The sequence below is a fragment of the Pseudomonas sp. Pse35 genome (assembly GCF_024519715.1).
Classification (GTDB): domain Bacteria; phylum Pseudomonadota; class Gammaproteobacteria; order Pseudomonadales; family Pseudomonadaceae; genus Aquipseudomonas; species Aquipseudomonas paracarnis.
In genome coordinates this window covers 57,296-172,638 of sequence record NZ_JALJRP010000009.1, presented here as the reverse complement: position 1 = coordinate 172,638, position 115,343 = coordinate 57,296, and the positions used below count along the sequence as shown (strand labels likewise).

The 115,343-nt window shown below is 61.4% G+C and carries 102 protein-coding genes (1 of these 102 cut by a window edge); 46 read left to right on the top strand and 56 right to left on the bottom strand.

Features of this window, described 5'->3' with window-relative positions; translation table 11 throughout:
* The 3 genes from ngg to OC445_RS11075 form a co-directional block, all read left to right on the top strand.
* Positions 1 to 1,322: the 3' portion of an N-acetylglutaminylglutamine synthetase gene (ngg, locus tag OC445_RS11085; RefSeq protein WP_198790823.1), read on the top strand. The gene continues 424 nt to the left of window position 1, outside the view; only the last 1,322 of its 1,746 coding nucleotides appear in the window; the start codon falls outside the window, past its left edge; its stop codon occupies positions 1,320 to 1,322.
* Between the two features lie 157 nt (positions 1,323 to 1,479).
* Positions 1,480 to 2,664, top strand: coding sequence for an osmoprotectant NAGGN system M42 family peptidase (locus tag OC445_RS11080; RefSeq protein WP_034126152.1), 1,185 nt, complete (start codon positions 1,480 to 1,482; stop codon positions 2,662 to 2,664).
* Between the two features lie 72 nt (positions 2,665 to 2,736).
* The gene (locus OC445_RS11075; RefSeq protein WP_003192759.1) at positions 2,737 to 2,964 is read left to right on the top strand and encodes a YheU family protein; all 228 of its coding nucleotides are present in this window, start codon (positions 2,737 to 2,739) and stop codon (positions 2,962 to 2,964) included.
* A gap of 10 nt (positions 2,965 to 2,974) precedes the next feature.
* Here OC445_RS11075 and csrA read toward each other — a convergent pair whose 3' ends face one another.
* Complete coding sequence (gene csrA / locus OC445_RS11070; RefSeq protein ID WP_054896319.1) at positions 2,975 to 3,178, bottom strand: carbon storage regulator CsrA; 204 nt, start codon at positions 3,176 to 3,178, stop codon at positions 2,975 to 2,977.
* A gap of 127 nt (positions 3,179 to 3,305) precedes the next feature.
* Entirely contained in the window at positions 3,306 to 4,121 is an 816-nt protein-coding gene (locus OC445_RS11065; protein WP_054896320.1) for an SDR family oxidoreductase, read from the bottom strand.
* A gap of 329 nt (positions 4,122 to 4,450) precedes the next feature.
* Here OC445_RS11065 and OC445_RS11060 point away from each other — a divergent pair, with 329 nt between their 5' ends.
* Positions 4,451 to 4,603 (top strand): DUF3309 family protein, encoded by a 153-nt coding sequence (locus OC445_RS11060; RefSeq protein WP_003192767.1) that lies wholly within the window; start codon positions 4,451 to 4,453, stop codon positions 4,601 to 4,603.
* A 103-nt stretch (positions 4,604 to 4,706) separates the two neighbouring features.
* Here the strand turns inward: OC445_RS11060 and OC445_RS11055 are convergent, their stop codons facing one another.
* From OC445_RS11055 to OC445_RS11035, 5 genes are all read right to left on the bottom strand, one after another.
* Positions 4,707 to 6,794 carry an LTA synthase family protein gene (locus OC445_RS11055; protein WP_034126149.1) on the bottom strand — a complete coding sequence of 696 codons (2,088 nt, stop codon included), beginning with the start codon at positions 6,792 to 6,794 and terminating at the stop codon, positions 4,707 to 4,709.
* A 385-nt stretch (positions 6,795 to 7,179) separates the two neighbouring features.
* Entirely contained in the window at positions 7,180 to 7,371 is a 192-nt protein-coding gene (locus tag OC445_RS11050) for a PLDc N-terminal domain-containing protein (RefSeq protein WP_003192770.1), read from the bottom strand.
* 67 nt (positions 7,372 to 7,438) lie between these two features.
* Complete coding sequence (locus OC445_RS11045; RefSeq protein ID WP_054896321.1) at positions 7,439 to 7,969, bottom strand: hypothetical protein; 531 nt, start codon at positions 7,967 to 7,969, stop codon at positions 7,439 to 7,441.
* Between the two features lie 41 nt (positions 7,970 to 8,010).
* Positions 8,011 to 8,526, bottom strand: a complete 516-nt coding sequence (locus OC445_RS11040; protein WP_014719271.1) for an ankyrin repeat domain-containing protein — start codon at positions 8,524 to 8,526, stop codon at positions 8,011 to 8,013.
* Between the two features lie 106 nt (positions 8,527 to 8,632).
* Positions 8,633 to 10,459, bottom strand: coding sequence for a long-chain-acyl-CoA synthetase (locus OC445_RS11035; protein WP_198790824.1), 1,827 nt, complete (start codon positions 10,457 to 10,459; stop codon positions 8,633 to 8,635).
* Positions 10,460 to 10,911: 452 nt separating this feature from the next.
* On the opposite strand from OC445_RS11035, the gene OC445_RS11030 reads away from it, so the two are divergent.
* Positions 10,912 to 11,190, top strand: coding sequence for a DUF3509 domain-containing protein (locus OC445_RS11030; RefSeq protein ID WP_003172952.1), 279 nt, complete (start codon positions 10,912 to 10,914; stop codon positions 11,188 to 11,190).
* Positions 11,191 to 11,252: 62 nt separating this feature from the next.
* Here the strand turns inward: OC445_RS11030 and OC445_RS11025 are convergent, their stop codons facing one another.
* From OC445_RS11025 to aroC, 4 genes are all read right to left on the bottom strand, one after another.
* Positions 11,253 to 11,522: a response regulator transcription factor gene (locus tag OC445_RS11025; RefSeq protein ID WP_054896323.1), complete on the bottom strand. Its 270-nt coding sequence runs from the start codon at positions 11,520 to 11,522 to the stop codon at positions 11,253 to 11,255.
* Positions 11,523 to 11,731: 209 nt separating this feature from the next.
* On the bottom strand, positions 11,732 to 12,262 hold the full coding sequence (locus tag OC445_RS11020) for a 1,2-dihydroxy-3-keto-5-methylthiopentene dioxygenase (RefSeq protein WP_054896324.1): 531 nt from the start codon (positions 12,260 to 12,262) through the stop codon (positions 11,732 to 11,734).
* The gene (locus tag OC445_RS11015) at positions 12,259 to 13,422 is read right to left on the bottom strand and encodes an MFS transporter (protein ID WP_054896363.1); all 1,164 of its coding nucleotides are present in this window, start codon (positions 13,420 to 13,422) and stop codon (positions 12,259 to 12,261) included. Before OC445_RS11015 ends, OC445_RS11020 begins: the two co-directional genes overlap by 4 nt.
* A gap of 75 nt (positions 13,423 to 13,497) precedes the next feature.
* Positions 13,498 to 14,589 carry a chorismate synthase gene (gene aroC, locus OC445_RS11010; protein ID WP_003192786.1) on the bottom strand — a complete coding sequence of 364 codons (1,092 nt, stop codon included), beginning with the start codon at positions 14,587 to 14,589 and terminating at the stop codon, positions 13,498 to 13,500.
* 143 nt (positions 14,590 to 14,732) lie between these two features.
* Between aroC and OC445_RS11005 the strand changes: the two genes are divergently transcribed.
* Together OC445_RS11005 and OC445_RS11000 are read left to right on the top strand one after the other, a co-directional pair.
* A complete protein-coding gene (locus OC445_RS11005) occupies positions 14,733 to 15,695 on the top strand; it encodes an alpha/beta hydrolase (RefSeq protein WP_019818577.1) in 963 nt (320 codons plus the stop codon).
* A 99-nt stretch (positions 15,696 to 15,794) separates the two neighbouring features.
* Entirely contained in the window at positions 15,795 to 16,598 is an 804-nt protein-coding gene (locus OC445_RS11000) for a hypothetical protein (protein ID WP_034126144.1), read from the top strand.
* 128 nt (positions 16,599 to 16,726) lie between these two features.
* Here OC445_RS11000 and prmB read toward each other — a convergent pair whose 3' ends face one another.
* The gene (gene prmB / locus OC445_RS10995; RefSeq protein ID WP_034126143.1) at positions 16,727 to 17,635 is read right to left on the bottom strand and encodes a 50S ribosomal protein L3 N(5)-glutamine methyltransferase; all 909 of its coding nucleotides are present in this window, start codon (positions 17,633 to 17,635) and stop codon (positions 16,727 to 16,729) included.
* A gap of 240 nt (positions 17,636 to 17,875) precedes the next feature.
* On the opposite strand from prmB, the gene OC445_RS10990 reads away from it, so the two are divergent.
* From OC445_RS10990 to OC445_RS10970, 5 genes are all read left to right on the top strand, one after another.
* Complete coding sequence (locus OC445_RS10990; protein ID WP_014719280.1) at positions 17,876 to 18,466, top strand: cysteine hydrolase family protein; 591 nt, start codon at positions 17,876 to 17,878, stop codon at positions 18,464 to 18,466.
* Positions 18,467 to 18,602: 136 nt separating this feature from the next.
* Positions 18,603 to 18,923: a hypothetical protein gene (locus OC445_RS10985; protein WP_054896326.1), complete on the top strand. Its 321-nt coding sequence runs from the start codon at positions 18,603 to 18,605 to the stop codon at positions 18,921 to 18,923.
* 75 nt (positions 18,924 to 18,998) lie between these two features.
* Positions 18,999 to 19,556, top strand: a complete 558-nt coding sequence (locus OC445_RS10980; RefSeq protein ID WP_003192796.1) for a Smr/MutS family protein — start codon at positions 18,999 to 19,001, stop codon at positions 19,554 to 19,556.
* Between the two features lie 78 nt (positions 19,557 to 19,634).
* Positions 19,635 to 20,180: a GTP cyclohydrolase I FolE gene (gene folE, locus OC445_RS10975; protein WP_014719282.1), complete on the top strand. Its 546-nt coding sequence runs from the start codon at positions 19,635 to 19,637 to the stop codon at positions 20,178 to 20,180.
* A 101-nt stretch (positions 20,181 to 20,281) separates the two neighbouring features.
* On the top strand, positions 20,282 to 20,653 hold the full coding sequence (locus OC445_RS10970) for a glutathione S-transferase N-terminal domain-containing protein (RefSeq protein ID WP_020302241.1): 372 nt from the start codon (positions 20,282 to 20,284) through the stop codon (positions 20,651 to 20,653).
* Between the two features lie 120 nt (positions 20,654 to 20,773).
* Here the strand turns inward: OC445_RS10970 and OC445_RS10965 are convergent, their stop codons facing one another.
* Genes OC445_RS10965 through OC445_RS10955 form a run of 3 tightly spaced genes read right to left on the bottom strand, consistent with a single transcriptional unit; the run spans position 20,774 to position 23,710 of the window.
* A complete protein-coding gene (locus tag OC445_RS10965) occupies positions 20,774 to 21,094 on the bottom strand; it encodes a hypothetical protein (protein ID WP_054896328.1) in 321 nt (106 codons plus the stop codon).
* Positions 21,091 to 22,416, bottom strand: coding sequence for an acyclic terpene utilization AtuA family protein (locus tag OC445_RS10960; RefSeq protein ID WP_181125045.1), 1,326 nt, complete (start codon positions 22,414 to 22,416; stop codon positions 21,091 to 21,093). Before OC445_RS10960 ends, OC445_RS10965 begins: the two co-directional genes overlap by 4 nt.
* A gap of 1 nt (position 22,417) precedes the next feature.
* Positions 22,418 to 23,710, bottom strand: coding sequence for a CitMHS family transporter (locus OC445_RS10955; RefSeq protein ID WP_127881058.1), 1,293 nt, complete (start codon positions 23,708 to 23,710; stop codon positions 22,418 to 22,420).
* A gap of 111 nt (positions 23,711 to 23,821) precedes the next feature.
* Here OC445_RS10955 and OC445_RS10950 point away from each other — a divergent pair, with 111 nt between their 5' ends.
* Positions 23,822 to 24,718 carry a LysR family transcriptional regulator gene (locus OC445_RS10950; RefSeq protein ID WP_105227523.1) on the top strand — a complete coding sequence of 299 codons (897 nt, stop codon included), beginning with the start codon at positions 23,822 to 23,824 and terminating at the stop codon, positions 24,716 to 24,718.
* A 102-nt stretch (positions 24,719 to 24,820) separates the two neighbouring features.
* Here OC445_RS10950 and OC445_RS10945 read toward each other — a convergent pair whose 3' ends face one another.
* Positions 24,821 to 25,423 (bottom strand): glutathione S-transferase family protein, encoded by a 603-nt coding sequence (locus OC445_RS10945; RefSeq protein WP_096144245.1) that lies wholly within the window; start codon positions 25,421 to 25,423, stop codon positions 24,821 to 24,823.
* Between the two features lie 292 nt (positions 25,424 to 25,715).
* On the opposite strand from OC445_RS10945, the gene OC445_RS10940 reads away from it, so the two are divergent.
* On the top strand, positions 25,716 to 27,062 hold the full coding sequence (locus OC445_RS10940; protein ID WP_034126137.1) for an NCS2 family permease: 1,347 nt from the start codon (positions 25,716 to 25,718) through the stop codon (positions 27,060 to 27,062).
* Positions 27,063 to 27,128: 66 nt separating this feature from the next.
* Positions 27,129 to 27,767: a LysE family translocator gene (locus tag OC445_RS10935; protein WP_054896333.1), complete on the top strand. Its 639-nt coding sequence runs from the start codon at positions 27,129 to 27,131 to the stop codon at positions 27,765 to 27,767.
* On the opposite strand, the gene OC445_RS10930 is transcribed toward OC445_RS10935, so the two are convergent.
* Both OC445_RS10930 and uraH read right to left on the bottom strand, forming a co-directional pair.
* Positions 27,751 to 32,982 (bottom strand): dermonecrotic toxin domain-containing protein, encoded by a 5,232-nt coding sequence (locus OC445_RS10930; protein WP_262020153.1) that lies wholly within the window; start codon positions 32,980 to 32,982, stop codon positions 27,751 to 27,753. The genes OC445_RS10935 and OC445_RS10930 overlap by 17 nt on opposite strands.
* Before the next feature lie 158 nt (positions 32,983 to 33,140).
* A complete protein-coding gene (gene uraH / locus OC445_RS10925) occupies positions 33,141 to 33,494 on the bottom strand; it encodes a hydroxyisourate hydrolase (RefSeq protein WP_034126134.1) in 354 nt (117 codons plus the stop codon).
* A gap of 441 nt (positions 33,495 to 33,935) precedes the next feature.
* Here uraH and puuE point away from each other — a divergent pair, with 441 nt between their 5' ends.
* From puuE to OC445_RS10885, 8 genes are all read left to right on the top strand, one after another.
* Positions 33,936 to 34,862, top strand: a complete 927-nt coding sequence (puuE, locus tag OC445_RS10920; protein ID WP_014719292.1) for an allantoinase PuuE — start codon at positions 33,936 to 33,938, stop codon at positions 34,860 to 34,862.
* Positions 34,859 to 35,374, top strand: coding sequence for a 2-oxo-4-hydroxy-4-carboxy-5-ureidoimidazoline decarboxylase (uraD, locus tag OC445_RS10915; protein WP_014719293.1), 516 nt, complete (start codon positions 34,859 to 34,861; stop codon positions 35,372 to 35,374). Before puuE ends, uraD begins: the two co-directional genes overlap by 4 nt.
* A 41-nt stretch (positions 35,375 to 35,415) precedes the next feature.
* Positions 35,416 to 36,411, top strand: a complete 996-nt coding sequence (gene alc, locus OC445_RS10910; protein ID WP_017137848.1) for an allantoicase — start codon at positions 35,416 to 35,418, stop codon at positions 36,409 to 36,411.
* A gap of 135 nt (positions 36,412 to 36,546) precedes the next feature.
* Positions 36,547 to 37,050, top strand: a complete 504-nt coding sequence (locus tag OC445_RS10905; RefSeq protein WP_003192823.1) for an ureidoglycolate lyase — start codon at positions 36,547 to 36,549, stop codon at positions 37,048 to 37,050.
* A 51-nt stretch (positions 37,051 to 37,101) separates the two neighbouring features.
* Complete coding sequence (locus OC445_RS10900; protein WP_003192825.1) at positions 37,102 to 38,385, top strand: urate hydroxylase PuuD; 1,284 nt, start codon at positions 37,102 to 37,104, stop codon at positions 38,383 to 38,385.
* Between the two features lie 195 nt (positions 38,386 to 38,580).
* Positions 38,581 to 39,924, top strand: a complete 1,344-nt coding sequence (locus OC445_RS10895; RefSeq protein ID WP_032896003.1) for a nucleobase:cation symporter-2 family protein — start codon at positions 38,581 to 38,583, stop codon at positions 39,922 to 39,924.
* Positions 39,925 to 39,968: 44 nt separating this feature from the next.
* Complete coding sequence (locus OC445_RS10890; protein ID WP_140915357.1) at positions 39,969 to 40,346, top strand: hypothetical protein; 378 nt, start codon at positions 39,969 to 39,971, stop codon at positions 40,344 to 40,346.
* 15 nt (positions 40,347 to 40,361) lie between these two features.
* On the top strand, positions 40,362 to 41,147 hold the full coding sequence (locus tag OC445_RS10885) for an outer membrane protein OmpK (RefSeq protein WP_054896336.1): 786 nt from the start codon (positions 40,362 to 40,364) through the stop codon (positions 41,145 to 41,147).
* Between the two features lie 108 nt (positions 41,148 to 41,255).
* On the opposite strand, the gene OC445_RS10880 is transcribed toward OC445_RS10885, so the two are convergent.
* Together OC445_RS10880 and OC445_RS10875 are read right to left on the bottom strand one after the other, a co-directional pair.
* Positions 41,256 to 42,404, bottom strand: a complete 1,149-nt coding sequence (locus tag OC445_RS10880; RefSeq protein WP_057976993.1) for a patatin-like phospholipase family protein — start codon at positions 42,402 to 42,404, stop codon at positions 41,256 to 41,258.
* 160 nt (positions 42,405 to 42,564) lie between these two features.
* Positions 42,565 to 43,500: a lipid A biosynthesis lauroyl acyltransferase gene (locus tag OC445_RS10875; RefSeq protein WP_054920436.1), complete on the bottom strand. Its 936-nt coding sequence runs from the start codon at positions 43,498 to 43,500 to the stop codon at positions 42,565 to 42,567.
* Positions 43,501 to 43,619: 119 nt separating this feature from the next.
* Here OC445_RS10875 and minC point away from each other — a divergent pair, with 119 nt between their 5' ends.
* The 8 genes from minC to OC445_RS10835 all read left to right on the top strand — a co-directional run bounded on the left by minC (position 43,620) and on the right by OC445_RS10835 (position 51,823).
* The gene (gene minC / locus OC445_RS10870; RefSeq protein WP_014719299.1) at positions 43,620 to 44,357 is read left to right on the top strand and encodes a septum site-determining protein MinC; all 738 of its coding nucleotides are present in this window, start codon (positions 43,620 to 43,622) and stop codon (positions 44,355 to 44,357) included.
* 199 nt (positions 44,358 to 44,556) lie between these two features.
* Entirely contained in the window at positions 44,557 to 45,369 is an 813-nt protein-coding gene (gene minD, locus OC445_RS10865; protein WP_003192835.1) for a septum site-determining protein MinD, read from the top strand.
* Positions 45,370 to 45,372: 3 nt separating this feature from the next.
* Positions 45,373 to 45,627, top strand: a complete 255-nt coding sequence (gene minE / locus OC445_RS10860; protein ID WP_003175252.1) for a cell division topological specificity factor MinE — start codon at positions 45,373 to 45,375, stop codon at positions 45,625 to 45,627.
* A 106-nt stretch (positions 45,628 to 45,733) separates the two neighbouring features.
* Entirely contained in the window at positions 45,734 to 46,369 is a 636-nt protein-coding gene (locus OC445_RS10855) for an RluA family pseudouridine synthase (RefSeq protein WP_003192838.1), read from the top strand.
* A 195-nt stretch (positions 46,370 to 46,564) separates the two neighbouring features.
* Entirely contained in the window at positions 46,565 to 47,854 is a 1,290-nt protein-coding gene (locus OC445_RS10850) for a M18 family aminopeptidase (RefSeq protein ID WP_003192841.1), read from the top strand.
* Positions 47,855 to 48,045: 191 nt separating this feature from the next.
* Positions 48,046 to 48,222 (top strand): hypothetical protein, encoded by a 177-nt coding sequence (locus OC445_RS10845; RefSeq protein WP_164692207.1) that lies wholly within the window; start codon positions 48,046 to 48,048, stop codon positions 48,220 to 48,222.
* Positions 48,223 to 48,294: 72 nt separating this feature from the next.
* Positions 48,295 to 50,460: a mechanosensitive ion channel family protein gene (locus tag OC445_RS10840; protein ID WP_034126128.1), complete on the top strand. Its 2,166-nt coding sequence runs from the start codon at positions 48,295 to 48,297 to the stop codon at positions 50,458 to 50,460.
* Between the two features lie 16 nt (positions 50,461 to 50,476).
* A complete protein-coding gene (locus OC445_RS10835) occupies positions 50,477 to 51,823 on the top strand; it encodes an amidohydrolase (RefSeq protein WP_105227541.1) in 1,347 nt (448 codons plus the stop codon).
* 111 nt (positions 51,824 to 51,934) lie between these two features.
* On the opposite strand, the gene OC445_RS10830 is transcribed toward OC445_RS10835, so the two are convergent.
* The 5 genes from OC445_RS10830 to OC445_RS10805 all read right to left on the bottom strand — a co-directional run bounded on the left by OC445_RS10830 (position 51,935) and on the right by OC445_RS10805 (position 56,807).
* Positions 51,935 to 52,159, bottom strand: a complete 225-nt coding sequence (locus OC445_RS10830; protein ID WP_003192847.1) for an MbtH family protein — start codon at positions 52,157 to 52,159, stop codon at positions 51,935 to 51,937.
* Positions 52,160 to 52,241: 82 nt separating this feature from the next.
* Positions 52,242 to 53,642, bottom strand: coding sequence for an aspartate aminotransferase family protein (locus OC445_RS10825; protein ID WP_262020152.1), 1,401 nt, complete (start codon positions 53,640 to 53,642; stop codon positions 52,242 to 52,244).
* A 274-nt stretch (positions 53,643 to 53,916) separates the two neighbouring features.
* Positions 53,917 to 54,684: an N-acetylmuramoyl-L-alanine amidase gene (locus OC445_RS10815; RefSeq protein WP_054896342.1), complete on the bottom strand. Its 768-nt coding sequence runs from the start codon at positions 54,682 to 54,684 to the stop codon at positions 53,917 to 53,919.
* Positions 54,685 to 54,807: 123 nt separating this feature from the next.
* Positions 54,808 to 56,127 (bottom strand): ATP-binding protein, encoded by a 1,320-nt coding sequence (locus OC445_RS10810; RefSeq protein ID WP_198790830.1) that lies wholly within the window; start codon positions 56,125 to 56,127, stop codon positions 54,808 to 54,810.
* The gene (locus OC445_RS10805) at positions 56,127 to 56,807 is read right to left on the bottom strand and encodes a response regulator (RefSeq protein WP_014719307.1); all 681 of its coding nucleotides are present in this window, start codon (positions 56,805 to 56,807) and stop codon (positions 56,127 to 56,129) included. Before OC445_RS10805 ends, OC445_RS10810 begins: the two co-directional genes overlap by 1 nt.
* A 175-nt stretch (positions 56,808 to 56,982) precedes the next feature.
* On the opposite strand from OC445_RS10805, the gene dsbD reads away from it, so the two are divergent.
* Genes dsbD through dsbG form a run of 3 tightly spaced genes read left to right on the top strand, consistent with a single transcriptional unit; the run spans position 56,983 to position 60,292 of the window.
* On the top strand, positions 56,983 to 58,710 hold the full coding sequence (gene dsbD / locus OC445_RS10800; RefSeq protein WP_198790831.1) for a protein-disulfide reductase DsbD: 1,728 nt from the start codon (positions 56,983 to 56,985) through the stop codon (positions 58,708 to 58,710).
* Positions 58,710 to 59,555: a TlpA disulfide reductase family protein gene (locus tag OC445_RS10795; RefSeq protein WP_034126122.1), complete on the top strand. Its 846-nt coding sequence runs from the start codon at positions 58,710 to 58,712 to the stop codon at positions 59,553 to 59,555. Before dsbD ends, OC445_RS10795 begins: the two co-directional genes overlap by 1 nt.
* Entirely contained in the window at positions 59,531 to 60,292 is a 762-nt protein-coding gene (gene dsbG / locus OC445_RS10790; protein WP_054896344.1) for a thiol:disulfide interchange protein DsbG, read from the top strand. The genes OC445_RS10795 and dsbG overlap by 25 nt, the downstream gene beginning before the upstream one ends.
* 712 nt (positions 60,293 to 61,004) lie before the next feature.
* Here the strand turns inward: dsbG and OC445_RS10785 are convergent.
* The gene (locus tag OC445_RS10785; RefSeq protein WP_262020151.1) at positions 61,005 to 73,901 is read right to left on the bottom strand and encodes a non-ribosomal peptide synthetase; all 12,897 of its coding nucleotides are present in this window, start codon (positions 73,899 to 73,901) and stop codon (positions 61,005 to 61,007) included.
* Positions 73,902 to 73,955: 54 nt separating this feature from the next.
* Positions 73,956 to 74,708, bottom strand: coding sequence for a thioesterase II family protein (locus OC445_RS10780; protein ID WP_198790833.1), 753 nt, complete (start codon positions 74,706 to 74,708; stop codon positions 73,956 to 73,958).
* A 301-nt stretch (positions 74,709 to 75,009) separates the two neighbouring features.
* Here OC445_RS10780 and OC445_RS10775 point away from each other — a divergent pair, with 301 nt between their 5' ends.
* Positions 75,010 to 75,561, top strand: coding sequence for an RNA polymerase factor sigma-70 (locus OC445_RS10775; protein WP_032904207.1), 552 nt, complete (start codon positions 75,010 to 75,012; stop codon positions 75,559 to 75,561).
* Positions 75,562 to 75,675: 114 nt separating this feature from the next.
* Here OC445_RS10775 and OC445_RS10770 read toward each other — a convergent pair whose 3' ends face one another.
* From OC445_RS10770 to OC445_RS10760, 3 genes are all read right to left on the bottom strand, one after another.
* Entirely contained in the window at positions 75,676 to 76,857 is a 1,182-nt protein-coding gene (locus OC445_RS10770; RefSeq protein WP_198790834.1) for a hypothetical protein, read from the bottom strand.
* Between the two features lie 139 nt (positions 76,858 to 76,996).
* Positions 76,997 to 77,791: a substrate-binding periplasmic protein gene (locus OC445_RS10765; RefSeq protein ID WP_127881069.1), complete on the bottom strand. Its 795-nt coding sequence runs from the start codon at positions 77,789 to 77,791 to the stop codon at positions 76,997 to 76,999.
* Between the two features lie 92 nt (positions 77,792 to 77,883).
* Positions 77,884 to 78,507, bottom strand: a complete 624-nt coding sequence (locus OC445_RS10760; RefSeq protein ID WP_034126813.1) for a TetR/AcrR family transcriptional regulator — start codon at positions 78,505 to 78,507, stop codon at positions 77,884 to 77,886.
* A 153-nt stretch (positions 78,508 to 78,660) separates the two neighbouring features.
* Between OC445_RS10760 and OC445_RS10755 the strand changes: the two genes are divergently transcribed.
* The 8 genes from OC445_RS10755 (at position 78,661) to OC445_RS10720 (ending at position 88,070) form a co-directional block, all read left to right on the top strand.
* Complete coding sequence (locus tag OC445_RS10755) at positions 78,661 to 80,439, top strand: acyclic terpene utilization AtuA family protein (protein WP_198790835.1); 1,779 nt, start codon at positions 78,661 to 78,663, stop codon at positions 80,437 to 80,439.
* 12 nt (positions 80,440 to 80,451) lie between these two features.
* The gene (locus OC445_RS10750) at positions 80,452 to 81,324 is read left to right on the top strand and encodes an SDR family oxidoreductase (RefSeq protein ID WP_198790836.1); all 873 of its coding nucleotides are present in this window, start codon (positions 80,452 to 80,454) and stop codon (positions 81,322 to 81,324) included.
* A 4-nt stretch (positions 81,325 to 81,328) separates the two neighbouring features.
* Entirely contained in the window at positions 81,329 to 82,942 is a 1,614-nt protein-coding gene (gene atuC, locus OC445_RS10745; protein ID WP_198790837.1) for a geranyl-CoA carboxylase subunit beta, read from the top strand.
* 93 nt (positions 82,943 to 83,035) lie between these two features.
* Positions 83,036 to 84,193, top strand: coding sequence for a citronellyl-CoA dehydrogenase (atuD, locus tag OC445_RS10740; RefSeq protein WP_054896351.1), 1,158 nt, complete (start codon positions 83,036 to 83,038; stop codon positions 84,191 to 84,193).
* A complete protein-coding gene (locus tag OC445_RS10735; protein WP_054896352.1) occupies positions 84,190 to 84,951 on the top strand; it encodes an enoyl-CoA hydratase/isomerase family protein in 762 nt (253 codons plus the stop codon). Before atuD ends, OC445_RS10735 begins: the two co-directional genes overlap by 4 nt.
* Before the next feature lie 111 nt (positions 84,952 to 85,062).
* On the top strand, positions 85,063 to 86,946 hold the full coding sequence (locus OC445_RS10730; protein ID WP_198790838.1) for an acetyl/propionyl/methylcrotonyl-CoA carboxylase subunit alpha: 1,884 nt from the start codon (positions 85,063 to 85,065) through the stop codon (positions 86,944 to 86,946).
* A 74-nt stretch (positions 86,947 to 87,020) separates the two neighbouring features.
* Positions 87,021 to 87,563, top strand: a complete 543-nt coding sequence (locus OC445_RS10725) for an exonuclease domain-containing protein (protein ID WP_019818536.1) — start codon at positions 87,021 to 87,023, stop codon at positions 87,561 to 87,563.
* Positions 87,564 to 87,785: 222 nt separating this feature from the next.
* Complete coding sequence (locus OC445_RS10720) at positions 87,786 to 88,070, top strand: pyrimidine/purine nucleoside phosphorylase (RefSeq protein ID WP_003226701.1); 285 nt, start codon at positions 87,786 to 87,788, stop codon at positions 88,068 to 88,070.
* A 47-nt stretch (positions 88,071 to 88,117) separates the two neighbouring features.
* Here the strand turns inward: OC445_RS10720 and OC445_RS10715 are convergent, their stop codons facing one another.
* Positions 88,118 to 88,924 (bottom strand): MOSC domain-containing protein, encoded by an 807-nt coding sequence (locus tag OC445_RS10715; protein WP_198790839.1) that lies wholly within the window; start codon positions 88,922 to 88,924, stop codon positions 88,118 to 88,120.
* Positions 88,925 to 88,962: 38 nt separating this feature from the next.
* A complete protein-coding gene (locus OC445_RS10710) occupies positions 88,963 to 89,898 on the bottom strand; it encodes a chemotaxis protein CheV (protein WP_034126805.1) in 936 nt (311 codons plus the stop codon).
* Positions 89,899 to 90,445: 547 nt separating this feature from the next.
* Here OC445_RS10710 and OC445_RS10705 point away from each other — a divergent pair.
* From OC445_RS10705 to OC445_RS10695, 3 genes are all read left to right on the top strand, one after another.
* The gene (locus OC445_RS10705; protein ID WP_169918712.1) at positions 90,446 to 90,889 is read left to right on the top strand and encodes a hypothetical protein; all 444 of its coding nucleotides are present in this window, start codon (positions 90,446 to 90,448) and stop codon (positions 90,887 to 90,889) included.
* Between the two features lie 357 nt (positions 90,890 to 91,246).
* Positions 91,247 to 92,140: a sensor histidine kinase gene (locus tag OC445_RS10700; RefSeq protein WP_181125478.1), complete on the top strand. Its 894-nt coding sequence runs from the start codon at positions 91,247 to 91,249 to the stop codon at positions 92,138 to 92,140.
* The gene (locus OC445_RS10695) at positions 92,137 to 92,796 is read left to right on the top strand and encodes a response regulator transcription factor (protein WP_034126803.1); all 660 of its coding nucleotides are present in this window, start codon (positions 92,137 to 92,139) and stop codon (positions 92,794 to 92,796) included. Before OC445_RS10700 ends, OC445_RS10695 begins: the two co-directional genes overlap by 4 nt.
* Here OC445_RS10695 and yegS read toward each other — a convergent pair.
* The 24 genes from yegS to fliL form a co-directional block, all read right to left on the bottom strand.
* The gene (gene yegS / locus OC445_RS10690; protein WP_054920405.1) at positions 92,755 to 93,675 is read right to left on the bottom strand and encodes a lipid kinase YegS; all 921 of its coding nucleotides are present in this window, start codon (positions 93,673 to 93,675) and stop codon (positions 92,755 to 92,757) included. The two genes, OC445_RS10695 and yegS, sit on opposite strands and share 42 nt — an antisense overlap.
* A gap of 223 nt (positions 93,676 to 93,898) precedes the next feature.
* Positions 93,899 to 94,291 (bottom strand): DUF2802 domain-containing protein, encoded by a 393-nt coding sequence (locus tag OC445_RS10685; RefSeq protein WP_057976958.1) that lies wholly within the window; start codon positions 94,289 to 94,291, stop codon positions 93,899 to 93,901.
* Positions 94,292 to 94,774: a chemotaxis protein CheW gene (locus OC445_RS10680; RefSeq protein ID WP_003192896.1), complete on the bottom strand. Its 483-nt coding sequence runs from the start codon at positions 94,772 to 94,774 to the stop codon at positions 94,292 to 94,294.
* A gap of 79 nt (positions 94,775 to 94,853) precedes the next feature.
* A complete protein-coding gene (locus OC445_RS10675; protein WP_181125471.1) occupies positions 94,854 to 95,645 on the bottom strand; it encodes a CheW domain-containing protein in 792 nt (263 codons plus the stop codon).
* Positions 95,645 to 96,433 (bottom strand): ParA family protein, encoded by a 789-nt coding sequence (locus tag OC445_RS10670; protein WP_014719332.1) that lies wholly within the window; start codon positions 96,431 to 96,433, stop codon positions 95,645 to 95,647. The genes OC445_RS10675 and OC445_RS10670 overlap by 1 nt, the downstream gene beginning before the upstream one ends.
* A gap of 51 nt (positions 96,434 to 96,484) precedes the next feature.
* On the bottom strand, positions 96,485 to 97,372 hold the full coding sequence (motD, locus tag OC445_RS10665; RefSeq protein ID WP_060764480.1) for a flagellar motor protein MotD: 888 nt from the start codon (positions 97,370 to 97,372) through the stop codon (positions 96,485 to 96,487).
* Positions 97,373 to 97,577: 205 nt separating this feature from the next.
* Positions 97,578 to 98,318 (bottom strand): flagellar motor protein, encoded by a 741-nt coding sequence (locus tag OC445_RS10660; RefSeq protein WP_003192902.1) that lies wholly within the window; start codon positions 98,316 to 98,318, stop codon positions 97,578 to 97,580.
* Positions 98,318 to 99,448, bottom strand: a complete 1,131-nt coding sequence (locus tag OC445_RS10655; protein WP_089041950.1) for a chemotaxis response regulator protein-glutamate methylesterase — start codon at positions 99,446 to 99,448, stop codon at positions 98,318 to 98,320. The genes OC445_RS10660 and OC445_RS10655 overlap by 1 nt, the downstream gene beginning before the upstream one ends.
* A 48-nt stretch (positions 99,449 to 99,496) precedes the next feature.
* Positions 99,497 to 101,698: a chemotaxis protein CheA gene (locus OC445_RS10650; protein ID WP_262020150.1), complete on the bottom strand. Its 2,202-nt coding sequence runs from the start codon at positions 101,696 to 101,698 to the stop codon at positions 99,497 to 99,499.
* A gap of 11 nt (positions 101,699 to 101,709) precedes the next feature.
* The gene (locus OC445_RS10645; RefSeq protein ID WP_003192906.1) at positions 101,710 to 102,498 is read right to left on the bottom strand and encodes a protein phosphatase CheZ; all 789 of its coding nucleotides are present in this window, start codon (positions 102,496 to 102,498) and stop codon (positions 101,710 to 101,712) included.
* A gap of 18 nt (positions 102,499 to 102,516) precedes the next feature.
* Positions 102,517 to 102,891 (bottom strand): chemotaxis response regulator CheY, encoded by a 375-nt coding sequence (locus OC445_RS10640; protein WP_003192908.1) that lies wholly within the window; start codon positions 102,889 to 102,891, stop codon positions 102,517 to 102,519.
* Positions 102,892 to 103,058: 167 nt separating this feature from the next.
* Positions 103,059 to 103,799: an RNA polymerase sigma factor FliA gene (gene fliA / locus OC445_RS10635; RefSeq protein ID WP_003192909.1), complete on the bottom strand. Its 741-nt coding sequence runs from the start codon at positions 103,797 to 103,799 to the stop codon at positions 103,059 to 103,061.
* Positions 103,796 to 104,629, bottom strand: a complete 834-nt coding sequence (fleN, locus tag OC445_RS10630; protein WP_003192912.1) for a flagellar synthesis regulator FleN — start codon at positions 104,627 to 104,629, stop codon at positions 103,796 to 103,798. The genes fliA and fleN overlap by 4 nt, the downstream gene beginning before the upstream one ends.
* Before the next feature lie 105 nt (positions 104,630 to 104,734).
* A complete protein-coding gene (flhF, locus tag OC445_RS10625; protein WP_003192914.1) occupies positions 104,735 to 106,051 on the bottom strand; it encodes a flagellar biosynthesis protein FlhF in 1,317 nt (438 codons plus the stop codon).
* 11 nt (positions 106,052 to 106,062) lie between these two features.
* A complete protein-coding gene (gene flhA, locus OC445_RS10620) occupies positions 106,063 to 108,177 on the bottom strand; it encodes a flagellar biosynthesis protein FlhA (protein ID WP_034126796.1) in 2,115 nt (704 codons plus the stop codon).
* 643 nt (positions 108,178 to 108,820) lie between these two features.
* Positions 108,821 to 109,024 carry a cold-shock protein gene (locus OC445_RS10615; protein ID WP_054899100.1) on the bottom strand — a complete coding sequence of 68 codons (204 nt, stop codon included), beginning with the start codon at positions 109,022 to 109,024 and terminating at the stop codon, positions 108,821 to 108,823.
* A 782-nt stretch (positions 109,025 to 109,806) separates the two neighbouring features.
* A complete protein-coding gene (gene flhB / locus OC445_RS10605; protein ID WP_054920172.1) occupies positions 109,807 to 110,943 on the bottom strand; it encodes a flagellar biosynthesis protein FlhB in 1,137 nt (378 codons plus the stop codon).
* A gap of 3 nt (positions 110,944 to 110,946) precedes the next feature.
* On the bottom strand, positions 110,947 to 111,732 hold the full coding sequence (gene fliR, locus OC445_RS10600) for a flagellar biosynthetic protein FliR (RefSeq protein ID WP_034126792.1): 786 nt from the start codon (positions 111,730 to 111,732) through the stop codon (positions 110,947 to 110,949).
* A 4-nt stretch (positions 111,733 to 111,736) separates the two neighbouring features.
* Complete coding sequence (gene fliQ / locus OC445_RS10595) at positions 111,737 to 112,006, bottom strand: flagellar biosynthesis protein FliQ (RefSeq protein WP_003192936.1); 270 nt, start codon at positions 112,004 to 112,006, stop codon at positions 111,737 to 111,739.
* A 4-nt stretch (positions 112,007 to 112,010) separates the two neighbouring features.
* Positions 112,011 to 112,754, bottom strand: coding sequence for a flagellar type III secretion system pore protein FliP (gene fliP, locus OC445_RS10590; protein WP_003192937.1), 744 nt, complete (start codon positions 112,752 to 112,754; stop codon positions 112,011 to 112,013).
* Positions 112,754 to 113,188, bottom strand: a complete 435-nt coding sequence (gene fliO / locus OC445_RS10585; RefSeq protein WP_034126791.1) for a flagellar biosynthetic protein FliO — start codon at positions 113,186 to 113,188, stop codon at positions 112,754 to 112,756. The genes fliP and fliO overlap by 1 nt, the downstream gene beginning before the upstream one ends.
* A gap of 1 nt (position 113,189) precedes the next feature.
* Complete coding sequence (gene fliN / locus OC445_RS10580; protein ID WP_003192941.1) at positions 113,190 to 113,657, bottom strand: flagellar motor switch protein FliN; 468 nt, start codon at positions 113,655 to 113,657, stop codon at positions 113,190 to 113,192.
* Positions 113,658 to 113,700: 43 nt separating this feature from the next.
* On the bottom strand, positions 113,701 to 114,669 hold the full coding sequence (gene fliM / locus OC445_RS10575; protein WP_014719344.1) for a flagellar motor switch protein FliM: 969 nt from the start codon (positions 114,667 to 114,669) through the stop codon (positions 113,701 to 113,703).
* Between the two features lie 9 nt (positions 114,670 to 114,678).
* Positions 114,679 to 115,179, bottom strand: a complete 501-nt coding sequence (gene fliL, locus OC445_RS10570; protein ID WP_019818373.1) for a flagellar basal body-associated protein FliL — start codon at positions 115,177 to 115,179, stop codon at positions 114,679 to 114,681.
* Positions 115,180 to 115,343: the final 164 nt, after the last annotated feature.

The following is a 115,343-nucleotide window of genomic DNA, read 5'->3' as shown; positions in this document are numbered from 1 at the left end:
CTGTCGACCCGGAACGCCTCACCCCACGTCATCAAGGCGGCCCGGTGTACTGGCTGGCCGAAGACGAAGACAGCGGCGCGGTGATTGGCAGCGTGATGGGCCTCAATCATCACAAGGCCTTCCACGACCCGGAGAACGGATGCAGCCTCTGGTGTCTGGCCGTCGACCCGCAATGCACGCGCCCTGGCGTCGGTGAAGTGTTAGTGCGCCACTTGGTGGAGCACTTCATGAGCCGAGGCTTGAGCTACCTGGACTTGTCGGTGCTGCACGATAACCGCCAGGCCAAGAGCCTTTACGCCAAGCTCGGCTTTCGGGCGTTGACCACCTTTGCAATCAAGCGCAAGAACGGCATCAATCAACCGCTGTTTCTGGGCCCGGGGCCCCAGGCGGAGTTCAACCCTTACGCGCGCATCATTGTCGAAGAAGCCCACCGACGCGGTATTGATGTGCAAGTGGACGATGCCGATGCGGGCCTGTTCACCCTTAGCCACGGCGGGCGTCGCGTGCGTTGCCGTGAGTCCCTGAGCGACCTGACCAGCGCCATCAGCATGACCCTGTGCCAGGACAAGAGCCTCACCCACAAGGTGCTCAAGGCGGCGGGCCTGCAGGTGCCGGTGCAACAGTTGGCGGGCAGTGCCGACGACAACCTGGAGTTTCTCGACGAACACCAGCGCATCGTGGTCAAGCCGCTGGATGGCGAGCAAGGCCATGGCGTCGCCGTGGATCTGCGCAGCATCGAAGAGGTGCAGCAGGCGATCGAAGCGGCGCGCCAGTTCGACAGCCGCGTGTTGCTGGAAAGCTTCCACGAAGGCCTGGACCTGCGGATTCTGGTGATCGGTTTTGAAGTGATCGCGGCTGCGATTCGTCGCCCTGCCGAAGTGATCGGCGACGGCCAGCATTCGATTCGCGCGTTGATCCAGGCGCAAAGCCGTCGTCGCCAGGCGGCCACCGACGGCGAGAGCAAAATCCCGCTGGATGCAGAAACCGAGCGCACCCTCAAAGCCGCAGGTTACGACTACAACAGCATCCTGCCCCGTGGCGTGCAACTGGCCGTGCGACGCACCGCCAACCTGCACACCGGGGGTTGCCTGGAAGATGTCACGGCGATCCTGCACCCCACGCTGGTGGACGCGGCCGTGCGTGCGGCCCGTGCCCTGGATATCCCTATGGTCGGCCTGGACCTGATGGTACTTGCGGCCGACCAGCCAGAGTATGTGTTTATCGAAGCCAACGAACGGGCCGGCCTGGCCAACCATGAACCGCAACCCACGGCTGAGAAGTTTGTGGATTTGTTGTTTCCACACAGTCAGCCGGCTACCTGACTACCGATCGTTACCACGCTCCGCGTGGGAATGCAGCCTGTGACGCTCTGCGTCACCACAGCGGACGCAGAGCGTCCCTGAGGCATTCCCACGCAGAGCGTGGGAACGATCGCACGATCGCAGCGCGTCGATCGCCCTCAACTCATCAGGAGTTTCCATGACCCGAACCATTCCCGAACCCGATCTCGCGTACCTGCAAAAAGTGCTGCTGGAAATGCTCGCCATTCCCAGCCCCACCGGTTTTACCGACACCATCGTGCGTTACGTCGCCGAACGCCTGGAAGAGCTCGGCATTCCGTTTGAAATGACCCGGCGCGGCACCATTCGCGCTACCCTCAAGGGCCAGAAAAACAGCCCTGACCGCGCCGTCTCTGCCCACCTGGACACCATCGGCGCCGCCGTGCGTGCGATCAAGGACAACGGGCGCCTGACCCTGGCGCCGGTGGGCTGCTGGTCGAGCCGCTTTGCCGAAGGCAGCCGGGTCAGCCTGTTCACCGACAACGGCGTGATTCGCGGCAGCGTATTGCCGTTGATGGCCTCCGGGCACGCGTTCAACACTGCCGTGGATGAAATGCCGGTGAGCTGGGACCATGTGGAACTGCGCCTGGACGCCTACTGCGCCACGCGTGCCGACTGCGACTCCCTGGGCATCAGCGTCGGTGACTACGTGGCGTTCGACCCACTGCCCGAGTTCACCGAGAGCGGGCATATCAGCGCTCGCCACCTGGACGACAAGGCCGGCGTCGCTGCCCTGCTCGCCGCGCTCAAGGCCATCGTCGACAGTGGCGAACCCTTGCTGATCGACTGCCACCCGCTGTTCACCATTACCGAGGAAACCGGCAGTGGTGCAGCGGCCGCCCTGCCCTGGGATGTGAGTGAGTTTGTCGGCATCGATATTGCCCCGGTCGCCCCCGGCCAGCACTCCAGCGAACACGCGGTGAGCGTGGCCATGCAGGACTCCGGCGGGCCCTATGATTATCATCTGTCCCGCCACTTGCTGCGCCTGGCGTCGGAGAACGACCTGCCGGTACGCCGCGATCTGTTCCGCTATTACTTCAGCGATGCGCACTCGGCGGTCACCGCCGGCCATGATATACGCACCGCCCTGCTGGCCTTCGGTTGTGACGCCACCCACGGTTACGAGCGTACCCATATAGACAGCCTGGCCGCCCTGAGCCGCTTGCTGGGCGCTTACATCCTCAGCCCGCCGGTGTTTGCCAGCGATGCGCAACCGGCCCAGGGCTCACTGGATCGGTTCAGTCATCAGATCGAGCATGAAACGCAAATGGAGAGCGACACCCGCGTGCCATCGGTGGACAGCCTGGTCGGCCAGAAGTCCTGACGCGGTGAGTTGATACTGGCAACAAAGGTCCCGGCGCAGTAGCATCGCCGGGACCTGACACCTGAGGCTTGTATGCTGATTCCCTACGATGCACTTGAAGTCGACACCCTGACCCGCCTCATCGAAGACTTCGTCACCCGCGACGGCACCGACAATGGCGACGACACGCCCCTGGAAACCCGCGTGCTGCGCGTGCGCCAGGCGCTGACCAAAGGCCAGGCGCTGATCGTCTTCGACCCCGAGAGCGAGCAATGCCAGTTGATGCTCAAGCACGATGTGCCCAAGCACCTGTTCGACTGAAAAGCTGCGCCTAAAGGTTGGGTACCGGCACGGGATGGGTAGCCTGGCCCTCGCCTTTGAGAATCTTGCGGTACACCTCGGAGCGGTACACGTTGACGCCCATCGGCGCCTCGATGCCAAACTTCACATGAGTACCGTTCACGTCAAGGATATGCACGGTGATGTCATCGCCAATGGCGATGGCTTCGCCTATGGCACGGCTTAAGACCAGCATGGCGGTTGTCCTTTTCCAGTAACAGGACCTCGACCATGCCCCCTTGGCGCTGGGCCGGCAATGGCTTGCGGGCAAATCAGGCACTGCCTACACAGGTAGGTAACTTGCCTGACAGACCCCAGCCAAATCAGGCCTTAACAGCCTGCGCCTTGGCGCGCATCTTGTCGGCCATCAGGGTCATTTCGTCATACAGCAACTGCGGATTTTTCTGTTTCAACGCCCAAGCCATGCGGCCTTGCTCGTGGGGCAGGATCATGAATTCGCCTTCGGCCACGCGCTGGTAAATGTAGTCGGCAATATCCGCCGCCGAGATGGGCGAACTCTCAAGCAACTTGCCCACTTGAGCCTTCATGGCTGGGGTTGGCCCACGGAACGAGTCGAGCAGGTTGGTCTGGAAAAACGACGGGCACACCACATGCACGCCCACTTCCTGTTGCTTGAGCTCCACCAACAGGCTCTCGGACAACGCCACCACGCCCGCCTTGGCCACGTTGTAGTTACTCATGGCGGGGCCCTGCATCAGCGCTGCCATTGACGCGATGTTGATGATGCGGCCCTTGCTCTTTTCCAGCAGCGGCAGGAACGCCTTGCAGCCTTTGACGACGCCCATCAGGTTGATTGCGATCTGCCAGTCCCAATCCTCCAGGGACAGTTCAGCGAAGAACCCGCCCGAGGCCACGCCGGCGTTATTGACGATCACATCGATGCCCCCGAGCTTCACCTCACAGGCCTGGGCGAAGGCCGTGAGCTGGCTGTAGTCACGCACGTCACAGCGCTGGATAAAGCCATCCCCCCCTGCTTCGCGAACCTGCTTGAGGGTTTCCTGCAAACCGGGCTCGCTGACATCAGACAACGCCAACTGCCAGCCTTCACGGGCCCAGCGCAGAGCGATTTCGCGACCCAGGCCAGACCCGGCGCCAGTGATCATCATGCGGTTTTGCATAGGAGGTAGCCTTGTGGTTCACGAAAGAAGTGACCGGCAGTGTAGCGAAGGTTTTTGCTCTACCCACGCACCATCAGGGTGATGAATGCCCCGGGCAAACCGCGGGCCCGGTCGCAAGCGTGCCTATCGACTAAGTTCAATTTTTTTCAACTGATTAGTTCAAGTTGCGCACGCGTTAAAAGAAATAAGCGTCACATCAAAATGTTTTATAAAAACAATGAATTTTCTACGAAGTAGCAGAGTCGGAATGGGTAAGGCGTCCCACTGTACATGGACGAACCAACGGTTAAACAGCCGGTTTTTGCAAAGAACCTATAAGGAATAAAACCATGAGCCTCATTCTGATTATTATCCTGATCCTGCTGCTGGTCGGTGGCCTGCCCGTGTTCCCGCACTCGCGTAACTGGGGTTATGGACCGTCGGGTATCCTGGGTGTGGTGCTGGTTGTTCTGCTGGTGCTGTTGTTGCTCGGCAAGATATAAACGCCGCGCTACGCTTTTTGTAGGAGCGAGCAAGCTCTCTCCTACAAGTAAGAAAGCAAAAAAAAGAGGCCCTCTAGAGGGCCTCTTTTTTATTGCCGGTCAGTTAGTCCGGTTTGCCATCTACCACACCTGCGGTGTTATCCAGCAGGCTCTTGGTCGCGGTCTGCAGGAACGACTCGAGCTTCTGCTTGAGCACAGCTTCGTCCGGCGACTCAGGAATCACCTTGCCAGTCGGCTCGGCGCCCAGTGTGTATTCCCACAACTTGGGTGGCATTTCCTTGGGCAATACCAGTACGCGGTCGCCGGTGAGCAAGGCCACGGTCTGGTCGCTGCCCGATGGCTTGATCACGCCGAAACCCTTGTCACCTTCCGGCAGGTTCAGCAGGTCGCGGCCCCAGCACTGGTGCAAGGTATCGCCGCCCAGGCGGCCCATGATGGTCGGCACGATGTCGATCTGGGTGCCCACGGTGTGGTCACGCTCACCGAACTTCTCGCGCATGCCCGGTGCAATCATCAGCATCGGCACGTTGAAGCGACCCAGGTCCATCTCGGTGATCTGCTGCTCATTGCCAAAGCCGTGGTCACCGACGATCACGAACAGGGTTTCCTTGAAGTACGGCTCCTTGCGGGCCTTTTCAAAGAACTGGCCCAAGGCCCAGTCGGAGTAGCGCATGGCCGTCAAATGCTCGTTGAGGCTGCCACGGTCGGTGACTTTCTCTACCGGCAACGGGGTCGGCAATGCGTACGGCGTGTGGTTGGACAGGGTTTGCAGCAGTGCGTAGAACGGCTTGCCGCCTTCGCGGGCCTTCAGTTCTTCCAGGCCACGGTTGAACATGTCCTGGTCGGACACGCCCCATGTAGGGTCGGAGAACACCGGGTCGACGAAGTCATTGCGGCCGATGAAGTTGGTCATGCCCTGGTTGCTGAAGAAGCCCGACTGGTTGTCCCAGGCAAAATCGCCGTTGTAGACATACACATCGTCGAAATCACGCGCACTGAGCAACTGCGGCAGGCCCGACAGCTTGTGGCTGCCTTCCGGAGTCTGCATCAGGTATTCGAAACCCGGCAGGTTCGGGAAGCAGGCCATGGTGGCGAACATACCCTGGTGGGTGTGGGTGCCGTTGGAGAAGAAGCGGTCGAACAGCAAGCCCTCGTGGGTCAGCTTGTCGAAGTACGGGGTGATATTGCCCGGACGTCCCAAAGCGCCCACCGAGTGACCGGCGAAGCTTTCCATCAGGATCACCACGACGTTCTTGATCGGCAGGGTTTTCTCGGCTGGTGGCGTGAAGTCACGGCGCACGGCAGCGGTGTCGGTGTCTACCAGCTTCTCTTGCGGCAGCACCAGCATGTCACGCACGGTCTGGGTGGCCAGCGGTTGTTCCAGGGTCGCCTTCCAGATGTTGGCGCGGTCTTCACCAAAGCGCGCCTTGGCCGCCGCGATCAGCGACAGGGTGCCATTGAGGCCCAACTGGTTGGCGAAGTTCGAATCGGTGGTGTAGACGTCACCCCAACGCAGCGGTGGCCCCTGGCGCAGGGTGCCACGGATGGCGACCACGGCGACCAGCAGGCAAACCATGAACACTGCGATGCGGCTGTACCATGGCGCCACCTGGCGCGTGCTGATAGTGCCGCCGCTGAACGGGCCCCGTGGGCGCGTTGCGCGGTCAGCGCCCTTGAAGGCCATGCTCAGGATCAGCGTGCCCACGGCCCAGGCCAGCAGGTAACGCACCACCGGGAAACCGTACCAGAGCATGCTCATCACGGTTTTCGGGTCTTCCTTCACATACTGGAAGACCAGGCCGTTGAGGCGCTGGTGGAATTCGCGGTAGAAGTCCATCTCCATCAAGCCCAGGAACAAGGCGATGCTGGACGCGACGGTCAGCCACAAACGGAAGAACCCGCGCGCCGCCATGGCCCGCACGCTGAACAGCGCCAACAGCAGCGGAATCAGCAGGTACATCACCAGGCGAATGTCCAGGCGCAGGCCGTTGGCGAACGCTTCAAGGAACGTCGAGGCCGGCGTATCGAGGATCATCTCGCGGTTGTAGACCAGCAACGCCAGGCGCAGCAGGGAAAACATCACCATCATGACCAATGCGCAGAGCAGCGTGTACGCCAGATGGGATTTGACGGTCGGTTGCAGCAGGCGATTTGAAGCTCGCTGCTGATTCAGGGCGTCCGGGTTTGCCATGTCGTTTTAGGACCCATTGGAAGTTTAAGTTGCGAAATAATGCAGTGGCGTCCGTCCCTCGCCCAGGCTGGCTGGGGTAGGCGGTTAACGCGGTGGCACAAATGGTGCCCGATCGAGGCCGGCAAGGCTATTAATTACTGAACGTAAGGCACGGCCCTGCCTTTAAGGGCACTGGAGATAGAGCCCTGGCAGCCGGATAAAGCCGGCGAATTGTCTTGGATGGGATGTGAAAATTTCGTGCGGCGAATACTTTCGACACACAAATCTGCTGTTGTAGGAGCGAGCTTGCTCGCGAAAAACTCAAAGTCACCGCGTTCATCCAGGAAGCACGCGTTATCGTTGACGTTTTTCGCGAGCAAGCTCGCTCCTACACTGGCATTAGGGCTCAGATCCGCACGTTACCGCGCGGCCCGGCGATAGCCCAGATGATCAGGCCCAGCACTGGCAACAGCAGGATCAACAGGATCCACAGCACTTTGGCGCCGGTGCTGGCGCCGCTTTTGAACACGTTGATGATCGCCCAGATATCCAGCGCGAGGATGATCAGGCCAATCAGACTATTAAACGTGGAACCCATGGTGTCGCTCCTAAGTGAGGGCATGCACTTGTAGGATAGTCAGCCTTGGCGCGGGTTCCGTTTTATTTCAGACGTGTACGGCAATCTTTAAGGCTTCCAATGACGGTTCGGCCTTGATGCCGACTTCGGCACACAGTTCCAGTACCCGCGCCAGGTCGTTGCCGAACACCAGCACTGCCTGGATCTCGTCGTCCAGCAACTGGCTGAAGTTCATCAGCACATAACCGCCATCTTCGGGGCTCAGGGCGCTCATCTGGATCTGGATGCGGTTGAGCGCGGTCAGGTCTTCGGTCTTGGCCAGTTGCTTGGGCTTGAGGTTGAACGCCACGCCCGGACCGAACGACGCAACGATCTGGGCAAACAGGTCGCCATAGGTATCGGCCTGGAACAACACCGTGTCCGGCAGGCTACCGACCACCACCCACTCCCCCAGCGGGATCGGGAAACTGTCGTCGTAGTTGATATCCGGATTGGCCGCCAGGAACGCCGCCGGGTCCGCGTAGGCCTGGGCCGCTTCTTCGGCGATACGCGCTACTTCATCGTCCCCCATGACGCCGGCGCTGATTTTGCTGATGAGTTCGACGAGGGCGGTTTTCATGGGGCGATCCTGTAACGGGCAAGTTTTGAAGGGCGCGTAGCCTACACCAGTTTCTGCAACTGCGCCGCCGTATCCACCGCGCCCATGGTCTGCGCCGCGGCCAGTGCCGTCGCGCCTTGTGCATCGGTGGCCTTGGGGTTTGCGCCTTTACCAAGCAGATAGTCAACCATGTCAACGCGGTTGAACATCGCCGCCATCATCAAGGCCGTACGCCCGTCCGAGGAGGCCGCGTCAATCGGCGTGCCGCCCTCGATCAACGCCTGGACCACCGGCAGATTGCCTTTGAACGCCGCGCCGGCAATCGGCAACTGGTTCTTGTCGTTGGCGATCAGGGGGTCGGCCTTGAACTCCAGCAGCACTTTGACCGCCTCGGCATGGCCGTGGTACGCCGCGAGCATCAACAGGGTGTCGCCATTGTGATTACGAAAGTTGGCCGGCAGGCCTTTCGCCAACAGTGCGGCAAGCATGGCGGCGTCGCCGCGCCGAGCGACGTCGAAGACTTGCTCGGCAAACTCGGCGGCTTCGTCTTCGGTCATTTGTTTAGGCTGATCTGACATGGGGGCTCCTTGCTGAGGCGACTGACATAACTGTTTAAGGCGCCCAGTGTCGCGATGGAGTTCCCCGGTGTCATGGCTTTTTTGTCAAAAGCCGCCATAGCCAGAATCAATAACGGAATTGCCCGCCCTGGATCTGCGCCAGCAATTGCCCGGTCACCGGCACATAGGTGTCCGAACCCGGCAACCAGGCGTAGACCGGGTCATTGCCAGCCTTGTCCGGGTCGAACCCTTGCTCCTTGAGCTTCACTTTCTGGTACTTGAACGTGCCGGTGGTTTCCATCTTCACCTTGATCCGCAAAAACAACGGCACCGCATAAGGGGGCAACTGGCCGTGGGCGAATTGCAGCAGTTCGCGCATGTCCAGGCTGGCCAGGGATTCGCTGGGGGTGATGGCGACCATGCCGGCGCGGCCGTTGGTGTTGTCGATCTGGACGCCATAGGCCACCACTTCAGCGATCTGCGGGTGTTTCAGCAGGACGTTTTCCACCTCGGTGGTCGAGACGTTTTCGCCCTTCCAGCGATAGGTATCCCCCAGGCGATCGACAAATTGCGCATGCCCGAAACCGATGCTGCGCACCAGGTCGCCGGTGTTGAAATAGCGGTCGCCTTTTTCGAATACGTCGGTCAGTACCACTTTGCGGTTCTTTTCCGGGTCGGTGTAACCGTCGAAGGGCGACTTATCATCAATGCGCGCCAATAACAGGCCCTGCCCGCCGGTGGGCACCTTGACCATGAACCCGTTGCTGCCGCGCAGCGGTTCACCAGTGTCATGGGCGTAGTCCACCAGCGCCCAATGCTGCAGGCAAAAGCCGATGGTGTTGTCAAAGTTCAGCACGTTGGTAAAGCCGATATTGCCGTCGCTGGCGGCATACAGTTCGCAGATATGCTCCACACCATAGCGCTGCTTGAACTGCGCCCACACACCGGGGCGCAGGCCGTTGCCGACCATCTTGGTCACCTGGTTATCACGGTCCTGCGCACTCGCGGGCTGGTCGAGCAGATAGCGGCACAGCTCACCGACATAGCCCAGGGTGGTCGCCTTGAACTTGCGTGCATCGTCCCAGAACTGGCTGGCGCTGAATTTGCGCCGAATGGCAAAGCCGGACGCACCGATAATCGCCGCCCCCCAGCACACGCACAGGCCGGTGGCGTGGTACAGCGGCAAGGTGCAATAGAGGACGTCCTGTGGCCCCATGTCCAGGGCGATACTGCCGAAGCTCACGGCGGTTTTGGTCCAGCGCCCGTGCTTCATGATGCCGGCCTTGGGCAAGCCGGTGGTGCCGGAGGTGTAGATATAGAAGCAGGGATCGTGGAAGAACACCTGCGCGGAACTCGCCGGGTTGTCCACCGGGCTTTCGGCACTGGCGGCCATCAGGTCGATGTAGCCGTCGGGCACCCTACTGCCCGGCTGATCGGCCACGAACCAAGTGCGCTCGGCCGGGATCTGGACTTGATCGCGCACTGCTGCGTAAGGGCTCAGCAATTCGGCACCGACCACAATGGCAACCGGCTTGACCAGGGTCAGGCTGTGTACCAGCGCCCCTTGAGTTTGCGCCGTGTTGAGCATGGCGCAGATGCCGCCCAGCTTGGCCACGGCCAGCACGTTGAGCAGCAACTCGGGGCGATTCTCGATAAACAGCGCTACCACATCGCCCTTGCGGATGCCCTGGGCCTGCAAGTGATGGGCAATGCGATTGGCGCACTGATTGGCGTCGCGGTAGCTGATCACGCTGTCCCCATACAGCAGGGCAGCACCGTCAGGGTTACGCAAGGTGGCTTGTTCGAAATGCCAGCCCAGGCCGCAGGGTTGGTTGGGGTCGGTGACGTTGGCCGCACGCATGCCGCGCACCACCCGTGGGAGCGCCCGAACAATGGCAGGCACCTTACGCAGCATCATGCGCCAGGTGATCATGTCGACTTGCTGATGAGTCATGGAGGGACGTCCCTTTTCTTATTCTTGGTCTGGTCCAGGTACATCGACTGGTGTAGCGGAAAATACGTCAGCGGTTCTTTGGCTGTACACGCGGGATTTGAAAAGTTTTGTATCCCGTGGCGGCCGCCCGATGCCTATCCCCCTGACACTCCACCATTTAAATGTGGGAGCCGCCTTGCCTGCGATGACGGCCTGCCAGCCGACCGGGATTTTTCCTGGCAAAAGGCGGTCAGTATCATTACAGCCCTTCCCCTCCTGCCCGGAAAATCACCGGGCAGATAGCGCAAAATGCAGGATGCACGATGGCCCTTCATGCAAATTGCACGAAAATGAAAATCCTATAAATTTATAACTGACTGATTTATAAGGATTTTCTAGAAAATCCAATACTGGCACAATCACTGCACCTATCACTCCATGCTTGCCAACTTGAGCCAATGGAGCTGATAGACATGAGCCTGATCCAAGATAAATTCGCTTCGGTATTCTCCAACTACGACGTCACCACCCAGCCACGTCCGGACGGCGGTATCCTGTTGACCCTGCGCAACAGCGAAGGTAAACAGGTCAAGCGCTCGATCTCTTATCAGCAGTTGCACACCGCCGATCAACTGACCTGGGTCATCAGCGCCATTCGCCGTGACTTGGCTGAACAAGCCAGCGAACTGCCGCAGATTTCGATGTTGCAAAGCCAGAACCGCTTTGCGCTGCCGACTTATCATTCGGCCTAAGCTGAAAATCCGAAAAAAAAGGGCCGCGACGCTACTCAGCGTCGCGGCCCTTTTTCATGCCGTTAACATAAGCCCTGGCGTGCGGCCTCATTCTTTGCCTGTACACGGTTGGTGACATCCAACTTGCCGTAGATGTTGCGCAGATGAAATTTAACCGTGGCTTCAGAGGTGGCGCGAATCTGGCTGATTTCCCAGACGGTCTTGCCCTCGGAGGCCCATCGCAGGATTTCCAGCTCGGTGGAAGTCAGGGGCTTGCCGGACAAGCTCATGCGTTTTCTGATAGCCGTCGGCACGATAACCAACGGGCGATACGTCTCCTCGGGGCCACTCATTGTTCTCTCCTTATATCTGCTGATGCGCTGCCATCTTTCGGATTCCTCCCATTGACAGATGGCATAAACATTGACGCCGAACAGAGAGTTACATAAAGAGTGGAATCAAAGCGCACAGCACCGAACAAACAGCGTTGCCCTACAAATAATTAAGTTTCTTCCCACAGCAACTTCCAACTTGCCAGGGTTGAACATTCAGTTATCTATGCTTAGTCATCCAGCCCTGGAAAGCGGGCGGCAATCGCATCACCGGTCAAAGAGGGCACAACGCCTTGGGCCGTGTTGAACAAACGCAGTGTCACACAGTGCGGGTTTTCGCCGATGTCGAACCAGTGCGGTACACCGGCCGGGATGATCAGCAAGTCATTCTTCTCACAGCGCAAGCTGTACACATAGTCGCCTATGTGCAGCGTAAACAGCCCCTGGCCTGCGATGAAGAAACGCACTTCATCTTCACTGTAGGTACGTTCATCCAGGAACTGTGCGCGCAACTCGTCTTTCTGTGGATGGTCGTGGGTCACGCTGACCACTTCAACAGCGGCGTAGCCCAGAGCATCGATCTGCGCCTGGTACGCGGCGATCATCTGCGCCGCACTGGCGCCCTTTTCGATTGGGCTGGGCTGCCAGCGTTCGAACCGCACACCGTGCTCGGCCAGGGTCGACTGGATGTCGTCGGCATGGGTCAACACTTTGTTCGGGGTGTCCGGGGTGGCGATGGAGTAGACGGCTACATAGCTCATTGCACGGTTCCTTGGTTCGGCTCTTGCAATCGAAGGCCAATGATAATGGCGGCGGCCAGCGCCGCGAGGCTGGCGATACTGAACGTGAAGGTTGGCCCCAGCAGATTCCAGCTGTAACCGGAATACAGGGCGCCGAGCGCGCCGCCGGTGCCGGCCAGCGCGGCATATAGGGCCTGGCCCTGGCCTTGCTGGCGGTCACCGAAGCTGCGTTGCACAAAGGCAATCGCCGCCGCGTGGAAGCTGCCGAACGTGGCGGCGTGCATCAACTGCGCCACCAGCAGCAGCCAGAAAACCTCGGCAAATGAACCCAGCAGCCACCAGCGCAGCGCCGCCAGCAAGAAGCTGGCGAGCAGCACCCGGCGCACCGAAAAGCGCGCAAGAATACGGCTCATGGCCAGGAACATCAGCACTTCCGCCACCACCCCAAGCGCCCACAGCAGGCCGATCACGCCACGGCTGTAGCCCAAATGCTCCAGGTGCAGGGTGAGGAAGGTGTAATACGGGCCATGGCTCATTTGCATCAGCGCCACGCAGGCATAAAACGCCAGCACGCCTGGGCTGCCCAATTGCTTGAGAAAGCCATCGCCGGCCAGGCGGTTGCCGTGGCTGGCCGGCTGCGCGTTCGGTACCCACAGGCTGGCGCCGATGATGCCGGCCATGATTACCACGACCACCACCGGGTAAATATCCAGGCTCAGCCAATCGAACAGGCGCCCCATAACCACCACGGTGAGGATAAAACCAATGGAGCCCCACAGACGGATCTGGCTGTAGCGCGAGGTTTGCTTGTGCAGGTGGGCCAGGGTGATGACTTCAAACTGCGGCAGCACCGCGTGCCAGAAGAACGCGTGCAGGGCCATCACCAGCGCCAGCCAGGCGTAGGTTTTGCTGACAAAAATCAGGCAGAAGCTGGCCAGGGTGCACACCGCGCCGAAGCGCACAATGGCCAGGCGCCGGCCGGTGTAGTCGCCGATCCAGCCCCACAGGTTGGGGGCCACGCAGCGCATCAGCATGGGAATGGCCACCAGCTCGCCGATGCGCGCGCTGGAGAAACCGAGGTGATCGAAGTACAGCGCCAGGAACGGCGCGGTCGCCCCCAGCAGGGCGAAATAGAAGAGGTAGAAGCTGGAGAGGCGCCAGTATGGGAGCGGTGGGAGCATGTTATTGGGGCTGCTGCGCAGCCCAGCGCGAGCAAGCTCGCTGGCCACAACAAGCTCGCTCATTGCCCCAGGCGATCACAGTTGGCCCAGTATCGGGGTACTCACGCGCACATCGGCATTTTGCCCGCGGTTGCGCAGCAGATGGTCCATCAACACGATGGCCATCATGGCTTCGGCAATCGGTGTGGCACGGATGCCGACGCACGGGTCGTGGCGGCCCTTGGTGATCACGTCCACCGGGTTGCCGTGCACATCGATCGAACGGCCAGGCGTGGTAATGCTCGACGTGGCCTTGAGCGCCAGGTGCGCCACGATCGGCTGGCCGGAAGAAATACCGCCGAGGATGCCGCCCGCGTTGTTGCTGAGGAAACCTTCAGGGGTCATCTCATCGCGATGCTCGGTACCGCGCTGGGATACGCAGGCGAAGCCGGCGCCGATTTCCACGCCTTTCACCGCGTTGATGCTCATCAACGCATGGGCCAGTTCGGCGTCGAGGCGATCAAAGATCGGCTCACCCAGGCCCGGTTTCACGCCTTCGGCCACCACGGTGATCTTCGCGCCGACCGAGTCCTGGTCGCGGCGCAACTGGTCCATGTAGGCCTCCAGTTCCGGCACCTTGTCCGGGTCGGGGCAGAAGAAGGCGTTGTCTTCGACGCTGTCCCAAGTCTTGAACGGGATTTCAATCGGGCCCAACTGGCTCATGTAGCCACGGATGACGATGCCCTGGGTGGCCAGGTATTTCTTGGCGATGGCGCCAGCGGCCACGCGCATGGCGGTTTCACGCGCCGAGCTGCGGCCACCGCCACGGTAGTCGCGTTCGCCGTATTTGTGGTGGTAGGTGTAGTCGGCATGGGCCGGGCGGAACAGGTCCTTGATCGCCGAGTAGTCCTTGGACTTCTGGTCGGTGTTACGAATCAACAGGCCAATGGCGCAGCCCGTGGTGCGACCTTCGAACACTCCGGAGAGGATTTCGACTTCGTCCGGTTCCTGGCGCTGGGTGGTGTGGCGGCTGGTGCCGGGCTTGCGGCGGTCGAGGTCGCGCTGCAGGTCGTCCAGGCTCAGCTCCAGGCCTGGCGGGCAGCCGTCGACAATGGCGACCAACGCCGGGCCATGGCTTTCGCCCGCGGTGGTGACAGTGAACAGCTTGCCGAAGGTATTGCCGGACATGCAGGGCGCTCCGTGAAATCAGTTGAATCAAGTCAACCGTAATAACTTAAGACAGCCAGTATACGCAGGCTAACCGACTAGTTCATCCTCGAAACCTTACCGGTAGACGTTGGTCCAACCGGCACCTCTCCAATGATGGCGCTATGATGCTGCGAGTTCTGCTGTTCACCCTCACCCTGTTCACCGCCGTGGCCCAGGCCGCCTCCCCTGTTGTCTTGCAACGCCCGATCAGCCTGGACACCGGCAGCGGCCAACTCTTTGGCTCCCTGCTGTTGCCGCAATCGGATAAACCGGTGCCGGTGGTGCTGATCATCGCCGGCTCCGGCCCCACCGACCGTAACGGCAACAGCGCCGACGGCGCGCGCAATGACAGCCTCAAGCGCCTGGCCTGGGTACTGGCCCGGCATAACATCGCCAGCGTGCGCTACGACAAGCGCGGCGTGGCCGCGAGCCTGGCGGCCACGCCGGATGAACGCAACCTGACTTTGGAGGCGTATGTGGCCGACGCCGTGGCCTGGGGCAAATTACTCAAGGCCGACAAGCGCATGGGCCCGCTGATTGTGCTGGGCCACAGCGAGGGCGCGCTGGTCGCCGCCCTCGCCGCGCCGCAACTTGAACCGGCCGGGGTCATTTCCTTGTCTGGCAGCGCCCGCCCGGTGGACCAGGTGATCCGTCAGCAACTGGCCGATCACTTGCCCCCTGCCCTGCTGCTGCGCAGCAATGAAATACTCGATCACCTCAAGGCCGGCCAGGTGGACGCCGACGTGCCGCGCCCATTGGAGGGTATTTTCCGACCCAGCGTGCAGCCGTATCTGATCAGCCTGTTCCGCGCCGATCCGTCGGCCGCCTTTGCGCGCCTGGACATGCCGGCGCTGATCATTCAGGGCACCAACGATATCCAGGTTGGCGTAGGCGACGCCCGGCAACTGAAGCAGGCCAAGCCCGACGCGCAGTTGACGGTGATCGAAGGCATGAACCACGTGATGCGCATCGTGCCCAATAACGTGAAGCAGCAACTGGCCTCCTACAATGACCCGAAACTGCCGCTGGCTGCGGAGCTGGGCCAACGTATCGTCAGCTTTATCGAAGGACTTCAACCCCGTTAAGCGGCAATTGGCCTCCAGTCCTGGGAAAAACGGCCGATAAGTCCAGAGTCGACAGTAAAAAGATTGTCGGCTCGCAGGGCTTGGACAGGATCGCGCCGCATGACAACCACCGAAACAACACCCGAATCTACCGCCGAAACTACGGCCGCAACCGAAGCTGGCGCCGCAGCGGCCCTGCCGTGGGCCGACGTTCACGCCGAACATTTCAAGATGCTGCGCCTGGCCCCGCTGGCCACCGACCGCGCGACCGGCGCACGGCCGTTGCGCTTTGTGCAGTTCGGCTATGCCGAGCGCCATGATAAACACCACAGCCTGTTGCGCATGGTCATCCAGTTACCGGGCCAGCGAGTACGGCGCGAGCAGAACCACCTGGATATCTGGGTCGATCACGATAAACACCGCGTGCATTTCGGGCCCGGCAACAGCCTGGAAATCGAGCCGGCCAACCGCGGTATCGGGCGCTTCCTGGTGGCCCAAGGCGCCGCCTGGGCGAAGAAGAAGTGGTCACACTACCGCGTCGACGGCGTGGACCTGGCCAACAAGGACGCCCTCAACGAAGCCACGCGCCTGCGCCGCGATCACTTCCTGCGTATCCAGGGTTTCGATGTGGCCTACGCCGATGTGCAGCACCTCAAGGGCAATGTGCAACCCGGCAAGGTCAGCGACGTGCTGGACAGTTGGAACACCGAGAAAGTGCAGTTCGTGGAGATCCTGGAAGCCGCGCAGATGCTGCAACAGGCAGAGCAGAACCTGGCGGAGCAGGAAGTGAAGCTGCGCAAGGAAGAGGAAAAAGTCACCAAGTTCAAGCGTGAAGACAGCGGGCTGCGCTTTACCATCACCTGTCTGGTGGCGTTTACGGTGTTTCAGGCGGGGTTGTTGATCTGGATTGCCACACACCGCTGATAGATTGAAATGCAATCAAAATGTGGGAGCTGGCTTGCCTGCGATAGCGATGTATCAGTAGCACAAGTGCAAGCTGACCCACCGCTATCGCAGGCAAGCCAGCTCCCACATTGACCGAGTTTCTGCAGTTATATCCGGGCAGCGAAAACGGCCTGGTGTTGGCGGCACTGCTCAGCCGTCAACATAAACACCCCATGCCCACCGCGCTTGAAGTCCAGCCAGGCGAAATCCACTTCCGGGTACAGCGCCTCGACATGCACCTGGCTGTTGCCCACTTCGACAATCAGCAGGCCCTTCTCGGTGAGGTGGTCCGCAGCTTCAGCCAGCATCCGGCGTACCAGGTTCAGGCCGTCGTCGCCGCAGGCCAGGCCCAGTTCCGGTTCGTGCTGGTATTCATCGGGCATGTCGGCGAAATCTTCGGCATCCACGTAGGGCGGGTTCGACACGATGAGGTCGAAACGCTGGCCGGGTAGCCCGTCAAAACCATCGCCCTGCACGGTGTAGACCCGCTCGTCGACGCCATGGCGCTCAATGTTCTGGTTCGCCACTTCCAGGGCTTCGAAGGACAAGTCTCCCAGCACCACTTCGGCCTCGGGGAATTCATAGGCACAGGCGATGCCGATGCAACCGGAGCCGGTGCACAGGTCGAGGATGCGTGCCGGCGGCTGGGCCAGCCAGGGTTCGAAGCGGTCTTCAATCAGCTCGCCTATGGGTGAACGCGGGATCAATACGCGCTCATCGACGATAAACGACATGCCGCAAAACCAGGCCTCCTTCAACAGGTAGGCCGTTGGCACTCGCTCATGGATACGGCGATGCAGCAAGCGCTGCACGTGGGAGATTTCCTCTTCTTCCAGGTTGCAATCCAAATAGCTGTCGGCGATTTCCCACGGCAGGTGCAAGGCGCCCAGTACCAATTGCCGGGCTTCGTCCCAGGCATTGTCGGTGCCATGGCCAAAAAACAGGTCTTCCCCATGGAAACGGCTGACAGCCCAACGGATGTGGTCGCGCAAGGTGCGCAGGCGAGAAGTGATCACGGGGGCAAGCTCCTGGAAAAAACGACTGGCGATTCTAACAGCCTTCACCTGTACCGACGATGTACGAAAAACCTGGCGCCGTACGTCGGATTTCATCGAATCTGCCCGCATTGTGTTAAACAGGCCTGCCTCTTGACATGGCTGCACGCCAGCAACGGCGTACCTTACGATAGTAGCGATTCACAGAAGCGCTCAGCCAGTGGACAATGTCGCAAAAGCCCCACTCACAGGAGCCCCAGAATGTCCGTTCCAAAGACGATGTTTCAACTCAGCGGTCGCGGTTACGCAGCAGCCAACCTCAATCATGCGACCCTGGTGATCATCGACGCCCAGAAAGAATACCTCAGCGGCCCGCTCGCCCTCTCGGGCATGGACGCGGCGGTAGAAAACATCAAGCAGCTTGTGACCGCAGCGCGCAGTGCCGGGCGCCCGATTGTGCATGTGCGCCACCTGGGCACCGTGGGCGGCCTGTTTGACCCCCAGGGCGAGCGCGGCGAATTCATTCCGGGCCTAGAGCCTGAGGGTGACGAAACCATCATCGGCAAACTGCTGCCCAGCGCCTTCCATGGCACCGGCCTGGAAAAACACCTGCAAGACCTCGGCTCCCTGGACCTGATCGTCTGCGGTTTCATGAGCCACTCCAGCGTCAGCACCACCGTGCGCGCGGCCAAGAACCTGGGCTTTCGCTGCACGCTGGTGGAAGACGCCTGTGCCACCCGCGACCTGCCCTACAAGGGCGGTATCCTGAGCGCCGAGCATGTGCAGCAAACCGAAATGGCCATCATGGCAGACAACTTCGCCACCCTGGCGCTGGCCAAAGACTTGATCTGATGCTGCTGGCGGTGAGCGGCGTGTTTATTGCTCCGCTCATCCGCAAAGCCCTCTCATTTGGCGCATTTACCTCTCCCCCCGGAACAACCTGTGTATCTTCCGGTCGAAGGGCCGATACCCTGGAGGAAAGGTCGGAATGAAGATATCCGATGGTTTTGATGCTCGTCGCTTGCGCCCCAAGGGCCCGAGCAATTGGCGTCTGCGCCTGGTAGCGTGCATTGCCGCGTTGCTGGCGCTAGTAGGCTTGTTGTTGGCGGGCGCTGGTGGCGCCGGTCTGTTTGGGCATTCGCCCGCCCTGGGCGAACTGAATGCCAGCCCGGGCGGCTCGGCACTCCTGCTGGGGATCGGCTTGCTGGTGCTGTGGTTGGGCGTGTGGTTGTGGCGTCGCAGCCGCCGGAAAATGCGCCAGCCGCTGTCGTTGAATATCGCCTCTCACCTGATGAAAAAGCACGACTGATGGCGCTTGGATAGCGTTTCCTGCGCCCTGGCCGCCGCGATTTAGGTAAACTGCCCGCCCTTCGCGGAGGCTGACATGCAAGACGACGATTTTTCCCTGTTCAAAAACGAGCTGCGCGGCGTCAAGCCGATCAAGCACGACCGCGCCGACACCGGCAAACCCAAGACTGACCGCGCGCAGATCGCCAAGCTGCGCCAGGCCGCGACCGTGCGCACCGATGCCACTACCGTGGACGGCCTGTCGGACCAGTTCGTGATCGACGTCGGCCCCGAAGATGAACTGATGTGGGCCCGCGACGGCGTGCAGGAAAGCCAGATGCGCAAGCTCAAGGCCGGCCAGATCCCGTTCGAAGGCAGCCTCGACCTGCACGGCATGACCGTGGAAAAAGCCCGGGAAACCCTCTGGGCCTTCCTGGCCGAAGCGACCAAATTCGAAATCCGCTGCGTGCGCGTCACCCATGGCAAGGCTGTGCGGTTGGACGGCAAGCGCCCGATGATCAAGAGTCACGTCAATACCTGGCTGCGCCAGCATGCCCAGGTGCTCGGCTTTACCTCCTGCCAGGCTCGTCACGGCGGTGCCGGCGCGGTGTATGTGATGCTCAAGCGCACCATGATGGAAGGGCGCGACGAGTAACAAGTGCCATCGTCAGGCTTGCAGCGATGTGTCCGCCACCGTAACCTTGCGCTTTGCGAAAATCCCACAGGTAGTTTCATGTCCCTGGAACAGAATTACACCGCGATCCTCGGCCAACTCGGCGAGGACGTGTCCCGCGAGGGCCTGCTCGACACGCCAAAGCGTGCCGCCAAGGCAATGCAGTACCTCTGCCGCGGTTATGAACAGACACTCGAGGAAGTCACCAACGGTGCCTTGTTCAGCTCTGACAACAGCGAAATGGTGCTGGTCAAGGACATCGAGCTGTACTCGTTGTGCGAGCACCACCTGCTGCCGTTTATCGGCAAGGCCCACGTGGCGTATATCCCGAGCGGCAAAGTGCTGGGCCTGTCGAAGGTCGCACGCATTGTCGACATGTATGCGCGCCGCCTGCAGATCCAGGAAAACCTCAGCCGCCAGATCGCCGACGCCGTGTTAGAAGTGACCGGCGCCCTGGGCGTGGCCGTGGTGATCGAGGCCAAGCACATGTGCATGATGATGCGCGGTGTCGAGAAACAGAATTCGTCGATGATCACCTCGGTGATGCTGGGTGAGTTCCGCGAGAACGCGGCCACCCGCAGCGAATTTCTCAGCCTGATCAAGTAACCGGCTGGGCAGGAAGGAACCGGCGTTCATCGCCGGTTTTTTTTCGCCTGCAGAAATCAGGTAAGCTGCGCCCCCTCAGTCATGGGCAAGAGGTTTCAGCCATGTTCGTCAAAGCACTTCGAGTGGGCCTCGGCCACGTCATCATCGCGGGCGACTTTCTTACCCGCCCACGCAAAAAGCAACGCCCTGCCGAACAACAGGCCAAGGTCAATGCTGCGGCCAAGGACCTGACCCTGTATCAGTTCCACGCCTGCCCGTTCTGCGTGAAGACCCGTCGCACCCTGCACCGCCTGAATGTGCCGGTGGCGCTCAAGGACGCGAAGAACAACGAGCAGGACCGCCAGACCCTGCTGGAGCAAGGCGGCAAGATCAAAGTGCCTTGCCTGCGCATCGAAGAGAACGGCCAGACCACCTGGATGTATGACTCCAAGGTGATCATTGACTACCTGGACAAGCGCTTCGCTGCGATCTGAAGTACGCGGCGATCAATGTAGGAGCGAGCTTGCTCGCGAAAAACGTCAACGATAACGGGGGCTGCCTGAATAAACGCGGTGCCTGTGAGTTCTTCGCGAGCAAGCTCGCTCCTACAGAAATCAGGTGGGTATTGTCAGGTCGAGATCCAGCAATGCCGAACCCAGGCACTTGCCGTGGGCGTCCAGGGCCAGCGAGCGGGTTACGCCGCCGCGCAGGATTCCCGGCAGGACGAAGTTCAGCGCCTGCACGTTCGGCAACTCATGGCGCTGAACCGGTGCCGCATCGGAATCGCGTAAATCAGCAAAGAACTCGGCCACGCGCTCAGCCGTCAGCTGTTCACACAGCAACGGATAATCCTCGGCGCGATAGGCAATGATCGAGATGTTCGACGTGTCGCCCTTATCCCCGGTGCGGGAATGGGCCAGCCTGTGCAGTTTCATTCTTCAATCCTCGGTTTGACCGCTTCACGGGGCAACAGCAACGACCCCACCGCCACCACCTGACGCACGCTCTTGCTCGCCCCACCGCCGCCGGCCGGGCCGTTGGTGTAGAGGGTCTCCACTTCATTGCCGACCCGCACGGCGTCGCTGCGCTCGTCACACCGGGCGGCAACTCGCAGGCGCACTTCCCAAGGCTCGACGCTGCTGCGAGGGCCGTGCAATGAATCCATGCCGATCAACTCGGCACGCAGGTCCTGCATGTTGACCCCGATCAACGCGAGACGCTTGAGCACCACTTCCCGCGCCAACTCGGCCCGTGCGACAGCGCCGGGACCACCGTAGGACATCTGCCCTTCACCAATCCAACCGTCCAGATAACCGACGCTGACCTTCAGTTGATCAGGCCGGGCACGCCCACTGGCTCCCTGGGCACGCACCCGGTCCACGCCCTCCTCGACAAACCCCACCAGGGAAAAGTCGGCCGTCACATCCGGGGTCAAATAAGCTGCCGGGTCGTGAACTTCATAAATCAGTTGTTCGACGCAGGTCGCGCGGCTGACCCGCCCACCCGAGCCTGCCACCTTGGTGATCACTGCGTTGCCGTCGGCGTCGATCTCGGCCAGGGGAAAGCCCAGGCGCGCCAGATCCTCCACATCCTTGAAGCCTGGATCGGCGAAATAACCGCCACTGACCTGCCCCGCGCACTCAAGCAAATGCCCCACCAGCGTGCCCCGGCCCAGTCGCGGCCAATCATCGAAGGCCCAGCCGAACTCGAACATCTGCGGCGCCAGGAACAGCGAAGGGTCGGCCACGCGCCCGGTGATCACCACATCGGCGTCGGCGCGCAACGCTTGAACAATGCCCTCCACGCCCAGGTAGGCATTGGCAGAAATCAGCCGCTCACCCAATGCGCCTACGGTCTGGCCGTTATCCAGCAACTGCTCGGCAGACAAGGTATGCAGCACGTCATCCCCGACCACCGCCACAACCTTGAGGCCCAGGCCCAGCTCGCCAGCAATGCGCCGTACTTCACTGACCGCCGCCAGCGGGTTGGCCGCGCCCATGTTGGTGATCACGCGCAGGCGTCGACGCCCCGTCCCCTGCCCCACAAAGGGCAAGACACGGCGCATGCGCTCAGCCAGCAGCGGGTCATAACCGCCTTGCGGGTCGCTGATACGCGCCTGTTGCGCCAGGGCGATGGTGCGTTCGGCCAGGCATTCGAAGACCAGGTAATCCAGGTCGCCGTGTTTGGCCAGTTCCACGGCGGGTTCTATACGGTCGCCGGAGTAGCCGGCGCCGGAGCCGATGCGCAAGGTGTTCATGTCAAATCACTCCCAGGAGCAACGCCGTCAGGGTCATCAACACCGAGGCGGCAAACAGGAAAGGAATGGTGAAGCGCTGGTGATCGGCCAGTTCGATCTTGCACAGGCCCACCAGCAGGAAGGTCGCAGGGGTCAGCGGGCTGACCGGGAAGCCGGTGGTGTGCACGCCCAGCAGCGAAGCCTGGGCCACCTGAAGCGGGTCGACGCCCAGGGCTTTGCCGACTTCGGCGATCACCGGCATCACGCCGAAATAGTAGGAATCGGGGTCAAACAACATGCTCAGGGGCATGGACAAAAAGCCCACGACGGCCGGGATCAACTTGCCGTGGCCCGCCGGAATCTGCGCCACCGCCACTTCGGCGATGGCCTTGAGCATGCCGGTGCCTTGCATGATGCCGGTAAATACCCCGGCCGCGAGCAGGATACTGGCCATGGTCAGGGCGGTTTTCGCATGAGCGTCAATGCGCGCACGCTGGACGTCCACGTTGGGATAGTTGATGCACAACGCAACCACGGTGCCGAGCATGAACATCACCACCGGGTCGACCCAGCCGGCGATCATCACCACCATCACCAGCACGGTCAGCACCAGGTTGACCCAGAACAACCGTGGACGGCGCAGCTTGATGTCGTCATCGCTGAGCACTCGTTGCGGCACCGCCTCCACGCTGGAACCGGCGCCCAGGCCCAGGCGTTTTTCTTCGCGATGGCCCAGCCACCAGGCGCAGGCGAAGACAAAGATCAACCCGACGATCTGCACCGGGATCAGTGGCTGGAACAGGTCGGCCACTGGCACATGCAGCGCCGCCGACGAACGCAGCACCGGGCCGGTCCAGGGCAGGAAGTTGACGCCGGCGGCCATCGCACACACGCAGGCGAGGATGCGTTTATCAATGCCCAGCCGCGTATACAGCGGCAGCATCGCCGGCACCGTCACCAGAAAGGTCACCGCGCCAGAGCCGTCCAGGTGCACCAGCAACGCCAGGGTCGCGGTCCCCACCACAATCCGTGTAGGACGCGTGCCGACCGTGCGCAGGATGCGATCAATGATGGGATCGAGCATGCCCGCGTCGGTCATGATCCCGAAAAACAGGATCGCGAACACAAACATGCCGACCACAGGGGCGACGTTCTTGATACCGGTAATGATGAAGGCACTGGTTTGCAGGCCGAAGCCGCCGATCAGCGCAGCGATGATCGGCAAGGCGATCAAAGCCACCAGTGGCGAGAGGCGCTTGCTCATGACGGCAGCGAGCAGGCACAGGATGGTGATGACACCCAGGGTTGCGAGCATGGGTTACTCCAGGGCGGCCTGGTTGGCCGGTTATTGTTTTCCCTGAAGTATTGGAAGCGGGCTAGTCTTTGTAAATTGGAATATTCGGCCTAGCACGTTCGGAAAAACAAAATGAAAAACTCGATCCAGCACATCCAGGCGTTCCTCGCGGTGGCCCGCACTGGCAGTTTCACCAAAGCGGCCAACGAGTTACACCTTTCGCCGTCGGCCCTCACCGTGCAGGTGCAACAACTGGAAGATTGGCTCGGCGTCGCGCTGCTCGACCGCAGCCCGCGCCACGTGAGCATTACCGCTGCGGGCCAGGAGGCGCGCGGGCCCATGGAAAAACTGCTGCTGGACCTGGACAACATCGTCACTGGCTCCCGCGACCTCGCCGCCTTGCGCCGCGGCGTGGTGACCATTGCCGCCTTGCCCTCAGTCTGCGCAGGCGCTCTGCCCCCGGCCTTGCGCCTGTTTCGCGAACGCTTCGCCGGCATCGAAGTGCGCCTGCATGACCTGGTGGCCCAGCGCATTCACGCAAAGGTCCGCAACGGCGAAGTGGATTTCGGCATCGGCGTGCGCGCCCGCCTGAGCCACGGCCTGGACTTCGTGCCCGTGCTTAATGATCGTTTGTGCGCATTTGTGCCGTCAGGCCATGCGCTCGCCCGCCATCGCCAACTGACGCTGGAACAATTGGCGGACCAGCCGATCATCCTGACCGGGCGCGACAGCAGTGTGCGCGAGCAAGTGGACACGCTGTTCGATGAGACACGGTTGACGCTGAACGCCGGCATGGAGGCCAACTACATGTCGACCGTATTGGCCTTGGTGCGCCAGGGCCTGGGCATCAGTGTGTTGCCGGAGTCAGCGGCCGATAGCCTGGAAGGTTTGAAGCGGATCAGCATCGATCATCCCGGGGTGAATCGGGAGATCGGGTTGATCAGCCGTAGCGGGATGGGCTTGAGCCCGGCGGCGCAGCGCTGCTTTGAACTGCTCAACAAAGCACTGCCTGACACGCCGCCGCGCTGAATGTGGGAGCAGGCTTGCCTGCGATGCAGACACCTCGGTTTAGCCGGGGCACCAGGGTGACGCTATCGCAGGCAAGCCAGCTCCCACATTGGACCGAGGGAATCAGTCGAGCATCGCCACGTACTTGGGATGACTGGCCACGCGCTGCAACCACGCCTGCACCGCCGTATACGGCGCAAGGTCAAAGCCGCCTTCATGGGCCACATGGGTGTAGGCATACAACGCAATATCGGCAATGGAAAACTGCTCGCCCACTAAATAAGGCGTGGCTTGAAGCTGACGCTCCATCACCCTCAAGGCCTTGTAACCGCCTTTGTGGGTGGTCTTGTATTCTTCCAGCCGATCCTCGGGCATGTTCAGGTAAAACTGAATGAACCGCGCCACCGCAATGTAGGGCTCGTGGCTGTATTGCTCGAAGAATTGCCACTGCAGGACTTGCGTGCGCAGGCGCGGTTCGGTCGGCAGGAATTCGCTGCCATCGGCGAGGAAGTTGAGGATCGCGTTGGACTCCCACAGGCAGGTGCCATCTTCGAGCTCCAATACCGGGACCTTGCCATTGGGGTTCTTGGCCAGGAACGCCGGGGTCTGGGTATCACCCTTGAGGATATCGATATCAATCCATTCATACGGGATGCCCAACAGATTGAGCATCAATTTGACCTTGTAGCAATTGCCCGACTTGTAATCGCCATAAACCTTGTACATGGGGCTCCCCTTTTTCGCCGCGCTGACCGAATGCTTGCGCCCACAAGGTGCGGGTATCGAAGGCTTGTTTCAAGGCGTCGTGCAGAATAAATCCCTTGGCCTGGGCCTTTCATCCCTTTTCGCCAAGATAATCGAAAACATTATTTGCTTTATTTGTATACAAAAGCATAATTCGCTTCGTGCGAGTTCCTGACCTTTTGGTCAACAAAGCCCGCCAGTACCTCAAAGCGCGGTTGCCCACTCATGTAACCGGCGCTGGAAATAACAATAAAACGATTGAGGAGTACTCGCTGTGGATAGCCGTAAAACCGAAGCCCCTACGTTGGATCTGGCCGCGCCCCGAGGCGGTTGGCTGGAGCGCCTGTTCAAACTGCGCTTGCATGGCACCACAGTGAAGACCGAGCTGATCGCCGGCCTCACCACCTTTATCACCATGGCCTACATCATTTTCGTCAACCCCAACATCATGGCCGATGCCGGTATCGATCACGGCGCGGCTTTCGTCGCCACCTGCATCGCCGCCGCGCTGGGCTGCCTGTTGATGGGCCTGTACGCCAACTGGCCAGTGGGCCTGGCGCCGGGCATGGGCTTGAACGCGTTTTTCACCTACACCGTGGTCGGCACCATGGGCTACAACTGGGAAACCGCCCTCGGTGCGGTATTTGTCTCGGGTGTGCTGTTCATGATCCTGACGCTGTCGCGTATCCGCGAATGGTTGCTCAACAGTATCCCGGTCAGCCTGCGTCATGCCATGGGCGCGGGCGTGGGCCTGTTCCTGGGTGTGATCGGCCTGAAAACCGCCGGCATCATCGTCGACAGCCCGGCCACCCTGATCAAGCTCGGCTCCCTGCATGAACCCGCCCCACTGCTGGCGGCGGTGTGCTTCCTGCTGATCGCCATCCTCAGTTACCACCGCGTATTCGGCGCGATCCTGATCAGCATCATCGCCGTGACCCTGGCGGGCTGGGGCCTGGGCCTGGTGCATTACAACGGCATTCTCTCTACCCCACCGAGCCTGGCACCGACCTGGATGGCCATGGACGTGATGGGTGTGTTCAATGTGAGCATGATAAGCGTGGTATTTGCCTTTCTTTTTGTACACATGTTCGACACTGCCGGTACACTGATGGGCGTTGCCCAACGCGCAGGGCTAGTCAAGGCAGACGGCAAGATCGACAACCTGTCTCGTGCATTAAAGGCCGACAGTGCTTCCAGCGTGTTCGGCGCCATGGTTGGCGTGCCGCCCGTGACCAGCTATGTGGAAAGCGCTGCCGGTGTAGCTGCCGGCGGCCGCACCGGCTTGACTGCCGTGACCGTAGGCGTGCTGTTTGTGGCGGCGATGTTTTTCGCGCCGCTGGCCGGCATGATTCCCGCCTATGCCACGGCGGGCGCATTGATTTACGTGGCAATGCTGATGATGGCGAGCATGGCCCATATCAATTGGGATGAAGCCACCGACAGCATTCCGGCCATCGTGACCGCGATCATGATGCCGTTGACATTTTCGGTCGCCGACGGAATCGCCCTGGGCTTTATCACCTATGTGGCGTTGAAGGCCGGCACCGGCAAGTACCGTGAGATTTCCATCAGCCTGTGGGTGCTGTGCGCGATCTTTATCGCCAAGTTCATCTTTCTGTAGTTCAGGAAGGGCTGAAAAACCGCCTCACCTTCGGGTGGGGCTTTTGCACGTAAGGGAGAACTGTAGATGAACCTGGATACCTGGCTGTTGTTCAGCGGCGCTGCGCTGGTGGTGATCCTGATCCCCGGCCCGCTGTCATTGCTGATGATCAGCAACAGCCTCAACTTCGGTCTGCGCCGCTCTTACCCGGCGTTTCTGGGCGGCGTATTTGCTTCGATCTGTCTGCTGAGCGCCTCGGCACTTGGCCTCGGCGCGCTGTTGCTGGCATCCGAGCAATTGTTCAGCGCACTGAAGATCGTCGGCGCGCTGTACCTGTTCTACCTCGCCTGGCAAAGCTGGCAGCAATCGCGGCTGCCGAGCGCAGGCGCCGAAGTGCCAACGTCCCCGGCTGTGCCGCGCTTTGGTGCGTTGTTTGGCCGGGCCTTCGTACTGGGGGCCAGCAACCCCAAGGACATCCTGTTTTTTGCGGCCTTCCTGCCGCAGTTTCTCAGCGCCGAGCAGGCGTTTTTACCGCAATTGTTGATCATGATCGCCACCTGGACGGTGCTCGACCTGTTGTGCAAGTTGGCTTACGGCTTGGGCGCCCATGGCGCCGCGCGGTATTTGCGCAGCGGTTCGGGCCAGAGCTGGTTCAACCGCACCAGCGCTGCGCTGTTTGGCGGCGCCGGTGCAATGGCTCTCATCAACGCTAAGGGTTCAATTTGACGAAATAAACAGTGGGGGCCAGCTGTCCCTTTGTGGGCCACTGGATACCGGCCACAATCCGCACCAAGCGTTGTTCTTGCATCGCGTTGTCAACCGCCCTTAATAAAGCAGAGTCAGGGTGGGAGTTGATGGCTACCCGAACCCACTTGTCCGAAAGCTTCGTTCTCACGCTAATTCGCCCTGTCTCAAACCATTGGTAGGCCACGTAGTAAATTGTGCTCGAACGGGGATGAGTCACGACTGATTCAATACTGTTTTCTCCAAGAGGTAACCCTGGGCGTCGCACAGACAAGTCCACAATGCGGTAACCCTGCTGCTCCAACACGGTTCTGACGGCGGCGCGCTCTGCTTCAAGCCTCTGCGTCCTGACCGGTGTGACAGCATATTGCAGGCTCGGGTCTAACGGATGAGGCGGTATGAAGTCTACACGCGTGAAGCCGGGCGCCTTGCCTTCAAAACCGATGTATAGATATTCGCTGCGCCGTTCATTAGGTCGCAACATCCGCAGTAAATCATCCGTTTGACCGCTCCTCGCAGGAGGCGCGGGTAGCCATTCGTCCAGCGTCGCGCGGATGTCGAGCAAATGGCTTGCCGTGGCAGCCCGGGAAGGACCTGACAACTCAACCAACCTTATGACGGCAAACGTTCGAGCGTCATTCGTCAGGGTGGGAAAGGCCATGGTCACATACTGCCTCAACGGCCTGTCGAACAGTGCCGGATGATTTTGCCACCCACCTGAAGGCAGGCGTGATACGGGAATAGGCTGGTCGCGAATATCAGTGCTTGTCCAGCGCATGATATCGGTTAGCGCGGATCGCCCCGGTGGCTCATTTCGGGTGATAAACACCAGGCCGTTCAACGGTGCACGATCACCCTGCGGGAGCATCCGGTAGAAACCGCTGCTCGGATCCTGGATGGCGGTATAAGGAGGAGCCACGCGTAAAAACCTGGCATTGAGCTCAGAACCTCTGGGACCCACGCCTACCTCAAACACGCCAGCCGCCGGAAAGTCTACAATTTGACTGGGTTGGACTTGAACACGCCAACTCAGCCACTGAGTATCCGTTGTACGTGACTGCACAATCCGATTCTCGGTAGCCGTGCGCGTACGAGGGGGTTGCCAATCCGGCAATGGGGAAACGGGCCATGGGTTATGCACCCCGGAGCTGGGCCCAGGTTGTGGCGCATTCATGCCCAACAACCACTCTTTAGGCTCTTGAATGTTGATGACCAACTCATCCAGTCCCGGTTCCCGGCTATTTCGCAGACGAAATACCTCTTCGCTTTCGCGCTGGTAAACCGGGTAATGGTGCGTATCGTCCGCTATGAACTGCTCACCGTTCTTGACATGCACGCCTTGCCTGCCCGGCCCTTTCAACGCTACGGCGCCCTCGGGCTTACCCTTGATTCTGAAACGGTCCAAGAGCTTCGATTGCGTCACCAGCGACGAAGACGCGCTGGGCAAATGACTACGTATTGCCATCGGCAAGCGACGGATACGACTCAGAACCTTCATCGGCGAACGCATACCTATGACCTTACCGCCCTTCACTTTGGGAACAGGTGCAAAGTCTGTCGCCAGTTCGACCGCCAGAAACAGGGTCATGAACGCCACATCCACGGCATCGTTAGGGTCGCCAAAGCGATGATAGCGTCGGGCAGCCAACAGCAAATCATGGAAGTCGTTAGCCTTACCGAATAACGGAATCAAAATACCCAGCAACCCGCGCCTGGTGGCCTCGCTCTGCTCTTCAAGACGTTGAACCCGATAAGTCGCCAACATCCAGCTGGAGTTACTGACGGCTTGAACCCGCCCTTGCAACTCCAGCGAGCTGGCCGCGTACAGCAGTGCCATGGCGTCAGGGTAGGTGGTGGGCACCACCGCCAACCAGTTCGACGGTGCACTGGCAATCTGCTCGTGGATCAGCTCTTCGATTTCATTGACCGCTGGCGTAGGCTCAAGGTGCGTGATTTTGAATGAGCGGAAAAACTCATAGCTCCTCCACACACCTTCGAAGAATGAAAAACCGGCGAGGATATGGTCCACGTCATAAATCGAGCTGGTCTTGTTTGTTGCATCGACGTTATGGGCGATGGCCTCGAATGCCCAACCCGGTGCAACCTGTCGCGCCAGAACCTTAACGTAATCGGGCTCTGCAGCCATACGATTGAGCGCCGCCAGGGCTACTCCCACACTGGTGTATTCGCTGATGACCAAGGCTTGGGGCGCGGCCGGCCAGTAAACCACGCAGCGTCCGCTGGCCTGGTCCGCCATCACCACAATGCCTGCGATGTAACGATCATGCAGCATCGTGTGTCCTACCAAATGAACCACACTGAGCGTCAGCCGATGCCCGTTCTTTAACAGGTCTTCAGCCGTGCGGGCTGCCATTGCAACCTTGAACAGGCTCTGCGCCTGGGCGCTCAAACCCTGGGCGGCCGCTGAAAAAAGCTGCATCTGCGCGCAGTCCCGCAACGTGCGATTTATCAGCACAGGGATACGTTCTTCCCTCTGACCGCTCGCCCCCGCAGGGTAAAATGCACGGTGGGCCCGTATCGCGTAATTACCGCCGATATCCAGCGAAGACACGGTGTTGATCAGATAATCGGCGTTCAGTCGCTGGCGCCACTGCGGTTGCAGATAGCGGCCGCGTGTCAATCGCGGGCGTGTCCAGGGTGCTTGCGAGTCAAGGTTATGCAACGCCAGTTGCAGCATGCTGAACGTGTGGCGTTTGAGGCTGGGTGTCACGATGACTTTGCGATCGCCCGGCGTGCAGCGACTTTCGTGGCCACAAAAACTGCTGTAGGTGTCATCCGGCAAGTCGATCAACGGCTTGTCGATGTCCAGTTCCGGGTAAAAACCGTCTTCAGTCAAACGAGCGATCAATGCACTGCGGGCGAAGGTGTCCAGGTCAGGCAGGATCTGCACGAGCCCGCTTTCAGCGGCAGCGGCACTGCCCAGGTACCTGCGCTTGAGGCGTTGGAATTGTTTGAGCTGGGTACGCGTTGCGCTGGCCAGCCACGGTGGAGATTCTTTCATCTCAAGCGCAACTTTACGCAGCACGTCCACATTGGCCAACGCCTGGCTCAAAGCATGGTTGGGAGGAAACGCCAGATGTTGGTGCAGCTCGACCACCCACAACAAGCGGCTGACCATCGCATCCTTCACCTCGCCGAAAAGCCCCGTCATGCCACCGATGCGTTTGCTCAACCCTGCGTAGTACATCACCAGGTTTTTCAGCGAGAGACCCGTGGGGCTGATGTAGACAGGCTCGTAACGCACAGCCAGCGTGTTGCGCACCGCATGGGCGCGCAAGTCGTGGAGCTTATCCCGTTCGACACAACCCCATAACCTGGAATAGTCACTGCTGCCCAGTGTCGCTTTGAGCCCCTGCGTCAGCGCCTCCAGGCCGGAAAAAGCCATAAGCCCGCCATAATCTCCAAACGCATACAGCACCACCGGAATTGCGCCTGCCGGTTTTTTCAGCGCGGTCACTCGCGTCACCACCCACAGGTTATGCAGCGGATAGAAGGCATCCGGCGCGCTGCCCACCGAGACCGACAGCACCTGGGTTTGACTGCCAGGGCGTTTGCGCGCTGCAGGCTGGTCCAGCACTTCGCTAATCACGTCACGATGCGCCGTGGATATGAGCTTGAGCTGGTGTTGCAACTCAACCTCACAGCGCAATGCTTCGACCTGGGCGCTCAAAAACAGCGCAGCACGCCTGCGCCCTCCCCTAGGGCGCGCAAGCCAGAACGGCAAATCGAACAGTTGATGCTGCGCATCCTTGATCTGTGCGCTCAACACCTGCGTGTGCTCCTTGCGCTGACGCTCGAGCGCCAACACCTGCTCAAACGCCGCGCTCTGCGCACTCGGATCATCCTGGTTAAGCAACGCAACCAGGCCTTTTTCATAGCGTTTGACCTGTTGCTCTGCCGTAAGCCGGGCCAGCTCGGGCATCGCACTGGCAAACAGGATTTCTGGCTCCCGTCGCTGCCGGTCCCAGATAAGTAATTGGTCGCACACGTTGTGCAGCCGGGCGCTGCCTGCCAGCCGTTTGCGAGCTTGCTCGATCGAACGGAGAAAGGCCGTGGCCGACAACGTTTCAGGCCGCGGCCTGCTTGCAGCGAACACATGCGCGTGATTGATCGCCAGCGCGCAGGCCAACTCATTCGCCCACTGGCCATCCAGCAACGCCCGGGCGCTCAGAGCCAACGCATCCTCCGTCACCGCCGCGCCACGCACGACAACGGAGGCTGGGCTCAGGTGATCGGGTCGGCATAATTGGTGACGACGCTTTAGTGGCAAGCATTGCCAGAGTTCATCGAACAGCGTCTGACTGGTCAACGCCAACAGGCCGCATTGAAGCGAGAAGAACGACGGGTACTCGTAAAAATGGCGGGCCACGCCCGGCAGGTAAATCACATGCGGCGCACCCTCGGGGTCGCCGTCTCGATAAATATGCAGTGCCCCGGGAATCGCGACTGCAGGCAAGCCTGGCCACATCAATTGGCTTACCCGCACGCTGGCCCAACTGCCCCCGGCGCGCTGGCGCGCCTCGGTGTCGGGGGCATCCACCAATTGCTGGACCAGGGTCATTCCCGCAATGGAAATCTCATCCATTTGCCGTGCCATGAAAGCCTGCTCGGCAAAAGCTGCGGCGTATGATTCAGCCCAGCGTTCCTGACGTGTGTGCCACGATCCATGCGCCAAGGCCTGCCAATATTCCGTTACCGCTTGAGGCAGCCGCTCCAGCAGGTTCATCGCGATCATGCGTCGCAACACCTGCAAAGGCGTATACGGCAGCCGACGGTTTGGATCGCCCTTGACACTCAAGGAGGTGAATTGATTGAGGTTGTCCGGTACCGAAGGCAATGCCAGCGACAGCAGCGCCCGGTCGGTCAAACTGTCAACTTTGGCGGCCGCCCCCGGCAATGCCGCCTGGGTAAACAGCAGGCTGTCGGGGTCAATTTCAAATTCCTTGCGCAGCGCGGCACGAATCACTCCCAGAACCCGGGGCGCATGACCTATCAAGCGGGCGAGCACTCTGGTCGACTGGAAACACCGCCGGTCGGCCTCCGCGAGCTGGTTGATCAGGCGGCCGGGCTGGGGATGAGTGTTGATGCGCCGAGTCAGTTGATCGCGCATCTGCTGCACGCGTTCGGCAGTGATATCCGGATCATCTGAATAGATGTTGCCGATGGCTGAAGTCATGGTGCTTTCTTCTTGATGGAAGGACAAACACCAGCCTAGGCAGCGTCGCGGCTCAAAAGGCGTTAGATAATTGAACACACCACGGGCGAAAAAAAGCCCGCAGTGTGCGCGGGCGAAACCAACGAAGAGCATTTGGGGGTATGAAGCGAGGTGACGACTCAGCTACCGCGATAGGTGGAATAGCTGTAAGGCGAAATCAACAGGGGTACATGGTAATGCTCTTGCTCGGCGCTGATGCCAAAGCGTAGTACCACTACATCCAGGAAAGCCGGCTCCGGCAGCTGCACGCCACGGGCGCGGTAGTAATCGCCGGCGTTGAATTGCAGCTGGTAGACACCGCTGCGGTAATCGTCGCCTTGCAACAGCGGCGCATCGCAGCGGCCGTCGCTGTTGGTGGTGGCGGTAGCGACCAGCTCAAGCTGCGCACCTTCGACGCGGTACAGCTCGACCTTGATTGCGCTGCCGGGGCAACCGTGCGCGGCGTCCAAAACGTGTGTGGTCAAACGTCCCATGGCTTTTATGCGCCTCCCGAAGTCAGTCATAGAGAAACCCGCACTCTTTCAGGGCAGTGAAAAAGCCGGCGATGGCTGATTAAGACATTTCCAAAGAAAATTGTACACAATAAATTTCACAGCGCTTCAATCCCCTGTAGGAGCGAGCTTGCTCGCGAAAAACGCCAACGATAACGCGGGCTCCCAGGATGAAGAGTGGCGCCCTCAGGTTATTCGCGAGCAAGCTCGCTCCTACAGTGGGCTTTTTGATCTTAACCTGACCACTCAGGCAAGTTTCTTGCAGAGACCCGTAGAGAGCCCGTTCAGAAAAAATGCAGAAATGCGGGCTTACAAAGTTTGCAATAAGTTGTATACAATCACTCATCGCTGTGACGCCACTCAGTCATTCCACTGCCCGGACGCCACACACACCTGCTACCACGAACAAGAAGGAAGACTGCAGTGAGCGCTGACTACCCACGCGACCTGATCGGTTACGGCAGTAACCCTCCTCACCCCCACTGGCCGGGCAAGGCACGCATTGCGCTGTCGTTCGTACTCAACTACGAAGAAGGCGGCGAGCGCAACATTTTGCACGGTGACAAAGAGTCCGAAGCCTTCCTCTCGGAAATGGTCTCGGCGCAACCGCTGCAAGGCGAGCGCAACATGAGCATGGAGTCGCTGTACGAGTACGGCAGCCGTGCCGGTGTGTGGCGCATCCTCAAGTTGTTCAAAGAATTCGACATCCCGCTGACCATCTTCGCCGTGGCCATGGCCGCCCAGCGGCATCCGGATGTGATCCGCGCCATGGTCGCCGCCGGCCACGAGATTTGCAGCCACGGCTACCGCTGGATCGACTACCAGTACATGGACGAGGCCCAGGAGCGCGAGCACATGCTCGAAGCCATCCGCATCCTCACCGAACTCACCGGTGAACGCCCATTGGGCTGGTACACCGGGCGCACCGGCCCCAACACCCGTCGCCTGGTCATGGAGGAAGGTGGCTTCCTGTACGACTGCGACACCTACGACGACGACCTGCCCTACTGGGAACCCAACACCCCGAACGGCAAGCCGCACCTGGTAATCCCCTACACCCTGGACACCAACGACATGCGCTTCACCCAGGTGCAGGGTTTCAACAAGGGCGATGACTTTTTCGAGTACCTCAAGGATGCCTTCGACGTGCTGTACGCAGAAGGCGCCGAAGCGCCGAAGATGCTATCGATCGGCCTGCATTGCCGCCTGATCGGTCGCCCGGCACGCCTGGCCTCGCTCAAGCGCTTCATTGAATACGTCAAAGGCCATGATCAGGTGTGGTTCACCCGCCGCGTGGACATCGCCCGTCACTGGCACCAAACCCACCCTTTCCCGGGAGCAGCGAAATGACTGCGTTCCAGACCCTGAAACCTTCGACCTTGAGCCGCGACGCCTTCGTCCAGGCCTTTGCCGATATCTACGAACACTCGCCATGGGTGGCCGAAAAGGCCTTCGACCTGGGCCAGGACGCGTCGATCGACCAGATCGAAACCCTGCACCAGCGCATGAGCGATATCCTGTTGAGTGCTGATCACGCCTCGCAACTGGCGCTGATCAATGCTCACCCGGACCTGGCCGGAAAAGCTGCCGTCCAGGGCCAACTGACCCAAGCCAGCACCGATGAACAAGCGGGCGCGGGTATTCACCAATGCACGGCCGAAGAGTTTTCTCGCTTCACCGAGCTGAATGAGGCCTACAAAGCCAAGTTCAAGTTTCCCTTCATCATGGCGGTAAAAGGCAGCAACCGGCATCAGATCCTCGCCGCTTTCGAAACGCGCATCCACAACTCGGCAGACACCGAGTTCAAGTGCGCGCTGGACGAGATCAACAAGATCGCGTTGTTCCGCTTACTGACCCTCTAGCAGTCCATCCCCAGCCACTCTATCTAAGGCAGACAAGAAGAATGAAAGCTTACGCCGTACCTTTCGAAAAGTTCGTCAACCTGGCCGACGCCCGCCTGGGCACCAAGATCATCTCGGTGACCGATGACTGGTTCGCTGACGCCAACCGCCTGTTCCAGCCGACCCCGGCCGTGTGGAAGGAGGGCGTTTTCGATGACAACGGCAAGTGGATGGACGGCTGGGAGTCACGCCGCAAGCGCTTCGAAGGCTACGACAGTGCGGTAATCCGCCTGGGCGTGCCGGGTTCGATCAAAGGCGTGGACATCGACACTTCATTCTTCACCGGCAACTTCCCGCCGTCGGCTTCCCTGGAAGCCTGCTTCCTGGCCTCGGGCGAGCCGGATGCCAACACCCAGTGGGTGGAAGTGCTGTCAGCCGTCGAGCTGCAAGGCAACAGCCACCACTACCACGAGATCAACAACGACCAGGCGTTCAGCCACCTGCGCTTCAACATCTACCCGGATGGCGGCGTGGCCCGTCTGCGTGTGTACGGCGTGCCGTTCCGCGACTGGTCTTCGGTGGGCGACAACGAACAGGTCGACCTGGCTGCCGCGCTCAATGGCGGTCGTGCCCTGGCCTGTTCCGACGAACACTTCGGCCGCATGAGCAACATCCTCAACCCGGGCCGCGGCATCAACATGGGCGATGGCTGGGAAACCGCACGTCGTCGCACGCCAGGCAATGACTGGGTGATCGTCGCCCTGGGCCACCCGGGCGAGATCGAGAAAATCGTGGTGGACACCCTGCACTTCAAGGGCAACTACCCGGACACCTGCTCGATCCAGGGCGCCTTCGTGAAAGGCGGCACCGACAGCCAGATCGAAACCCAGTCGCTGTTCTGGCGCGAACTGCTGCCGGCGCAGAAGCTGGAAATGCACGCCGAACACACCTTCGCCGAGCAGATCAAGGCGCTGGGGCCGATTACCCACATCCGCTTGAACGTGTTCCCGGATGGTGGTGTGAGTCGCCTGCGCGTCCTGGGCAAGGTCGCCAAATAACACCCGATCGTCCCCACGCTCTGCGTGGGGATGCACCCCGTGACGCTCCGCGTCACACAGCGGACGCAGAGCGTCCAGGGCAGCGTTCCCACGCAGAGCGTGGGAACGATCTATAGACAAGACAAGAAGACAGCCATGCGCACACTGATGATCGAACCCCTGACCAAAGAAGCCTTCGCCCCCTTCGGAGACGTTATCGAAACCGACGGCAGCGATCACTTCATGATCAACAACGGGTCGACCATGCGCTTTCACAAACTGGCCACGGTCGAAACCGCGAAGCCGGAAGACCACGCCATCATCAGCATCTTCCGCGCCGACGCGCAGGACATGCCGCTGACCGTGTGCATGCTGGAGAGACACCCGCTGGGCAGCCAGGCTTTCATTCCGCTGCTCGGCAACCCCTTTCTGATCGTGGTCGCGCCACTTGGCGATGAACCTGTATCGGGCTTGGTCCGCGCCTTCGTCACCAACGGCAGGCAGGGCATTAATTACCATCGCGGCGTCTGGCACCACCCGGTGCTGACGATCGAAAAGCGGGATGACTTCCTGGTGGTTGATCGCAGTGGCACAGGCAATAACTGCGATGAGCATTTTTTCAAAGAGGATGAGCGTTTGATCCTCGCCCCCCACCAATAAGAGAAGGTCTGATCACCCGACAACAAGGGTGACAGGCGAGAGGTAAAGACTGTGGAAGCACATCTGTTGGAATGGCTGAACCTGAGCGTGCGCTGGGTTCACATGATCACTGGCGTCGCCTGGATCGGCGCTTCTTTCTACTTCGTCTGGCTGGAAAACAACCTTAATCGCGTCAACCCCAAGAACGGCCTGGCCGGTGACTTGTGGGCGATCCACGGTGGCGGTATCTACCACCTGGAAAAATACAAACTGGCCCCGCCGACCATGCCGGACAACCTGCACTGGTTCAAATGGGAAGCCTATTTCACCTGGATGTCGGGCGTCGCGCTGCTGTGCGTGGTGTTCTACCTCAACCCGACGCTGTACCTGCTCGCCCCCGGCAGCAGCCTCAGCGGCACCGAAGGCGTGTTGCTGGGCATCGGCTCACTGTTCGCCGGCTGGTTCATCTACTCCTTTCTGTGCGACTCGGCCCTGGGCAAACGCCCTGCCCTGCTCGGCTTGATCCTGTTCGTGCTGTTGATTGCGGCGGCTTACGGCTTCAGCAAGGTGTTCAGCGGCCGCGGTGCCTACCTGCACGTGGGTGCGGTGATCGGCACGATCATGGTGGGTAACGTGTTCCGCATCATCATGCCGGCCCAACGCGCGCTGGTGGCGGCCATCGCCGAGAACCGCACGCCCGACCCGGCGCTGCCGGCCAAAGGTCTGCTGCGCTCACGCCACAACAACTACTTCACCTTGCCGGTGCTGTTCATCATGATCAGCAACCACTTCCCGAGTACCTATGGCAGCCAATACAACTGGCTGATCCTGGCCGGTATCGCGGTGGCAGCAGTGTTGGTGCGCCATTACTTCAACACCCGGCATGACAGCCAGAAGTATGCATGGACCTTGCCCGTAGGCGCCTTGGCGATGATCAGCCTGGCCTACGTGACCGGGCCCAAGCCGGCTGAACCGATTGCCAAGGCACCGGCTGCCATCGAGTACCAACCCCTGCCAGAAACCGCACTGGGCGGTGGCTTGAAACCGGCCGCGCCTGCCGCACCCGCCGCTGAACCGGCACCGGCCCAGGCCACCACGGACTTCGGCCAGGTACACCACGTGATCGAGCAACGCTGCACCGTGTGCCATTCGGCCAAGCCCACCAGCCCGCTGTTCAGTACGGCACCGGCTGGGGTGATGTTCGACACACCGGCACAGATCCAGCAGCAGGCGGCGCGGATTCAAGCGCAGGCCGTGGCCAGCCAGATCATGCCGCTGGGCAACATTACCCAGATGACCCAGCAGGAACGGGATTTGATCGGCACCTGGATCAATCAGGGGGCCCGCACCAACTGACTGTTTCACACCGTTCCCATGTGGGAGCTGGCTTGCCTGCGATAGCGGCAGATCACCAACATTTTCGGTGACTGACACACCGCCATCGCAGGCAAGCCAGCTCCCACAAGGGAGATCAGTGATGGTTTGAAGATTAAGTTTCATCCGGCAATTGAATGCCAAACAACACAAAAATAAAAAGATTCGAGGTGTTGCATGTCCCAGTTAGAAACGCAGACTCCTGCCGCGCCCGCCATGGTGCGGCTGCCCCTCTTGCAACTGATCCTGGTAGGCCTGCAACACGTCTTGCTGATGTACGGCGGTGCTGTCGCCGTGCCCCTGATCATTGGCCAGGCCGCCGGCTTGAGCCGTGAAGAAATCGCCTTTCTGATCAACGCCGACCTCCTGGTGGCCGGTATCGCCACCATGGTGCAGTCGTTCGGCATCGGCCCCATGGGCATCCGCATGCCGGTGATGATGGGCGCCAGTTTTGCCGCCGTGGGCAGCATGGTCGCCATGGCCGGCATGCCCGGCATCGGTTTGCAGGGCATCTTCGGCGCGACCATCGCCGCCGGGTTCTTCGGCATGCTCATCGCACCGTTCATGTCCAAGGTGGTGCGCTTTTTCCCGCCGCTGGTGACCGGTACGGTGATCACCGCCATCGGCCTTTCGCTGTTTCCCGTGGCGGTGAACTGGGCCGGCGGGGGCAGCGCCGCCGCCACGTTTGGCTCGCCGGTCTACCTGGCGATTGCCGCCCTGGTACTGGCCACGATCTTGCTGATCAACCGCTTCATGCGCGGCTTCTGGGTGAACATCTCGGTACTGATCGGCATGGGCCTGGGTTACGCGCTATGTGGTGTGATCGGCATGGTCGACCTCAGTGGCCTGGCGCAGGCGCCGTGGGTGCAGGTCGTGACGCCGTTGCACTTTGGCATGCCCAAGTTCGAGTTGGCGCCGATCCTGTCGATGTGCCTGGTGGTGGTGATCATTTTTGTCGAGTCCACCGGCATGTTCCTCGCCCTAGGCAAGATCACCGGCCAGGAGGTCACGCCGAAGATGCTGCGACGCGGCCTGTTGTGTGATGCCGGCGCGTCGTTCTTTGCCGGCTTCTTCAACACCTTTACCCACTCCTCCTTCGCGCAGAATATCGGCCTGGTGCAGATGACCGGCGTGCGCTGCCGCTCGGTCACGCTCATGGCCGGCGCGTTCTTGATCGTGCTCAGCCTGTTGCCCAAGGCGGCCTATCTGGTGGCTTCAATTCCACCTGCGGTACTCGGCGGCGCGGCGATTGCGATGTTCGGGATGGTGGCGGCAACCGGGATCAAGATTCTGCAGGAAGCCGACATCGCCGACCGCCGTAACCAGTTGCTGGTGGCGGTGAGCATCGGCATGGGCCTGATCCCCGTGGTACGCCCGGAGTTCTTCGCACAGCTGCCGTTGTGGATGAGCCCGATTACCCACAGCGGCATCGCCATGGCCACCCTCAGCGCGCTGTCGCTGAACATCCTGTTCAACATCCTCGGCGGCGCTGAGCGCCCCGAAGTCGCGCATACGCATTGATTCCTTTGTTAGTACAAAAATAACAACAAACAGGGAACCCCCACATGCACAACCTTGACATGGGGCCGGCCACACGCCGCGCCCCATTCTTGCCCCTCGCGCTCTGTTACAGCGCACTTGAGCCCAGGCCTGGGAGCCAGTATTCTCCGCGCCCGCTCGAATCGACTCAAAAAAAAACAGCGAATGTAAAAGCTGACCTCAAGGCCAACTTATCCCGGCCTGATGTTTGCTGCCAAAGTGCACAAAAGTCCCCTGAATTCGACTGCATCCGCTGCAGCCGACGGGGATTTTTTTGGCTTTTTCAGCACCTTGGCGCAGCTCTTGCTAAAAGCATCAAAGCTGACCGAATAGACGATTTTTGCAGCGAACCAAAAGGCGCCACACCAGAGCGCCTGCGTAGAAGAAAAACCATAAAATTTTAACTCGGGAGCAACCGAATGAAACCTATGTTCAAAGGCCTGATGCTGGCTGGATCACTGTTGGCCGGTGGCCAGGCCGTAGCCAGTGACTTGTTGCAGTGGCAAAACAACAGCCTGACTTATCTGTGGGGCAAGAGCTTTACCGTCAACCCGCAGATCCAGCAAACCGTCACCTTCGAACATGCCGACGCATGGAAGTACGGCGACAACTTCTTCTTCCTCGACCGTATCTTTTACAACGGCAAGGAAGACGGCAATGTCGGCCCGAATACTTACTACGGCGAGTTCAGCCCGCGTTTGTCGTTCGGCAAGATCCTGGACAAGGACCTGTCGTTCGGCCCGATCAAGGACGTGCTGCTGGCCTTCACCTATGAGTTCGGCGAGGGCGATAACGAGTCCTACCTGCTGGGTCCGGCGTTCGACTTGAACATCCCCGGTTTCGACTACTTCCAGTTGAACTTCTACCAGCGCCAGACCGAGGGCAATCGTCCGGGTGACGGCGTGTGGCAGATCACTCCGGTCTGGTCGTACACCATTCCCGTGGGTAATTCCGACGTGCTGATCGACGGTTTCATGGACTGGGTGGTGGATAACGACAAGAACGCCCGCGGCACTTATCACGCCAACCTGCACTTCAACCCGCAGGTCAAATACGACTTGGGCAAGGCGCTGCATTGGGGCGACAAGCAGTTGTATGTGGGTTTTGAATACGACTACTGGAAGAACAAGTACGGGATTGAAGACAGCGGCGCCTTCAAGACAACCCAGGACACAGCAAGCTTCCTGGTCAAATACCACTTCTAAAGGTTGACCGCGGTTCCCTGTGGGAGCTGGCTTGCCTGCGATCGCGATGTGTCTGTGCCAACAGTGTTGGCTGGCATACCGCTATCGCAGGCAAGCCAGCTCCCACATTCAGTTCGGCGTCAGGCCCAGGAAACGGGTGATTTCTTCGCGCTTGGCCAGCGCATCCTTGCGCCCCAGTTCGATCAACTCGCTGCAATACCCCGCCTCGAACAACAGATAACTCAACACCCCTGCCCCGCTGGTCTTGGTTGCCCCAGGCCCCCGTAAAAACACACGCAACGCCGCCGGCAATTCCTGGCGATGTCGCGCGGCGATTTCATCGATGGGCTGGCTGGGGGCAATCACCAACACCTCTACCGGCGCCAGGCCCTGCACCGCCGCATCCGCAGGCACGACGCGGCTGAACTGGTTCAAGCGCTCCAGCAGTTCGATATCGCTTTCCAAGCTGTCAATGAAGGTGCTGTTGAGCATGTGCCCCCCGATTTGCGCCAGGGTCGGTTGCTGGCCGGTGTAGGTGCGTTGCGTCGAGGCTTCATTGCCCCTTGGGTTGCCGCTCACACCGACGACCAATACGCGGCTGGCCCCCAGGTGCAAGGCCGGGCTGATGGGCGCGGACTGCCGCACTGCGCCATCGCCGAAGTACTCTTCGTCAAGTTTGATCGGAGCGAACAACAGCGGAATCGCGGAGCTTGCCAACAGGTGCTCTACCGTCAGTTGGGTCGGTACCCCAATGCGCCGATGACGCAACCAGGCATCGATGGTGCCGCCGCCCTGATAGAAGGTCACCGCTTGCCCGGACTCATAACCAAAGGCCGTCACCGCCACCGCCTGCAAATGCTTGCGGCGGATAGCCTCGTCGATGCCGTCCAGGTTCAAACGCGCTTGCAGCAAGTCACGCAGGGGGGAGCTATTGAGCAACGCCACCGGCACCTGGGCACCCAGGCCCAACAGGCTGTGGATCAGGAAGCGACTGGCCTGGCGTATCACCCCCGGCCAATCGCTGCGCAGCACCTGATGGCTGCGAAAGCCCTGCCAGAACGCTGTCAGCCGTTGGACAGCCGCGCAGAAGTCACTGGCCCCACTGGCCAGGCTCACCGCATTGATTGCGCCGGCGGAGGTGCCGACGATCACCGGAAAAGGATTCGGTGCCCCTGGCGGCAGCAATTCGGCAATCGCCGCCAGCACCCCCACCTGATAAGCCGCTCGCGCCCCGCCGCCGGAAAGAATCAAGCCTGTGACCGGTTCAACTGGGCGCATTGCGTCACTCCATGTGGCGAAAAGTTGGGCTTATCAACGTCATATCACTGTAGGAGCGAGCTCGCTCGCGAAGATCGCCAATGATTACGCGTACATCCTAGGTGAACGCGGTGTTATTGGGTTTTTCGCGAGCAAGCTCGCTCCTACAATGGCAGCAGGGTTATCGACGGCGCTTTTCGTACAACTTGGGCTCACCCGGCGGCCGGCTCTTGAAGCGGCGATGGGTCCACAGGTATTGCTCAGGGCATGCGCGTACCGAGGCTTCGACCCACTGGTTGATGCGCAGGCAGTCGATCTCGTCGGTTTCACCCGGGAAGTCGGTCAGCGGCGGATGGATCACCAGGCGGTACCCGCTACCGTCAGCCAGGCGCTCCTGAGTAAACGGCACCACCAGCGCCTTGCCCAGGCGTGCGAATTTGCTGGTAGCGGTAACGGTAGCAGCCTGGATGCCGAACAACGGCACGAAGATGCTTTGCTTGGCGCCGTAGTCCTGGTCCGGTGCGTACCAGATGGCCCGGCCGGCGCGCAGCAGCTTGAGCATGCCGCGCACGTCGTCGCGCTCCACGGCCAGGGAATCGAGGTTGTGGCGTTCACGGCCACGGCGCTGGATAAAGTCGAACAGCGGGTTGCCGTGTTCGCGGTACATGCCGTCAATGGTGTGCTTCTGCCCCAGCAGCGCCGCGCCGATTTCCAGGGTGGTGAAGTGCAGCGCCATGAGGATCACGCCCTTGCCGTCCAACTGCGCCTGCGTGAGGTGCTCCAGCCCTTCGACATGGGCCAGGCGCGCCAGGCGCGGCTTGGGCCACCACCAGCTCATGGCCATTTCAAAGAAGGCGATGCCGGTGGAAGCGAAGTTTTCCTTGAGCAGGCGTTTGCGTTCCTTGACGGATTTTTCCGGGAAGCACAGCTCTAGGTTGCGCGCCGCGATGCGGCGACGATCACCTGCCACGCGGTACATGCCCGCGCCCAGCAGGCGACCAATGGTCAACAGCGCCCGATACGGCAATTGAGTGACCAGCCACAGCAGGCCGAGCCCCAGCCATAGCAGCCAAAAACGCGGGTGAAGAAATACAGCTCGAAAACGCGGGCGATCCATTACAGATTCCGGTAAAGACAAGGGCCGCGCATTCTACAACGGTTCGACTCGGCTTGCGGCGGGTGAGTGTTCTCGTTATAAGTCTCGACACTTTTCGTGACAAGCCGCTTTCGCCGACCATGAGCCAAACCGAACCGCTAGACCAAGATCCCGTGTTCCAGCTAAAAGGCAGCATGCTCGCCATTACCGTGCTGGAACTGGCCCGCAATGACCTCGACGCCCTGGACCGCCAACTGGCCGCCAAGGTCGCCCTGGCGCCGAACTTCTTCAACAACGCCCCGCTGGTGCTGGCGCTGGACAAGCTGCCGGCTGGCCAGGGAGTGATTGATTTGCCCGGCCTGATGCGCGTATGCCGTTCCCATGGCCTGCGCACACTGGCGATTCGCGCCAGCCGCATCGAAGACATTGCCGCCGCCATCGCCATTGAACTGCCAGTACTGCCACCGTCCGGCGCCCGTGAGCGCCCTCTGGAACCATTGGTCGGCGAAGAAAAGAAAAAACCGGAAAAACCACCGGAGCCTGCGATCAGGCCTACAAAGATCATCACCTCGCCGGTACGCGGCGGGCAGCAGATTTACGCCCAGGGCGGCGACCTTGTGGTGGTTTCCTCGGTCAGCCCGGGGGCGGAACTTCTTGCCGATGGCAACATCCATGTATACGGCCCGATGCGCGGACGCGCCCTGGCCGGCATCAAGGGTGATACCAAGGCACGTATTTTTTGCCAGCAGTTGACCGCCGAGCTGGTTTCTATCGCGGGTCAGTACAAGGTTTCCGAAGATTTGCGCCGCGATCCACTGTGGGGCGCTTCGGTACAGGTCAACCTGTCGGGCGATGTGTTGAACATCATCCGTCTTTAACGGATACTGCCGCATTTTCCAAGCATCTCTAGACTCTGATAGCAAAGCGAAACCGGCAAGACTTGTGTAGGACTTTTTGGAAGTTGGTGTTTCCCCATGGAAACCCCGTCTTTTTCCTGCAAAGGCTGTCCGCCTGCGGCGAGTTCCAAGAGATGTTTTTCAGGGACCGAAAGTCCTTTTTCCTTAGGGGTGAAACACCTTGGCCAAGATTCTCGTGGTTACATCCGGCAAGGGTGGTGTGGGTAAGACCACCACCAGCGCCGCTATCGGTACCGGCCTCGCTCTGCGCGGCCACAAGACAGTCATCGTCGACTTCGACGTCGGTCTGCGTAACCTTGACCTGATCATGGGCTGCGAGCGTCGCGTGGTGTATGACTTCGTCAACGTGGTGAACGGCGAAGCCAACCTGCAACAGGCCCTGATCAAGGACAAGCGCCTTGAGAACCTGTACGTGCTGGCTGCCAGCCAGACCCGTGACAAAGACGCGCTGACCAAAGAAGGCGTCGGCAAAGTCCTCGCCGAGCTCAAGGAAACCTTCGAATACGTGGTCTGCGATTCTCCGGCCGGTATCGAAACCGGTGCTCACCTGGCGATGTACTTCGCCGACGAAGCCATCGTGGTAACCAACCCGGAAGTCTCCTCGGTACGTGACTCGGACCGCATGCTCGGCCTGTTGGCCAGCAAGTCCAAGCGCGCCGAAGAAGGCCAGGACCCGATCAAGGAGCACCTGCTGCTCACCCGCTACAACCCGGAGCGCGTCAACAACGGCGAAATGCTGGGTGTTGAAGACGTGAAGGAAATCCTCGCCGTGACCCTGCTGGGCGTGATTCCGGAATCCCAGGCCGTCCTGAAGGCATCCAACCAGGGCGTACCGGTGATTCTCGACGACCAGAGCGACGCCGGCCAGGCGTACAGCGATGCAGTTGATCGCTTGCTGGGCAAGACCGTGGAACACCGCTTCCTCGATGTCAAGAAGAAGGGATTCTTCGAGCGTATCTTTGGAGGCAACTAAACAATGAAATTTCTCGACTTCTTTCGCGCCAACAAAAAGCCAAGTACCGCGTCGGTAGCGAAAGAGCGTCTACAGATCATCGTGGCGCACGAACGCGGCCAACGCAGCACGCCGGATTACCTGCCAGCCTTGCAGAAGGAACTGGTCGAGGTGATCCGCAAGTACGTCAATATCGGCAACGATGACGTGCATGTCGCCCTGGAAAATGACGGCAGCTGCTCGATTCTGGAACTCAATATCACCCTGCCCGATCGTTGATCGAAAGGGCGGTCGCCACGGCGGCTCCACTGACGGCCCCCTCGCTCCTACAGGGTGAGGGGGCCGTCAGTGGAGCCGCCGTTGGCGTTTGTTACGAGGCTGTTTAATGCCGCTGTCCAATATCCATATCCTGCATCAGGACGACGCTGTCCTGGTGGTGAACAAGCCGACCCTGCTGCTCTCGGTGCCTGGTCGCGCCGACGACAACAAGGACTGCCTGATCACTCGCCTGCAGGAAAACGGCTACCCAGAAGCCCGCATCGTCCATCGCCTGGACTGGGAAACCTCGGGGATCATCCTGCTGGCCCGGGACGCGGATACCCACCGCGAACTGTCCCGCCAGTTTCACGACCGCGAGACAGAAAAGGCCTACACCGCCCTGGCCTGGGGCCAACCGGCACTGGACAGCGGCAGCATCGACCTGCCCCTGCGCTATGACCCGCCGACCAAGCCCCGCCACGTTGTCGACCATGAGTTCGGCAAACATGCCCTGACCTTCTGGAAAGTGCTGGAGCGTTGCGGCGACTGGTGCCGCGTAGAGCTGACACCCATCACTGGGCGCTCACACCAGTTGCGCGTGCATATGTTGTCCATCGGGCATCCGTTGCTGGGCGATGGTCTGTACGCCCATGAACAAGCCCTGGCCGCCTGGCCGCGCCTGTGCCTGCATGCAAGCATGCTCAGCTTCACCCATCCGCAAAGCGGCGAGCGCCTGCGTTTCGAGTGCCCAGCCCCTTTTTGAAGGGCTGATGCGGTCAAATGTGGGAGCTGGCTTGCCTGCGATATCGGCGTGCCAGCCAATACATCTGGCACAGAAAGACCGCTATCGCAGGCAAGCCAGCTCCCACAGGGTTTGGTGTGGTTCTCGGCCCTGCACGCTCACTCCAAATATCTGGCCAATACGGTAAACTCTCGCCACTGCTGTCTGGAGCTATTTATGCGCGAAGCGTTGAATCAAGGCCTGATCGACTTCCTCAAGGCCTCCCCTACTCCTTTTCATGCCACTGCCGCCCTGGCCCAACGCCTGGAAGCGGCCGGTTACCAGCGCCTCGACGAGCGCGACACCTGGGCCACCGAGGCCAACGGTCGCTACTACGTGACCCGCAACGATTCCTCGATCATCGCCTTCAAGCTCGGCCGCCAATCGCCGCTGCAGGACGGTATCCGCATGGTCGGCGCCCATACCGACAGCCCATGCCTGCGGGTCAAGCCCCAGCCGGAGCTGCAACGTCAGGGCTTCTGGCAACTGGGCGTGGAAGTCTACGGCGGCGCGCTACTGGCGCCCTGGTTCGACCGCGACCTGTCCCTGGCAGGCCGTGTTACCTTCCGCCGCGATGGCAAGGTCGAGAGCCAACTGATCGATTTCAAGCTGCCGATCGCCATCATTCCCAACCTGGCCATTCACCTCAACCGTGAAGCCAACCAGGGCTGGGCAATCAATGCCCAGACCGAGCTGCCGCCGATCCTTGCGCAGTTTGCCGGTGACGAGCGCGTGGATTTTCGCGCCGTGCTCACCGAACAGTTGGCCCGCGAGCACGGGTTGAATGCCGATGTGGTGCTCGACTACGAGCTGAGTTTCTACGACACCCAAAGTGCTGCCGTGATCGGCCTCAATGGCGACTTCATTGCCGGTGCGCGCCTGGACAACCTGCTGTCGTGCTACGCCGGCTTGCAAGCCTTGCTCACCAGCGACACCGATGAAACCTGCGTGCTGGTGTGCAACGACCACGAAGAAGTCGGCTCCTGCTCGGCCTGCGGTGCCGATGGCCCGATGCTGGAACAGACCCTGCGTCGCCTGCTGCCCGAAGGTGAAGAATTCGTACGCACCATTCAGAAATCCCTGCTGGTGTCGGCAGACAACGCCCACGGTGTGCACCCCAACTACGCCGAGAAACACGACGCCAACCACGGCCCGAAACTCAACGCCGGCCCGGTGATCAAGGTCAACAGCAACCAGCGCTACGCCACCAACAGCGAAACCGCCGGGTTCTTCCGCCACCTGTGCATGGCCCAGGAAGTGCCAGTGCAAAGCTTCGTGGTGCGCAGCGACATGGGCTGCGGCTCGACCATCGGCCCCATCACTGCCAGCCACCTGGGCGTGCGCACCGTGGACATCGGCTTGCCGACCTTTGCCATGCACTCGATCCGCGAGCTGTGCGGCAGCCATGACCTGGCGCATCTGGTCAAGGTGCTGGGGGCGTTCTACGCCAGCCGCGATTTACCCTGAGACCGAAGCGCGCCCATCGCGGGCAAGCCCGCTCCCACATTTGATCTGTGAATGCATTTCAGTGTGGGAGCGGGCTTGCCCGCGATGGGTTTCCAAACAGATATAAGGCTATCTGACTCACATCAACTGCACTTCTGCCAATCCGGCCTAGACTTGTCAGAACTTCCAGTCCGACAAGGCCGCCCCTCGCCATGATCTCAATGTCCTCATTCCACGCCATGCTGATCCCCATCGTGATCGGTATGATCATGCTCGCGGTCGGCTTCAACTTTCGCGACAAGCCTCTGGGCGTGTTTGGCATGTGGATCGGCATGCTGTTGATCCTCGGCACCGTGCTCTACAAGATCCTCGCCAAACTGGCGCAGTGACAAATGCGCTCGCATTGGGCATAGCGGCCTCGTACACTCGGTCAATTCGTCGTTTTCAAGGTTGACCGCCTCGTGTTCTCCCGTCTGTTTGCCCTGCCCTGCTACCTGCTGATCGCCCTGCTCACGCTGCTGCCAGTGATGCCCGCCCAAGCCGTGGGCTTGCCGGGGATGCTGGGCGGCTCCAGCAAGACCCAACCCCAGGCGGAAGTGCCCCTGGGGCAGTCGCTGGACGAAGTGATCAAAACCCTGGAAAACGACCAGCAACGCACCCAGTTGCTCAGCGACCTGAAAAAACTGCGCGCCGCCACGCAAAAGGCCCAGCCCGCCGCCGAACTCGGGGTACTCGGGTTGATCGGCAGTACGCTGTCGGGCTTTGAGCAGCAGTTTTCCGGCGCCGACAGCCCGCTGGGGCGCTGGTCCAATGAAGTCGACCTGGCCAAGGATGAACTGGCCGCCCTGATGTTGCCGGCCAGCGAATGGCTGCCGATCATCTTCGGTTTTGCCGTGATCCTGGCCGTATGGAGCCTGCTGGCCGCTGCGCTGATCTGGCTCAGCCATCGGGTGCGCGAGCGTTTCGGCCTGCCCGAAGAGCTGCCGCAGCACCCGCGCACCTGGGACATGCTGCGCTTTGCCCTGCGCAAGCTGGGCCCCTGGCTGATCGCTTTGGTGATTACGGTTTACCTCAGTTACGCCCTGCCTTCCTCCCTGGGCAAATCCCTGGCCATGGTGCTGGCCTATGCCTTGGTGGTCGGCACCTGTTTCTCGGCAATCTGCGTGATTGCCTTCTCCGTACTCGACGGCCCGCACCGCCACCGCGCCTTGTATATCCTGCGCCACCAGGCGTTCCGCCCGCTGTGGTGGATCGGCAGTTTTGCCGCCTTCGGCGAAGCCTTGAGCGACCCGCGCCTGGTTGCCGCGCTCGGCCAGCATCTGGCCCACACCGCCGCGACCGTGGCCAATGTCATGGCGGCGTTGTCCACCGGGGTGTTTATCCTGCGTTTCCGCCGGCCCATCGCGCACCTGATTCGCAACCAGCCGCTGTCGCGCCGACTGACCCGCCGCGCCCTCACCGATACTCTGTCGATCATCGGCACCTTCTGGTACATCCCGGCTCTTCTGCTGGTGGGCATCTCACTGTTCGCCACCTTCCTGTCGGCCGGCGACACCAGCACCGCCCTGCGCCAGTCGTTGCTGTGCACGGTGCTGCTGGTGTTGTGCATGGTGATCAACGGCCTGGTGCGCCGCCACGCTCTCAAGCCGCAACGCGGGCACAAACGCCACGCGCTGTACTCCGAACGCCTCAAAGGCTTTGTCTACACCCTGGTGCACCTGGTGGTGTGGCTGGTATTCATCGAACTGGGGCTGCGGGTCTGGGGCCTGTCGATGATTCGCTTTACCGAAGGTGAAGGTCATGAAATAGCCGTAAAGCTGTTCGGCCTCGGTGGGACCTTGTTGTTTGCCTGGCTGATCTGGATCCTCAGCGACACCGCGATTCACCACGCACTGACCCGTTCGCGCAAAGGCCTGGCCAACGCGCGTGCGCAAACCATGATGCCGCTGATCCGCAACGTGCTGTTCGTGACCATCTTCATCATCGCCGCCATCGTGGCCTTGGCGAACATGGGTATGAACGTCACGCCCCTGCTGGCCGGTGCGGGCGTGATCGGTATCGCCATCGGCTTTGGTGCGCAATCGCTAGTAGCCGACTTGATCACCGGCTTGTTCATCATCATCGAAGACTCCCTGGCCATCGACGACTACGTGGACGTCGGCGGCCACCTCGGTACCGTAGAGGGCCTGACCATCCGTACCGTGCGCCTGCGCGATATCGACGGCATCGTGCACACCATCCCGTTCAGCGAAATCAAGAGCATCAAGAACTACTCCCGCGAGTTCGGCTACGCCATCTTCCGGGTGGCGATCCCTTACAACATGGAAATCGACGACGCGATCAAACTGATGCGCGAGGTCGGCCATGCCATGCGCAACGACCCGCTGCAACGCCGCAATATCTGGTCGCCGCTGGAGATCCAGGGCGTGGAAAGCTTCGAGTCCGGCAGCGCGATCCTGCGCGCACGCTTCAAGACCGCGCCGATCAAGCAGTGGGAAGTGTCGCGGGCATTCAACCTGTCGCTCAAGCGGCACCTGGATGAAGCTGGGCTGGACCTGGCGACACCGCGCTTGAGCGTGCAGGTGCAGACTGCCGGCAGCGTGCAGGAGAAAGATCCACAACAATAAGCAAGGAGAGGTTGGTATGCGAATGAACGGTCTGACACACCAATGGGTTTTGGGTCTGCTCGGCGCGGTCGCGAGCAGTGCAGTGATCGCCGCCAGCAGCGGCCAGGACAGTGCCCGGGAAACCATTGCCGCCCAGGCAAAAATCCTCGAACCCAGCCTGTTGGAAACCCGCCGCGATATCCACGCCCATCCGGAACTGGGCAATACCGAAACCCGCACCGCCGAGTTGGTCGCCAAACAGTTGCGCGAACTCGGCCTTGAGGTGAAGACCGGGGTGGCCCGCACTGGCGTCGTCGCCATCTTGAAAGGCGCCCTGCCCGGCCCGACCGTGGCCCTGCGCGCAGACATGGATGCGCTGCCGGTCAAGGAAGTGGCCGACCTGCCCTTCGCCTCCAAAGCCAAGGGCACCTACCTGGGCAAAGAAGTCGACGTGATGCACGCCTGCGGCCACGACGCCCATACCGCTATCCTGCTGAGCACTGCGAAGATTCTCACCGGGATGCGCGAGCGCCTGCCCGGCACCGTGGTGTTTTATTTCCAACCGGCCGAAGAAGGCCCCAGCGACTTTATCCCCGACGGCAAGAACACCTGGGGTGCGAAGATGATGGTGCAGGAAGGCGTGATGAAAGCGCCCAAGCCCGATGCGGTATTTGGCCTGCATGTGTGGGCCGGTGTGCCTGCCGGGCAAATCGCCTACCGCCCGGGCCCAACCCTGGCCAGCTCCGATGACCTGCGCATCAGGATCCTCGGCAAACAGACCCACGCCGGCCGCCCCTGGGACGGTATCGACCCGATCACCGTTGGCGCTCAAACCATTGTCGGCCTGCAGACCGTGGTCAGCCGCCGTACCGATATTTCGTCATTCCCCTCTGTGGTGAGCATCGGCACCATCAACGGTGGCACCCGCTATAACATCATCCCCGAGTCGGTGGACATGAGCGGCACCATTCGCTCCTACGACTACGGTATCCGCCAGAAGCTGCATGCAGACGTGCGTCAAACCGTAGAGAAAATCGCCGAAAGCGGTGGCGCCAAGGCCGAAGTGACGATCATCGAGAAGTACGACCCCACCATCAACAACCCGGCGCTGACCGAGAAAATGCTGCCGAGCCTGCGCTGGGCGGCTCAGGATGATGTGGTGCAAGGCCCGTTGGTGGGTGGCGCCGAAGACTTCTCGTTCTATGCCAAGGAGGCGCCGGGGCTGTTTGTCTTCCTGGGAGTGACCCCAAGGGATCAGGACATGAGCAAGGCGGCGCCGAATCACAACCCAGGGTTCTTTGTGGATGAGTCGGCGTTGGTGGTGGGCGTGAGGACGCTGGCGTCGTTGGCGACGGATTACCTCTATACCCACACATCACTGTAATGCTTGATGTGGAGGGGGCTTGCCCCCGACAGCTGTGTGTCAGCTAAACATTGGCTGGCTGATACACCGCAATCGGGGGCAAGCCCCCTCCCACATTTGAACCCAGGTGAATCAGTTGGCGAGGGCCGCGCCATCCATTTTCTGGCGCAGGCTCAACGGCCGCATGTCGGTCCACACTTCCTCGATATACGCCAGGCATTCCTTCTTCATGCCACTCTTGCCCACGGTGCGCCAGCCTTCCGGCACGGCCTTGTAGTCGGGCCAGATCGAATACTGTTCTTCATGGTTGACCACTACCTGAAAGAGGATGTCGTCGCGGTCAAATACTGAGGTCATTGCTGTTCTCCGTCGCTCAAAGGCTGGCTGCGCACCACGCGCAGCACCGATATCTGTAGAAACGTACCAAGGGCCTGGAAAATTACAGGCTGGCCACGGCCGCCGCCAAGGCACGCCCGAAAATCTCAGCCACCTGGTCGACTTCGCCAGCGGTGATCACCAGCGGTGGCAGGAAACGCACCACACTGCCATGGCGCCCGCCCAGTTCCAGGATCAGCCCGCGCTTGAGGCATTCGCGCTGCACCAGCGGCGCCAACTGGCGATGCACCGGTGGGTGGCCCTGACTATCAGGCGTGCCAGTCGGGTCTACCAGCTCCACCCCCAGCATCAGCCCACGCCCACGGATATCCCCCAGGTGCGGGAAGTCGCGCTGCAGGATGCGCAGGTGTTCGCCCAGGCGCTCGCCCATGGTCGCCGCATGGCCTGCCAGGTCGTGATCCTTGAGGTAGCGCATCACCGCCGAGCCCGCCGCCATCGCCATCTGGTTGCCGCGGAACGTCCCGGCATGGGCGCCCGGCAGCCAGGTGTCGAGCCAGTCGCGATACACCACCACCGCCAACGGCAGGCTGCCGCCAATCGCCTTGGACATGACCACCACGTCCGGAATGATGCCGGCGTGTTCGAAGGCAAACATTTTGCCGGTACGCCCAAAACCGCTCTGGATCTCATCGACGATCAGCGCCACCCCCGCTTGCGCGGTGATACGGTGCAGGCCACGCAGCCAGTCGAGGTCCGCCGGGATTACGCCGCCCTCACCCTGGACCACTTCGACAATCACCGCCGCTGGCAACAGCACGCCGGCTTCCGGGTCGTTGAGCAGGTTTTCCAGGTAATGCAGGTTGACCCGCACACCTTCGGCGCCACCCAGCCCAAACGGGCAACGGTAGTCATACGGGAATGGCAGGAATTGCACGCCATTGCCGAGCAAGGCGCCCAAGGGTTTCTTTGGCCCCAGGCTGCCCATCAAACTCAGCGCGCCCTGGCTCATGCCGTGATAGCCGCCCTGGAACGACAGCACGGTGCTGCGCCCGGTAGCAGTGCGCACCAGCTTCAACGCGGCTTCCACCGCATCAGTGCCGGTGGGGCCGCAGAACTGGATTTTCGCTTCTCGCGCCAGTTCCGACGGGAGCAAACCGAACAGGTCCTGCACGAATTGATCCTTGACCGGCGTGGTCAGGTCCAGGGTATGCAGGGGCAGTTCGTCGCTCAGCACTTGCTGGATGGCCTGGATCACCACCGGGTGGTTATGCCCCAGCGCCAGGGTTCCGGCGCCGGCCAGGCAGTCGATAAACCGCCGCCCCTCCACGTCCTCCACGTAAATGCCCTTGGCGCGTTTGAGTGCCAGGGGGATGCGCCGTGGGTAGCTGCGGGCGTTGGATTCCTGCTGGCGCTGGCGGGCCAGCAGCGGGCTTTCGTCAAACTGATAGAGCGTTTCCGCGGCCTGCACCGGGGCGTCTTCGATACGGCTGGTAGCGACTGACATCTGTGGATCCCTCAATACGCTGATGATCGTGACCAAACTGCCGATCCGTTGGCGTCTGGCCCAAGGGCATGCGCACGGATTTCCTGTTGTGGAGACGCTTCAGCGTGAAAAGGATTTAGGGGACGAGGGTTGTTAACTGATGAATGAAGATCCAATTGTAGGAGCGAGCTTGCTCGCGAAAAACTCCCCGGCGCCGCGTTTATCCAGAAAGCCCGCGGTATCGTTGACGTTTTTCGCGAGCAAGCTCGCTCCTACATTTGAACAGTGCTCGGTATTAAATCCCGCGGTACTTTTCGTTCAGGGCATACAAGATCGCGCACGTCTCTGCATCCAGGAATCCACAATAATCCCGTGGCCGAAAGTGCATCTGGAACGCCCGGGTGCGCTGTTCAAAGGCCCGGCGATTCTGCGCGGGCTTGTAGCCATAACGCTGAAACGCCCGCTCCACTTCGACCTCCGGCGGCAAGCCGAGACAAAAGCGGCGCTGGTACATCGCCCGGCTCGATTCATCAAACCAGGCCCCGATGCCGGCCTCATGCAGCACACGCCAGGGCAACCGAGGCCCAGGGTCGCTCTTTCGCCAGTAGGCCACGTCCGAATGCCCGAGCCAGTCAGTGGGGCCCACCTGTGGATAGCGCTCCAGCAGGTCGCGAAGCAATTCAATCAGTAGGTCAATCTGTGCCGGTGCGTACTCCGGAAAGGTAAAGACCCCCGCTTCATCCCGCGCCAGGTTGACGATTTCAATGCCCACCGAGCGGCTGTTGAGATCGGCCTTCCCCGCCCAATAGCTCACGCCTGCGTGCCAGGCGCGCTGGTCCTCGTCCACCAGGCGAAACACCCGCAGCTCTTCATAACCGGCAGCGCGGTAGCTGGGTTCAGCGGGGTCGGGCAGCAGATAGTGGGCGCTGACGCCATCTTGGGTGAGGGTGCGTAGCGAGGAAGCAAAGGGCGCGGCCGTGTAGTGCACAAGCACCTGCTGCACGGATTCGCCGCGGCGGTCGTTGAAATCCCTGGCGGGGAAACTGGTGTCGATCACCAACATAAGAACAGTCCTTTTCAATTCAGGCCGACTCATTCGGCCCGTTCAAGCGCAAAAAAATTACCGCCATCCTGAAGGCTTGAGCCTCAGGCGGGCGGTAATTATTTGCCACGTGAATAGGACTGCTCAGCGCCGCAACGGCATGCCCAGATCGACCCGCATACCATCGGGCTGGCTGTCGAAGTGCAACGAGCAGGAACAGCGCTGCACGATCGCCTGGACAATCGCCAGGCCCAGGCCACAGCCTTCGCTGCTGCCATTGCGCCAGAAGCGTTGGGTGAGGTATTGCAGGTCTTCGCTGGAGATCTGCTGGCCATGGTCACGCACGCGGAACACCACGTTATCCGGGGTAGAAAACACCTGCAGTTCCACGCGGGTATCGGCGGGGGTATGGCGCAAGGCGTTGTCCAGCAGGTTACGCAAGGCCGCGACGGCAAGACCCACAGGCATTGCCACTGGAACAGGGGAAAGATCCGGCGCCAGGATCAGATCAATGCGTGAATTGTCGCCGGCGTTGGCATCCTGGATCGCCAACCGGGCGACTTCCTCGGCACTGGACTGCAGGCCATCGTCAAACGACAGGCTGCCCTCCACCCGCGCCAGCAACAACAGTTGCTCCAGGGTGCGATGCAAGCGATCGGCGCCCTCCTCGGCGTGCGCCAGGGACTGGTCGCGGGCCGTGCCCTCGGTCATGCGCGCGACTTGCAGGTGGGTCTTGATCGCGGTCAACGGGCTGCGCAGTTCATGGGCGGCGTCACCGGTCAGGCGACGTTCGCGCTCGATGGTCTTGGCGATGCGCTGCAGCAGTTGGTTCTGGGTGTCGAGCAACGGCTTGAGTTCACTGGGCAGAGGGTGAATCTGCAGAGGCTCGAGGGAGTCGACACTGCGCCGCATCAGGGCATCCCGCATACGGTTGAGCGGCACCAGGCTCTGGCCAATGCCCAGCCACAGCAGGCACAGGCAGCCCAGCAATGCCACGCCGACCGGCACCGACGCCGCCAGCAGGATCGACAGGTTGAGGGCTTCACGCTCCACCTGGCGGTCGGCGGTGGTGATCAGCAAGTCGCCACGGGACAGGGTAAAGCTGCGCCAGCCCACGCCGTCGATGATCTGGTCGCGAAAACCGCTGCGGCGCGACTCCAGCCCTTCCTCCGGCGTGGTATGGCTGCGCGCCAGGATCTCGCCGCGCAACGAACTGACCTGGCAGGCCATGCCGCCCGGCACATTCAGTTGTTCGGTACGCAAATGCGCGCCACCGCTGACGCTGGCCAGGCCCGGCATCTGCTCGGTGAGCCCGGCTACCATGCGCGCCGAAGCCACCAGGCGCTGGTCGAGGGAAAACATCATCTGGTTGCGCAAATCGTTGAGCATCCAGGCGGCCGCCAGCACCCAGATCAGTACAAAAGCGGCGCCCAGCTTGAACGTCAGGCGCAGACGCAAGCTCATCACGGAGTGTTTTCTCCCCCATCAGCCGTGCCCAGGCGATAGCCCAGCCCCCTGACGGTTTCGACGATGCCATTGCCCAACTTGCGCCGCAGGTGGTGGATATGCACGTTGAGGGCGTTGCTTTCCAGTTCGTCGCTGAAGCCGTAGACGCTGTCCTTGAGCTGTTCGCTGGACAGTACGCGGCCCTTGTTGTGCAACAGTGCCTGCAACAACGCCTGTTCACGCCGGGACAGATCCACCGGCTGGCCGCCGAGGAAGGTCTCGCGGCTGCTGGGGTCGTAGGCCAGGCGCCCATGTTCAATCAGGTTGACGCTGCGCCCCGCCACGCGGCGTAACAGGGTTTGCAGGCGAGCGGCGAGTTCACGCAAGTCGAAGGGCTTGAGCAGGTAATCGTCGGCGCCGGCTTGCAGGCCGTCGACGCGGTTGGTCACCGAGTCCCGCGCGGTGAGGATCAGCACCGGAATGTCCAACCCCTGGCTGCGCTGTTGTTGCAGCAGCTTGAGGCCGTCTTCGTCGGGCAGGCCAAGGTCGAGCACCATGATGTCGAAGGCCGCGGCCTTGAGCATCGCCCGCGCCGCCGAGGCCGTGGCCACGCGCTCCACGGTAAAGCCCTGGGCGGTCAGGCCGGCCACGATGCCACTGGCGATCAGTTCGTCGTCTTCACAGACCAGTACGTGCATGGTTAACCCTTCATAAAAGATGGCGCGATTAGAAAAGCCACGGATTAAGCGCGCATTATGCCGCTAAAGTTCGCAACACCGGATAATCCCTACGCTCTAGAATAGCGGCGGTTAATCATCGGTTAATCAACGCCACACATTGTGTGCCTCACTTGCATCGAACTAAGGCTTGACCATGCGGCATCTGTTTACCTTTCTGCTGGTGTTGTTCGCGGGATTCGCCCAGGCAGCGCCGGGCAGCCCCTTCGAAACCAAACCCGACTTCCTCCCGGTAGGCAAAGCCTTCGCCTTTACCTCCGAACGTCTTGAAAGCGGCGAAACCCAGCTGTTTTGGCAGATTGCCGACGGTTACTACCTGTACCAGCAGCGCATGAAGTTCGACGGCCTGGCCGAAAAACCCGTGCTGCCCGAGGGTGAAGCCCATAGCGACGAGTTCTTTGGTGAACAACAGGTGTATCGCCAGGGCCTGGAAGTGAAGATCCCCGCTGGCACCACCGGCCAGGTCAAGCTCGGCTGGCAGGGCTGCGCCGATGCGGGCCTGTGCTATCCGCCGCAATCGATCACCGTGGACATGGGCGGCAACCCGGCCGTCGCCGCGACCGCGCAAGCCCAGGATCAAAGCCTGGCCAGCGGCCTGCAGCAGCGCAGCCTGGGGTGGAGCCTGCTGGTGTTCTTCGGCCTGGGCCTGCTGTTGGCGTTTGCGCCCTGCTCGTTGCCGATGCTGCCGATCCTCGCTGGCCTGGTGGTCGGTAGCGGCGCCAGCCCGCGTCGCGGCTTTGCCCTGGCCGGCAGCTACGTGGTGTGCATGGCGCTGGTGTATGCCGCCCTGGGGGTGATGGCCGCATTGCTCGGCGCCAACCTGGCGGCGTTGCTGCAAACCCCGTGGATCCTCGGCAGCTTTGCGGCGTTGTTCGTGCTGCTCGCCCTGCCGATGTTCGGCTTCTTTGAACTGCAACTGCCCGCCTTCCTGCGCGACCGCCTCGATAACGTCAGCCGCCAGCAAAGCGGTGGCAGCCTGGTGGGTGCCGGTGTGCTCGGCGCATTGTCCGGCCTGCTGGTGGGGCCGTGCATGACCGCGCCCCTGGCCGGCGCCCTGTTGTATATCGCTCAAAGCGGCAATGCGCTGCACGGAGGCCTGATCCTGTTCGCCATGGGCATCGGTATCGGCATCCCGCTGTTGCTGCTGGTGACTGTGGGCAACCGCTTCCTGCCCAAGCCGGGCACCTGGATGAACGTGCTCAAGGGCATCTTCGGCTTCCTGTTCCTGGGCACCGCGGTGCTGATGATTCGCCCGGTGGTCGGCGACAGCCTGTGGATCGGCCTGTGGGGCGCCTTGGCGCTGGTGATGGCGTACTGTGGCTGGGCGCTGGCCCGTGAGTCCGGCCTGGCGGCCAAGGTATTCGGCGCTGGTTCCCTGGTGCTGGGTCTGTGGGGCGCGGTGCTGGTGGTGGGGGCGGCCGGTGGCAGCGATGAGCTGTGGCAACCCTTGAAGGTCTACAGCGGCTCAAAGGTCGCCGGTGCACCGAGCGCCCACGATGCCTTCACCACGATCAACGCCCCGGCCGTGCTGCAAAGCCAGCTCGACAGCGCCAAGGCCCAGGGCCAATGGGTGCTGCTGGACTACTACGCCGACTGGTGCGTGTCGTGCAAGATCATGGAGAAACAGGTGTTCGGCAAACCCGAGGTGATGGACGCGCTCAAAGACGTGCGCCTGTTACGCCTGGACGTCACCGCCGACAACGCGGCCAGCCGCGAGCTGCTGGGCCGCTACAAAGTGCCAGGGCCACCGAGCTTCGTGTGGATCGGCCCGGACGGTGAAGAACGCCGCGCCCAACGCATCACCGGCGAAGTAGACGCCGCTGCCTTCCTGCAACGCTGGACCCAGACGCGGGACGCTCTCTGATGCTGACCCTCACCATCGGCACCTTCGCCATCGCCCTGAATCACCTGCTGCTGATCAGCGCGCTGATTCTCGCCACCCTGGTGGGCTGGCGCGTGGCCAAGCGCGGCGGCGAAAACCCGGAGTCGGTGCTGTTCAGCCTGTTTCTGCTGGGCCTGCTCGCCGCCCGCGTCAGCTTTGTGCTGATGTACTGGAGTTATTACAGCCACGACTGGGTGGAGATGGTCGACCTGCGTGACGGCGGCTTTCTCGCCTGGCCCGGGATCATCGCGCTGATCCTCGGCGCGCTGGTCTACGGCTGGCGTCGCCCTGCCCTGCGCAAGCCGCTCAGCGCCGGGGTGATCACCGGCCTGGTGTTCTGGGGCATGACCAGCCTGTCCCTCAGTCTGTACGAAAAAGGCACGCGCCTGCCGGATATCACCCTGCGCAATGCCAATGGCGAGGTGGTGCAACTGGCGGATTATCAAGGCGGCCCGTTGGTGATCAACCTCTGGGCCACCTGGTGCCCGCCGTGCCGACGCGAAATGCCGGTGCTGGAAAACGCCCAGCGCATGCGCCCCGATGTGACCTTCCTGTTCGTCAACCAGGCCGAAAGCATGCAAAGCGTCAGCACTTACCTGGCCACCCAGGGCCTGAACCTCGACAACGTGCTGTTCGACGCCAGCGGCCGCCTCGGCCAGGCCGTGGGTTCCATGGCCTTGCCGACTACGTTGTTCTACCAAGCCGATGGGCGCCTGATCAACAGCCACCTGGGCGAACTCTCCGAAGCCAGCCTGGCCCGTGCCATGGAACCCTTCGACAACACCACGACAAGGAAACCGACATGCCTCGCCTCCGCCACCTGCTGACCCTGCTGCCTTTGACGCTAGCCGCTACGCTGGCCCAGGCCGAAGACCTGCCGGCCCCGATCAAACAGATCGAAGCCAAAGGTGCCAAGATCATCGGCAAATTCGATGCCCCCAGCGGCCTCACCGGCTACGCCGCCCAGTACCAGAACCGTGGCATGGCCCTGTACCTGACCGCCGACGGCAAGCACGTGATCGCGGGCAACCTGTACGACGCCCAAGGCAATGACCTGAGCACCGCGCCCCTGGAAAAACTGGTGTACGCGCCGATGGCCAAGGAAGTCTGGGCCAAGATGGAAAACAGCAGCTGGATCCAGGATGGCGATAAAGACGCCCCGCGCACCGTCTACCTGTTCAGCGACCCCAACTGCCCGTACTGCAACATGTTCTGGGAACAGGCCCGCCCGTGGGTGAAGGCCGGCAAGGTGCAGTTGCGCCACATCATGGTCGGCATCATCCGCGAAGACAGCCCAGGCAAATCCGCCGCCCTGCTCGCCGCCAAAGACCCGCAAAAAGCCCTGCAAGAACACGAAGCCGCCGGCAAGGGCAGCAAGCTCAAGGCGCTGGAAAAGATCCCGGCCGAGGTCGAGGCCAAGCTTGATGCCAATATGAAGCTGATGGATGAACTGGAGTTGTCGGCGACGCCGGCGATCTTCTATCTGGATGACAAGGGTGGGTTGCAGCAGCAGCAAGGGGCGCCTTCGCCGGATAAGTTAGTGAAAATTCTCGGGCCAAAATAAGCGCCGCCCTCGCGGGCGCCATCGCAGGCAAGCCAGCGATGAGCATAGGTATCTACACAACTTCGGCACGACGCTAAATCTGTGGCGAGGGAGCTTGCTCCCGTGACGGCCTGGCAGCCGACACAGATATAACTGATGCCCCGCGATCCAATGTGCGAGCTGGCTTGCCTGCGATGAGCATAGGTATCTACACAACTTTGTGGGTTGTAACAGCAGACGGTAACCACGATGCGAAGCGAGTCGCTCTTGATCTGCTTTTGATCTTGATCTCAGGCGCCACGTTAAACCACGCTGGCCGAACGCAGGCTTGAATTCGTGGGTAACCCGGCAGGACGCCGGGTTAGCCGCCCCGCGCCATGGATGGCGCGTGGCGGCGGCCCACGGATTCAAGCCTGCGTTCGGGCACACCGAGCCTAGGCGAGGTGCCGAGTGGTGGGGCAAGAGCGTTTTGCTTACTTTTGCGCTTTTCAAAAGTGAGCCGCTGTAAAAGCGGAACCCTAAGTGGCCGTTACCGCAGGAATGGATATGTACTCGGTATAACTGCGTCGGGTGTCAGGCCGCCATCGCAGGCAAGCCAGCTCCCACATTTGGATCGCGGTGCACCAGCTCGATCAGCGTCGGCTGCCAGGCCGTCACGGGAGCAAGCTCCCTCGCCACAGGTCCAGCTGTGTAGATGCCTATGCTGCAATGAGGCCCTGACAGACAACGAAGATCAAAGCCCCTCCAACTCCGCCATCAAATCACTCAACCGATCCACCTTCTCGGCACTGATCTCATTGCCTGCCACCCCCTCGATATACTCGGCCAACTCCGCCACGGTGCTGCACTCGAACATCGCCCGCAACGGCACATCGCGCTGCAGTGTCTTCTGCACCCGCGAGGCAATCTGCGTGGCCAGCAGCGAGTGCCCGCCCAGTTCGAAGAAGTTGTCCTGCACCCCGACCCGCTCGACCTTCAGCACCTCGGCCCAGATACCCGCCAACGTGGTTTCCAGTTCAGTGCACGGCGCCACATAGTCCTGATTGTGCAACTGGCCGATCTCCAGGGCCGGCAGGGCCTTGCGGTCGAGCTTGCCGTTGGCATTCAGGGGCAGGCGGTCAAGCCATAGCCAATGCAGTGGCACCATGTATTCCGGCAGTTCGGCACGCAGGCGTTGCTTGATGCGCTCCAACTGCTCGCTCGGGTCGAGTGTGGCATCGGCGGCCACCAGGTAGCCGACCAGATGTTTGCCATTGGCCCCCTCTTGCACACCCACCGCCGCGTCGCGCACGAGGGGTTGTTCATGCAGGCGCGCTTCGATTTCACCCAGTTCGATGCGGTAGCCGCGAATCTTCACCTGGTGGTCGATACGCCCGACATACTCCAGCACCCCATCGCTGCGACGCCGTGCCAGGTCGCCGGTACGGTAGAGGCGCTCACCAGGCGCGCCAAAGGGGTTGGGTACAAACACCTGGGCGGTGCGCAGCGGATCGCTGACATAGCCACGACCGACACCGGTGCCGGCGACGCACAACTCGCCCACCGCCCCTTGAGGCACCAGCTCTAAAGCGCCGTCCAGCAGGTACAAGCGGTTGTTGTCGGTCGGCGTACCAATCGGCAGGTAAGTGCCACGGGTCGACGCCAGATCGACGCGGAAGAACGCCACATCATCGGAGCATTCCGCCGGGCCGTAAGCATTCACCAGGCCAATCTGCGGGTAACGCAGCAGCCACTGATGGGCCAGCTCAGGTGGCATGGCCTCCCCGGTCGGCAACATCCAGCGCAGGCCCTCGAGGCTGATACGCTCCTGGGCCAGCATGCCCTGGATCAGCGACGGCACACTCTCCAGCACGGTGATGCCCTGTGCTTGAACATGGGCCAGCAACCCTTGCGGATCATGGGCGATGGTATTGGGCACAATGTCCACCCGTGCGCCAAACAGCGGCGCGGCGAGGAACTGCCACACAGAAATATCGAAGCTTTGCGACGCGGTCTGGGCAATCACATCGGCATCGCTCAGGTTCAGGTACGGCACCTTGCTCAACTGGTTATTGAGCATGCCACGCTGTTCGACCATCACGCCCTTGGGCAAGCCGGTGGAACCCGAGGTGTAGATCACGTAGGCAAGATTGTCCGGGCCGCTGTAGACACCGGGGTTTTCGCCACGGGCGGGCACTTCCTCCCACACCAGCAGTTGGCAATCAACCCCTTGCAGCAACTCGACGGCCTGCTCGCGGCACGCCTCGGTGCACACCAGCAGCGGCGTGCGGCTCATGTCGATGATGCGGCTCAGGCGCGGGCCGGGCAGCCCTGGGTCCAGCGGCAGGTAACCGGCACCGGCCTTGAAGCTGCCGATGATCATGCCGAGCAAGTCCAACCCACGTTCAGCCAGCAACGCCACCGGTTGGTCCAGGCCCACACCGGCCGCAATCAACGCGTGGCCCAGGCCGTTACTGCGGCGGTTCAGTTCGTCGTAGCTCCATTGCTGGTCCAGGCAACTGGCGGCGATGCGCTGCGGATGCTCTGCCACCTGGGCCTCGAACAGCTCGATGTAGCTCGTCTCCAGCGGATAGGCTCGCTCACTCTGGTTACAGCCCGCCACCAGGAATTCACGTTCCTGCTCGCCAATCAGCGCCAGCTCGGCCATGTCGCCATGGAAGCCCTGCACCAGCGCCAGCAACAGGCGCTTGAACTCAGCGAGCATGCCTTGCACGGTGCTTTCGTCGAAATAACGCTGGTCGTAGGACAGGTGCAAACCGAGGTCATCGCCGGGGTAGCACACCGCCGTCAGCGGGAAGTTGGTGTGGGTACGCCCGGAATCCGAGGTGGCGTTCAGGCTTTGTGCACGGTCCAGCACCGAGACTTCCACTGGCGCGTTCTCAAACACAAACAGGCTGTCGAACAGCGGCTGGCCTTTGGGCAATTCGCTGTGTTCCTGGATCGTCACCAACGGAAGGTATTCGTACTCGCGCAGTTGCATATTGCTGTCGAGCAAGGCGCTCAACCACTGGCGCACGCTGCACGTCTGGCCGTCCTCGGGCAGTTTCACCCGCAGCGCGATACTGTTGATAAACAGCCCCACGGTGCGTTGCATCTCGGGCATGTCCACCGGGCGCCCGGCCACGGTGACGCCGAACAGCACGTCGCGATCGCCACTCAAACGCCGCAGCACCAAGGCCCACGCCGCCTGGGCGAAGGTGTTGACGGTGAGCTGATGCGCCTGGGCCAGGTCGCGCAGTTGCGCACCGTCGCGGGCATCCAGGCGGGTGTAGCAGTCGCCCACCACCATGCCGCCACTGCCACCGGCGTGTTCGCGCAGGAACGGGCGGTCACTCGGGATCGGCGTGGCGCGCTCGAAGCCTTGCAAGTTTTGCTGCCACCACTGGCGCGCCTCGTTGAGGTCCTGGCGTTGCAGCCAGGCAATGTAGTCGCGATAGCGCGGCGGCGTCGCCAGTTGCGCATCGCGGCCTTCGCCCAGGGCTGTGTAGATATCGAAGAAGTCATTCATCAGCAGCGAACGGCACCAGGCATCGATCAGGATGTGGTGGTTGCTCATCATGAACCAGTAGCGCGCCTCGCCCACGCGAATCAGGCGCAAGTGGAAAGGCGCCTGGTTGAGCAGGTCAAAACCGGCTTCGCGCTCGGCCTTGAGCAAGGCTTGCAGACGCGGCTCCTGCTGATCCTGCGGGTCGGCGCTCCAGTCCAGGTACTCGATCGGCGTACTGCCGGGCTTGTGGATCACTTGCAGCATGTCTTCGCCGACGTTCCAGCAGAACGAGGCGCGCAAGGCCTCGTGGCGGGCAATCACCGCTTGCCAGGCCTGGGCAAAACGCTCCGGGTCCAGGGCGCTGTTGATGCGGTAGCGGTCCTGCATGTAATACAGGCCGGTGCCGGGCTCCAGCAGGGTGTGCAGCAGCAAGCCTTCCTGCATCGGGGTCAGCGGGTAGACGTCTTCGATGGCGCTGGCCGGGACCGGCAAGGCGTCCAGTTGCACCTGGGTCAGGCGCGCCAGGGGGAAGTCGGACGGCGTGAGGCCACCGGCATCGGCCTGCAGGCAATGGGCGATCAGGCTGTGCAATTCGCCCAGGTAGGCCTCGGCCAGATCGCGAATCACCTGCTGATCATGCCGCTCACGGCTGAACGTCCAGCGTAGCACCAGCTCGCCGCCGTAGACCTGGCTGTCGATGCTCAGTTCATTGGGCAACGGCGCATCCGGGTCATGGGCCAGGCCGGCGGATTCCTCCAGCGGGTGGAACAGCGCGTCAGTGCCAAAGCTCTGGTCGAACTGACCCAGGTAGTTGAAGGTGACCTGCGCGCTCGGCAATGCGGCCATGCTCTGCTTGCACAGGTCTTCGGCCAGGTAACGCAGTACGCCATAGCCCAAGCCTTTATGGGGCACGCCGCGCAGTTGCTCCTTGATCGCCTTGATCGAGTCGCCCTGCTCGGCCTGCGGCGTCAGACGCAACGGATAGGCACTGGTGAACCAGCCCACGCTGCGGGTCAGGTCGATGTCATCGAACAAGGTTTCGCGGCCATGGCCTTCCAGTTGGATCAGTGCCGAGGCCTGCCCGCTCCAGCGGCACAGTACGCGGGCCAGGGCGGTCAGCAACAGGTCGTTGCCCTGGGTGCGATAGGCACTCGGCGCCTGTTGCAGCAACTGCCGGGTGCGCTCGGCATCCAGGCGCACGCTGACCGTTTCGGCATCGCTATTGCGCCGTGCGCCTTGGGGACGCTGTACTGGCAAGGCCACGGTGGGGCCAGCTAGTTGCGCTTGCCACAGGCTCAACTCTTCGCGCAAGGACTCACTGTGGGCATAGGCTTGCAAGCGCGCAGCCCAATCGCGCAGCGCGCTGGTCTTGGCCGGCAGGCTGACGGACTGGCCGTCACTGAGTTGGCGATAAACGTTTTGCAGGTCTTCCAGCAGGATGCGCCACGACACGCCGTCCACCACCAGGTGATGGATGGCGATCAGCAAGCGCTGCTGACCTTGCGGCCCGTCCACCAGCAAGGCGCGCAGCAGCGGCCCCTGTGCCAGGTCGAGGCTGCGCTGGGTGTCGGTGAACAACGCCGTGCACGCCTGCATGTCGCGCACCTGCGCCTGCAGCAGCACGCCGCCTTCCGGCACGCCCATATGTTCGGCATGCCATTGCGCATCGCGCGGGGTAAAGCTCAAGCGCAGCGCGTCGTGGTGTTCCAGCACCGCCAGCAGCGCTTGCTCCAGGCGATGGGCATCGAGCAGTTGCAGTGGCTTGAGCACCAATGCCTGGTTCCAGTGCTGGCGCGCCGGGATGTCGGTGTCGAAGAACCAGTGCTGGATCGGCGTGAGGCCCGAGGGGCCGGTCAGCAATCCTTGCTCGGCGATAATGAGCTCCGAGCGAGTCGCCACGGCAGCCAGGCTCTGTACGGTCTGGTGCTGGAACAGGTCACGGGGGCTGAAATGAATGCCGGCCTGGCGCGCCCGGCTCACCACCTGGATCGACAGGATCGAGTCGCCGCCCAGTTCAAAGAAGTTATCGTCGAGGCCCACTTGCTCCACGTTCAGCACCGCGCACCAGATGGCGGCCAGGCTGTGTTCCAGCTCGCTGCGCGGCGCCACGTAGGCTTGGCGATTGGCCTCTGGGTCCGGCTCAGGCAAGGCGCGGCGGTCGAGCTTGCCGTTGGCGGTCAGCGGCATGCTCTGCAGCACGATCAGATGCGCGGGCACCATGTAGTCCGGTAGTTGCGCCTTGAGGTGCGCCTTCAACGCGTCGCGCAAGGCGGCGTGCTCGGCATCGCTGACCAGGTACGCCACCAATTGCTTGCCGCTCGGCGCATCCAGTGCCAGCACCACCGCTTCGCGCACAGCTTCATGTTCGAGCAAGCGCGTTTCGATTTCGCCCAGCTCGATGCGAAAACCGCGGATCTTCACCTGATGGTCGATGCGCCCCAGGTACTCCACCAGGCCATCGGCGCGTTGCCGTACCAAGTCGCCTGTGCGGTACAGGCGCCCGCCCTTGCCAGCAAACGGGTCTGCGACAAAGCGCTCCGCCGTCATCCCCGGCCGCTGATGATAACCCTGGGCCAGGCCGGCGCCACCGATGTACAGCTCACCGCTGGCGCCCTGGGGCACCAGCGCCAGGTCGGCGTCGAGAATGTAAGCCACGCGCTCGCCGACGATGCTGCCGATCGGCACGCTGCCAGCGCCCTCCTCCAACTGCTCGGGCGCCAGGCTGGCCAGGGGCATCACCACGGTTTCGGTGGGGCCGTAGGCGTTGAAGAACAGCTGGGGCGTAAACGCCGCACGGATGCGTTGCAGGTGTTCGCCGGTCAAGGCTTCGCCACCGGTGATGCACATGCGCACCGGCAGCGTCTGTTGCTGGGTCGCCAGCCACTGCGCCAACTGGCTGCCGTAGCTCGGGGTGAAACCGAGCACATTGATGCGATGGGTACGGATCAGCGCGCAGATTTCCTCCGCATCCCACTGGCCCTGGGCGCGCAATACCACCCGCGCCCCGCACAGCAGCGGCACCAGCAAACGCTCGGTGGCAGCATCGAAGTTGATCGAGTAAAAGTGCAGCTCGCAGTCATCCGGGCGCATATCAAAGCGCTCGATCACCGCCTGGCAATGCATGGCGATCTCACCGTGGGACACCACCACGCCTTTGGGCTTGCCCGTGGAACCCGAGGTGTAGATGAGGTACGCCTGGTGTTGCGCCAGACTCACGAACGGCAGCGCTTCGGCGGGGTAATTCGCCAGCACCGGCGAGTCATCCTCCAGGCACCAGCACGCCACCGTCGCCGGCAACTCACCCAGAGCTTCGAACAGGGCCGCATCACTGAGCAGCAGGCCGATGCCACTGTCTTCGATCATGTAATGCAGGCGGTCCAGCGGGTATTCCGGGTCCAGCGGCACATAGGCACCGCCGGCCTTGAGGATCGCCAGCAAACCGACGACCATTTCCAGCGAACGCGGCAGCGCCAGGCCCACGCGCACCTGTGGGCCCACGCCACGCTCGCGCAGCATCCAGGCCAGGCGGTTGGCGCGCTCATCCAGTTGCGCATACGAGAGGGTCAGACCGGCAAAGGTCAGCGCCGGGGCACCCGGCCGCTGGCTGGCCTGCTGGCTGAACAGTTGATGGATGCACTGGTCGAGGCGATGCTCGCCCTTCTCCACCCCCAGGCTGTCTTGCAAGGCGCGTTGTTCATCTGCGCTCAGCAACGGCAATTCGCTGAGGCGCTGACGGGGATCGGCGACCAACGCTTCGAGCAGGTTGCGCCAATGCTCGGCCATGCGCGCAATACGCGGCTCGTCGAACAGGTCGGTGCTGTAGGTCAGGCAGCAACCCAGGCGATGGTCGAGGTCGGTGACTTCCAGGTTGAGGTCGAACTTGGTCGCCCGCGCATCGTTGGCCAGGTACTCCACGGTCATGCCAGCCAGTTGGCGGCTTTGCTGGAATTCCCAGCGCTGCACGTTGCACATCACCTGGAACAACGGGTTGTACGCCGCGCTGCGCGGCGGTTGCAGGGCTTCCACCAGATGGTCGAACGGCAGGTCCTGGTGGGACTGGCCCTCGATCACGGTATGGCGCACCTGCTCGAACAACTCGCTGACCTGCATCTGCCCATTGAGCTGGCAACGCAGCACCTGGGTATTGAGGAACGCGCCAATCATGCCTTCGCTTTCCGGGCGGATACGGTTGGCCACTGGCGCGCCGATGCGCAGGTCGGTCTGGCCGCTGTAGCGGTAGAGCAACACCGCCAGGGTCGCGGTCATGGTCATGAACAGCGTGAGGCCGTGCTGGGCGTTGAAGGCACGCACGCGGGCGGCCAGCTCATCGCTCAAATCAAACCGGTACAGCTCGCCCCGATGGCTTTGCACCGGTGGCCGCGGACGGTCGCTGGGCAGTTCCAGCAATGGGTGTTCGTTGCCCAGTTGGGCGGTCCAGTAGTCCAGCTGACGCTGGCGCTCACCGGCTTCCATCCACTGGCGTTGCCATACGCTGTAGTCGAGGTACTGCACCGGCAACGCTGGCAGCGGTGAGTCGCGCTCGTCGATAAAGGCTTCATACAAGGCGCTGAGTTCACGGGCAAAGATGTCCATGGCCCAGCCTTCGGTGACGATATGGTGCAGGGTCAGCACCAGGTAATGTTCCTGCTCGCCGGCCTTGACCAGGCAGGCGCGCAACAGCGGCCCGGTTTCCAGGTTGAACGGCGTGTGCGCCTCGACATCGGCCAGTTGCTGCAAACGCTGCTGGCGCTGCGGCTCATTCAGCGCGGAGAAATCCTGCCAGTCCATGCGCACGCCGGTTTGCGCCGAGACCTTCTGACAGGCCACACCATCGACACTTGGGAAGGTGGTGCGCAGGGTTTCGTGACGCATGATCAAGGCCTGCAGGGCGGCCTCGAAACGCCCCACATCCAGTACCCCGCGCAGGCGCGCCATGCCGCCGACGTTGTAGGCCGGGCTGTCCGGTTCCATCTGCCAGAGGAACCACATGCGCTGCTGGGAATAGGACAAGGGGACCGGCTGGCTGCGGTCGACTTTGGCGATGGCAGTCTGTTGGTTGCGCTGGCCCGCCGCCTGGATCAGCCCGACCTGCTGGGCAAAATCGCCCAGCTCGCTGGCTTCGAACAGGGTGCGCAGGGGCAGTTCGACGTCACAGGCCTGGCGGGTGCGGGAGATGATTTGCGTGGCCAGCAACGAGTGCCCGCCGAGTGCGAAAAAGTCATCGCGCAGGCCGATGCGTGGCAGGCCAAGCACCTCGCGCCAGATCGCGGCGATTTGCAGTTGCAAAGGTGTGTGCGGTTCGACGTGTTCGCGGGTTTGCCATACCGGCTCTGGCAAGGCACGCCGGTCGAGCTTGCCGCTGGGGCTCAGGGGCATGGCGTCAAGGCGCATCAGCAGCGCGGGCACCATGTACTCCGGCAACTCGGCGGCCAGGGCGGTTTTGACCCTTTGCTCATCCAGTTCGGTGTCGGCGGTGTAGTAGCCGATCAACTGTGCATCACGCACCAGCACCACGGCCTGGGCAACGCCTACCTGGGCCAGCAGGCGCGCTTCGATTTCTTCCGGCTCCACCCGGAAACCCCGCAGTTTGACCTGCTGATCGAGGCGCCCGAGGTATTCGAGCACGCCATCGGCGTTCCAGCGCGCACGGTCACCGGTGCGATACAAGCGGGTACCCGCCGCGCCCAGCGGGTCGGCGACAAAACGTTCGGCCGTCAGCCCGGCACGGCCCAGGTAACCCCGCGCCAGGCCGATACCGCCGATGCACAGTTCGCCCGGCACACCGGCCGGCAAAGGGTTGAGCTGCTCGTCCAGTACGCGGCAGATCACATTGCCCAACGGCCGGCCAATCGGCGAGCGCTCGCCATCCGAGGCGGCGCACTGCCAGTGGGTGACGTTGATCGCGGTTTCGGTCGGGCCATAGCGGTTGTGCAACTGCACCGCTGGCAAGCGCGCCAGTACGCGGTTACGCAGTTCGGCGGGCAAGGCTTCGCCGCCGGAGAACAGGCGACGCAGGCTGGTGCATTCGGCCACCAGCGGCTCGTCGATAAACAGCTGCAACAGCGGCGGCACGAAGTGCAGCGTGGTCACCCCATGTTCCTGCACAAGCTGCGCGATGCGGTGCGGGTCGCGATGTTCGCCCGGCCCGGCCAATACCAGGCGGCAGCCGGCAATCAATGGCCAGAAGCATTCCCACACCGACACGTCGAAACTGATCGGCGCCTTTTGCATCAGCACATCGGTTTCGTTCAGTTGATAGGTGGCCTGCATCCACTGCAAACGCTCGGCCAGGGCGCCGTGGGTGTTGCCCACGCCTTTGGGTTGGCCGGTGGAACCGGAGGTGTAGATCACGTAGGCGAGGTTATCGCCATGCAGGTGCAAGCCTGGCGCCTGGGTCGGCCAGCTGTCGAGGTGCAGGCTGTCCATGGCAATCACGCACACGCCTTCGGCGCTGGGCAGTTGGGGCAGCAACGCGGTCTGGGTGAGCAGCAGTTGCACGCCGCTGTCCTTGAGCATGTAGGCCAGGCGTTCGGCGGGGTAATCCGGGTCCAGCGGCACGTAGGCGCCACCGGCCTTGATGATGGCGAGCAGGCCGATCAGCAGTTGCGGCGAACGCTCGGCGGCGATGGCCACGCACACGTCCGGGCCGACGCCTTTGTCGCGCAGGTAATGGGCCAGGCGGTTGGCCTGGGTGTGCAATTGGGCGAATGTCAGGCTGCCGTCCTGCCAGACCAATGCGGTGGCGTCCGACGTCTGTTGGTTGAGCAGCTCGGGCAGCCAGTGCCGGGCCGGCGCGCAGGGGGCCTCGCTCCAGGGTTGCTGCTCGTCAGCCTGCATCAACGGCAGATCGCCGATGGCGTGTTGTGGTTGCGCGCACACAGCGTGAAGTAGATGGATGAAGTGCTCGGCCAGACGCTGGATGGTCGCGCAATCGAACAGCTCGTCGGCGTAGTCGAACGACAGGCTCAAGCGCCCATTGCGGTCTTCTTCGCTGTGCAGTTGCAGGTCGAACTTGGCTTCGCGGCTGTGCCAGGGCAACTCATCGGCCAGCAGGCCCGGCAGGCGGCGCAAGGCACTGAGGTCGCGCTGCTGGTGGTTGAACATGACCTGGAACAGGCCCTGCTCGCGGGCCTGGGGGAAGGCTTCCAGCAGTTGTTCGAAGGGCAGGTCCTGATGGGCCTGGGCGGCCAGTGTGGTCTCGCGGGTGGCGGCCAACAGTTGGTTGAACGGCAGGCGCCCGTCCAGCTCGGCGCGCAGCACCAGGGTGTTGATAAAGAAGCCGATCAGGCCCTGGGTTTCATGGCGTGGGCGGTTGGCATTGGGCACGCCGATACGGATGTCGCGCTGGCCGCTGTAGCGATAGAGCAAGGTCTGGAACGTCGCCAGCAGCAGCATGAACGGTGTTGAGTCATGGGCCTGGGCGGTCTGGCGGATCGCCGCACTGAGGCGCGCATCCAGGCGCTGGCTATGGCGCGAGGCGCTGTGCCGATGCTGGGCGGCACGCGGGTGATCGGTGGCCAGGTTCAGGGCCGGATGCTCGTCACCCAACTGCGCTTTCCAGTACGTCAGCTGTCGCTGGCCCTCGCCTTCGGCCAGCCATTGGCGCTGCCAACTGCCGTAGTCGGCGTATTGCAATGCCAGCGGCGGCAGCTCCAGGGACTGGCCTTGGGCGGCAGCGGCGTACAGGCGCGAGAACTCGTCGATCAGGATATTCAGCGACCAACCGTCAGCAATGATGTGGTGCAGCGTCACCAGCAGTTGGTGCTCTTCATCGCCCAGGCGCACCAGGGTAACCCGAAGCAACGGGCCTTTTTCCAGGTCGAACGGGCTGCGCGCCTGGTCTTCGCGAACCTCTTGCGCACGGGCTTCGCGCTCGGTGTTGGGCAGGTCACTGAGGTCGATGATCGGCAGTTCGAAATCCGCCGTAGCCTCGACACGCTGGAACGCCTGGCCGTCGCGCTCGCAGAAGCGCGTGCGCAGGGCTTCGTGACGCTGGATCAGTTGCTGGAAGCTGTGGCGCAGTGCGTCTTCATCCAGCTCGCCGCGCAGGTGCAAGGCGCCGGGAATGGTGTAGGCACTGCTGTGAGGGTCCAATTGCCAGGTGATCCACAGGCGGTTTTGTGCCAGGGATTGGGGCAGGTCTTCTTGACGTGACAGCACGTGGATTGCGCCTTGGGCCACGCCGCCATCCTGTTGCAGTTGCGCGACGGCCGTGGCGAAGGCGGCGAGGGTCGGCGCTTCGAACAGCAGGCGCAGGCTCAGTTCCAGCCCCAGGCTTTCGCGCAGGCGGGCGACCACTTGGGTCGCGGTGATGGAGTTGCCCCCCAGCAGGAAAAAGTGATCGTCGCCCGCCACATGAGCCAGTTGCAGTTGTTCGCACCAGATCGCCGCGATCTGCCGTTGCAGGTCCGATTCCAGCGCCACTTCGCTCGCCTGCCCCGGCTGCCCGGGGAACTGCGCGTAGCTGTCGAGGCTGCCATCGGCATGCCGAATCGCACAGGCCGCACGCTGCACTTTGCCGCTGGAGGTCTTCGGCAAAGCGCCTGGGTTGAGCAGCACCACCACGCTCGGAGCTTGCTGGCAGGCCTCGGCCACGGCTTGGCGGATCGCTTTGATCAGCGCTTCGGGCGGCAGGATTTTCTGCACGCTGCGGCTGATTTCCGCGGCGATGCCGATGCCTTCCAGGCCCTGGTCATTGACCGCAAACGCGGCGACCCGACCCTTGCGCACCACTTCCACTTCGCGCTCGATGGTCTGTTCGATGTCCTGGGGGTAAAGGTTGTGGCCGCGCACGATCAGCAGGTCTTTCAGGCGCCCGGTGATGTACACCTCACCGTCGCGGATAAAACCCAGGTCACCGGTGCGCAACCAGGTGCGGCCAGCATGCTGAACGAAGGTCTTGGCGCTGGCTTGCGGGTTGCGCCAGTAGCCGTGGGCGATGCTCGGGCCCGTGGCCCAGAGTTCGCCGACGCACTGGTCGGGCAGCTCGGTGAGGGTGTGCGGGTCGGCGATCAGCACGGCGTGGTTCGGCTGGCTGGTGCCGCAACTCATGATCGCAGGGCCCTGCCCCGGTTCGGCACGGTTGGCGGCCAGCGCCTGTTCGTCCAGGCGCAGGGCGGGAATGCCACGGCCACGGGTACCTCCGGCGACAAACAGGGTGGCTTCGGCCAGACCGTAGGAGGCGAAGAAATTATTCGGGGTGAAACCACAGGCCGCGAATTTTTCCGCAAAGCGTTCCAGGGTGTCGAGGCGGATCGGCTCGGAACCCGAATAGGCGACGCGCCAGCGGCTCAAATCCAGGCGCTCCAGGGCCGACTCACTGACTCGTTCGCTGCACAGGCGGTAGGCGAAGTCCGGGCCACCGCTGATGGTGCCGCCGTATTCGCTGATCGCCTCCAGCCAGCGCAAAGGTCGGCCAAGGAAGTAGGCCGGCGACATCAACACGCAGGGCACGCCGCTGAAGATCGGTTGCAGCAGGCCGCCGATCAGGCCCATGTCGTGGTACAGCGGCAACCAACTGACGATCACGTCATCGGGGTTGAGGTCGATGCCAAAACCACGGCGGATCAGCACTTCGTTGGCCACCAGGTTGCCGTGGCTGACTTGCACGCCCTTGGGCAATGCGGTGGAGCCGGAGGTGTATTGCAGGAACGCGATGTCGTCCGCCTTGAGGTCGGGCTCGACCCACTGGTCGGCCTGCTGCGCCTCCAGGGTGTCGACGCTCAACACCTTGGGCGCGTTTTCAATCTGCGCCAGGCCCTCGCTGAGGCTGGCAATGGTCAACAGCAGCCGCGGCTCAGCATCGCTGATGATCGACAGCAGGCGCTCCTGGTGATGACGACGCGTGGATTCCGGTGGATACGCCGGCACCGCGATCACCCCGGCGTACAGGCAACCAAAGAACGCCGCCACATAGTCCGGGCCGCTCGGGAACAGCAACACCGCACGCTCGCCCAGGCCAGCGTTGGCTTGCAAGGCAGCGGCGATGGTGCGGGCGCGTTGGTCGAGGTCGCGATAACTGAGCACCACACTGTGCTCGGCACTCTCGGCGAGGAAGCGCAACGCCACCTGGTCCGGCGTCTGCGCAGCACGCTGTTGAAGGGACTGGACCAGGGTGCGGGGGAGTTCGAAGGCGTCCATCATGGGGTTCCTGCCTGAAATCGGCTTACGGGAAATTCGGGAAGAAGTCGGTGGGGTTCAGCCGGCGACGAGCTGCCGCGTCGCACCAATGCGCCAGCGCGCCAAGTGCTCGTCGGCATAGCGACGCACACAGCGCAGCACGGCGCTTTCGTGCTGCACGAGGAAGAAGTGATGGCCGTCAAACATGTCCAGGGAAAACCCACTGGAGGCGTCGAGTTGCCAGTCGAGCAACTGGTCGGCACGCACGCTGTCTTGCTTGCCACCAAACACATGAATCGGCAGCGCCAGGGGCTGGCGCTCGCCATAGATGAAACTGCCGCACAGCAGAAAATCGGCGCGCAGGATCGGCAACATTAGTTGCATCAGCTCGGGGTTGGCCAGGGCTTCTTCGGCGGTGCCCTGCAATTCGCGCAGTCGGGCAATCAGTTGGGCATCGGTCTTTTCGACGGCGTACTCGCTCACATCACGACGCGCCGGGCCCGCCGTGCCGGACGCGAACAACGCCAGGGGCGCGGGCAGATTGCGCGCGTTCAGAGCGTGAGCCAATTCAAACGCCAACAACCCGCCAAGGCTGTGGCCGAACAAGGCATAGGGGCCATCGAGATCACGGCTGATTTCTTCAGCAAGCTGCGCGGCCAAGGCCTTGATATCGCGCTGCAATGGCTCGTCCATGCGCATGCCGCGTCCCGGCAATTCCAGCGGGCACACTTGCAGCCAGTCCGGCAGGACCCGGCGCCAGCGAGCGTAGACCGAGGCGCTGGCGCCTGAGTGGGGCAGGCAAAACAGGCGCAGCCGCAGGGACGTACTCATCCCGCGAGGACTCCGAACTGAAACACGCTGAATGCACGATAAAAACCCATCTGGTCCTCCTGCGGGTGCTGATCCTTGGCCGTTGTACTAACGAACCTGTCACCCATGAGAACGGACGGAGCCTTCAAATAATTAGTCGCCGGGGGCGAGCGAGACGTGGTTCACACCTTTGCCCAAGGCATAAGATTAGTTCGCCTTCTCATTTGACAATCATTATCATTAAGCATAATTTGTTGCCCGATATGTAGGAGGCCTCAGCAGGGATGCCCTCCCCTAACCTATTCGCAGCAAGGTGATTTCCATGACGGAACAAGTATCCACAGGCAGGTGCGATTCACCCCTTCTCCAGGCGTTCGTCGACAATCGACTGATTTTGGTGAAGATCGCGGCCCGTATCACCGGGTGCCGCTCCCGCGCCGAAGACGTGGTGCAGGACGCCTACTTCCGGCTGCAGTCGGCGCCGACCATCACCTCATCGTTCAAGGCCCAACTGAGTTATCTGTTTCAGATCGTGCGCAACCTGGCGATCGATCATTACCGCAAGCAGGCCCTGGAGCTCAAATACTCCGGGACCGAGGAGGAAGGCTTGAATGTGGTTATTCACGGCGCTTCACCGGAAACCTCGCACATCAATTTCAACACCCTGGAAAACATCGCCGACGCCCTGACGCAACTGCCCCAGCGCACCCGCTACGCGTTCGAGATGTACCGCTTGCATGGCGTGCCGCAAAAAGACATCGCCAAGGAGCTTGGGGTGTCTCCGACCTTGGTGAACTTCATGATTCGCGATGCGCTGGTGCATTGCCGCAAGGTGTCGGGCAGTCATAGTGATACGTTTGCGCGGCGGGTTTGAATCACGCCGCCGCACTTACGGACAAGCGAACAATCCCTTGATGTGCTTTCAATAGGAACAGGCAGTACTGCACACACATGGCAGGCTGCCTGTTTTTTAACCGACCGCGATATATCAAACCGACATCACCAGTATTTGCCGGAGGTTGAAATCATTTCCCCATCCCGTCGCTACATGACTATGAATCTGAAGCGTCATGACCGCAGATGAGGCCGTGAATTCAAGTTTGAACTCTTCTTGTGTGCGATTGGGAAACGGGACGACGGGGGTCTTTTGATCGGCATCAGCACTCAGCGACAACTCTGGTACCGCATAAGCGCTATTGGCCCGTTGAACAAAGACAGAGAATGAATACGCCTGCCCCACCACCAGCCGTGAAAAGGTTTTCTCAAGCAATACGCCATCTGAATTATGGGTGTAACTGTAAAAGTGCCCATACCAATCATCACCATTACGCTGGATGATCAAGTCGCGAGGGTCTTTAATTGCCGAACCTTTTTCCCAACCGTTCAAGTTTTCAAATTCAAAATCGGTTCCATCGTAGAAAGCATAACGCGTTGACTGCCTAATACCTTTTGTGACTACCCGCAACTCTTGAACCGGTTCAAGTTCTAGCGATGGAACCCTGTCATATTTGACCAAAAAACGCACATCAATGGATGACCAATTTGCCAATTTATTCAGAAAATAACGTGTAATCTGAAATTGAAAGCCATTCATGACTTCGTACGGTCTCACCTCATAAAGGTTCATCACCTCAAGCGAAGCAGGTTCGCCATGCTCGTCCGTACCCTCTACACGACATGATACGAGCTGACCGGCTGCAATAAAGGGGTAAGGATCCAGCGTCGCATTTGCATTGCCCGGGAATGTCGCCAAATCCAGATTCTCCCCCGTTCCCGCTTCAATTAGATAGACACCCGGCACGTCCACATCACTGGGGGACAATGGCATGATGGTCAGGTCAAGCTCCAGCGATTGACCCAAAAACATTTCACCCATCTGTACGGTATAAAAAATGTGCGTCGTATAACCAATACATAGGCCAATAACAGACGGGGGAATGAAGAACTCCAAACGCCCCGAATGATTACCCTGTTGAGGAGCAATCACCGGATTGGCCTCTGCCAGGGGGGCCTTGAAGTAAACCGTATACGTCTCACTCGGTAACATACCGTCCAATTCAATGACAACTTTTGCTCCACCTCTTACCAGCAACGGATTCAAGGTTGGTCCTTGAGCATACTCAACGGAGGGCACTGGATATTCGATTTGCGGGTTGGATATATTGGCCATGATAAAACTCCCTATGTTGAAACTCGCGAGGTACGAACTTCAAGTCAAGGAGTGAACAACGCATACAACCAGACAGCTACTGTCAGAACTGACAGTTTTATTGATTAGCCGACAAATGGTATTCAAGTAAAAACCGACTCTATTGCCCGGGCACCGCCGTCACATCAATTCGATACGGCTCGAAAATCTTCAACATCTGGCCATTATCACGCAGCCTCTTGAGCAACCCGGCAAACGCCGGCCCGGTGATCGGGGCCTTGGGCCGTAGAAGCGCGTAATGGTGATACACCTGGTCAATACGCTCCGACACCAAAAACTGCCCCGCCATGTCTGCGTTGCGCACCATGAAATCACTCAGGTACGAACGGGTAACCAGTGCAATATCCGCACGCCCACGAGCAACCATCAGCAAATTACTGTCATGGGAATAGGTCAACGTCGCGTTGAAACGCTCGGCCATGTTCTTGGGATCGGGATTGAAGTCGGCAAAGGCATAGTGATACCCGCTGAATACCGCCAGGCGCTTACCGGAGAGGTCGGCGAAGTAGCTCTGGTCGCGCCCGGGTTGACGCTGGGCAACGAATATTTCCGCATCTTCCAGCCCCATATCAACACTGGTATGGGCAATATTCTGCCAACCCCAGGACGGGTTTTCGAAGATGGCCATGTCGACCCGGCCTTGCTCGAAGTCACGAAAACGCCGGGGGATTGAGGTAGGCACCACCACGAACTGGTAATCGGTTTGCGCAGCGTTCAACGCCTCGACCAATTGCGGCAGCAACCCGGTGTCGGCGCCTTGTTCAGGGCGTACGGTGTAGGGCGGAAAATGCGCCGCGCCGATTCTCACCAACTGCGCGGCACCGGCCTGCGTCCACGCGGCGGTGCCCAGTGCCCATAAAGTAAGTCCTGCAGCCAGCCGCCATGGCGAAAACATCGAGGCACGCACCGTTGAAGAGTTCAATGCCGATAAGCTAGGCGTTTTTGCTGGGGGAGACAACTTTCGCCAGCAAATTAATAACTTGCGCCTCAGTCCGACTTCAGCACCATCAACAAAGCCTCTTCGGCCAACTCTTCAAGGGTCAGGCTGCCTTGGGCGCGAAACCAGGTGGTGGTCCAGGACAAGGCGCCAGTGAGGAAGCGCCGGGTGATAAACACATCGCCCCGGATGTAGCCAGCGGCCTTGGCCTCGCCCAGTACCTGCAACCAGATCTGCTCATACACGTCACGGAGGGCCAGCACGTGCGCCTGGCCTTCGGCCGACAGCGAGCGCCATTCGTAGACCAGCACCGCCATGGCCTCGCCACTGCCACCCATGATCGACTGCAACTCGCAGCGGATCAGCGCCAGCACGCGTTCGCGCACCGTGCTCGCCTCTTCCAGTGAAGCGCGCATCATCGCGGTGTTGTAATGGATGGTTTCCTCCATCACCGCACGCAATATCTCATCCTTGCTCTTGAAGTGATGAAAGATGCTGCCGGACTGGATGCCCACGGCGCTGGCCAGATCTCGCACAGTGGTGCGCTCGAACCCCTTGTTGCGAAACAGATGAGCTGCGGTTTGCAGCAACTTGCCGCGGGCGCTCTCGGGGTCCGTCAATTGGCCACCATCGACCATGGTGCGCATCACCCCCAGGGCTTTGTGCTCATCCATGCTGCTCTCCTTCACGTCTACTGTCGTCTTGGCCGGCAATTTAGGCCGTGACTGCCACCCAAGCAAGCGCTTGGGTAAAACTTGTGACTGGAGTTTACAAACCAAGCGCTTGCTTGGTAGTCTCGGCACCAGCCCTTGGAGGAAGGATTTCTCATGAGCAAGACGGTACGTATCGGCTGCGCCAGCGCCTTCTGGGGCGACACCTGCACCGCCGCCGCCCAATTGGTGCAGGGCGGTGCCTTGGATTACCTGGTGTTCGATTACCTGGCGGAAGTCACCATGTCGATCCTCGCCGGTGCCCGCCTGAAAGACCCCAAGGCCGGTTACGCCACGGATTTTGTCGAGGTGCTTACGCCCCTGCTGGCGGATATCCAGCGCCAGGGCATCCGAGTGATCAGCAATGCCGGCGGTATCAACCCCCAGGCCTGCGCCGCCGCCCTGCAAGCGGCCTGCGATAACGCCCACATCCCGCTGAAAATCGCCGTGTTGCTCGGCGATGACCTGCACCCTCAACTCAAACAGCTGCCGCCTGTCACCGACCTGTACAACGGCGCCCCGCTGCCGCCCCTGTGCGTGTCCGCCAACGCCTACCTCGGCGCACCGGGCATTGCCCAGGCATTGGGGCTCGGCGCCGATATTGTCATCACCGGCCGGGTGGTCGACAGCGCAGTGGTCAGCGCGGCACTGGTGCATGAATTCAATTGGTCATGGCAGGACTACGATCACCTGGCCCAGGCCGCCCTGGCCGGGCATATCATCGAATGCGGCGCCCAATGCACCGGCGGAAACTTCACCGACTGGCGTGACGTGCCCGACTACGAACACATCGGCTTCCCTATCGTCGAAGTCAGCGCCGACGGCCAGTTCACCGTCAACAAGGTCGAAGGCAGCGGGGGGCTGATCAGCGAACTCAGCGTAGCCGAACAACTGCTGTATGAAATCGGTGACCCGCGCGCCTATGTGCTGCCGGACGTGATCTGCGATTTCAGCCAGGTCAAACTGCAGCAACAAGGCAAACACGCGGTGCGCCTGCACGGCGCCAAGGGCCTGCCACCCACCGACCAGTACAAGGTCAGCGCCACTTACCCCGATGGCTTTCGCTGCACCGCCAGTTGCCTGCTCGCCGGCATCGACGCGGTGGCCAAGGCCGAGCGGGTCAGCCAGGCGCTCATCAACAAGACTTCGGAGCTGTTCAGCCAGCGCGGCTGGGCGCCCTACACCGACGTCAACATCGAACTGCTCGGCAGCGAAGCCACCTACGGCGCTCACGCCCGGCGTGCGGATTGCCGCGAAGTGGTGGTGAAGCTGGCGGTGCGGCATCCGAACAAGCAGGCGCTGGTGCTGTTCGCGCGCGAGATCGCCCAGGCGGCCACCGGCATGGCACCGGGGCTGACCGGCATTGTTGGCGGGCGGCCGACGGTGTATCCGCTGATTCGGCTGTTTTCGTTCCTGGTCGACAAATCACGGTGTAGCGTCGCCATCGAGTACCAAGGCCAACGTCATGCCGTCGAGCTGCCCGCCTCCGCGTCTCTGCTCACGCCCGCTGCGCCCATCGAGCCGGCCAAGCCCCAGGGCCGTGCCGATGCCAGTGTGCCGCTGGTGAAACTCGCCGTGGCGCGCTCTGGTGACAAGGGCAACCACAGCAATATCGGCGTGATCGCCCGCCACCCCGACTACCTGCCGTGGATCGCCGAAGCCCTGACCCCGGAGGTGATCGTCGACTGGATGGACCACGTGCTCGACCCGATCCATGGCCGCGTCGAACGCTGGTACTTGCCCGGCAGCCACAGCCTCAACTTCCTGCTGGAAAACGCCCTGGGCGGCGGCGGTATCGCCAGCCTGCGCATCGATCCCCAGGGCAAAGCCTTCGCCCAGCAACTGCTGGAAATCCCCATCGCCGTGCCGCAACACATTGCCGATCAACTCACCTAAAGGACCGTCGCCGTGGCCTTCGACTCGATCTTCAAAGCCGACCTGTTCAAGGGGCAAACCGTGATTGTCACCGGAGGCGGCAGTGGCATTGGCCGCTGCACCGCCCATGAGCTGGCGGCCCTTGGTGCCTGCGTGATCCTGGTGGGGCGCAAGCCAGAAAAACTGCAGAAGGTCGCGGCGGAAATTGCTGAAGATGGCGGCGTCGCCCATTGGCATGCCTGTGACATTCGTGAGGAAGAGGCGGTGGAAGCGCTGGTCACGCAGATCCTGCACGACCACGGCCCCATCCATGGCCTGGTGAATAACGCGGGCGGCCAATACCCGTCGCCACTGGCGGCGATCAATCAGAAGGGCTTTGAAACCGTACTGCGCACCAATCTGGTGGGCGGTTTCCTGATGGCGCGGGAAGTGTTCAACCAGTCGATGAGCAAGCACGGTGGCGCGATCGTCAACATGCTCGCCGACATGTGGGGCGGCATGCCCGGCATGGGCCACTCCGGCGCGGCGCGCTCCGGGATGGGCAACTTCACCAAGACCGCCGCGTTTGAGTGGGGCTATGCCGGGGTGCGCGTCAACGCCGTGGCGCCTGGCTGGATTGCCTCCAGCGGCATGGACACCTACGAAGGCGCGTTCAAGGCGGTGATTCCCACCCTGCGTGAGCATGTACCGCTCAAGCGCATCGGCACCGAGTCGGAAGTCAGCGCGGCCATCGTCTTCCTGCTCAGCCCGGCTGCGGCCTTTATCAGCGGTAGCACCCTGCGCATCGACGGCGCCGCCAGCCTGGGCAGCCGCGCATGGCCGCTGCACAAGGCGCAGGCGCAGAGCGAGCCATTCAACGGGTTCCACCGCGCCTACCTGCCGGATGTGCTCAAGGCGGAGCAATAACGCCATGCCAGTCATTGAAACCACGATCGACCCTAACAGCCCAGCGTTCGCGCAAAACCGCGAAGCCATGCTGGCGTCCATTGCCCAGCTACGCCAACTGGAACACACCCTGCTGGCCAAGGCCCAGGAAGCCAAGCCCAAGTTCGACAAGCGCGGCCAATTGCTGCCCCGTGAGCGCCTCAACCTGCTGCTGGACCCCGGCGCGCCTTTCCTGGAGCTGGCCAGCCTGGCCGGCTACAAACTCCACGACGACAAGGACGGTAGCGCCGCCGGGGGTGGGCTGATCGCTGGTATCGGCTATGTCAGCGGCGTGCGCATGCTGGTGGTGGCCAACAACAGCGCGATCAAAGGCGGCACCATTTCCCCCTCCGGGCTGAAAAAATCCCTGCGCCTGCAACAGATCGCCATGGAGAACAAACTGCCAGTGGTGACCCTCGCCGAAAGCGGCGGCGCCAACCTCAACTACGCAGCCGAGATTTTCGTCGAAGGCGCGCGCAGCTTTGCCAACCAGGCACGCATGTCCGCCATGGGCTTGCCGCAGATCACCGTGGTGCACGGCTCGGCCACGGCCGGCGGTGCGTATCAGCCGGGCCTGTCGGATTACGTGGTGGTGGTGCGCGGCAAGGCCAAGCTGTTCCTCGCCGGGCCACCGTTGCTCAAGGCCGCCACCGGCGAAGTCGCCACCGATGAAGAACTGGGGGGTGCGCAGATGCACGCGCAAACCGCAGGCACCGCTGAGTACCTGGCCCAAGACGATGCCGACGGCGTGCGCATCGTGCGTGAAATTGTGGGCCTGCTGCCCTGGAATGACCGCTTGCCGCACGCGCCAGCCCGCGCCTATCGCGAACCGCTGTACCCGATTGAAGAGCTGTTGGGGCTGATTCCCGATGACCCGAAAAAGCCTTATGACGTGCGCGAAATCCTGGCGCGCCTGGCCGACGGTTCCAACCTGCTGGAATTCAAGGGCGAGTTCGACCCCCACACCGTCTGCGCCCATCTGCATATCCAGGGGCGCGCCGTGGGAGTGATCGGCAATAACGGCCCCATCACGCCGAAGGGCGCGAGCAAGGCCGCGCAGTTTATCCAGCTGTGCGACCAGAGCCGTACGCCGCTGCTGTTCTTGCATAACACCACCGGCTTCATGGTGGGCACCGAGTCGGAACAGCAAGGGGTGATCAAGCACGGCGCGAAGATGATCCAGGCGGTGGCCAATGCCCGTGTGCCTAAACTCACCATCGTGGTCGGTGGTTCCTACGGTGCCGGCAACTACGCCATGTGCGGTCGCGGCCTGGACCCCCGCTTTATCTTCGCCTGGCCCAACAGCCGCACCGCGGTGATGGGCGGCGCACAAGCGGGCAAGGTGCTGCGCATTGTCACCGAGGCCAAGCAACTCAAGGACGGCCTGGTGCCCGACCTCAAAGTGCTCGACATGCTCGAACAGGTCACCGCGCAGAAGCTCGACAGCCAGTCCACCGCCCTCTACAGCAGCGCCAACCTGTGGGACGACGGGCTGATTGATCCACGGGATACCCGCACCTTGCTCGGGTTTGTGCTGGATATCTGTCACGACGCCGAACTGCGGCAACTGCAACCGAACAGCTTTGGCGTGGCGCGCTGATCGTTCCCACGCTCCACGTGGGTGATCGTTCCCACGCTCCGCGTGGGAATGCAAACCAGGACGCTCCGCGTCCCAACAGGGAGAACAATAAAAATGATCTTCACCCAGGAACACCAGGAACTGCGCCGCACCGTGCGCGCCTTCGTCGACCGCGAGATCAACCCGTACGTGGATGAATGGGAAAAAGCCGGGCGCTTCCCCATTCACGAAATCTTCCGCAAGGCCGGCGACCTCGGCCTGCTGGGCATCTCCAAACCGGAAAAATTCGGCGGCATGGGCCTGGACTACAGCTACTCCATTGTCGCCGCCGAAGAGTTCGGCACCATCCGCTGCGGCGGCATCCCCATGTCCATTGGTGTGCAGACCGATATGTGCACTCCGGCCCTGGCGCGCTTCGGCTCCGATGAACTGCGCGAAGAGTTCCTGCGCCCGGCCATCAGCGGCGAACAAGTGGGCTGCATCGGCGTCTCGGAAACCGGCGCCGGCTCCGACGTGGCCGGGCTCAAGACCCATGCGCGCAAGGACGGCGACGACTACGTGATCAATGGCAGCAAGATGTGGATCACCAATTCGCCCAGCGCTGACTTCATCTGCCTGCTGGCCAACACCTCGGACGACAAGCCGCACATCAACAAATCCCTGATCATGGTGCCGATGAACAGCCCCGGCATCAGCGTCAGCCCGCCGTTGGAAAAACTCGGCATGCACAGCTCCGAGACCGCCCAGGTGTTTTTCGACGGCGTGCGCGTACCGCAACGCAACCGCATCGGCCACGAAGGCGCGGGCTTCATGATGCAGATGTTGCAGTTCCAGGAGGAACGCCTGTTTGGCGCGGCCAATATGATCAAGGGCCTGGAGTACTGCATCGACAGCACCATCGAATACTGCAAGGAGCGCCAAACCTTCGGCAAGGCGTTGATCGACAACCAGGTGATCCACTTCCGCCTGGCGGAACTGGCCACCGAAATCGAATGCCTGCGCGCCTTGGTCTACCAGGCCACCGAGCAGTACATCAAGGGCCAGGACGTCACGCGGCTGGCCTCCATGGCCAAACTCAAGGCCGGGCGCCTGGGCCGTGAGGTCAGCGACAGCTGCCTGCAATATTGGGGCGGCATGGGCTTCATGTGGGACAACCCGGTGGCCCGCGCCTATCGCGACGTGCGCCTGGTGTCGATTGGCGGCGGTGCCGACGAAATCATGCTGGGCATCATCTGCAAACTGATGGGCACCCTGCCCGGTAAAAAACCATGAACACCTTGCTGCTAGAAGCCCACAACGGCGTGCTGCATATCACCCTCAACCGGCCCGAATGCCGCAATGCAATGAGCCTTGAAATGGTCAATGAGCTGCGTGCGGTACTGGCGCAGTTGGACAGCCAGGTGCGCGCCGTGGTGATCAGCGGCGCGGGCGGGCATTTTTGCGCGGGGGCCGATGTGAAGGATCTGGTCAGCGCGGGAGATCAACTGCAAGCGTTGAACCGCGCATTTGGCACCTTGCTGCAAGAGGTGCAGGCACTGGCACCCGTGGTGATCGCGGTGCTGCAAGGCGCGGTGCTGGGCGGTGGGTTCGGGCTGGCGTGCGTGAGTGATATTGCGATTGCAGAGGGCCAGGCGCAGTTCGGCTTGCCCGAGACCCGCCTGGGGTTGTTGCCGGCACAGATTGCGCCGTTTGTGGTCAAGCGTATTGGCCTTACTCACACGCGGCGCCTGGCGCTGACGGCGGCGCGGTTTGATGGGGTTGAGGCTGGGCGGCTGGGAGTGGTGCATTTTGTCGAGCACGACGCCCAGGCATTGGCGCAGCGGGTGGATGAGGTATTGGGGCAGGTGTTGCAGTGTGCGCCGGGGGCGAACGCACGGACTAAAGCGCTGTTGCTGGCCAGTGTGGATGAGCCCCTTGAGGCCGTGCTGGATCGCGGGGCGCAGTGGTTTGCCGAGGCGGTGAGGAGTGAAGAAGGGGTTGAGGGGACGCAGGCGTTTGTGCAGAAGCGAAAGCCGAGTTGGTGCAAATGACGCCTTCGCGAGCAAGCCCGCTCCCACATTTGAAATGCATTCCAACCTGTGGGAGCGGGCTTGCTCGCGAAGAGGCCAGAACAAACACCCCATCAGCCAAGGGATAACCCAATGCCCGCATTCACCAAGATCCTGATCGCCAACCGCGGTGAAATCGCCTGCCGCATCCAGCGCACTGCCCAGGCCCTCGGCTACCGCACCGTGGCCGTGTACAGCGACGCGGATACCGATGCCCTGCACGTGCAGATGGCCGACGAAGCCGTACACATCGGCCCGGCGCCCGTCCACCAGTCCTACCTGAACACAGAGGCCATCCTCGCCGCCGCCCAACTGACCGGCGCCGACGCCATTCACCCCGGCTACGGCTTCCTCTCGGAAAACCCCGACTTCGCCCGCGCCTGCCAGCAGGCCACGCTCACCTTCATCGGCCCCAGCGCCGAGGCGATCGAACTGATGGGCAGCAAACGCCTGTCCAAACTCGCCATGCTCGACGCCGGCGTACCTTGCATCGCCGGCTATCAAGGCAGTGCCCAGGACGATGCCACCCTGCAACGGGAAGCCGAACGCATCGGCTTCCCACTGATGATCAAGGCCAGCGCCGGTGGCGGTGGGCGTGGCATGCGCCTGGTGCACCAGCGCGAACAGCTGCTGGAGCAACTGCGCACCGCACGCTCGGAAGCCATGAATGCGTTCGGCAGCGACGAGCTGATCCTCGAACAGGCGCTGATCGACCCGCGCCACGTGGAAGTGCAGCTGTTCGGCGACAGCCATGGCAACCTCATTTACCTCGGCGAACGCGACTGTTCGATACAGCGCCGCCATCAGAAAGTCATTGAAGAAGCGCCCTGCCCCGTGATGACGCCCGATCTGCGCCAGGCCATGGGCGAAGCCGCGCTCAAGGCCGGGCGGGCGGTGAACTATGTAGGTGCCGGCACCGTGGAGTTTCTGCTCGACCGCAACGGCCAGTTTTATTTCCTGGAAATGAACACGCGCCTGCAAGTCGAACACCCCGTCACCGAGATGATTACCGGCCTCGACCTGGTGGACTGGCAGTTGCAGATCGCCGCCGGCCAACCGCTGCCACTCACCCAATCACAGGTGACCCTGACCGGCCACGCCATGGAAGTACGCCTGTACGCCGAAGACCCGGCCCAGGGCTTCCTGCCGCAAACCGGTGACGTGTTGCGTTGGGAACCAGCCCCCGGCGTACGCATCGACCATGGATTGCTTGAAGGCCAAACCGTCAGCCCGTTCTACGACCCGATGCTGGGCAAGATCATCGCCCACGGCGCCAGCCGCGAAGAAGCCCGGCGAAAACTGCTGCGGGCCGTGGAAGACAGCGTATTGCTGGGCGTGGCGACCAACCAGCGTTTGCTCATCGACCTGCTCAAGCACCCGGACTTTATCAATGGCGACTTCAGCACGGGGTTGATCGCCGAACACTTCAGCGTCATCCCACAGCAGACGGCGACCGCTGAACAGCTCAAGCTGGCCGCCGCGCTGTTTTATCAACACAGCGCCAACCAGCACACCCAAACACTTGCGCGCTGGCGCAATACGGCGAGTGTCCCCGTAACGTACCGTTTGGAGGCCAACGGCCAACTCCACAGCGTCAGCGTTGACGACCTGCAACTCACCACCGACGGCCGTCACGCCAGCCTCGTCATCAAGGGGGTCCGCCGCCGCATCGCTTATCACCTGGACGGCAACCGGCTATGGCTACCAGGGCTGACCGTCACCGACCGCACCCAGCAAGTCGCCAGCCGCCAGGCCGACGCCAGCAGCGGCACGGTCCAGGCGCCCATGGACGGCGCCATCGTCGATATACGGGTGTGCGTCGGTGAGACCGTCAGCAAAGGCCAACTGTTGCTGGTGCTCGAAGCGATGAAAATGGAGCACCCGTTGAAGGCCGGCATCGATGGCACCGTCAAGGAGATGCGCGTCATGACGGGCGACCAGGTGCGCAACCGTCAGGTTTTGCTGGAGATCGAATAACGCCCCTAGGCGGAACTACAGGGCCGGGCTACGCTCTATCCCCATCAGGAAGGGACGAGTACGGGAACCTGCACATGCCTCATTGGCTGATTATTGACCTTGAAGCCACAACGGATGACGGCGGCTGGCCCGTGACAGAGATGGAAGTCATCGAGATCGGCGCCAGCCTGGTCAACCGCCAGGGCCGCGAACTGGACCACTTCCAGCGCTTTGTGCGGCCCTTGCGCCGGCCATTGCTGACACCCTTTTGCCGCAAACTCACCCATATCACCCAGGCCAATATCGACATGGCCGCGCCGATCACCGAGGTGTGGCCGCTGTTCGAGCGCTGGCTGGGCCAACATCAGCCACGCCTGGAAGGCTGGGCCAGTTGGGGTGACTATGATCGCGTGCAGCTTGAGCTGGAGTGGCAGCGCCATGGCCTCGCCAGCGCCTTGGGCGACACCCCGCATGTGAACCTCAAGCAACGCTTTGCCAAGGCCCGGCGCCTGGACAAGCCGCTGGGGCTCAATGGTGCGCTGCAATTGGCCGGAATGCAGTTCAATGGCCAGCAGCATCGCGCCCTGGAGGATGCACGCAACACCGCACGCCTGCTGCCGCTGATATTGCCGGTCTAGGCAGCGTCCACAGCCTTGGGCATACTGGCCAGCCATTTTCCTTTGATGCTGCCCACCTGCACCAACGAAATCCTGTGGCGAGCAAGCTTGCTTGCGCTGGGGTGCGAAGCTCCCCCAAAAAACGGGGACTGCTACGCAGTCAACGGGAGCAAGCTCCCTCGCCACAGAAGCCCGCGCCTGCAGTGATGAGCGTAAGCATCCATCTTTTCCGAGGATCCACCCATGTTCAAAGTCAACGAGTACTTCGACGGCACCGTCAAGTCGATCGCTTTCGGCACCGCAGAAGGGCCGGCGACCATCGGCGTGATGGCTCCGGGTGAATACGAATTCGGCACCGCCCAACGTGAAATCATGCACGTTGTCTCCGGCGCCCTGACCGTGAAGCTGCCCGACAGCAGCGACTGGGAAACCTTCGCTGCCGGCAGCCAGTTCAACGTACCGGCCAACAGCAAGTTCCAGTTGAAGGTTGCGGTGGACACCGCCTACCTGTGTGAATACCGCGGCTAAGCGGTACCCGGCACACAAAAAGCCCGTCTCCCACGAGACGGGCTTTTTTATTCCAGCACCGTTACCGGCATGCCGACTTCCAGGCGCCCGATGCCATCGTTGACCAGGTTCTGGCCGAACATCGCGCCCTTTTCGGTCTTGCGGTAGGTTTGCAGCGTCGCGAAAGGCTCGCGGTCGGGGCTGCGCTCACCGGTCTGGGGGTCGACTGTGGTGAGGATGCACCGCGAGCACGGCTTGACCACCCGAAACTCCACGTCGCCGATGCGCAAGCGCTTCCAACCGTCTTCGGCGAAAGCCTCGGCGCCCTCGATGACCAGGTTGGGACGAAAACGCAGCATCTGCATCGGGCGGCCGATCTTTTCACACAAGTCGTCGAGGGAGCCCTGGCCGATCAACAGCAACGGGTAGCCGTCAGCGAAGCCGACCTTGTCGTCATCCTTGCCATACCCGGCTTCGGTGGTGCGCGCACGTTCCAGGGGCAGTTGCACCAGGCGCGTCGGCTTGCCAATGAATGCGCTGACCCAGGCCGCGGCCTCATCGCCAGCATCCGGCACACGCAGCGTATCGCGCCAGATGGTCACACCACGCAGTTCGCTGGCGCTGCCCGGCAATGCCACATCCAATGGCGCGTAGCCCGGCGAACTCAGGGTCAGGCCCCCGCTGCTGTTCCACAACGCCGAGAGCTGGCTCATCTTCGCCACGGCCCGTTGCGTCAGGAACCGCCCGCTGGCTTCATCCACCAGCATCCAGCGTCGATCCCCGTCCAACCCGAGTTTATCCAGGCCAATCTGCTGCAAGGCTTCGGCCTTGCCGGACTTCAAGGGGTAACGGTACAACGCGCTGAGACGCAGCATGGGCCTGCCTTCCTAGGAAACAAAGTGTCATCCTAAAGTCAGGCGGGCATTTCGTCCAACATCAGTCGCTGGCGTACCACGTCCACCAGCTTGTCCGGCTGGAATTTGGAGAGGAAATTGTCGCAGCCGACCTTCTTGACCATCGAGTCATTGAAGCTGCCCGACAGCGAGGTGTGCATCACCACGTACAGACCACGCAGGCGCGGGTCGTTGCGGATTTCGGTAGTGAGACGGTAGCCATCCATCTCGGGCATTTCGGCGTCGGTGAAGATCATCAGCAGTTTGTCGGTCATCACCTGGCCGCTGTCGGCCCAAGCCTTGAGCATGTTCAGTGCCTTGAGACCGTCGCTGGCGACGTGCATCTTCACGCCCAACTGGCCCAGGGTGTCACGCAACTGCGACAACGCCACGTTGGAATCATCCACCAGAAGCACTTCGCGGCCACGGGCACGCTCCAGCACCGGGTCTTCAAGTTTGTCCCGGGAGACCTTGGCGTTGTAGGGCACGATCTCGGCGAGGACTTTTTCCACGTCGATGATTTCCACCAGTTGCTCATCGACCTTGCTGATGGCGGTGAGGTAGTGCTGGCGACCGGCGCTGGTCGGCGGCGGCAGGATGGCTTCCCAGTTCATGTTGACGATGCGGTCGACACCGCCCACCAGGAACGCCTGCACCGAGCGATTATATTCGGTGACGATAATGGTGCTGTTGGGGCCCGGCACCAAAGGACGCATACCGATGGCCTGGGACAGGTCGATCACCGGCAGGGTCTGGCCACGCAGGTTGACCACCCCACACACGAACGGGTGGCGCTGGGGCATCAGGGTCAGCTTGGGCAACTGCAGCACTTCCTGCACTTTGAACACGTTGATCGCGAACAACTGCCGTCCGAAGAGGCGGAACATGAGAATTTCCAGGCGATTCTCACCCACCAATTGCGTGCGTTGATCTACCGTGTCGAGAATGCCGGCCATTAAAAGCTCCTGGTGTACACGCCGCAGGCGCGTGAAAGGGTATGCAGCTGTATAAGCACGTTATCGGCGGCAAGCGCCGGACCTTGACCCCAATAAAATGCCATGTAAATCCATTGATGTCACACTGACATCATGCTTTACTGCTTGGGCCCTTGATGCTCTATCAAGCCGCCTTGCGCGACAGTCGAATTGACGTGCAGTTCCACCACATAGGGGATTCCCCTATACGCAATCAGGCCCAACCTGATATTCGCGATATCTAATAGCCATTAATGTGACGCCATTCTCATTGCATGAATGGAGTCAGGCTTTTGTTTGCCCACCCAAGCCCTTGGTCTACGGGCCTTTCAGGCACTCACGTATCGGCAACTGAAGTTGCGTCATCCCGCCTAACAGCGGTTAAAGGCGGCATTCGTGAGTTTTTCAATAAACGTCCTACTGGATTATCGGAAGCAACCTACACGCCCCAGTCGTATTTCAGCGCTAGTTTTAAGCCATTCACCCGGTGCGACATCTCATCACCCGACCTTAAGTTGTGGAGACTTGCATGATGAATAGCGCGAACGAATGGCAAACCGCGCTTCCCGAGTTTTTGCTGGAAGCCGAAATGCTGCTGGCCAAGTCCGAGGAATGCCTGAACCACCTGCATTTGATCCGCAATGACAGCGACGCCATCGACTGCATGAAAACCAGCTTGGCCAAACTGGCAGAAAAAGCCGATGGCCTGGCCTTGCAGGCGATCAGCGAGTTCTCCCGGCATATTCAATACCTGATCGCCAATGCCGTGAGCCCGGTGCAACTGCATGACCAGGCCCTGGAGGCGTTGCACGACTGCCTGAGGTTACTGGCTTGGCAACTGGAGCTGATTGACATCCGTACCGGGGAACTGGGCCTGGATGACAGTGAGCAAACTTCGCTGATTGCCACGGTGACCTCGCAGATTCCGCAAAAAGACTACGGCCATCAGCAGCGTCTACAGCAGAGGTCTTAAATCAAGGAGAGGTCGTATTTAATACCGTGTTATCTAAAAGCGACCGTTTAAGCCAAAGATGAAACACTTCTAGAGACTGAAGAAATATCAATTAGCCAGCACCTTAAAAATTGTACAAATCAGTCTAACTAATACAACTCAAGAGCGCTGGCCTGACCGTCAGGGCATTGACGTGGTTAATATATCGAGGGAGGAATATGCCAGGCGACCAACGGTAATAGTGGTGGTACCATGCCCCGCTCGAAATGAAGCAACTTCATTATGGATAACCACGATCCGGCACCGCACTCTCGACAGAGCCCAGTCAACCGCCGTGACCGGTCTTCGCGCAGTGAACCCTCATTGGCTCCATCCGCTATGTACGCCAGCCTCAAGTCACTCATCGCAAGGTTCGTGTCCCGCCGCCATGCGCGCCCCCTCATCCTTGCCCTGTGCCTGTGCTCAGTGCTGGTCAGCCTGTGGGTTTACCTGCAAGGCGCGCCGCTGCCATTAGTGATTGTGTTGCTCAACCTAGTCACGTTGGCAGTGGTCGCCCTGCACCAGTGGCGCTCGCGCAAAGCCATCAAGTTCCAGCCCCAGGAGCTGGCCGACCGCCTGCTGCAAGTCCAGGAAAACGAACGCCACCGCCTCAGCCGCGAGCTGCACGATGACATCGGCCAACTGCTGACCGCCGCCAAGTTGCAGAGCGAATGGTTGCAGCGTCGACTGCCCCAAGACCTGCAAATTCATTGCTCGGTGCTATGCAATACGCTCAATGAAACCCTGGCCAAGGTGCGCGACGTGTCCGCCATTCTCAACCCTCGCCAACTGGCAAGCCTGGGGCTGGAAGCCAGCCTGCGCGCGCACCTGCTCAAGGCCCTGGAAAATACCCAGGTGTGCTGGAGCCTGGAGTGTCAGCAACGCCTCACCGGCATTCCCGAAGAAATGGCCGTGGCGGCCTTTCGCATCACCCAGGAAGCGGTCACCAACATGCTGCGCCATGCGAAGGCACACAACCTGCTGGTGCGCCTGCAACGCTTGCCGGAAGGGCTGTCACTGACGATATGCGATGACGGCCAGGGCTTCGCACCTGCCGCCGACCCCGGCAAGGAAGGCCAACGGGGCATGGCCGGCATGTGCGAACGGGCCCACCAGTTGGGCGGCACCGTGTCCGTCAGCAGCCAGCCGGGCAACGGCACACGCATCCACGCACTTTTCCCCTGGCCCCCCCGCGCCCTCGAACGGGCCAGTGCCCATAAGGTTCTCCGGTGACCTGCAATCTGCTCCTGGTCGATGACCATGCCTTGATCCGCGCCGGCGTGCGTGCACTGATCCTGGATATCCCCGGCTACGCCGTCGTTGGAGAGGCCAGCGATGGCGCGCAACTGCTTGAGAAATTCTGCGCCCTGCAGCCCGACATTGTGCTGCTGGACCTGTCGATGAAACACACCGGGGGCCTGGATGCCTTGCAGCAACTCAAGCGCGCCTACCCCAAGTGCAAAGTGCTGATCCTGTCGATGCACACCGATCCCGAGATGATCATGCGCGCCCTGGAGTCTGGTGCCCACGGCTACCTGCTCAAAGACACCACCGCCAACGAGCTGGAACATGCCCTGCTGGCTCTGCGTAACAACGAACGCTATCTGAGCCCTGCCATCGCCCACACAGTGATCAACCAGGCGCTGATCCGTAGCCAGGACTCCAGCGCGCCTGTCGCCCACAGCCACAACCTGACGGCGCGGCAACTGGAAATCCTGCGCTTGATCGTGCGCGGCAAATCCACCCGGGAAATTGCCCACGGCCTGGGCCTGAGCATCAAGACTGTCGAAGCCCACCGCTCGCAGATCATGAAGCGCTTGCAGATTTTTGACGTGGCGGGCCTGGTGCTATTTGCCGTGCGTGAGCAGATCATCAGCCTGGACGACTAACGGCGAACCCAGCGGCAAGTGCACGCGCAGGGCCTTGGGCAGCGCCTCGAAGTGCAGGTCGTCGCCTTCCAGCGGCTCGCCGTCGAGGTTGATGTACAAGCCTTGTGCGACCTTGATCTTCACCCAGGGCAGGCGTGCGCGCACGAACATGGTGTCCAGGCCCCAGCCGTTGTTCATCAACTCACGCAACGTGCCGACCACCTCTTGAGGCGCCGGCAAGATGCTGACATCCAACAGCCCGTCATCAGCCAATGCTCCGGGGCACAGCACATGCCCGCCACCGGCCTGGCGACCGTTGCCGATGCCCAACGCGAGCAACTCGCCTTTCCAATGGAAATCCGGGCCTTCCAATTCACCGTAGGCGGCTTTCAATTCACTGAAGCGGGTTAAACCGGTGAACAGGTACGCGGCACCGCCCAAGACCTTCTTCAGGTCTTCGGACGTGTTGGCCGTGACCTGGCTGCCAAAACCACCGGTGGCCATGTTCAAGAAGATTTGCCCACCCACCTGGCCAAGGTCGATCGCCCTGGGCTGTACGTCCAGCAAGGCCAGGGCGCCAGCCGGCTCCAACGGCACGCCGGCGGCTTTGGCGAAATCATTGGCGGTGCCCAGGGGCATCAGCACCAGGCTGGCGTCAGTGTTGGCATGGGCCATGGCTTCGGCCACATCGCGCAAGGTGCCGTCGCCACCGCCGGCAATGATATGGGTGTACCCCTCGGCCAGGGCTTCATTGACCAGTCGCCGGGCATCACCGCCCTCCCAGGTCACCCGCACCGCCAACTCCCCACCCTGCTCACGCCGCGACAGCACAGCAGCGCGCACATCCTCGTTGAGGGCTTGTTTGCCGTGGAGGATCAACAGGGCTTTGGGGGCGGTCATTTGGGAGAATCTCCTGGGTCAAGGTGCTTGAAGGATGTTGACCTTTGGGGAACAGGAAAAGTCTGTGGCTGGAGAAAATTGATTGAGGTATGCAGATCAAAATGTGGGCTGTCAGGCAGATAGATGTCGGCTGGCAGGCCGTCATCGCAGGCAAGCCAGCTCCCACAGTTGGATCGTTGGGCGCAAGGTAGAGAAGCGTCGGCTGCCAGGCCGCTATCGAGAATCAGCCCTTGTGCAACTTGCTCATCAACTGCGCCTCAGCCTGGGTCAGCCCGCACGACTGGGTCAACTCATCCACCGTCGCCCCCATGCCAACCAGCTTGGCCGCCTGGGCAAACGACAGGTTCGACGGATCACGCTGCTCCAACTGCACCAACCTGTCGGGCAACGGCGCGAGAATCGCGCGCAGTTCATGCACTTCATCCCCAACCCGCACCGCACTTTGCTGGAAGTGATCAACACGCTTGACCAGTTCCAGAATGCGCCGGTCGCGCACCGCATCGCGCTCGGCCTGTTGCAAGGCTGACTCCCGCTGCTGGCGCATAGAGCGCAGCACAAACGCCAAGGTCCCGGCCCACAACAGGGCCAGGACAATCACCGCTGCCTCAAGGAACAATCAGATGCTCTCCAGTTCCGACCATTCTTCTTCGCTCATCATCTTGTCCAGCTCAACCAGAATCAGCAGTTCGCCGTTCTTGTTGCACACGCCCTGGATGAACTTGGCCGACTCTTCGTTACCCACGTTCGGTGCGGTTTCCACTTCCGATTGGCGCAGGTAAACCACCTCGGCCACGCTGTCGACCAGGATGCCGACCACTTGCTTGTCGGCCTCGATGATCACAATACGGGTGTTGTCGCTGACTTCAACCGTGTCCAGGCCGAACCGCTGGCGGGTGTCGATCACCGTCACCACATTGCCGCGCAGGTTGATGATGCCCAGCACGTAGCTTGGCGCGCCTGGAACCGGGGCGATCTCGGTGTAGCGCAGCACTTCCTGCACGCGCATCACGTTGATGCCGTAGGTTTCGTTGTCCAGCTTGAAGGTCACCCATTGCAGGATCGGATCATCCAAACCTTGTGCGGACGCTGACTTGTTCATTCATCTGACCCCTTCAAATGCCGCTATCGACGGCGTGTGTGCACGTAGGCCGCGCAACCGCACGGCCCTTATTGTTCAATCAACTGCGTTTGTTCTGTGGCATTGCCTTCACCGCACCGCTGGCGATCAACTCGGCCAGTTCGGCGACATCCAGCAACGCGCACATGTGTTCAATCACCGTGCCCGCCAGCCACGGCCGCTGGCCGCGGTGGCTGCGCCATTTGATTTCATTGGGGTCCAGGCGCAACGAGCGGCTGACTTGATGCACCGCCAGCCCCCACTCGTAGCCCTGCACCGAGATCACGTATTGCAGGCCCTGGCGAAAATCATCGCGGTAGCGGTCGGGCATCACCCAGCGCGCCGTATCCAGCACCTTGAGGTTGCCGGCCTGGCTGGGCAGGATGCCGAGGAACCACTCCGGCTGCCCGAACAGCGGCGTCAGCTCCTGGCCTTCCAGGGAATAGATCGAGCCCAGGCACACCAGCGGCACCGCCAGGGTCAACCCGGCGACGTCGAACAGCAGGCACTCGAACGGCTCGGCAGCCCACCAGGGGCGACCGTCGCCCGTCACCGGCGGCGGCGTGAGGCTGGGCGGCAGGTGCACTTCCACCAGCGGTTCAACCACCGGGGGCGCCAACACCGCCGGGACGCTTGGCACCACCACGGGAGCCTCCACCACCTGCGCATCCCGCGCCTGTTCTTCCATCACCGCCTGCTGGAATTCATCCAGCGGGCTTTCGGGTTCGACAGCAGGCTCAAGTACCAGAATCGGTTCTGGCAGTTCCTCGGCCGTCGCATCCTGCAGCAAGGCATCCAGGTAGGATTCCAGAGCCAGTTGCGGGCGGGTCTTGAATTCGACAGGACGGTTCATCACGCCACCTGCGCCACAAGCTGTTGCGACAGCAGGTGCTTGAGCAACGCACGGTAGGCCAGCACGCCACGGCTCTTGCCGTCGAACTGCGACGGTGTGAGCCCGGCACGGCTGGCGTCACGCAGGCGCGTGTCCACCGGGATGTAGCCATTCCAGATGGTGTCCGGGTAGGCATCGCGCAATACGCGCAAGGTGCCGAGGGACGCCTGGGTGCGACGGTCGAACAAGGTCGGCACGATACTGAACGGCAGCGCCTGCTTGCGCGAACGGTTGATCATCGCCAGGGTGCTGACCATACGCTCCAGGCCCTTGACCGCCAGGTGCTCGGTCTGCACCGGGATCACCAATTGCTGGCTGGCCGCCAACGCATTGACCATCAGCACGCCGAGCAACGGCGGGCTGTCGATGATCGCGTAATCGAAGTCCTGCCACAGCTGCGCCAGGGTCTTGGCGATCACCAGGCCCAGGCCGCTCTGGCCTGGCGACTGGCGCTCCAGGGTGGCCAGGGCAGTGCTCGACGGCAGCAGGGAAATGCTTTCGTTGCTGGTGGGCAACAGCAGTTGCCCAGGCAGATCCGCCGGCACGCTGCCCTTGTGCAAAAACAAGTCATAGCAGCTGTGTTCCAGCGCATCCGGGTCGTAGCCGAAATAGCTGGTCATGGAACCATGGGGGTCCAGGTCAACCACGACCACACGCTTGCCCGCTTCGGCCAGCAAGCCGGCCAAGGCGATGGAAGTGGTGGTCTTGCCGACCCCACCCTTTTGATTGGCAACTGCCCAGACTCTCATTCGGTTGGTTCCTCCCGGCGGGCACAGGCGCGACCGAGACATTGCATACGGTTATTGAGCCAGCGACGGAGAATTGACGTTACTCGGTCGGACCGGCGGCTTGACAACGGGCGGTGCAGTTTGTGTGCCAGCACGCTTCAACGCCGCATCCGGGGTGGCATTGGCAGTGCCAGTACCGGTCAGGCTGCGACGCACATCCAGGTTGCGCGAGACCACCAGCACCACCCGGCGGTTACGGGCGCGGCCTTCCACCGTGGCGTTATTGGCCACCGGCTGGAATTCACCATAGCCCACCGACGCCAGGCGCTGGGGGTTCACGCCCTGCATGGCCAACATGCGCACGATGCTCGACGCGCGGGCCGAGGACAGTTCCCAGTTGGTCGGGTACTGCGCGGTGCTGATGGGGAAATTGTCGGTGAAGCCTTCCACGTGGATCGGGTTTTCAAACGGTTTGAGGATCGCCGCCACCTTGTCGATGATCGTGAACGCCTGGTCACTGGGCAACGCATCGGCACTGGCGAATAACAGACTGGAGTTCAGCTCGATCTCCACCCACAACTCATTGCCGCGCACGGTCATCTGGTTGGAGCTGATCAGGTCGCCAAAGGCGGCACTGATATCGTCGGCGATACTTTTGAGCGGGTCGCTGGTGCCTTGGATGCCGGCGGCGGTTTCATCACTGTCATTGACCAGGGGCTTGGCCGGGGTCACCGTCTTGGGCCGCTCTTCGCCGATGGGGATCGGCTTGAGCGCCCGCTCGGCATCGTTGAACACGCCGACCAGCGCCTGGGAAATGATCTTGTACTTGCCTTCGTTGATCGACGAGATCGAGTACATCACCACGAAAAACGCGAACAGCAAGGTGATGAAGTCCGCGTAGGACACCAGCCAGCGTTCGTGGTTGACGTGCTCTTCAGGCTCGCGACGGCGACGGCTCACAGGCAAATACCTCCCTGACCGCTATTGGCCGCTTTACTGTGGCGAGCGAGCTTGCTCGCGCTGGGGCGCGAAGCGGCCCCCATCCAGGCAATGCGTTTGTTCAGACAGATTGCGGTACCTGGTTTTGGGGCTGCTTCGCAGCCCAGCGCGAGCAAGCTCGCTCGCCACATAAAGCTCACTGGCCACAGGTCAATGTGCATACCCATCAATCCATGAAGCCCTGAAGCTTCAATTCGATGGAGCGCGGGTTTTCGCCCTCGGCAATCGACAGGATGCCTTCGAGCAACATTTCGCGATAACGCGACTGGCGCATGGCAATCGACTTGAGCTTGCTGGCCACCGGCAGCAACACCAGGTTGGCACTGGCCACGCCGTAGATGGTCGCGACAAATGCCACGGCAATGCCGCTGCCCAGTTGCGAAGGGTCGGCCAGGTTGCCCATCACGTGGATCAGGCCCATCACCGCGCCGATGATGCCAATGGTCGGCGCATAGCCGCCCATGCTTTCAAAGACTTTGGCCGCATTGATATCACGGCTTTCCTGGGTGTAGAAATCCACTTCGAGGATGCTGCGGATCGCTTCCGGTTCGGCGCCATCGACCAACAGTTGCAGGCCTTTGCGCGCGTAGCTGTCAGGCTCGGCATCGGCCACGCCTTCCAGGCCCAGCAGGCCTTCCTTGCGGGCGGTGAGGCTCCAATTGACCACACGGTCGATACCGCCTGCCAGGTCGACCCGTGGCGGAAAAATGATCCACACCAGAATCTGCATGGCGCGCTTGAATGAGCTCAGGGGCGACTGCAACAACGCCGCGCCCACGGTGCCACCGATCACGATCAGCGCTGCCGGGCCGTTGGCCAAGGCGCCGAGGTGGCCGCCTTCCAGGTAGTTGCCACCAATGATGGCGACAAACGCCATGGTGATGCCGATCAGGCTCAACACATCCATCAGAGGCAGGCCTCCACCAGGTGCTTGCCGATGTCGTCCAGGCTGTAGACCGCATCGGCCAGGTCAGCCTTGACGATGGCCATGGGCATGCCATAGATCACGCAACTGGCTTCATCCTGGGCCCAGATGGCGCTACCGCCCTGTTTGAGCAGGCGCGCACCTTCACGGCCATCGGCGCCCATACCGGTGAGCACCACCGCCAGAACTTTGTCGCCATAGGACTTGGCCGCCGAACCGAAGGTGATGTCCACACACGGCTTGTAGTTCAGGCGCTCATCGCCCGGCAGGATTTTGATCGCGCCACGCCCGTCCACCATCATCTGCTTGCCGCCCGGCGCCAGCAGTGCCAGGCCAGGACGCAGAACGTCGCCATCCTCGGCTTCCTTGACGGTGATACGGCACAGCTTGTCCAGGCGCTCGGCGAAGGCTTTGGTGAACGCCGCCGGCATGTGTTGCACCAGCACAATCGGCGCCGGGAAGTTGGCCGGCAGTTGAGTCAATACCCGCTGCAAGGCCACCGGGCCGCCGGTAGAGGTGCCGATGGCGACCAGCTTGTAAGCCTTGCGCTTGGGCGCGGGCGAATGCGCACTCGACGCTGCGGCGGCACGTACCGGCGCGACCGCAGGCCGGGCCACGGGCGCAGGCGCCGGGCGCGCAAACGACGAGGTCGGCGCCGCTGCTGCGGGCGCAGGCGTGGCAGCTGGCGCGGGCGTGCTGAACAAGCTGCGACGGTTACTGCGGGAAATGCTGTGCACCTTCTCGCACAGCATCTGCTTGACCTTGTCAGGGTTGCGCGAGATGTCTTCGAAATTCTTCGGCAAAAAGTCCACCGCGCCGGCATCCAAAGCGTCGAGGGTCACCCGCGCGCCTTCGTGAGTCAGCGAGGAAAACATCAATACCGGTGTAGGGCAGCGTTGCATGATGTGGCGCACGGCCGTGATGCCATCCATCATCGGCATCTCGTAGTCCATGGTGATCACGTCCGGCTTCAAGGCAATGGCTTGATCGATCGCCTCTTTGCCGTTGGTGGCAGTGCCGACCACCTGGATCGTTGGATCAGCGGAAAGAATTTCCGAGACGCGGCGGCGGAAGAAACCCGAATCGTCCACCACCAGGACCTTGACTGCCATAAACACTCCGTTAGGCGGGGCGGGCATGACCGCCCTGCCCCACCAAAATCAAATACGCCGTGCGGCGTAACGCTTGAGCATGCTCGGAACATCGAGAATCAGTGCGATGCGACCGTCACCGGTAATGGTTGCGCCCGACATGCCTGGGGTTCCCTGCAGCATCTTGCCCAAAGGCTTGATCACCACTTCTTCCTGGCCCACCAGTTGGTCGACCACAAAGCCGATGCGCTGGGTGCCCACGGACAGAATCACCACATGGCCTTCGCGCTGTTCTTCATGGGCGGCCGAGGCCACCAGCCAGCGCTTGAGGTAGAACAGCGGCAACGCTTTGTCGCGCACGATCACCACTTCCTGGCCGTCCACCACGTTGGTGCGCGACAGGTCGAGGTGGAAGATCTCGTTGACGTTGACCAGCGGGAAGGCGAACGCCTGGTTGCCCAGCATCACCATCAGGGTCGGCATGATCGCCAGGGTCAACGGCACCTTGATGACGATCTTGGAGCCCTGGCCCTTGGTCGAGTAGATATTGATCGAGCCGTTGAGCTGGCTGATCTTGGTCTTCACCACGTCCATGCCCACGCCACGCCCGGACACGTCGGAGATCTCGGTCTTGGTCGAAAACCCCGGGGCAAAGATCAGGTTGTAGCACTCGGTATCGGTGAGGCGGTCGGCGGCGTCCTTGTCCATCACGCCGCGCTTGACCGCGATATTGCGCAAGATGGTCGGGTCCATGCCTTTGCCGTCATCGGTGATCAACAGCAGGATGTGGTCGCCCTCTTGCTCCGCCGCCAAAATCACTTTGCCGTTGCGGGACTTGCCCGCAGCTTCGCGTTCTTCCGGAGTTTCTACGCCGTGGTCGACCGCGTTGCGCACCAAGTGGACCAGCGGGTCGGCCAGGGCCTCGACGAGGTTTTTGTCGAGGTCGGTTTCTTCGCCCACCAGCTCCAGGTTGATTTCTTTCTTGAGCTGGCGCGCCAGGTCGCGAACCAGGCGCGGGAAACGGCCGAAGACTTTCTTGATCGGCTGCATCCGCGTTTTCATCACCGCGGTTTGCAGGTCGGCGGTGACCACGTCGAGGTTCGACACGGCCTTCTGCATGGCTTCGTCGCCACTGTTCAGGCCCAGGCGCACCAGGCGGTTACGCACCAGCACCAGTTCGCCCACCATGTTCATGATGTCGTCCAGGCGCGCGGTATCCACGCGCACGGTGGTTTCGGCTTCGCTGGCAGGTTTTTCCGCTGCCGCTGGGGCCGCTGCACGCGCAGGGGCCGGGGCGGCGGCAGGTGCTGGCTTGGCAGCCGGCGCAGGTTTGGCAGCAACCGGTGCCGCAGTGGCTGGTGCTGCAACCTGCGCGGCCGCGGCCGGGGCCACTTCGCTGAACTTGCCTTTGCCGTGCAACTCGTCGAGCAGGGCTTCGAATTCGTGATCGGAGATCAGCCCATCATCGGCAGGTGCTGCGCTGGCCGCTGGCGCAGCGGCGGCAGTGGCCGCCACCTCAGGCAGGGCTTCAGCCACAAAGGTGCCTTTGCCATGCAGTTGGTCGAGAAGTGCCTCGAACTCGTCGTCGGTGATGTCGGTGCTGGCGTTGGCAGCGGGTGCTTCTGGCGCAGCGGCAGGCGGGGCCACGGCATCTGCTGCGAACTGGCCTTTGCCGTGCAACTGGTCGAGCAACGACTCGAATTCGGCGTCGGTAATGTCTTCACTGCTCGGCGTCGCGGCAGGCTGCACCGGCGCTTCAGCCTCGGCCTTGACCGCGCTGAGGGAGTTGAGCAGTTGTTCGAACTCGCTGTCGGTCACGTCCGGCTCGGCTTGCGCCACCGGCTCCGGTGCGGCCTCGACCACCGGCGCAGCCGCGGTGTCGGCAGGTTCGGCCAGGCGCGCCAGGGCGGCCAGCAGTTCCGGCGTGGCGGCAGTGATCGGCGCACGTTCACGCACCTGGCTGAACATGCCGTTGACCGCATCCAGTGCTTCGAGAATCACGTCCATCAATTCCGAGTCGACGTGACGCTCACCCTTGCGCAGGATGTCGAAGACGTTCTCGGCGATGTGGCAGCACTCCACCAGCTCATGGAGCTGGAGGAAGCCGGCGCCCCCTTTTACAGTGTGAAAACCGCGAAAAATTGCATTGAGCAGGTTCGCATCATCCGGTCGGCTTTCCAGCTCGACCAGTTGTTCGGACAGTTGCTCTAGAATTTCGCCGGCCTCTACAAGGAAATCCTGAAGGATTTCTTCATCGGCGCCGAAGCTCATGTGGGTGCTCCTTAGAAGCCTAAACTGGATAACAGGTCATCTACGTCATCCTGACCTGACACAACGTCTTCACGTTTATCGGCATGAATCTGCGGACCTTCACCCTTGGCGAGATGTTTTTGTGGATCTTTTTCCGAGAGGATCGCTTCGCGGTCATGTTCGATGCCGGCAAAACGATCGACCTGGCCGGCCATCAGCACCAATTTGAGCAAGTTGCTTTCCACTTCGGTGACCAACTGGGTCACGCGCTTGATCACCTGACCGGTGAGGTCCTGGTAATCCTGGGCCAGCAGGATGTCGTTGAGGTTGCTGGCCACCGTGCGGTTTTCCTGTTCGCTGCGCGACAGGAACCCGTCGACGCGACGCGCCAATTCACGAAACTCTTCAGCGCCCACTTCGCGGCGCATGAAGCGGCCCCAGTCCTGGCTCAAGGCCTGGGCTTCGGTGGCCATGCCGTTGACCAGGGGCGTGGCGTTTTCCACCAGGTCCATGGTGCGGTTGGCCGCTGCCTCAGTCAGCCTGACCACATAGGACAGACGTTCAGTGGCATCAGTGATCTGGGAAATTTCTTCGGCCTGGGGCATGCGCGGGTCAATCTGGAAATTGACGATTGCGCTGTGCAGCTCGCGTGTGAGCTTGCCCACTTCCTGGTACAGGCCGCGGTCACGGGTCTGGTTAAGCTCATGGATCAACTGCACCGCATCGGCGAACTGGCCTTTTTCCAGGCTGTCGACCAACTGGTGAGCATGTTTTTTCAGGGTCGACTCAAAGTCGCCCTGTGACGTTTCGTTATGCTCCATAGCTCCCCCGCGATGGCATTAGCCGTGGATGCGTTCGAAGATTTTCTCGATCTTCTCTTTCAAGGCCAGTGCCGTGAATGGCTTGACCACGTAACCGTTGACCCCGGCTTGGGCGGCTTCGATGATCTGTTCGCGCTTGGCTTCGGCGGTCACCATCAGCACAGGCAGGCTGCGCAGTTTTTCATCGGCGCGCACATGGCGCAGCAGGTCGATACCGGTCATGCCCGGCATGTTCCAGTCGGTCACCAGAAAGTCGATGCTCCCGCTGTTGAGGATCGGAATGGCCGTCAGGCCGTCATCCGCCTCGACCGTGTTGGTGAACCCAAGGTCACGCAACAGGTTTTTAATGATCCGCCGCATCGTTGAGAAGTCATCAACGATGAGGATTTTCATGTTCTTGTCCAATTCGACCTCCAAGCAGTCTTAAACGCGCCCAGCACCTGGACGCGCCATTTCAATCAACAGGCGTTACACAAAAAGGACTGCCCAGGGCACCACGGCACACACCCGCGAAACCTTGCGATCTCACGGCAGCGTCTGCAGTGCCCCCACACTGCCTGTCAGCGCGCGCGCCACTCGGCCAATCGGCCCCGCAAGCGGGCTGCGCACTGGCTATGCAACTGGCTGACACGCGATTCGCTGACCCCCAGGACCTCACCGATTTCCTTGAGGTTCAGCTCTTCGTCGTAGTACAGCGCCAGCACCAGCCGCTCACGCTCTGGCAAATTGGCGATTGCATCGGCCAACGCGCCCTGGAAACGTTCATCTTCCAGGTCGCGCGACGGCTCCGTATGCGCGCTCGCGCCGTCCTCGTGCAGCCCTTCGTGCTCGCCGTCCTGTAAAAGGTCGTCGAAACTGAACAGGCGGCTGCCCAAGGTATCGTTCAAAATCCCGTAGTAATCGTCGAGACTCAATTGGAGTTCGGCCGCAACTTCATGATCTTTAGCGTCACGGCCGGTTTTTGCTTCAATTGCCCGAATTGCATCGCTGACCATGCGCGTATTGCGGTGTACCGAACGCGGCGCCCAATCGCCTTTACGCACTTCATCGAGCATCGCGCCACGGATACGGATACCCGCATACGTTTCGAAACTGGCACCCTTGCTGGCGTCGTATTTGGTCGAGACTTCAAGCAGGCCGATCATGCCGGCCTGGATCAAGTCTTCGACCTGCACACTCGCAGGCAGGCGCGCCAACAGGTGATAGGCAATGCGCTTGACCAACGGCGCATAGCGCTCGATCAATTCGCCCTGGCTGTCACGTGCCGACTTTTTGTAAAGGTTGTAGCCGCTGGATGTCATAGCACCGGTCCTGCGCTCGTCTGATGCACCAAACGCTCGACGAAAAACTCCAGATGCCCCCGCGGGTTGGCGGGCAACGGCCAGGTATCGACCTTCTGGGCAATGGCCTTGAACGCCAGTGCGCATTTCGAACGAGGGAACGCTTCGTAGACCGCACGCTGCTTTTGCACGGCCTTGCGCACACACTCGTCATAGGGAACTGCGCCGACGTATTGTAAGGCCACATCGAGGAAGCGATCCGTGACCTTGGTCAACTTGGCGAACAGGTTGCGCCCTTCCTGCGGGCTCTGGGCCATGTTGGCCAACACGCGAAAGCGGTTCATGCCGTAGTCACGGTTAAGCAGTTTGATCAGCGCGTAGGCATCGGTGATCGAGGTGGGCTCGTCGCACACCACCAACAGCACTTCCTGCGCTGCGCGTACAAAGCTGACCACCGACTCGCCGATCCCGGCGGCGGTGTCGATCACCAGCACGTCGAGGTTGTCGCCGATGTCGCTGAACGCCTGGATCAGCCCGGCATGCTGCGCGGGGCTCAGGTGCACCATGCTCTGGGTGCCCGAGGCCGCCGGCACGATGCGAATGCCTCCGGGGCCCTGGAGCAGCACGTCGCGCAGCTCACAACGGCCTTCGATCACATCGGCCAGGGTATGTTTGGGTGTCAGCCCCAGCAGAACGTCCACGTTCGCCAAGCCCAGGTCAGCATCCAGCAGCATGACGCGACGGCCAAGCTCTGCCAGGGCCAGGGACAAATTCACTGACACGTTAGTTTTCCCGACGCCACCTTTGCCGCCGGTCACCGCGATCACCTGTACGGGATGCATGCTGCCCATTTTATTTCTTTACCTTGTCTTGCTTAGACGCAGGCTACATGGCTTGGCCGCGTGAATCGCTTGCAGACCATCGATGTAGGTACATTTCACGGTGTTCATCCTGCCTCAACCCACCCGTTTAGCCGGGTGGTGGTAAAGGTCGGCGAACATATCGGCCATCGCTTCCTCGCTAGGCTCGTCTTGCATTTGCACACTCACGGCACGGCTGACCAACTGATGACGGCGCGGCAGATGCAGATCATCCGGGATCCGCGGCCCGTCGGTGAGGTAGGCAACCGGTAATTCATGGCTGATGGCCAGGCTCAACACCTCGCCCAGGCTCGCGGTTTCATCGAGCTTGGTGAGGATGCAACCGGCCAGGCCGCAACGCTTGTAACTGTGATAAGCAGCGGTAAGAACCTGTTTCTGGCTGGTGGTTGCAAGCACCAGGTAATTTTTTGACTTGATGCCTCGCCCGGCCAGGCTTTCGAGCTGCATGCGCAGCGCCGGATCACTGGCTTGCAGGCCGGCGGTATCGATCAGCACCACGCGCTTGCGCAGCAACGGGTCGAGGGCATTGGCCAGGGACTGGCCCGGGTCGACATGGGTCACCGGCACGTTGAGGATGCGGCCCAGGGTCTTGAGCTGCTCCTGAGCGCCGATACGGTAACTGTCCATGCTCACCAGGGCGATATTCTGCGCGCCATATTTAAGCACGTAACGGGCCGCAAGCTTTGCCAGGGTCGTGGTCTTGCCCATGCCGGCGGGGCCGACCATGGCGATTACACCGCCCTCTTCCAGGGGTTCGATTTCCGGCGTGGCAATCATGCGCGCCAAGTGCGCCAGCAGCATGCGCCAGGCCTGGCGCGGCTCCTCGACTTCAGCGGTCAAGGCCAGCAGGTCGCGGGACAACGGGCCGGACAGGCCGATGCGTTGCAGGCGACGCCAGAGGTTGGCTTGCTGCGGCTTGCTGCCTTGCAGTTGGGTCCAGGCCAGCGAGCCGAGCTGCACTTCGAGCAATTCACGCAGGCCGTTGAGTTCAAAACGCATCGAGTCAATCACGCGCTGGTCAACTGCGGCAGCCGGGGCAGGCGCTGCAGGACGCGGCGGTTCGACAAAGGTGGGTTCAACCAGCGGCTCGGCGGCGGTCAGCGGCAGGCCGGCAAACAGCTGGCGATTGGTGCTGGCATCGCTGTCGCCACGCATGCTCAGTTCAGCCTGGGCCGACACAATGCGCGAGGCGGTCTTGCGCAGCTCGTCTTCGAGCTCCATGTTTGGCACGCGCGGGGCCAGCGCCTGGGGCGTGTAATCCAGGGCAGCCGTCAGCTCGACACCGCCGGCAATCCGACGGTTACCGATAATCGCGGCATCGGCGCCCAGCTCATCACGGACCAGTTTCATGGCCTGACGCATATCGGCGGCGAAAAAACGCTTAACTTGCATAACCCACTACCTCAGCCATTGGGCCCAACTGTCGCGACAATAGTCACTTGCTTATTGTCAGGAATTTCCTGGTAAGCCAACACGTGCAAATTCGGTACGGCCAGGCGTCCGAACCGCGACAACATCGCGCGAACCGGGCCGGCCACCAGCAGGATCACCGGGTTGCCCTGCATTTCCTGGCGCTGTGCGGCGTCGATCAACGAACGCTGCAGCTTTTCAGCCATGCTTGGCTCCAGTAAAACGCCCTCTTCCTGGCCTTGCCCTGCCTTCTGAATACTATTGAGCAATATTTGTTCCAACCTGGGCTCCAGGGTGATCACAGGCAGCTCCGACTCAGTCCCTACAATGCTTTGCACGATTGCGCGGGACACGCCGACACGCACCGCCGCCACCAGAGCGGCAGTATCTTGACTCTTGGCGGCATTGTTGGCGATGGCCTCGGCAATGCTGCGAATGTCGCGCACGGGCACCTGTTCGGCCAACAGCGCTTGCAACACCTTGAGCAACTGCGACAGTGACAGCACGCCAGGCACCAGCTCTTCGGCCAGTTTTGGCGACGATTTGGCCAGCAAGCCCATCAATTGCTGGACTTCCTCGTGGCCGATCAACTCGTGGGAGTGCTTGTAGAGAATCTGGTTGAGGTGCGTGGCGACCACGGTGCTGGCATCCACCACGGTGTAACCGAGGGACTGCGCCTGGCTGCGCTGGCTGACTTCGATCCACACCGCTTCCAGGCCGAAAGCCGGATCTTTGGCGGTAATGCCGTTGAGGGTACCGAACACTTGGCCGGGGTTGATCGCCAGTTCGCGGTCCGGGTAGATCTCGGCTTCGGCCAGGATTACCCCCATCAGGGTCAGGCGATAAGCGCTGGGGGCCAGGTCGAGGTTGTCACGGATATGCACAGTGGGCATCAAGAAACCCAGGTCCTGGGACAGCTTCTTGCGCACACCCTTGATCCGCGCCAGCAGTTGCCCACCCTGGTTGCGGTCGACCAGCGGGATCAGGCGGTAACCGACTTCCAGGCCGATCATGTCGATGGGCGTGACGTCGTCCCAGCCCAACTCCTTGGTTTCCTGGGCGCGGGCCGGGGATGGCAGCAGCTCCTGTTGACGGGCGATTTCCTGCTGGGCCTGGACTTTGACCTGGTTCTGCTTTTTCCAGAACAGGTACGCCGCACCACCCGCCAGGGCCGCCATGCTCAGGAACGAGAAGTGCGGCATGCCCGGCACAATGCCCATGATCGCCATGATGCCCGCCGCCACGGCCAGGGCCTTGGGCGAAGCGAACATCTGCCGACTGATCTGCTTGCCCATGTCTTCGGAGCCCGAAGCACGGGTAACCATGATGGCCGCCGCTGTGGATAACAACAGTGATGGCAATTGCGCCACTAAACCGTCACCGATGGTCAGCAAGGCATACACCTTGCCGGCATCGCCGAATGTCATGCCGTGCTGAAACATACCGACGGCCACACCGCCGATCAGGTTGATGAACAGAATCAACAGGCCGGCGATGGCGTCGCCGCGCACAAACTTGCTGGCACCGTCCATGGAGCCGTAGAACTCGGCTTCCTGGGCGACTTCCGCCCGACGGGCCTTGGCTTGGCCCTGGTCGATCAGGCCGGCGTTGAGGTCGGCGTCGATGGCCATCTGCTTGCCGGGCATGGCGTCGAGGGTAAACCGCGCGCTCACCTCGGAAATCCGCCCGGCGCCCTTGGTCACCACGACGAAGTTGATGATCATCAGGATCGCGAACACCACGATACCGACCACGTAGTTACCGCCGATGACCACCTCACCGAAGGCCTGGATTACCTTGCCGGCGGCGGCGTGGCCGTCCTGGCCGTGGAGCATCACCACCCGCGTGGAAGCGACGTTCAATGCCAGACGCAGCAGGGTCGCCACCAGCAGAATCGTCGGGAACACCGCGAAATCCAGCGGCCGCAAGGCGTACACGCACACCAGCAACACAACGACGGACAGGGCAATGTTGAAGGTAAAGAACACGTCGAGCAGGAACGGCGGCATCGGCAACATCATCATTGCCAGCATCACCAGCAACAACAACGGCACACCCAGATTGCCCCGCGACAGGTCAGTCAGGGTGCCACGGGCCGTGTTGAGCATTTGAGAGCGATCTACCACCGGTATTCCTCGGGTCCTTGAAGCAAAGTTTTGACGCTGGAGGGCGACTTGGAGGCGGGGTTGCAAGAAGCCTTCCAACTTTGCTTTCGGGGCCGATTTTCGAGTGGTAACCGATTCAAGTGTGGGAGCTGGCTTGCCTGCGATTGCGGTGTGTCAGGCGCACGACTTGAGCACTCTGCAAGGGTGACGCAGAGCGTCACGCGATGCGTTCCTCACGCGGGATCGTGGGAACGATCAAGAGGCTTGATACCTGAGGCTAGAACAATAACGCGGTTCCCTCGATCATTCCCACGCTCTGCGTGGGAATGCCGCCTGGGACGCTCCGCGTCCCGAGCCAGGCGCACGACTTGAGCACTCTGCAAGGGTGACGCAGAGCGTCACGCGATGCGTTCCTCACGCGGGAGCGTGGGAACGATCAAGAGGCTTGATACCTGAGGCTAGAACAATAACGCGGTTCCCTCGATCACTCCCACGCTCTGCGTGGGAATGCCGCCTGGGACGCTCCGCGTCCCGAGCCAGGCGCACGACTTGAGCACTCTGCAAGGGTGACGCAGAGCGTCACGCGATGCGTTCCCACGCGGGAGCATGGGAACGATCAAGCCAGCTCCCACATGTGATTCAGTTTTTAAACTGGCCGCACATTCTCAGCCTGAGGGCCTTTAGGCCCTTGCGTGATGTCAAATTCTACTTTTTGGTTTTCCTCCAGGATTTTTTGCCCCTGCGACTGGATTGCCGAGTAATGGACGAAAACGTCATCCCCGCTATCCTCCAGGGCAATAAAACCAAACCCCTTCTCCGCGTTAAACCATTTCACAGTACCCGTTGCCATTGCCGCTCTCCTTACCCTTACTCAGAACCCAACCCACCCCGGTGATGCACCCTGACGGGCAACGCATAGATGCCCTTGGGCCGGTGGACCATTTGAAACCTCAGTGGCTTACCCACCGACAGCGCAGTGCAACGCCAATCCTTGCGATTGATAAATACCTCTTCTGCCCCGTCATCCAATTCGATCAGCCAATCGCCCCTGACCCAGTCATAGGATTTGACAGTTCCCGTAGCCACCTTCAATCCCGCTCTCCCTGCATCTCGTTTACTACATACGCGCAGTGTTTGGTTCAGTCATAGAACAACGGGAAACATCCTTTGGCTACTGTCAAAGTTGACAGGTAGACGTGAGCTGCCGATGGGTGGTAGCGGTGGAACAGCAGAAGATTCATGCATCCGAGGGTTTCTTGCGCTTGCGGGGTTTTCGCGGTTTGGGAGGGGTGGGTGGAACGTTACCGTGTTGAGCGCCTGTCGACTGAACGGCAACCTCGTTGCCATCGCGATCCCGGGCAATAAAGCCGATGCCTTTGACCGCATCAAACCACCTGACCGTACCCCTATCCATCACCGCCTCCCGAGTCGTGCAGAGCTGCACGCCTCATCGCTGTATCAAACAGTGAAGGCGGCGTAATGGCTACTGTCAAAGTTGACAGGTAAACAGCACACCACTGTAGGAGCGAGCTTGCTCGCGAAGGTGGGTAACGATAACGCGGGAAGTCAGGATGAACGCGGCGACGGTGAGTTTTTCGCGAGCAAGCTCGCTCCTACAGTGAGCAGCAGCGTTCAGGAATCGCGACGCAGGTCCGGCGGGATCGGCAAATCCTTGAGCGGATCAGGCCGCTTGCCCTTGCCGGCGCGGTATTGACGGATTTGGTAAACGTAGGCCAGTACCTGTGCAACGGCCAGGTACAAGCCGGCGGGGATTTCCTGGTCCAGATCGGTGGAGTAGAAAATCGAGCGCGCCAATGCTGGCGACTCCAATAACAGAATGTCGTTGGCCACCGCGATTTCGCGGATTTTCAACGCGGTAAAATCACTGCCCTTGGCCAGCAGCATCGGTGCGCCGCCCTTCTCCGGGTCGTACTTAAGCGCTACGGCGTAGTGAGTCGGGTTGGTGATGACCACATCGGCGTCGGGCACCGAGGCCATCATCTTGCGCTGGGACATTTCCCGCTGCAGTTGGCGGATGCGTTGCTTGACCTCGGGGCGGCCTTCCTGGTCCTTGTGCTCGTCGCGCACTTCCTGCTTGGTCATCAGCAGTTTCTTGTGGCTTTCCCACAACTGGATCGGCGCATCCACGGCGGCGATGAGGATCAGCCCGGCCGCCATCCACAGCGCACTCCAGCCCACCACTTGCACGCTGTGGATGATCGCTGATTCCAGCGGCTCATGGGCAATGCGCAGCAAATCGTCGATGTCGGACGACAACACCGCCAGCGCCACGAACAGAATCAGGAAAAACTTGGCCAGGGCCTTGAGCAATTCCACCAGGGCCTTGGCGGAAAACATGCGCTTGAGCCCCGCCCCCGGGTTCATGCGGCTGAACTTGGGCGCCATGCTGCCCGCGGCAAACAGCCAACCGCCGAGGGCCACCGGGCCGATCAGCGCGGCCAGCAACAAGGTGATCAGGATCGGCTGCACCGCCAGCAGCGCGATTTTGCCCGAGTGCAGCAGGTACTGGCCCATGGCATCGGGGTTGAGCAACACTTCGCGCGGCAAGCTGAAGTTGTGCTTCATCATCTCCAGCAGGTCCAGCGCCAGGCCACCGCCGTAGATCAGCAAGGCACCGGCGCCGGCGATCATGGTGGCGAAGGTGTTGAGCTCTTTGGAGCGCGCGATCTCGCCCTTTTCCCTGGAGTCCTTTTTACGTTTCTCCGTGGGGTCTTCTGTTTTGTCCTGACCACTCTCGCTCTCGGCCATGGCTCAGCGCGCCCGTGCCAGGTCACGTAAGAACTGCAAGGCATCGGTGGCCAGCGGTTGATACTGATTGAGAATGTCAGCCAGGCCGACCCAGAAAATCCCCATACCCAACACCAGGGTCAGCGGGAAACCAATCGAGAAGATATTCAGTTGCGGCGCCGCACGGGTCATCACGCCGAAGGCGATATTGACCACCAGCAGCGCAGTGATCGCCGGCAGCACCAGCAACAGCGAAGCCCCCAGTACCCAGCCGAGGCGCCCCACCAGCTCCCAGAAATGGTTGACCACCAACCCCGAGCCCACCGGCAAGGTGGTGAAGCTTTCGGTCAAGACTTCGAACGCCACCAGATGACCGTTCATGGCCAGAAACAGCAAGGTCACCAGCATGGTCAGGAACTGCCCTATCACCGCCGCCGACACGCCGTTGGTGGGGTCGACCATGGACGCGAAGCCCATGCCCATCTGGATCGAGATGATTTGCCCGGCGATCACAAACGCCTGGAAGAAAAGCATGAGGGAAAACCCCAGCATGGCACCGATCAGAATCTGTTCGGCAATCAGCAGCAAGGCGCTCAGGTCGAGGGCGTTCACCGGCGGCATCGGTGGTAGGCCAGGCACGATTACCACGGTGATCGCCACCGCGAAATACAAGCGCACGCGACGCGGAACCAGGGTGGTGCCGAACACCGGCATGGCCATCAGCATCGCCGTGACGCGAAACAGCGGCAGGATGAACGAGGCCACCCAGGTACTGATCTGGGTGTCGGTCAAGGCCAGCAACGATTGCATCGGCTCAGCCGATCAACTGCGGAATACTGCCGTACAACTGCAGGATGTATTCCATGAAGGTTTGCACCAGCCACGGGCCGGCAACGATCAATGTCACCAGCATCACCAGCAGTCGCGGCAGGAAGCTCAGGGTCTGTTCGTTGATCTGGGTGGCGGCCTGGAACATCGCCACCAGCAGGCCCACCAACAGGCTCGGCACCACCAGCACGGCGACCATCAGGGTGGTCAGCCACAGCGCTTCGCGGAACAGGTCGACGGCGACTTCTGGCGTCATAGCGCTATACCCCTCCGAAACTGCCGGCCAGGGTGCCAATAATCAGCGCCCAACCGTCCACCAGCACAAACAGCATGATCTTGAACGGCAACGAGATGATCAGCGGCGACAGCATCATCATACCCATGGCCATCAACACGCTCGCCACCACCAAGTCGATGATCAGGAACGGGATGAAGATCATGAAACCGATCTGGAACGCGGTCTTCAATTCGGAGGTGACGAACGCGGGTACCAGGATGGTCAGCGGCGCCTGGTCCGGGGTGGCGATGTCGGTGCGCTTGGACAGGCGCATGAACAGCTCAAGGTCGCTGGAGCGGGTTTGCGACAACATGAAGTCCTTGATCGGGCCCTGGGCCTTGTCGATGGCATCCTGGGCTGTGAGCTTTTCCGCCAGATAAGGTTGCAGGGCTTGCTGGTTCACCTTGTCGAACACCGGCGCCATGATGAACAGTGTCAAAAACAGTGCCATGCCGGTGAGGATCTGGTTCGACGGCGTCTGCTGCAGGCCCAGGGCCTGGCGCAGGATCGAGAAGACGATGATGATCCGCGTAAAGCTGGTCATCAGCATGACGAACGCTGGGATGAAACTCAGCGCCGTCATGATCAGCAGGATCTGCAGGCTGACCGAATATTCCTGGGCGCCCGCCGCGTTGGTGCCCAAGGTGATCGCCGGGATCGACAACGGGTCGGCGCCCAGGGCCATCGGCGCGGCCAGCAACAGCATGAGCGTCAACAAAACGCGCATTACTTCTTATCCTTCTGATCCTTGCCCAGCAACTCCATCAGGCGCTGGGCGAATTCTGGCGTGGCGGCTTCGGTCTTGACCGCGTCCACCGGGGTCTTGAGTACATGCAGCGGGGTGATGCGGCCGGGGGTGATGCCGAGCAGGATCTGCTCTTCGCCCACCTGCACCAGCACCAGCCGATCACGCGGGCCGAGGGCGCGCGAGCCCACCAGCTCTATCACTTGGCCGTTGCCCGGGCCGATGCGCTGCACGCGGCGCATCAACCAGGCCAGCAGGAAGATCAGGCCGATCACCAGCAACAGGCCCAGCACCAGTTGCGTCAACTGCCCGCCGACGCTGCCGACCGCTGGCGCCGCAGCCACCTGCGCCACCGGCTCAGCCGCCAAGGCGCTCAATGGCAGCGCCAGCAACAGTCCCGCCATCGAGTACTTCATCTCAGCGCAACTTCTTGATGCGTTCGCTCGGGCTGATCACGTCGGTCAGGCGGATGCCGAACTTCTCGTTGACCACCACCACCTCGCCATGGGCAATCAGGGTGCCGTTGACCAGCACGTCCAATGGCTCGCCGGCCAGGCGGTCCAGTTCGATCACCGAGCCCTGGTTGAGCTGCAAGAGGTTGCGGATGTTGATTTCGGTGCTGCCCACTTCCATGGAAATCGACACCGGGATGTCGAGGATCACATCCAGGTTCGGGCCATCGAGGCTCACCGGGTCGTTGTTCTTCGGCACGCTGCCGAATTCTTCCATGGCCAGGCGGTTGCCGGCCGGCGCGGTGGCGGCGTCGGCGGCCAGCAGCGCGTCGATGTCGTCCTGGCCAACATCGCCGGTTTCTTCCAGGGCCGCAGCCCACTCGTCAGCCAGGGCCTGGTCTTCGGCGGAAGTGTTTTCGTGTTCGGTAGCCATTACATGTCCTCGGCGCAGCAAACAATCATGAATTGGGGTTGAATCAGCGGCGGTTGATCGGCTCAACCACTTGCAGCGCCAGGTTGCCCTTGTGGGAACCGAGCTTGACCTTGAACGACGGCACGCCGTTGGCGCGCATGATCAGCTCTTCCGGCAAGTCGACGGGGATGATGTCCCCAGGCGCCATGTGCAAAATATCGCGCAGGCGCAACTGGCGGCGGGCCACGGTGGCGCTCAGCGGCACGTCGACGTCCAGCAGGTCTTCGCGCAGGGCCTTGACCCAGCGTTCGTCCTGGTCGTCGAGGTCGGACTGGAAGCCGGCGTCGAGCATTTCGCGCACCGGTTCGATCATCGAGTAAGGCATGGTCACGTGCAGGTCGCCGCCACCGCCATCGAGTTCGATGTGGAAGGTCGACACCACAATGGCCTCGCTGGGGCCGACGATGTTGGCCATGGCCGGGTTCACTTCCGAGTTGATGTACTCGAAATTGACCTCCATGATCGCCTGCCAGGCTTCCTTCAAGTCGATGAAGGCCTGCTCCAGCACCATGCGTACCACCCGCAGTTCGGTGGGGGTGAATTCACGCCCTTCGATCTTGGCGTGACGGCCGTCGCCACCGAAGAAGTTGTCCACCAGCTTGAACACCAGCTTGGCGTCGAGGATGAACAGCGCAGTGCCGCGCAACGGCTTGATCTTGACCAGGTTGAGGCTGGTGGGCACGTACAGCGAGTGCACGTATTCACCGAACTTCATCACCTGCACGCCGCCCACGGCCACGTCCGCCGAGCGGCGCAGCATGTTGAACATGCTGATGCGGGTGTAGCGGGCAAAGCGTTCGTTGATCATCTCCAGGGTCGGCATGCGTCCCCGCACGATGCGATCCTGGCTGGTCAGGTCATAACTTTTGACGCTGCCGGGTTCGGCAGCCATTTCGGTCTGTACCAGACCATCGTCCACGCCATGCAACAGCGCATCGATTTCATCCTGGGACAGCAGGTCTTGCACGGCCATGTCGTGATCCTACTGCAATACGAAGTTAGTGAAGAGCGCCTGCTCGACCACGACTTTGCCGAGTTCTTTCTGGGCCACTTCCTGCACGCTGGCAGTGACCTTCTGGCGCAACATTTCCTGGCCGACTGGCGTGGCCAGGCTGTCGAAGCTCTGCCCGGAGAACAGCATCACCAGGTTGTTGCGGATCACCGGCATATGCACCTTGAGGGCATCGAGGTCCGCCTGGTTGCGCGCCAGCAAGGTGATGCTCACCTGCAGGTAGCGTTGACGACCATTCTGGTTGTAGTTGGCGACAAAGGCCGGAAGCATCTGCTCGAAGATTGCCGGTTGCTTGACGTTCGTGGCAGTTTCGGCGGTGGGCGCCGGTTTACTCGCACTGCTGTGCATGATGTACCAGGTGCCGCCCACCGAGGCACCGATCGCCAGGAGCAGGCCCAGCACAATCAACAGGATCAGCTTGAGCTTGCCTTTGCCTGCGGGGGGAGTTGCTGCGTCGTCGCTCTTCGCCATGCCAATAATCCGTCACTATTCGGGGATTCGTAGATCTATGGCAAGGCAAGAGCAAGTGTTATGCCAGAGTTGTCTGGCAGGCGCAGGAAGATGATCGTTCCCACGCTCTGCGTGGGAATGCATCTTGTGACGCTTCGCGTCACCGTGTGCAATGGTCGAAAACA

Coding starts and splice junctions, on each gene's coding strand:
- OC445_RS11080 (WP_034126152.1), top strand. CDS start 1,480: ATGACCCGAACCATTCCCGAACCCGATCTCGCGTACCTGCAAAAAGTG.
- OC445_RS11075 (WP_003192759.1), top strand. CDS start 2,737: ATGCTGATTCCCTACGATGCACTTGAAGTCGACACCCTGACCCGCCTC.
- csrA (WP_054896319.1), bottom strand. CDS start 3,178: ATGCTGGTCTTAAGCCGTGCCATAGGCGAAGCCATCGCCATTGGCGAT.
- OC445_RS11065 (WP_054896320.1), bottom strand. CDS start 4,121: ATGCAAAACCGCATGATGATCACTGGCGCCGGGTCTGGCCTGGGTCGC.
- OC445_RS11060 (WP_003192767.1), top strand. CDS start 4,451: ATGAGCCTCATTCTGATTATTATCCTGATCCTGCTGCTGGTCGGTGGC.
- OC445_RS11055 (WP_034126149.1), bottom strand. CDS start 6,794: ATGGCAAACCCGGACGCCCTGAATCAGCAGCGAGCTTCAAATCGCCTG.
- OC445_RS11050 (WP_003192770.1), bottom strand. CDS start 7,371: ATGGGTTCCACGTTTAATAGTCTGATTGGCCTGATCATCCTCGCGCTG.
- OC445_RS11045 (WP_054896321.1), bottom strand. CDS start 7,969: ATGAAAACCGCCCTCGTCGAACTCATCAGCAAAATCAGCGCCGGCGTC.
- OC445_RS11040 (WP_014719271.1), bottom strand. CDS start 8,526: ATGTCAGATCAGCCTAAACAAATGACCGAAGACGAAGCCGCCGAGTTT.
- OC445_RS11035 (WP_198790824.1), bottom strand. CDS start 10,459: ATGACTCATCAGCAAGTCGACATGATCACCTGGCGCATGATGCTGCGT.
- OC445_RS11030 (WP_003172952.1), top strand. CDS start 10,912: ATGAGCCTGATCCAAGATAAATTCGCTTCGGTATTCTCCAACTACGAC.
- OC445_RS11025 (WP_054896323.1), bottom strand. CDS start 11,522: ATGAGTGGCCCCGAGGAGACGTATCGCCCGTTGGTTATCGTGCCGACG.
- OC445_RS11020 (WP_054896324.1), bottom strand. CDS start 12,262: ATGAGCTATGTAGCCGTCTACTCCATCGCCACCCCGGACACCCCGAAC.
- OC445_RS11015 (WP_054896363.1), bottom strand. CDS start 13,422: ATGCTCCCACCGCTCCCATACTGGCGCCTCTCCAGCTTCTACCTCTTC.
- aroC (WP_003192786.1), bottom strand. CDS start 14,589: ATGTCCGGCAATACCTTCGGCAAGCTGTTCACTGTCACCACCGCGGGC.
- OC445_RS11005 (WP_019818577.1), top strand. CDS start 14,733: ATGATGCTGCGAGTTCTGCTGTTCACCCTCACCCTGTTCACCGCCGTG.
- OC445_RS11000 (WP_034126144.1), top strand. CDS start 15,795: ATGACAACCACCGAAACAACACCCGAATCTACCGCCGAAACTACGGCC.
- OC445_RS10990 (WP_014719280.1), top strand. CDS start 17,876: ATGTCCGTTCCAAAGACGATGTTTCAACTCAGCGGTCGCGGTTACGCA.
- OC445_RS10985 (WP_054896326.1), top strand. CDS start 18,603: ATGAAGATATCCGATGGTTTTGATGCTCGTCGCTTGCGCCCCAAGGGC.
- OC445_RS10980 (WP_003192796.1), top strand. CDS start 18,999: ATGCAAGACGACGATTTTTCCCTGTTCAAAAACGAGCTGCGCGGCGTC.
- folE (WP_014719282.1), top strand. CDS start 19,635: ATGTCCCTGGAACAGAATTACACCGCGATCCTCGGCCAACTCGGCGAG.
- OC445_RS10970 (WP_020302241.1), top strand. CDS start 20,282: ATGTTCGTCAAAGCACTTCGAGTGGGCCTCGGCCACGTCATCATCGCG.
- OC445_RS10965 (WP_054896328.1), bottom strand. CDS start 21,094: ATGAAACTGCACAGGCTGGCCCATTCCCGCACCGGGGATAAGGGCGAC.
- OC445_RS10960 (WP_181125045.1), bottom strand. CDS start 22,416: ATGAACACCTTGCGCATCGGCTCCGGCGCCGGCTACTCCGGCGACCGT.
- OC445_RS10955 (WP_127881058.1), bottom strand. CDS start 23,710: ATGCTCGCAACCCTGGGTGTCATCACCATCCTGTGCCTGCTCGCTGCC.
- OC445_RS10950 (WP_105227523.1), top strand. CDS start 23,822: ATGAAAAACTCGATCCAGCACATCCAGGCGTTCCTCGCGGTGGCCCGC.
- OC445_RS10945 (WP_096144245.1), bottom strand. CDS start 25,423: ATGTACAAGGTTTATGGCGATTACAAGTCGGGCAATTGCTACAAGGTC.
- OC445_RS10935 (WP_054896333.1), top strand. CDS start 27,129: ATGAACCTGGATACCTGGCTGTTGTTCAGCGGCGCTGCGCTGGTGGTG.
- OC445_RS10930 (WP_262020153.1), bottom strand. CDS start 32,982: ATGACTTCAGCCATCGGCAACATCTATTCAGATGATCCGGATATCACT.
- uraH (WP_034126134.1), bottom strand. CDS start 33,494: ATGGGACGTTTGACCACACACGTTTTGGACGCCGCGCACGGTTGCCCC.
- uraD (WP_014719293.1), top strand. CDS start 34,859: ATGACTGCGTTCCAGACCCTGAAACCTTCGACCTTGAGCCGCGACGCC.
- alc (WP_017137848.1), top strand. CDS start 35,416: ATGAAAGCTTACGCCGTACCTTTCGAAAAGTTCGTCAACCTGGCCGAC.
- OC445_RS10905 (WP_003192823.1), top strand. CDS start 36,547: ATGCGCACACTGATGATCGAACCCCTGACCAAAGAAGCCTTCGCCCCC.
- OC445_RS10895 (WP_032896003.1), top strand. CDS start 38,581: ATGTCCCAGTTAGAAACGCAGACTCCTGCCGCGCCCGCCATGGTGCGG.
- OC445_RS10890 (WP_140915357.1), top strand. CDS start 39,969: ATGCACAACCTTGACATGGGGCCGGCCACACGCCGCGCCCCATTCTTG.
- OC445_RS10885 (WP_054896336.1), top strand. CDS start 40,362: ATGAAACCTATGTTCAAAGGCCTGATGCTGGCTGGATCACTGTTGGCC.
- OC445_RS10880 (WP_057976993.1), bottom strand. CDS start 42,404: ATGCGCCCAGTTGAACCGGTCACAGGCTTGATTCTTTCCGGCGGCGGG.
- OC445_RS10875 (WP_054920436.1), bottom strand. CDS start 43,500: ATGGATCGCCCGCGTTTTCGAGCTGTATTTCTTCACCCGCGTTTTTGG.
- minC (WP_014719299.1), top strand. CDS start 43,620: ATGAGCCAAACCGAACCGCTAGACCAAGATCCCGTGTTCCAGCTAAAA.
- minE (WP_003175252.1), top strand. CDS start 45,373: ATGAAATTTCTCGACTTCTTTCGCGCCAACAAAAAGCCAAGTACCGCG.
- OC445_RS10855 (WP_003192838.1), top strand. CDS start 45,734: ATGCCGCTGTCCAATATCCATATCCTGCATCAGGACGACGCTGTCCTG.
- OC445_RS10850 (WP_003192841.1), top strand. CDS start 46,565: ATGCGCGAAGCGTTGAATCAAGGCCTGATCGACTTCCTCAAGGCCTCC.
- OC445_RS10845 (WP_164692207.1), top strand. CDS start 48,046: ATGATCTCAATGTCCTCATTCCACGCCATGCTGATCCCCATCGTGATC.
- OC445_RS10835 (WP_105227541.1), top strand. CDS start 50,477: ATGCGAATGAACGGTCTGACACACCAATGGGTTTTGGGTCTGCTCGGC.
- OC445_RS10830 (WP_003192847.1), bottom strand. CDS start 52,159: ATGACCTCAGTATTTGACCGCGACGACATCCTCTTTCAGGTAGTGGTC.
- OC445_RS10825 (WP_262020152.1), bottom strand. CDS start 53,642: ATGTCAGTCGCTACCAGCCGTATCGAAGACGCCCCGGTGCAGGCCGCG.
- OC445_RS10815 (WP_054896342.1), bottom strand. CDS start 54,684: ATGTTGGTGATCGACACCAGTTTCCCCGCCAGGGATTTCAACGACCGC.
- OC445_RS10810 (WP_198790830.1), bottom strand. CDS start 56,127: ATGAGCTTGCGTCTGCGCCTGACGTTCAAGCTGGGCGCCGCTTTTGTA.
- OC445_RS10805 (WP_014719307.1), bottom strand. CDS start 56,807: ATGCACGTACTGGTCTGTGAAGACGACGAACTGATCGCCAGTGGCATC.
- dsbD (WP_198790831.1), top strand. CDS start 56,983: ATGCGGCATCTGTTTACCTTTCTGCTGGTGTTGTTCGCGGGATTCGCC.
- OC445_RS10795 (WP_034126122.1), top strand. CDS start 58,710: ATGCTGACCCTCACCATCGGCACCTTCGCCATCGCCCTGAATCACCTG.
- dsbG (WP_054896344.1), top strand. CDS start 59,531: ATGCCTCGCCTCCGCCACCTGCTGACCCTGCTGCCTTTGACGCTAGCC.
- OC445_RS10785 (WP_262020151.1), bottom strand. CDS start 73,901: ATGATGGACGCCTTCGAACTCCCCCGCACCCTGGTCCAGTCCCTTCAA.
- OC445_RS10780 (WP_198790833.1), bottom strand. CDS start 74,708: ATGAGTACGTCCCTGCGGCTGCGCCTGTTTTGCCTGCCCCACTCAGGC.
- OC445_RS10775 (WP_032904207.1), top strand. CDS start 75,010: ATGACGGAACAAGTATCCACAGGCAGGTGCGATTCACCCCTTCTCCAG.
- OC445_RS10770 (WP_198790834.1), bottom strand. CDS start 76,857: ATGGCCAATATATCCAACCCGCAAATCGAATATCCAGTGCCCTCCGTT.
- OC445_RS10765 (WP_127881069.1), bottom strand. CDS start 77,791: ATGTTTTCGCCATGGCGGCTGGCTGCAGGACTTACTTTATGGGCACTG.
- OC445_RS10760 (WP_034126813.1), bottom strand. CDS start 78,507: ATGGATGAGCACAAAGCCCTGGGGGTGATGCGCACCATGGTCGATGGT.
- OC445_RS10755 (WP_198790835.1), top strand. CDS start 78,661: ATGAGCAAGACGGTACGTATCGGCTGCGCCAGCGCCTTCTGGGGCGAC.
- atuC (WP_198790837.1), top strand. CDS start 81,329: ATGCCAGTCATTGAAACCACGATCGACCCTAACAGCCCAGCGTTCGCG.
- atuD (WP_054896351.1), top strand. CDS start 83,036: ATGATCTTCACCCAGGAACACCAGGAACTGCGCCGCACCGTGCGCGCC.
- OC445_RS10735 (WP_054896352.1), top strand. CDS start 84,190: ATGAACACCTTGCTGCTAGAAGCCCACAACGGCGTGCTGCATATCACC.
- OC445_RS10730 (WP_198790838.1), top strand. CDS start 85,063: ATGCCCGCATTCACCAAGATCCTGATCGCCAACCGCGGTGAAATCGCC.
- OC445_RS10725 (WP_019818536.1), top strand. CDS start 87,021: ATGCCTCATTGGCTGATTATTGACCTTGAAGCCACAACGGATGACGGC.
- OC445_RS10720 (WP_003226701.1), top strand. CDS start 87,786: ATGTTCAAAGTCAACGAGTACTTCGACGGCACCGTCAAGTCGATCGCT.
- OC445_RS10715 (WP_198790839.1), bottom strand. CDS start 88,924: ATGCTGCGTCTCAGCGCGTTGTACCGTTACCCCTTGAAGTCCGGCAAG.
- OC445_RS10710 (WP_034126805.1), bottom strand. CDS start 89,898: ATGGCCGGCATTCTCGACACGGTAGATCAACGCACGCAATTGGTGGGT.
- OC445_RS10705 (WP_169918712.1), top strand. CDS start 90,446: ATGATGAATAGCGCGAACGAATGGCAAACCGCGCTTCCCGAGTTTTTG.
- OC445_RS10700 (WP_181125478.1), top strand. CDS start 91,247: ATGTACGCCAGCCTCAAGTCACTCATCGCAAGGTTCGTGTCCCGCCGC.
- yegS (WP_054920405.1), bottom strand. CDS start 93,675: ATGACCGCCCCCAAAGCCCTGTTGATCCTCCACGGCAAACAAGCCCTC.
- OC445_RS10680 (WP_003192896.1), bottom strand. CDS start 94,774: ATGAACAAGTCAGCGTCCGCACAAGGTTTGGATGATCCGATCCTGCAA.
- OC445_RS10675 (WP_181125471.1), bottom strand. CDS start 95,645: ATGAACCGTCCTGTCGAATTCAAGACCCGCCCGCAACTGGCTCTGGAA.
- OC445_RS10670 (WP_014719332.1), bottom strand. CDS start 96,433: ATGAGAGTCTGGGCAGTTGCCAATCAAAAGGGTGGGGTCGGCAAGACC.
- OC445_RS10660 (WP_003192902.1), bottom strand. CDS start 98,318: ATGGATGTGTTGAGCCTGATCGGCATCACCATGGCGTTTGTCGCCATC.
- OC445_RS10655 (WP_089041950.1), bottom strand. CDS start 99,448: ATGGCAGTCAAGGTCCTGGTGGTGGACGATTCGGGTTTCTTCCGCCGC.
- OC445_RS10650 (WP_262020150.1), bottom strand. CDS start 101,698: ATGAGCTTCGGCGCCGATGAAGAAATCCTTCAGGATTTCCTTGTAGAG.
- OC445_RS10645 (WP_003192906.1), bottom strand. CDS start 102,498: ATGGAGCATAACGAAACGTCACAGGGCGACTTTGAGTCGACCCTGAAA.
- OC445_RS10640 (WP_003192908.1), bottom strand. CDS start 102,891: ATGAAAATCCTCATCGTTGATGACTTCTCAACGATGCGGCGGATCATT.
- fliA (WP_003192909.1), bottom strand. CDS start 103,799: ATGACATCCAGCGGCTACAACCTTTACAAAAAGTCGGCACGTGACAGC.
- fleN (WP_003192912.1), bottom strand. CDS start 104,629: ATGGGCAGCATGCATCCCGTACAGGTGATCGCGGTGACCGGCGGCAAA.
- flhF (WP_003192914.1), bottom strand. CDS start 106,051: ATGCAAGTTAAGCGTTTTTTCGCCGCCGATATGCGTCAGGCCATGAAA.
- flhA (WP_034126796.1), bottom strand. CDS start 108,177: ATGCTCAACACGGCCCGTGGCACCCTGACTGACCTGTCGCGGGGCAAT.
- OC445_RS10615 (WP_054899100.1), bottom strand. CDS start 109,024: ATGGCAACGGGTACTGTGAAATGGTTTAACGCGGAGAAGGGGTTTGGT.
- flhB (WP_054920172.1), bottom strand. CDS start 110,943: ATGGCCGAGAGCGAGAGTGGTCAGGACAAAACAGAAGACCCCACGGAG.
- fliR (WP_034126792.1), bottom strand. CDS start 111,732: ATGCAATCGTTGCTGGCCTTGACCGACACCCAGATCAGTACCTGGGTG.
- fliQ (WP_003192936.1), bottom strand. CDS start 112,006: ATGACGCCAGAAGTCGCCGTCGACCTGTTCCGCGAAGCGCTGTGGCTG.
- fliP (WP_003192937.1), bottom strand. CDS start 112,754: ATGCGCGTTTTGTTGACGCTCATGCTGTTGCTGGCCGCGCCGATGGCC.
- fliO (WP_034126791.1), bottom strand. CDS start 113,188: ATGAAGTACTCGATGGCGGGACTGTTGCTGGCGCTGCCATTGAGCGCC.
- fliN (WP_003192941.1), bottom strand. CDS start 113,657: ATGGCTACCGAACACGAAAACACTTCCGCCGAAGACCAGGCCCTGGCT.
- fliM (WP_014719344.1), bottom strand. CDS start 114,669: ATGGCCGTGCAAGACCTGCTGTCCCAGGATGAAATCGATGCGCTGTTG.
- fliL (WP_019818373.1), bottom strand. CDS start 115,179: ATGGCGAAGAGCGACGACGCAGCAACTCCCCCCGCAGGCAAAGGCAAG.